The organism is Paracoccus yeei ATCC BAA-599 (assembly GCF_000622145.1).
GTDB classification, from domain to species: domain Bacteria; phylum Pseudomonadota; class Alphaproteobacteria; order Rhodobacterales; family Rhodobacteraceae; genus Paracoccus; species Paracoccus yeei.
This window is the reverse complement of sequence record NZ_JHWH01000002.1, coordinates 291,531-392,031: the sequence shown is the minus strand read 5'-3', so window position 1 is coordinate 392,031 and position 100,501 is coordinate 291,531. Positions and strand designations below refer to the sequence as shown.

The window sequence follows — 100,501 nt, the reverse complement described above, 5'->3', positions numbered from 1 at the left end:
ATCGTCTGGGCCCTGATGGCCAAGGGCGGCGTCTACCAGTCTCCGGCCGCGGCGGCGTAAGCCGTCTGTCGGTCGCGAGGACGTCGGAGCGGAGGAGGGCAAGGAGCAGTTTGGCGCAACGGTCGTGAGACGGGATCGGGAGACCCAGGGTGCAACAGAGTGCCATCGAGCAGGGTGCAACAGAGTGCCATCGAGCACGCGGCTTTGATCTGGACCCGACCCGCGGACACCATACGGGCCCGCGGCATGACGATGGCCGCATCAGAGGCCGGACACATGTCGGCACCCGACACCGCGCCAACATCAGCTCCGAAGATCCCCCTTGCGCTTGGGGCGGTTACACATGTTCCACAAGCTGTTTGATGCGGCCCCCGGGCGATGCGGGGCGTCCTGTGGCAGGAGAGGGCGCGGGTGTCTCCGGCCCGCGCCCTCCTGAGTCGCTCGTTCACACCCCACCACAAGCATGGCCGAGCAACTTCCCTGGAACCTGAACCAGCGGCCCATACTGCCCTTTGGAGGAAAGGTCGTCGAGGACCGTAATCCAGAAAACTGTCACGGTACCGCGTCCGGCGCGTGCCCCCTTCGTGTCGCAGCCAAGGCCCTAATGTCCAGGCCGAACCGTTTAACCCAGGCCAGCTTACACCATCCTTGCAGGAATATGCATGATTGATCTGACCTGACGTTGCCCTGACCGAAACTCGTGATCCCAGGCTGTACCAGGAATGTTACTGTCTGGAAGCTTCCCCAGCGTCAAGGGACATCTGGATGGGGGTTCTTTTGTCTGCGTGAAGGCGCCTGCGGCCCGGCGGGACTGCGCTGTCGTTTCTGGGGCCCGCATGGCATTTGCCGTTGCCTGCCCCGGCCTGCGGGGCTATCGCAGGCGAAAAAGGGGCGCGCAAGGGATGAGCTTCAACAGTTTCGGCCGGGTCTTTACCTTCACCACCTGGGGCGAAAGCCACGGGCCGGCCTTGGGGGCGACGGTGGACGGGTGCCCGCCGGGGGTGGCCTTGGACGAAGGCTTCATCCAGCAGTTTCTGGACCGGCGCCGGCCGGGGACGTCGAAGTTCACCACCCAGCGGCAGGAGCCGGACCAGGTCCGCATCCTGTCGGGCACCTTCGAGGGGCGCACCACCGGCACGCCGATCCAGCTGATGATCGAGAACACCGACCAGCGCAGCAAGGATTATGGCGAGATCGCCCAGGCCTTCCGCCCGGGCCATGCCGACATCGCCTATCACCTGAAATACGGGATCCGGGACTATCGCGGCGGCGGGCGCTCCAGCGCGCGGGAAACGGCCGCGCGCGTGGCGGCGGGGGGCGTGGCGCAGGCGGTGCTGCGCGACCTGGTCCCAGGTCTGCGGATCACCGGCTATATGGTCCAGATGGGAACGCTGCACCTGGACCGCTCGCGCTTCGACGCGGACGAGATCGGCAACAACCCGTTTTTCCTGCCCGACGCCCGGGCGGTCCCCCAGTGGGAGGATTACCTGAACGCCATCCGCAAGGACCAGACCAGCGTCGGCGCGGCGATCGAGGTGCTGATCCAGGGCTGCCCGCCGGGCTTGGGCGCGCCGGTCTATGCCAAGCTGGACACCGATCTGGCGGCGGCGATGATGTCGATCAACGCCGTCAAGGGCGTCGAGATCGGCGAGGGCATGGGCGCCGCCGCGCTGACCGGCACCGAGAACGCCGACGAGATCCGCATGGGCAACGAAGGCCCCCGGTTCCTGTCGAACCACGCGGGCGGCATCCTGGGCGGCATCTCGACCGGGCAGGACATCGTCGTGCGCTTCGCCGTCAAGCCGACCAGCTCGATCCTGACGCCGCGCCAGACCATCAACCAAAGGGGCGAGGAGATCGAGCTGATCACCAAGGGCCGTCACGACCCCTGCGTCGGGATCCGCGCCGTGCCCATCGCCGAGGCCATGGCGGCCTGCGTGATTCTGGATCACCTGATGCTGGACCGGGCGCAGACCGGCGGCGTTCGGGGAACCATCGGCTGATTTCCAAAGTTTTTTCCGCGATCCGTTAAGAACCGTTAACGGATCGCGCATTGTCGCACTCCTGTCACATTCCAGTCGCATAAGCGTCGCAGCCCGGCACTAGAGCGTCGGGCAGGCCGATCCCGGCCCCCAAGGAACTGTCAGGAGTGATCCTATGAAATCCGCGAAACTCGCCGTGTCGGCACTTGCCATGATCGCCGCATCGGCGACGCTTGCCTCGGCCCGCGACCAGATCCAGGTCTCTGGCTCGTCCACCGTGCTGCCCTATTCGACCATCGTGGCCGAAGCCTTCGGCGAAAACTCCGACTTCCCGACGCCGGTCGTGGAATCGGGCGGGTCGTCGGCCGGCCTGAAGAAGTTCTGCGAAGGCGTGGGCGAAAACACCATCGACATCGCGAACGCCTCGCGCCCGATCAAGGAATCGGAAATCGAGGCCTGCAAGGCTGCCGGCGTGACCGACATCATGGAAGTCCGCATCGGCTATGACGGGATCGTCTTTGCCAACGACACCGCCGGCCCGGATTTCGCCTATACCGCTGCCGACTGGTTCAACGCGCTGGCCGCCCAGGTGGTCAAGGACGGCAAGGTCGTCGCGAACCCCTATACCAAGTGGAACGAGATCCGCCCGGAACTGCCCGATCAGGAAATCCTGGCCTTCGTGCCCGGCACCAAGCACGGCACCCGTGAAGTGTTCGAGGAAAAGGTGATCCACGCCGGCTGCAAGGAATCGGGCGCGGAAGATGTTCTGGTCAAGGAACTGGGCGAGGAGAAGGGCGAGGAAGCCTGCGGCGCGCTGCGCACCGACGGCAAGTCGGTCGACATCGACGGCGACTATACCGAGACGCTGGCCCGCATCCAGTCGGCCAAGAACGGCATCGGCGTCTTTGGCCTGTCCTTCTATGAAAACAACACCGACAAGCTGAAGGTCGGCACCTTCGGCGGCGTCGCCCCCTCGACCGAGACCATCGCCAAGGGCGAATACCCGGTGTCGCGTCCGCTGTTCTTCTACGTCAAGAAGGCGCACCTGGGCGAGATTCCCGGCCTTGAGGAGTTCGTCCAGTTCTTCGTCTCGGACGAGATCGCCGGTCCCGACGGCCCGCTGGCCGCCTATGGCCTGGTCGCCGACCCGGAACTGGCCGCCACGCAGGAAGCCGTGGCCGCCGGCAAGACGCTGACGAACTGAGCCCTTGGGGCGCGGAGCCAAGGCTCCGCGCCTGTCTCCTGTCCCTCCCCATCCGAGGCTCACATGCCCGTCACCTGGACCCTTCTGATCGTCCTGGCCCTGGCAGCCGCCGGTTTCTACCTTGGCCGCTCGCGCGCTCTTGCCGCGGCCCAAGGCGACAGCCGCAAGCTGCATTCGCGCACCAGCTATTACGGCTGGAACATCGCCCTGTTCACCGCTGTGCCTGCCCTGTTTCTGATCGCCATCTGGAGCTTTGCGCAGCCCGACGTCAATCGCACGGTCCTGGCGGGCGTCGCCCTGATCCTGGCCGCCGCGGGCATGGCATGGTCGCTGTCGCGCACCGCACCCGATTTCCGGGCCCGCAACGTGGTCGAAACCTTCGTTCGCTTCCTGCTGATCCTGTGCTCCAGCATCGCGATCCTGACCACCGCCGGGATCGTGCTGTCGATGCTGTTCGAGACCGGGCATTTTTTCCAGCAATACCCCTGGCAGGACTTCCTGTTCGGCACCACCTGGTCGCCCCGCTTCGGCGGCGGCTCGCAACTGGGCATCCTGCCGCTGGTCTGGGGCACGCTTTACATCTCGCTGATCGCGCTGGCCGTCTCGATCCCGATCGGGCTGTTCGCGGCGATCTACATGTCGGAATACGCCTCGCCCCGCCTGCGCAGCATCGCCAAGCCCGCCATCGAGGTGCTGGCCGGCATCCCGACCATCGTCTACGGCCTGTTCGCGCTGATCACCGTGGGCCCGATGCTGCGCGACTATTTCGCCCAGCCGCTGGGCTTGGGCAGCTCGGGGTCGTCGGTGATGACGGCGGGTCTGGTCATGGGCATCATGCTGATCCCCTTTGTCAGCTCGCTCAGCGACGACATCATCAACGCCGTGCCGCAATCCCTGCGTGACGGCGCGCTGGGCCTGGGCTCGACGCCCTCGGAAACCGTGCGCAAGGTGGTTCTGCCCGCCGCCCTGCCGGGCATCGTCGGCGCCGTCCTGCTGGCCGCCAGCCGCGCCATCGGTGAAACCATGATCGTCGTGCTGGGCGCCGGCGCAAGCGCCCAGATGAGCCTGAATCCCTTCGAGGCGATGACCACGATCACCGTCAAGATCGTCAGCCAGCTGACCGGCGACACCGATTTCGCCGCGCCCGAGACGCTGGTGGCCTTTGCCCTGGGGATCACGCTTTTCATCGTCACGCTGGGGCTGAACATCGTCGCGCTCTACATCGTGCGCAAATACCGGGAGCAGTACGAATGACCGAGGCAAGCTTTCCCGCCGCCGCGCCCCATGCGCAGGGTTCGCTGCTGGCCGCAGACGAGCGCACGCGCAAGCGCAACGCCGCCGAGGCCCGGTTCCGCGCCTATGGCCTGTCCGCCATCGCCATTTCGATGATCGCGCTGGTCGTGCTGCTGTTCTCGATCTTTTCGGACGGCATCGGCGCGTTCCGCCAGACCTATCTGGAAATCCCGGTGACCCTGGACGCGGCCCAGCTGGACAAGTCCGGCAACCGCGATCCCGAGGAGATCAAGAAGGTCCTGACCCTGACCTATGGCAAGATCCTGGAGCAGTCGCTGCGTGCGGTGATCGCCGACAAGGGCATCGCCATCGAGGGGCTGACAGACAAGGACGTGTCGAACCTGATTTCCAAGGAAGCGCCGGCCCAGCTGCGCAACCGCGTGCTGGCCGATCCCGAACTGGTCGGGCAGACGGTGCAGGCGCGGGTGCTGACCAATGGTCGGATCGACGGCTATTACAAGGGCCGCGTCACCATGGAAAGCGCCGCGCGTGACGCCAACACCTCGGTCGCGCAGCTGCAGCTTGCCAATGCGCTCAAGGATCAGGGGCTGCTGGCCACGGAATGGAACTGGTCGTTCCTGACCATGCCCGACAGCTCGGACCAGCGCCCCGAATCGGCGGGCGTCGGCGTCGCCATCCTCGGCTCGCTCTACATGATGCTGGTCGTGCTGCTGCTGGCCGTGCCCATCGGCGTCGCAGCCAGCATCTATCTTGAGGAGTTTGCCCCCAAGAACCGGCTGACCGACATCATCGAGGTGAACATCTCGAACCTGGCCGCGGTGCCGTCCATCGTCTTCGGTATCCTCGGCCTGGCAGCCTTCATCAACTTCGCCGGCCTGCCGCAGTCGGCGCCCATCGTGGGCGGCCTGGTGCTGACGCTGATGACGCTGCCGACCATCATCATCGCGACGCGCGCCGCGCTCAAGGCGGTGCCGCCCTCGATCCGCGATGCGGCGCTGGGGGTGGGGGCGTCCAAGATGCAGTCAGTGTTCCACCACGTCCTGCCGCTGGCGCTGCCGGGCATCCTGACCGGGACCATCATCGGCCTGGCCCAGGCCCTGGGCGAAACCGCACCGCTTCTGCTGATCGGCATGGTCGCCTTCGTCAAGAACCTCCCGGCCGCCCCGCCCGAGGGGCTGTTCGATCCCGCGTCGGCCCTGCCGGTCCAGGTCTACAACTGGACCCAGCGCGCCGACCCCGCCTTCATGGAACGCGCCTCGGGCGCCATCATCGTGCTGCTGGTCTTCCTGCTGTCGATGAACCTTATCGCCATCTTCCTGCGCCGCAAATTCGAGCGCCGCTGGTAAACCCGGAAGGAGTTACCAATTATGAACGACATGAGCATTGTGGAGCGCGGCGTGACGCAGCAGGAGATCAAGATTTCGGCCCGCAAGGTGCAGGTCTATTACGGCGACAAGCACGCCATCAAGGATGTCGACGTGGACATCCTGGACAAGACCGTCACCGCCTTCATCGGGCCGTCGGGCTGTGGCAAGTCCACCTTCCTGCGCTGCCTGAACCGGATGAACGACACCATCGACATCAGCCGGGTCGAGGGCAAGATCACGCTGGACGGCGAGGACATCTACGACCGCCGCGTCGACCCGGTGCAGTTGCGCGCCAAGGTCGGCATGGTGTTCCAGAAGCCGAACCCGTTCCCCAAGTCCATCTATGACAACGTGTCCTATGGCCCGCGCATCCACGGCCTGGCGCGCAACCGCGCCGAACTGGACGAGATCGTCGAAAAGGCGCTGCGCGGCGCCGCGCTTTGGAACGAGGTCAAGGACCGGCTGCAGGACCCGGGCACCGGGCTTTCGGGCGGCCAGCAGCAGCGCCTGTGCATCGCCCGCGCCGTGGCGACCCAGCCCGAGGTGCTGCTGATGGACGAGCCCTGCTCGGCGCTGGACCCCATCGCGACCGCCCAGGTCGAGGAACTGATCGACGAATTGCGTTCGCAGTTCTCGGTCGTGATCGTGACCCACTCGATGCAGCAGGCCGCCCGCGTCAGCCAGAAGACCGCCTTCTTTCACCTGGGCAATCTGGTGGAATACGGCAGCACCGACGACATCTTCACCAATCCGCGCGATCCGCGGACGGAAAGCTACATCTCGGGCCGCATCGGCTGAGCCTGAAGGGGATCTGACATGAACACCGAACGCCATATCCTGTCGGCCTTCGACAGGGATCTGGAAACCGTGCAGGCGCTGGTCGTCAAGATGGGCGGCATGGTCGAAAGCGCCATCCACGACGCCGCCAATGCGCTTGAAAACCGCGACGAGGAACTGGCCGAGGCCGTGCGCCGCCGCGACAGCGCCATCGACCAGCTGGAAACCCAGATCAACGAAGAGGCCGCGCGGCTGATCGCCCTGCGCGCGCCCCGCGCGACCGACCTGCGCACCGCGCTGACCGTCATCAAGATCTCGGCCATCCTCGAGCGGGTGGGCGATTACGCCAAGAACATCGCCAAGCGCAGCCATGTCCTGGTCCACATGCCGGCCGTCGAGGGCGCGGGCATGGCGCTGCGCCGCATGTCCGCGACCGTCGAGGGCATGATGAAGGACGCACTGGACAGCTATATCCAGCGCGATGCGGCGCTGGCCGCCGACGTCCGCCGGCGCGATCTGGAAGTCGACCAGATGTACAACGCCCTGTTCCGCGAATTCCTGACCTACATGATGGAAGACCCGCGCAACATCACGCCCTGCATGCACCTGCATTTCATCGCCAAGAACATCGAGCGGATGGGTGATCACGCGACCGGGATCGCCGAGCAGGTGATCTATCTGGCCACCGGCGAACTGCCCGACGACGCCCGCCCGAAAAGCGAAAGCGTTACCCGGGCCAATCTGAACGAAGGCGAGGACTGAGCGATGGCCCAGGCGCAACCCTGTGTTTTGGTCGTCGAGGACGAGGGCGCGCAGCGCGAGGTTCTGAAATACAACCTCGAATCCGAAGGCTTCTCGGTCGTCATGGCCGAGAACGGCGACGAGGCCATGCTGCTGGTTGCCGAGGAACAGCCCGACCTGATCGTGCTGGACTGGATGCTTCCCAACGTCTCGGGGATCGAGATCTGCCGTCGCGTCAAGGCCGACCCCCAGACGCGCCAGATCCCGATCATCATGCTGTCGGCCCGCTCCGAAGAGGTGGACCGGGTGCGGGGGCTGGAAACCGGCGCCGACGACTATGTGGTCAAACCCTATTCGGTCGTCGAACTGATGGCGCGGTTGCGCACCCAGCTGCGCCGCACGCGTCCCGCCTCGATGGGTGAACGGCTGAGCTTTGGCGACATCATCCTGGATGCGGGCGAACACCGGGTGTTTCGCGGCGGCCAAGCCCTGCATTTGGGACCGACCGAATTCCGCCTGCTGTCGACGCTGATGGAGAAACCGGGCCGCGTCTGGACGCGCGAGCAGCTTCTGGACCGGGTCTGGGGCCGCGACATCTATGTGGATACCCGCACCATCGACGTGCATGTGGGACGCTTGCGCAAGGCGCTGATGGCGAATGGCGGCGACAATCCGGTGCGCACCGTGCGCGGAACAGGATACGCGCTGGGGTGACGGACCCCCGGGCGACGGTCAAGACCGCCGCCCGGGGGTTTCCTATTGCTGTTCCAGCAGGTCGGTGATGCGGCGCACGGCGACGCGGCGGTTCTCGCGCTCGGCCCCGTCGGTCGGAACCAGCAGGAACTGTTCGCCATAGCCCTGCACCACCATGTTTTCCGGCGGCACCTGATAGTATTCCGTCAGCGCGAGCGCGACCGATTCGGCCCGGCGATCCGATAGCGCTAGATTTTCCGCGCTGGAGCCGACCGCGTCGGTATAGCCCTCGATCATGTAGACCTCGTTCGGGTTCTGGTCGATCGAGTCGCGGATCACCTTGCCCAGCGAAGCCAGTTGTTCCGCCTGCGAAGCCGCCAGCGCGGCCGAGCCGCTGTCGAAGGTCACCTGCGGCAGGTTCACCGGCGCCACCAGCGAGCGCACCTCGGGGATGTCGCGGATCTGGCCCAGCGTAAAGCGTCGATCGGCCGCGCTTTCCTGCAGCAGGGCGTTGCGCAGTTCCGTCTCGTTCAGCGGTCGGGTGGTGTATTCGACCGGAACCGGCGCCGGCAGGGTCGAGATCTGGACTGGCCGCACCTCGGTGTTGCCGATCAGACGGGTTTCCGTTCCGTTCGGATGAATCAGGGTGCGGCGCAGGATGTTCATGTCCGCATCGCGGATCGTCACCACCCGGCTGCCATCAGCACGCAGCACCGTTGTCCGGGTCGAGCCGTCGGCGAATTGCTCGGTCTGCACGTCCGACCCCGGGCGGTAAAGCAGCGCGTTGTCGTCGCGGACGATCTGCTGGCTTCCGTCGGGCAGGGTCAGCACCGCCCGGTCGCCGGTGTTCAGCGCGACCTGGCGATTGCCGGACAGCATCTTGCCGACCGCAAAACCGGCGGCGCCTGCCAGCAGAAGTTTCGCGATGTCGCTGCCGTTGTCGTCATCGTCGTCGCGGCGGGCCAGGTCACGCTCGCGCTCGTCCAGCCGGCGCTCATCCTCGCGCAACTGGCGCTCGCGGCGTTCCAGATCGCGCAACTCGGCGGGGCTCAGGTTGCGGCGGTCGCCGGGGCGGAGCCCATCCCTGATTCGGGTGCCGAAGTCCTGGTCCGAGCGCCGGATGTTCTGTTCGGTGATCCGGCGCTTGATGACATTCTCCTGCGACTGGCGTTCGGCGGCGGCTGCCAGAGCCGCTGCCTTGGGCGGCGCGCTGCGTTCCGCCGCCCGTCGCGCAAGGTCGTTCGGCTTCACATCCGCCTCGGGCGCGCGCAGGCGGATCTCGCCATTGCTGCGCTGCAACTGACGCTGCAACTCCTCGCGGGTGCGGGGACGTTCGGGCGCTTCCGTGTCACTGGGTCGGCGCGGGTCAAGCGCTTGCTGGTTGCGCGCGGGCCGGGGGGCAGGCTGCTGCCCTTCGCGCTCGCGCTGCTCCATGACATTGCGAAGTGCGTTGGCATCCATCGGCGCCGGGCGCTGTTCGCGCGCACCGGGGGCCTGCTGACCGTCGCGATTGGCCGCGCGCGGCGGCGGGTTTTCACGACCTTCGCCACGCTGAGGCGCCGCGGGGCGGTTCTGCGGCGCCTCCGCACGATTCGGGGCAGGGCGAACGCCCGGTTGTTCGGGACGCGCCTCCCGCTGCGGCGCGGCTTGGTCCGCCGGCCGGCGGGGGTCCGGACGGGGCTGTTCGCGGGACGGGCGCGCATCATCACGCTGGCCCTGCGCGGCGCGCGGGGCCGGTGCGTCGTCGCTTGCGCGGCGGGGCTGGGCATCCCGGGCAGGCTGCTGCTGGCGCGGCTCGGCCTGCTGGCGCGCGCGTTGCTCCTGCTGGCGCTCGCGTTGCTGCGGTTTCGGCGGCTGGGCTTGGCGCTCGGGCTGCTGCACAGGCTGCTTGCGGGGCGGCTGGCCCTCGCGCGCGGGTTGGCCCTGGGCACGTTGGGGCTGCTGTTCCGTCCGGGGGCGTTGCTGCTGGGCACGCTCGGCAGGTTGGGCGCGCTGCTGCTGGGCACGTTCAGGGGCCCGCTCTTTCTGGGCGCGTTCGGCCGGTTGGGCGCGCTGGGGCTGCCTTTCCTGGCGGTTCTGCGGCGCGGCCTGCTCCCGATGTTGCTGCTGGCGCTGTTGTTGTTGACGCTGCTGCTGCTGTTTTTGCTGTTGCTGCTGCTGGCGTTCCTCGGCACGGCGCTTCAGAAGCTCTGCCTCGCTCTGGGCCACGGCAAGCTGAGGCGACAGGATGCTGATGATGGCCACGATTGCAGTGGTCGTCTTGAAGATGCGACGCATGACGGTCCCTTTCCGCTGGACGCCTAGATACGCGTGCAAATCAACCATAACCGCCAGCCCCGGTTCCGGAACAAGGCCGTGACCGCCGCGTGAATGTGCGGAAATCTGCCAAGCGTCGGCGGCCCGGGTCAGCCTGTCACAAGCGCGATCCGGCCACCGGCCAGCCGCCTGACCTGACCCGCAAGTTCCAGCGACAGCAGGGCAGGGGCAAGGGTCGCGGCAGGCAGGCCCAGGTCGCGGATCAGCAGGTTTTCTTCGGTCGGGCTGGGGCTCAGCTTGGACAGGATGCGCGATTCAAGGCTGGCCGGACCGCCGGCGTCCGAAGGCAGGGGCCGGGCTGGCGCCTCGCGCCGCATGGCGTGGCCCAGCTGGGCCAGACGGCGGGCAACGGCCGCAGGTTGCAAGGCACCGGCCATGCCCTTGCGGGCTGGTGACGGGGCCGGTTCGGCGCTTTGCTGGACGGGCTGCGTGAGGGCAGGGTCGTGGTTCAGGGCCACCAGCACGTCGGCCGCGGCGCGGACCAGCAGCGCTCCGTCCCGGATCAGCGCATTGCACCCCGAAGCGCGCGCGTCCATCGGATGGCCCGGCACCGCCATGACCTCGCGCCCCTGGTCCAGCGCCGCTTTGGCGGTAATCAGGCTGCCCGAGCGGTGCGCCGCCTCGACCACCACGACGGCCTGAGACAGGCCCGAGATGATGCGGTTGCGGGCCGGGAAGTGGCGCGCCACGGGTTCGGTCCCCGGGGGCTGTTCGGTGATCAGCAGGCCCGTGTCGCAGATCGCCTCGGCAAGCGCGGTATTCTCGGCCGGATAGATCATGTCGATGCCGCCCGCCATCACGGCGATGGTGCCGCTGGGCAGGGCAGCCTCGTGGGCCACGGTGTCGATGCCGCGCGCCAGCCCCGCGACCACGACCGCGCCGGCCTGGGCCAGTCCCGCCGCCAGGCCGCGCGCCATGCGAAGCCCCAGGGACGAGGCATTGCGCGCCCCGATCACGGCGACGGGCAGCCGGCCCAGGACGCCGGCCTGACCCTTGATCCACAAGACGGGCGGCGCCTCGGCAATGTCGCGCAGGCGCGCGGGGTAGTCCGGTTCGTCCCAGGTCAGCAGCCGCGCCCCGGCGCGATGGCCGGCCGCGATCTCGGCCTCGGCGACGGCGACAGGGCAGGGCTGGTAGTCGCTGATCCCGGCGTCCTGGGCCATCCGGGGCAGGGCGTCCAAAGCCGCCTCGGCGCTGCCATGTTCGGCCAGCAGCCGGTGAAAGGTCGCCGGTCCGACCTTGCGCGAGCGGATGAGGCGCAGGGCGGCAAGCCCGCCGCCGTTCTGGGCGACTGAATTGTGGTGGGGGTCGAAAGAAAGCGGTCGTGCCATCGTTTCATGCTCCTTGCCTCATCCGGCAATGGTGATGACACGGCAATGGTTAAGATTCGGTTAGCCGCGCAGGGAAGGTCCTGCGCGGCTGCCAAGTCCCTGAAAACGATGAGGCTTCAGACGGCCGAGCCGCCGACCGTCAGCCCGCCGATCATCACCGTGGGCAGGCCCACGCCGACCGGAACCCATTGGCCCTGCTTGCCGCAGTTGCCGATTCCCGGGTCCAGCGACAGGTCGTTGCCGATGGCCTTGACCTGCTCCAGCGATGTGGCCCCGTCGCCGATCAGCGTGGCGCCCTGGATCGGGTCGCCGATCTGGCCGTTCCTGACGCGATAGGCCTCGGTGCAGGAAAACACGAACTTGCCGTTGGTGATGTCCACTTGCCCGCCGCCGAATCCCACCGCATAGATCCCGTCCCTGAGCCCGGACAGGATCGCCGCCGGGTCTTCGGACCCCGGCAGCATGAAGGTGTTGGTCATCCGCGGCATGGGCGCGTGGGCATAGCTCTGCCGTCGTCCGTTGCCGGTCGGTTCCACCCCCATCAGCCGCGCGTTCTGGCGGTCCTGCATGTAACCGACCAGGATGCCGTCTTCGATCAGCACGTTGCGCCCGGGGGCCGAGCCCTCGTCATCGACCGAGATCGAGCCGCGTCGGTCCGGGATGGTGCCGTCGTCGATCACCGTGACACCGGGGGCCGCCACCCGCTGGCCCAGCAGGCCGGCAAAGGCGGAATGGCCCTTGCGGTTGAAGTCCCCCTCCAGTCCGTGACCCACGGCCTCGTGCAGCAGGATGCCGGGCCAACCGGGGCCCAGGACCACGTCCATCACCCCGGCCGGGGCGGGGACCGAGCGCAGGTTGACCAGCGCGATCCGCAGCGCCTCGCGCACCTGGGCCTGCCAGTGCTCGGGCGCGATCAGCCCGTCCAGCGCCACGCGGCCGCCGCCGCCGGCATTGCCCGATTCGCGGCGGCTGTTCGATTCGACGATGACCGAGACGTTCAGCCGCGCCATCGGCCGGATGTCGGTGGCAAGCCCGCCCTCGGGGCGCAGGATCGCGATTTCCTGGACCGAGGTCGAGATGCTGGCCGAAACCTGCACCACGCGCGGGTCGAGCGCCCGCGCGAAGGCGTCGATTTCGCGCAGCAGCGCCACCCGGGCGGCAAAGCTGATGCCCTCGGCCGGGTCGATCGCGGCGTAAAGCGGGGCCATCGGCCCCGAGGGCGGCAGTGCGAGCGTGCCGCCGCCGTCGCCCACGGCCAGGCGCACGGTCTGGGCGGCCTTCTTCAGCGCGGCTTCGTCGATCTCGGTCGAATGGGCATAGCCCGTCACCTCGCCCCGGACGGCGCGCAGGCCGAAGCCCTGCTCGGCGTCATAGCTGGCGGTGCGCAGCCGGCCGTCGTCGAAGGCCAGCGTCTCGGCGCGCGAGCGTTCCAGGAACAGCTCGCCGTCGTCGGCCCCCGCCAGCGCACCTTGCAGGATACGCAGGGCGCGGTCGCGGTCCAGATGGGTCTCGAAGGGCGAAAAAGCCAGGTCGGTCATCGGAAAGTCCTTTGCCAGGAAGCCTCGACTAGGGGTTTTTTGGTCACAAGTCGATAGGTATGACTTGCCCGTGCGGGGAAGATATGGTTGTCAACCTTATACCGATGCCGGCTTTCCGGGGTGGAGGACCTGGGGGGCTGGCGGCACAGTAGGCAACGGGATGGGATAATGGCAATTGCGACGATGCGCCGCGCATGGGCGGCGGTGACTGGCCTTGGACTGGCGGCGGTGGCGGGGGCTCCCGCCTGGGCGCAGGACGTGCTGGGCGAGCTGCCCGTGATCGGCAAGCCCCATGCCCGCGGCATGGGCTTCCAGCCCGCCTCGAGCCCGCTGGCCCATGACCAGCAATGGCTGGACCATTTCGTGCTGTACATCATCACGGCGGTGACGATCTTCGTCTGCCTGCTGCTGCTGATCTGCATTGTCCGTTACAACCGCCGCGCGAATCCTGTTCCGGCGCGCTTTACCCACAACACGCCGCTGGAAATCGCCTGGACGCTGGTGCCGGTTCTGATCCTGGTGGCCATCGGCGCCTATTCGCTGCCGGCGCTCTTCCGCAGCCAGGAGATGCCCAACAATCCCGACCTGGTCATCAAGGCCATCGGGCACCAGTGGTACTGGTCCTATGAATATCCCAACGACGGCGTGGCCTTCGACGCGCTGATGCTGGAAAAGGACGCCCTGGCCGAGGCCGGCTATGCCGAGGACGAATATCTTCTGGCGGCCGACAACCCGGTCGTGGTCCCTGTAGGCAAGACGGTGCTGGTCCAGGTGACGGCGACCGACGTGATCCACAGCTGGACCGTCCCCGCCTTTGCCGTCAAGCAGGATGCGGTGCCCGGTCGCATTGCGCAGCTGTGGTTCTCGGTCGACAAGGAGGGCGTGTTTTTCGGGCAGTGCTCGGAACTGTGCGGCATCAACCACGCCTACATGCCCATCGTCGTGAAAGCCGTGAGCCAGGAGAAGTACGACGCCTGGCTGGCCGGCGCGAAAGAGGAATTCGCCGCCGACGCATCGGATTACCTGCCCGCCCAGCCGATCCAGCTGGCCCGGGCGGAATAAGGACGCCCCGTGACCGACATCAACGCATATGAAGGGCCCGCCGAGGCCGGGTTCGGAGACTATGTCGCGCTGCTCAAGCCGCGCGTCATGTCCCTGGTGGTGTTCACGGCCTTTGTCGGGCTGCTGGTCGCGCCGGTGTCGATGAATCCCTTCGTGGCCTTCTGCGCGGTGCTGTTCATCGCGCTGGGGGGCGGGGCCTCGGGCGCGCTGAACATGTGGTACGACGCCGACATCGACGCCGTGATGAAGCGCACGGCGGGGCGGCCGGTGCCCTCGGGCCGGGTGCCCCCGGGCGATGCCCTGGCGCTGGGGATCGCGCTGTCGGGCCTTTCGGTGATGATGCTGGGTCTGGCGGCGAACTGGTTCGCGGCGGGCTTCCTGGCCTTTACCATCTTCTTTTATGCCGTGGTCTATACGGTCTGGCTGAAACGCTCGACCCCGCAGAACATCGTCATCGGCGGCGCGGCCGGGGCGTTTCCGCCCATGATCGGCTGGGCCTGCGCCACGGGCGGCATCGGGCTGGAATCGCTGCTGATGTTCGCGCTGATCTTCTTCTGGACACCGCCGCATTTCTGGGCGCTGGCGCTGTTCATGAAAGAGGATTACCACAAGGCCGGCGTTCCCATGCTGACCGTGACGCATGGCCGTGCGGCCACGCGGCGCCACATCTTTGCCTATACGCTGGTGCTGGCGCCCTTCGCGCTGTGGCTGGGCTTCACCTCGGTCGGCGGGCCGCTTTACCTGGCGGTTGCGGTAGTCCTGAACGCGCTGTTCATCCTGGGCGGCTGGCGCATCCTGCGCCGGACCGAGGTCGAGGCCCAGGCCGACGGCTACAAGGTCGAAAAGGGCTATTTCCGCCTGTCGCTGTATTACACCTTCCTGCATTTCCTGGCTCTTCTGGTCCAGCATTGGCTTGGGGGATGGTGATGCTGCCAAGGGTCGAACACGAGTTGCACCACCGCCGCCGCAGCCGCAACGTCGGCCTTCTGGTCGTGCTGCTGGCCTTCGTGGCGCTGGTCTTCGGCCTGTCGGTGGTCAAGATCACCCAGGGCGACATGATGGAAGGGTTCGACCACCAGCCCCGCGCCTCGGTCCTGCCGCACGACCCGAACCCGCCGGCCCGCACCGCCCCCGTGGCCGCGCCCGGCACCCCCGGCGCCGAGCAGGGCGTCGGCACGTCACCCGGAGGAACGCCATGAGCACCCGGTCCAATGGCCGCACCGTCGCCATGCTGGCGGGCGTCGTCGTGGTGATGGGCGCGCTCAGCTGGGCGGCGGTGCCGTTCTACGACTGGTTCTGCCGCGTGACCGGCTATGGCGGCACGACCAACGTGGCCGCCCAGGGGTCGGACCACGTCCTGGACGAAACCGTGCGCGTCCGCTTCGATGCGAACGTCGATCCCGACATGGGCTGGACCTTCCGCCCGCTGCAGCACGACATGGTGCTGAAGATCGGCGAGAACGCTATCGCCTTCTACGAGGCGATCAACACCACCGACGAGCCCATCACCGGCACCGCGAGCTATAACGTGGCGCCCGACGTGGCCGGCTATTATTTCAACAAGATCCAGTGTTTCTGCTTTACCGAGCAGACCCTGCAACCCGGCGAGCGGATCGAGATGCCGGTCAGCTTCTTCGTCGACGCCGACATCGTGGACGACCGCGACGCGGGCCGGGTCCGCGACATCACGCTTTCCTATACCTTCCATCGGACCAAGGAGCCCCGGCAGGCGGCGCTTCGGACCGGCACGGACGAGACCACGAACTGAGCAACACGACGCAGCAACAGCGGAACGCAGCCATGGCCCATGTAAAGAACCACGACTATCAGATCCTTCCGCCCTCGATCTGGCCGCTCCTCGGCGCGATCGGCGCCTTCGTGATGCTGACGGGGGCGGTGGCCTGGATGAAGGGCATCACCTTCCTGGGCCTGCCGGTCGAAGGGCCGTGGATGTTCCTGATCGGGTTTGTCGCGGTGCTCTACGTCATGTTCGGCTGGTGGGCCGACGTGGTCCGGGAAGGCGAGTCGGGCGAGCATACCCCGGTCGTCCGCATCGGCCTGCAATACGGCTTCATCCTGTTCATCATGTCCGAGGTGATGTTCTTCGTCGCCTGGTTCTGGGCCTTCATCAAGAACGCGCTGTATCCGATGGGACCGGACAGCCCGATCAAGGACGGGGTCTGGCCGCCCGAAGGCATCGTGACCTTCGATCCTTGGCACCTGCCGCTGATCAACACGCTGATCCTGCTTCTGTCGGGTGTGGCCGTCACCTGGGCCCACCATGCCTTCGTCCACGAAGGCGACCGCCGGACCACGATCAACGGGCTGACCGTCGCGGTGATCCTGGGCCTGTGCTTTACCGCGCTGCAGGCCTATGAATACAGCCACGCCGCCTTCGGCCTGGCCGATACGGTCTATGCCGGCGCCTTCTTCATGGCGACGGGCTTTCACGGCGTCCATGTCATCATCGGCACCATCTTCCTGTTCGTCTGCCTGATCCGGCTCATGCGCGGGCAGATGACGCAGCAGCAGCATGTCGGCTTCGAGGCGGCGGCCTGGTACTGGCACTTCGTCGACGTGGTCTGGCTGTTCCTGTTCGTGGTCATCTATATCTGGGGCCGCTGATCCCGAACCATTCCCTGGACGGCGCGGGGCACCCCTCGCGCCGTTTTGCATGAGAGGGGCCGATGCGCCGCTATCTGTTTCCCCTGATCCTGGGCGTGCTGGGTTGCGCCATCCTGATCTCGCTGGGGGTCTGGCAGCTGCACCGCCTGGCCTGGAAGGAATCGATGCTGGCCGACATCCAGCGCAGCATCGAGGGCGCGCCCGCGCCGCTGCCGGCCGCGGTGGATCCGTCGATGAAATACCTGCCGGTGACGGTGTCGGGCACCACCACGGGGCAGGAAATCGACGTGCTGTCGGGCACGCGCGAATCCGGCGGGGGCTATCAGATCGTGTCCGCCCTTGTGACCGACGACGGCCGCCGCATCCTGCTGGACCGCGGGTTCGTCGATCAGGACCACAAGCGCGACCCACGCCCGCCGGTCCGGCTGGACGTGGTCGGCAACCTGCACTGGCCGCAGGAAAAGGGCTCGGCCACGCCGGCGCCGAACCTTGACCAGAACATCTGGTTCGCGCGCGATGTCCCTGCGATGGCCAAGGCCCTGGGGACCGAACCTGTGCTGGTCGTCGCGGCCGAGGTCCGGGGCGACGCGCAGGGCGTCGAGCCCATCCCCGTCGCCATCGAGGGCATCCCGAACAACCATCTCAGCTATGCCGTGCAGTGGTTCATGATCGCCGCGGTCTGGGCAGGGATGACAGTCGCGCTGATCTGGCGTATCAGGCAGCGTCAATACTAGAGGATCACGATGCGCTACGTTTCGACCCGGGGGCGGGCAGAGGTTCTGGATTTCGCGCAGGCCATGATGACCGGGCTTGCGCGCGACGGCGGGCTTTACCTGCCGGAAACCATCCCCACGCTTTCGGCCGAACAGATCGCGGCGCTGGAAGGCCTGCCCTATGAGGAGGCGGCGCTGCGCGTGATCGCGCCCTTTGTCGGCGACAGCTTCAGCCAGGACGAGCTCAGCGGCGCCATCGCCCGCGCCTATGCCGGGTTCGACCATGTGGCCCGCGCGCCGCTGGTGCAGCTGGCGCCGGGGCATCACCTGCTGGAACTGTTCCACGGGCCCACCATCGCCTTCAAGGACTTTGCCATGCAGCTGATCGGCCAGCTGTTCCAGATGGCGCTGGCAAAGTCGGGGCAGCGCGTCACTATCCTCGGCGCGACCTCGGGGGACACGGGCTCTGCCGCCATCGAGGCGTTCAAGGGCCTGCCCAACGTGGACGTGTTCATCATGTATCCGCACGGCCGCGTCAGCGCGGTGCAGCGCCGCCAGATGACGACGCCGGATGATGCGAACGTCCACGCGCTGGCCGTCGACGGCACCTTCGACGATTGCCAGGCCCGGCTGAAGGATCTGTTCAACGACCATGCCTTCCGCGACGCGGTGGGCTTGGCGGGCGTCAACTCGATCAACTGGGCGCGGGTGCTGGCGCAGATCGTCTATTACTTCACCGGCGCCGTATCCCTGGGCGCGCCGGGGCGTGCGGTTGACTTTACCGTGCCGACCGGGAATTTCGGCGACATCTTCGCGGGCTCGATCGCCAAGGCGATGGGCCTGCCCATCGGCCGGCTGGTGGTGGCGACGAACCAGAACGACATCCTGCACCGGGCGCTGTCGACCGGCGAATACCGGGTGGGCACGGTCGCGCCCTCGATCAGCCCGTCGATGGACATTCAGGTCAGCTCGAACTTCGAGCGCGCGCTGTGGCTGGCCTATGGCCGCGACGGCGCCGCCGTCAGTCAGCTGATGGACGAGCTGAAATCCGGCGGCTTCGCGATCAGCCAGGGCGCGCTGCAGGCCTTGCGCGAAACCTTCGCCTCGGGCCGCGTGTCCGAGGAGGAGACCAGCGCCATGATCGCCACGATCCGGGCCGAGACCGGCCAGGTGATCTGCCCCCATACGGCGGTGGGCGTGGCCGTCGCGCGGCAAAACCTGCGCCCGGGTGTGCCCATGATCACGCTGGCGACCGCCCATCCGGCCAAGTTTCCCGATGCGGTGCAGGCCGCCATCGGCCTGCGCCCGGACCTGCCGCCGCAGATGGCCGGCCTGTTCCAGCGCCCCGAGCGCAGCACCCGAGTTGAAAATGACGCGGAAAAGCTTAAATCGCTGATCCTTGAACGGAGGTCAGCTTGAACCAAACCCGCATCAGCACGCTGCCCAACGGGCTGCGTGTCGTCACCCGCGACATGCCCGGGCTTCATTCCGCCGCCATCGGCGTCTGGGTGAACGCCGGCTGCCGCGACGAGCGCGCCGAACAGAACGGCATCGCCCATTTCCTGGAGCACATGGCCTTCAAGGGCACGCCGACGCGCACGCCGCTTGAGATCGCCGAAGCTATTGAAAACGTGGGCGGCTATATCAACGCCTATACCTCGCGAGATGTGACCAGCTATTACGCGCGGGTACTGGCGGGCGATGTCGGCATGGCCTTGGACGTGATTTCCGACATCGTGCTGAACCCGATCTTCGACGCGCGCGAGATCGAGGTCGAACGCGGCGTGATCCTGCAGGAAATCGGCCAGTCGCTGGACACGCCGGACGACGTGATCTTCGACTGGCTGCAAGAGGCGGCCTATCCGGACCAGCCGATGGGCCGCACCATCCTGGGCCCGGCCGAGCGGGTCAGCCATTTTTCGCGCGATGACCTGTCGGGCTTCATCGGCGAACATTACGGGCCGGAACGCATGATCGTGTCGGCGGCGGGGGCGGTGGACCACGACCGCGTGCTGCGCCAGGTCGAGGCCATCTTCGGCCATCTGGCGCCGCGCGCCCGGACCGCGCGCGAACCCGCCCGCTGGCAGGGCGCCGAGACGCGGCGCGTCAAGAAGCTGGAACAGGCCCATTTCGCCCTGGCCTTCGAGGGGCCGGGCTATCAGGACCCGGATTTCTATGCCGCGCAGATCTGGACCTCGGCGCTGGGGGGCGGCATGTCCTCGCGCCTGTTTCAGAAGGTGCGCGAGGAACGCGGATTGTGCTATTCGATCTTTGCGCAATCGGGGTTCCACGACGACACCGGCATGGTGACGGTCTATGCCGGCACCTCGGCCGACCAGGTGGGCGATCTGGCCAATATCACCATCGACGAGATCCGCCGCTCGGCCGAGGACATGACCGAGGCCGAAATCGCGCGCGCCCGTGCGCAGTTGAAGGCCGGGCTGCTGATGGGGCTGGAAAGCCCGACCGGCCAGGCCGAGCGCATGGCCCGTTCGCTGGCGATCTGGGGCCGGGTGTCGGAGCCGGCCGAGGTCGCGGCGCGCATCGACGCGGTGACGGTCGAGGACGTGCGCGACCACGCCCAGCGGCTGATCGCGAACGCCCGCCCGGCGCTGGCGCTTTACGGCCCCGTCCGAGCCGCGCCCAGTCGCGACAGGCTGGCCGAGAGGCTCGCCGCCTGATGTTCCTGCGCCACCGTCCGCCGTGTCTGGAAACCGAGCGGATGGTGCTGCGCTTGCCCGTCCATGGCGATCATCTGGCCTGGGCGCAGCTGCGCGCCGAAAGCCGCGCCTTCCTGGCCGCGTGGGAGCCCGTCTGGGCGGCGGACCACCTGACGCGGCGCAGCTTTACCCATCGCGTCTATTGGGCGCGGCGGGCCTGCCGGAACGGCAATGCGCTGCCGCTGTTCCTGATCCGGCATGACGGCACGCTGCTGGGGGCGATCACGCTGGACAACATCCGGCGCGGCCCGGCGCAATCGGCGACCATCGGTTACTGGATTGGCCAGCCCTTTGCCCGCCAGGGCTATATGCGCGAGGCCATCGGCGCCTTGGTCAGCCACGCCTTCACCGCCATGGACCTGAGCCGGATCGAGGCCGCCTGCCTGCCCGAGAACCTGGCCTCGCGCGGGGTGCTGGAGCGCTCGGGCTTCAAATACGAGGGCGTCGCGCAAAGCTACCTGCAGATCAACGGCCGCTGGCGCAACCATGTGCTTTACTCCAACCTGCGCCACGACCGGCGCGGCAAGACCGAGGTGCGCTGATGCATGAGCCCGCCGACGATGCCCTGGCCGCGCGCCTGCCGGCGGGCGTGCTGCGCGATGTCGCGCCGGCCTATCTGGAGGAACCGCGCGGTCGCTATGTGGGCCGGGCGGGGCTGGTCGCGGCGCCGCGCACCACCGACGAGGTCGCGGCTGTGGTCCGCGCCTGCGCCGAGACCCGCGTGGGCATCGTGCCGCGCGGCGGTGGCACCGGACTGGTCTCGGGGCAGGTGATGCCGGATGGTCCCGCGCCGCTGATCCTGTCGCTGGAGCGGATGACCGCCCTGCGCGGTGCCTGGCCCGAGGAAAACGTCCTGGTCGCCGAAGCCGGCATGACCCTGCAGGCCGTGCGCGACGCGGCCGAGGCGGCCGGCCGGCTGTTCCCGTTGTCGCTGGCTAGCCAGGGGACGGCGGCCATCGGTGGCTGCCTGGCGACCAATGCCGGCGGCGTCACGGCGCTGCGCTATGGCAGCGCCCGGGCGCTGTGCCTGGGGATCGAGGCGGTCCTGCCCGACGGCTCGGTGGTCCACGACCTCAAGCGGCTGCGCAAGGACAACACCGGCTATGACATCCGCGACCTGCTGATCGGAGCCGAAGGCACCCTGGGTATCATCACCGCCGCCAGCCTGAAGCTGGTGGTGCCGCCGCCGAACGTGGGCGTGGCGATGTTGCAGGTGCCCGACCCCGCGGCGGCGCTGACCCTGCTGGCGCTGGCCGAGGGCCGGATGGCGGGCGGCGTCACCGCATTCGAGCTGATCGGCGGCCAGGGCCCGGCCTTCCTGGCCGAAGTCCTGCCCGAGATCCGCCAGCCCCTGCCGGGCGCCGACTGGTCGGTGCTGATCGAGGTCGGCCTGCCCGAAGGGCTTGCCCCCGACGCCGCGCTTGAAGGGCTTCTGGTCGATGCGATGGAGCGCGGCCTGGTTCTGGACGGCGTCATCGCCCAGTCCGGCCAGCAGGCTGCGGATTTCTGGTCCTTGCGCGAACACATCCCCGAGGCGAACCGACGCATCGGCGCCATCGCCAGCCATGACATCAGTCTGCCCTTGTCGGAAATCGCCGGCTTCATCCGCGACGCGGGCGCCGCGCTGGCCGGACATGGCGTCAGGATCAACTGCTTTGGCCATCTGGGCGACGGCAACCTGCACTACAACCTGTTCCCCGCCGCCGGACGGCAGCGCGGCGACTATGATGCCAGCCGCAGTGCCATGTCGCGGCTGGTGCACCAGATGACGGTGGATCGCGGCGGCTCGTTTTCCGCCGAGCATGGCATCGGGCGGTTGAAAGTGGCCGAGCTTGCCGAATGGGCCGATCCGGCCCGGCTGGCGGCCATGCGCGCGATCAAGCGCGCGCTCGACCCTATGGGCATCATGAATCCGGGCGCGGTTCTTTCAGCAGGGGCGTAAGCCGCGCCCGCAGGTGGTCCAGATATGCGGTCAGCCGCGGCGGGATGAAGGGCTGCGGCAGGTACAGCGCCTGGATGTCCAGCTGGGGGCCGGGGAAATCCGCCAGCACCCGCTCCAGCCGCCCCTCGGCCACATCGCCCGCGATGACAAAGCGCGGGACGATACCCAGCCCGTCGCCCTGCAGCACCAGCCGGCGCACGCCCTGGGCGCTGTTCAGCGTGACGCGGCCGGGCAGCGGGACGCTGGCCGCCTTGCCGTCGACCACGAAGGTCGCCCGGTGGGCCGAGGCGGCGTTGCTGTCGCGGATCATCTGGTGGTCGCGCAGCGCGTCCGGGTGTGCGGGCCGGCCGTGGCGATCCAGATAGGCGGGGCTGCCCACGACCCAGCTTTCGGTGCCGCCGATGCGTCGCCCGATCAGGCTGGAATCGCCCAGCACGCCGATGCGCAGCGCCAGGTCGAAGCCCTCGGCCGCCAGATCCACATAGCGGTCGGTCAGGCGCAGGTCGATGCTGACGCCGGGGTTCTGCGCCAGGAAGTCGTGGGTCAGGACGCTGACGAACATCTCGCCGAAGGCGACGGGGGCGGTGATGCGCAGCCTGCCCGTCAGGGTGCCCTGGTCGGCGCGGGTCTGGGCGTCCAACTCCTCGACCGCCGATAGGACGCGCCGGGCGGCGGAGAGGAAGCGTTCCCCCGAAGGTGTCAAGGACAGCGCGCGCGTGGTGCGATTGAGAAGCGTGACCCCCTGCTGCCGCTCCAGCGCCGCGACATATTTGCTGACCAGCTTGTTCGAGATGCCCAGCCGCTGCCCTGCCCGGGTAAAGGACCCCGCATCGACCACCGAGACGAAGGCGCGCAGCCCGTCGATCCGATCCATTCCATTTGCTCCGCCATGGCGACAATATGTCGGCGAATATCGAAGTTTTCGCGACAATCGCCAAGCCTTATTTGGGCTGGCAGTTACCCCCTTTCTTCATGGAAACGACGACATGACCGATAAAGAACGCAATGCCGATCTGGCGGCGCTGATCCTGCGCCTTGTGACCGGCGCCTGGTTCCTGACCCACGGGCTGATCAAGCTGTTCATCTTTACCCCCGCCGGGACCGCGGGTTATTTCCAGTCCATCGGCCTGCCCGGCGCGCTGGGCTATCTGACGATGCTGGCGGAAATCGCGGGCGGGCTGGCCCTGCTGGCCGGGATCGCCACGCGCTGGGTCTCGCTGGTCATGGCGGCTGTGCTGCTGGGCGCCACGATCTTTGGCCACGCGGGCAACGGCTTTACCTTCTCGAACCCCGGCGGCGGCTGGGAATACACCGTGCTTTGGGCGGTGGTGATGGTGGCGCTGTCGCTGCTGGGCGATGGCCGCTGGTCGCTGGTCAAGCGCGCCTGACGAAACGATCTTGCGAAAGGCCGGTCTGGCGCTGGCCTTTCCTTGCGTGCATGGCAGGGTTGATTTGCGCGTCGCCCGCCGAGCCTCTAAGACAGCCGGACCTTTGGGGGGGAGGATTGCCGTGACCGAAGATCACCTGCGCCGGATTCGCCATGCCGGCCTGCGCGAACGTGTCGTCAGCGCCGATCAGGCCGCATCGCTGATCCGCGACGGCATGGTGCTGGGCATGTCCGGGTTCACCCGCGCGGGCGAGGCCAAGGCCGTGCCGATGGCCCTGGCCGAGCGCGCAAAGCGCGCGCCGATGAAAGTCACGCTGATGACCGGGGCCTCGCTTGGCAACGATCTGGACAAGACCATGGCCGAGGCGCATCTGTTGTCGCGCCGCATCCCCTTCATGTCCGACCCCGCCCTGCGCCGCGCCATCAACGCGGGCGAGGTGATGTATATCGACCAGCATCTGTCCGAGACGGTCGAGCAACTGCGCACCTGCCAGCTGCCCCCGGTGGACATCGCCATCGTCGAGGCGGTGGCGATCACCGAGACGGGCGGCATCGTGCCCACCACCTCGGTCGGAAATTCGGCGAGCTTCGCGCTTCTGGCCGAGAAGGTGATCGTGGAGATCAACCTGAGCCAGTCCGAGATGCTGGAGGGGCTGCACGACATCTATATCCCGACCTATCGCCCGACGCGCACGCCGATCCCGGTGGTGTCGCCGGAAAGCCGCGTCGGTTTCCCCTTCATCCCGGTGCCGCCCGAGCGCATCGCGGCCATCGTGGTCTCGACCAAGCTCGACTCGTCCTCGACCGTGCTGGACCCGGATGCCGACACCCGCGCCATCGCCGGCCACCTGACCGAATTCCTGAAGAACGAGGTCGCCCATTCCCGCCTGCCGAGCCACCTGCACCCCTTGCAGGCCGGCATCGGCACGATTGCCAACGCGGTGCTGCACGGCTTCATCGACAGCCCGTTCCACGACCTGACGATGTACAGCGAGGTCCTGCAGGATTCGACCTTCGACCTGATGGACGCGGGCAAGATGGTGTTCGCCTCGGGCTCGTCCATCACGCTGTCGGCGCCGAAATATGCCGAGGTGATGGGACGCTTCCAGGATTACAAACGCAAGCTGATCCTGCGCCCGCAGGAAATCTCCAACCACCCCGAGGTGGTGCGCCGGCTGGGGCTGATCTGCATCAACACGGCGCTGGAGTTCGACATCTACGGAAACGTGAACTCGACCCATGTCATGGGCACGCAGATGATGAACGGCATCGGCGGATCCGGGGATTTCGCGCGCAATGCCTTTCTGTCGGTCTTCGTCAGCAAGTCCATGGCCAAGGGCGGGCGGATCTCCTCGGTGGTACCGATGGTCAGCCATGTCGATCATACCGAACATGACGTGGACATCCTGGTGACCGAACAGGGCCTGGCCGATCTGCGAGGTCTGGCGCCGCGCGAGCGGGCCCGGGTGATCCTGCGGAACTGCGTGGCGCCCGCGTGGCGGGACGCGCTGGAGGATTACCACGAGCGCGCGCTGGCCCGCGGCGGGCATACGCCGCATCTGCTGGAGGAGGCGCTGTCCTGGCACGACCGGCTGCGGCGAACCGGGACGATGCAGCCCGAATAGGCGAACGCCCCGCGTGCTGCGGGGCGTTGCCTTTTGGGTATTTGGAAAACGGTGACGATCACCAGGCCGGGATGACGGCGCCGGTGTATTTGTCCTGGATGTATTTCTTCACCGTGTCCGAGTGGTAGGAGTCGACCAGGGTCTTGGCCCAGGGCGCATCCTTGTCGGCGGTGCGGACGACGATGATGTTCGCATAGGGGCTTTCGGCGGCTTCGATGGCGATGGCGTCCTTTTCCGGGTTGAGGCCGGCTTCCAGCGCGTAGTTCGTGTTGATGATCGCCACGTCTGCATCGGCCAGCGCGCGCGGCAGCTGCGCGGCGTCGAGCTCCAGGAACTTGAGGTTCTTGGCATTTTCCGTCACGTCGAGCGGCGTCGGGGTCAGGCCGGTGCCCTCGGCCAGCGAGATGACGCCCTTGTCCTGCAAGAGAAGCAGCGCGCGGCCGCCGTTGGTCGGGTCGTTCGGCAGCGCGACCTTGCCGCCCTCGGGCAGGTCGTCCAGCGACTTCAGCTTTTCGGAATAGACGCCCATCGGCGTGGTGATGGTCTTGCCGATGGCCACCAGGTCGAAGCCGCGGTCCTTGATCTGCTGGTCCAGATAGGGCTGGTGCTGGAAGCTGTTCGCTTGCAGGTCGCCGTCGTTCAGGGCCTGGTTCGGCACGACGTAGTCGGTGAATTCGACGATGTCGATGTTCAGGCCCTTGTCCTTGGCGACCTTGGCCACCTGCTCCATGATCTCGGCATGTTCGCCGACCGAGACGCCGACCTTGATGTCCTCGGCCGAGGCCATGGCCGCGCTGAGCGCGAGGGCCGAGGCAAAGAGAGCGAGTTTGCGCATGGGGGTTCCTTTCACGGTTTACCGGCCCCGGTTGCGGGGCGCGCGTTTGTCAAAGCGGGATGCGATCCATTCGCCGAGCGATTGGACCGCCTGGACCAGAACGATCAGGATGACGACGACCGCCAGCATCACCTCGGGCATGAAGCGCTGGTAGCCGTAGCGGATGCCAAGGTCGCCCAGGCCCTCGCCGCCGACCGCGCCGACCATGGCCGAATAGCCGATCAGGCTGACCACGGCCAGCGTGAGGCCCAGGATGATGCCGGGCATCGCCTCGGGGATCAGGACCTTGCGCACGATCTGCATGGGGGTGGCGCCCATGGCGCGGGCGGCCTCGATCAGGCCGGCGTCGATTTCGCGGATCGCGGTTTCGATCAGGCGGGCGATGAAGGGGGCGGCTGCGATGGTCAAAGGCACGATGGCGGCGGTGGTGCCGATCGAGGTGCCCGCCAGCAGCCGGGTCAGCGGGATGATCGCCACCACCAGGATGATGAACGGGGTCGAGCGCGCGGCATTGACGATCAGCCCCAGCACGGCGTTCAGCACCGGGGCCGACAGCAGCTCGCCCCGGCGCGAGGTGGCCAGGAAGATGCCCAGCGGCGCGCCGATGATCGTGCCGAGCAGGGTCGACATGGCGACCATGTAAAGCGTCTGCAGGGTCGATTCCCACAGGATCGGGATCAGGTTAGCCGACATAGCCAAGCACCTCGGTCAGAAGCCCGTGTTCTTCCAGGAAGGACCGCGATTCCGCCAGGCGGGACGCGGGCAGGCCGACGATCAGACTGCCAAAGGGCTGGGTGCCGATTTCCTCGATGGCGCCGGCCAGGATGTTGACGCTGACGCCGCGTTCGGCGGTCAGCCGCGCCAGCATCGGGTCGGTCGCGTGGCGGCCGGTGAAGGTGACCTGGACCACCGCCTCGGCCTGATCCGAACCGGGGGTGTCGGTCATCATGCCCTTGACGAAATGCGGGATCGCGACGCCGGTCACGCCTTGCAGGAAGCTGCGCGTGGTCGGGTGCCGGGGCCGGGAAAACACGGCATAGGTCTCGCCCGCTTCGACGATACGCCCAGCCTCGATCACGGCGACATGGGAACAGATGTCGCGCACCACCGCCATTTCATGGGTGATCAGCAGGATGGTCAGGCCCATCTCGCGGTTGATGTCCTGCAGCAGTTCCAGCACCTGCTGCGTGGTGTCGGGGTCAAGCGCCGAGGTCGCCTCGTCCGACAGCAGGACGCGCGGTCCGGTGGCAAGCGCGCGGGCGATGCCGACGCGCTGCTTCTGGCCGCCCGACAGTTCGGCCGGATAGCGCCCGGCCTGCGCACCAAGGCCCACCCGTTCGATCAGTTCGGCCACGCGGGGGGCGATGGCGGCGCGGGGCTCGCCCGCGATCTCCAGCGGCAGGGCGATGTTTTCGGCCACGGTGCGGCTGGAAAGCAGGTTGAAATGCTGGAAGATCATCCCGACCTCGCGCCGGATCGCCTGAAGCCGGCTGTCCGAGGCCGCGCCCACGTCGCGCCCGTGCACGATGACCTGCCCCGAGGACGGCCGCTCCAGCCCGTTGACCATGCGCAGAAGCGTGGACTTGCCCGCCCCGGACCGGCCGATGATCCCGGTGATCGCGCCTTCGGGCACGTCCAGGTCGATGTCGTGCAGCGCCACCACGTCGCCGCCGCGCTTTTGCGGATAGCGGCGCGTCACGCCCCGAAATGAGATTGCCGGCTCTGCCATGATCCTGTCCTGACTGTCAGGCTGACCTATGCGCCACGGCCACCGCTTGGCAAGGGGCCGGGGCAGGGCGGGGCGATGATCGCGTTCCACCCAGGACGCGCCGGGAGGAACCCTGTTCTTTTTCGCGCGCGAAGGGGTCAGCCCAGCCGGTAGTTCGGGCTTTCCCGGGTGATCTGCACGTCGTGGACGTGGCTTTCCTTGAGGCCCGCGCCGGTGATGCGGACGAACTGGCAGCCGCCGCGCATCTCGGCCACGGTGGCGTTGCCGGTATAGCCCATCGCGGCGCGCAGCCCCCCCACCAGCTGATGGATCACCGCGCTGGCCGAGCCCTTGTAGGGCACCTGGCCCTCGATCCCCTCGGGGACCAGCTTGTCGGTGGCCGCGTCCTTCTGGAAATAGCGGTCGGCCGAGCCGCGCGCCATGGCGCCAAGGCTGCCCATGCCGCGATAGGACTTGAAGCTGCGGCCCTGGTACAGGATCACCTCGCCCGGGCTTTCGTCGGTGCCGGCGATGGCGCTGCCGACCATGGCGCAGCTTGCGCCCGCCGCAATGGCCTTGGCGAAGTCGCCCGAGAACTTGATGCCGCCGTCCGCGATCACCGGCACGTCGCCCGCGCCCCGCACCGCGTCCATGATGGCGGTCAGCTGCGGCACGCCGACACCCGCGACGATGCGGGTGGTGCAGATCGAGCCGGGGCCGATCCCCACCTTGATCGCATCGGCGCCGGCGTCGACCAGGGCGCGCGCGGCCTCGCCGGTGGCGACGTTGCCGGCGACGACCTGGACCTCGTTCGACTGGTTCTTGATGCGGGCGACCGCGCGGGCCACGCCTTCGGAATGGCCGTGCGCGGTGTCGATCACGACCATGTCGACGCCGGCGTCGACCAGCGCCATGCTGCGTTCATACCCTTCGTCGCCCACGGTCGAGGCGGCGGCGACCCGCAGCCGGCCCAGTTCGTCCTTGCAGGCCAGCGGGTTCAGCACCGACTGTTCGGTGTCCTTCAGCGTCAAAAGCCCGGTCAGCTTGCCTGCGGCATTGGTGATCAGCAGCTTTTCGATGCGCCGCGCCTTCATCAGGCTGATCGCCTCGGCCCGGTCGGCGGGCTCGCGCAGGATCGCCAGGTTGTCGGCCGTCATCACCGCCTTGACGGGCATGTCGTCGCTGTTGGCGAAGCGCATGTCGCGGTTGGTGATGATGCCGACGACGCGGCCTTCGGCATCGACGACCGGAAAGCCGGTGACGTTGTAGCGTTCCTGCAGCGCCTTGGCGTCGGCCACGGTCTGGTCGGGCGTCAGGGTGATCGGGTTGTAGACAATGCCGGATTCAAAGCGCTTGACGCGGCGCACCTCGTCGGCCTGCTGGTCGGCGGTCAGATTGCGGTGGATCACGCCGATGCCGCCGGCCTGGGCCATGGCGATGGCCATGCGGCTTTCGGTCACGGTGTCCATCGCGCTGGAGAGCAGGGGAATGTTCATGCGGATCTGCCGGGTGACGAAGGTCGTCACATCGGCGGTGGACGGCATCACCGAGGACGCCGCAGGAACCAGAAGAACGTCATCGAAGGTCAAAGCCTCACGAATCTGCATGGGAGCATCCTTGTCAGGGGTTCGTTTGGCAGTTTCCCATTTCACGGGCGGAACCGAATGTCCAGTGCGGCCGCACACCCGCCGCGCGACCCGTGCCGCTTGCCCCAGTGTGGCGAAGTGGCCGCAGGAACACCCGTAAAACGCGAACCGACGTGGGGCGCCGCGTCAGAAGGATGATAACATTGACGCAAGCCATTGGGCTGCCGCACGCTTTGTCCGGGTTCCTTGGAACCGTTTGGGGGAGGAAGACATGAAATATCTGATAACCGGGATCGGCCTGCTGCTGGGCAGCACCGCACCGGTTCTGGCCGGAGGAATCGAGCGGGCGCCGCAGTCGCTGGCCCCCCTGTTCGAGGAGGGAGATTACGTCGAACTGAGCTTTGGCGGGGTCGATCCGGACGTGTCGGGCCGCGACCTGGCGCTGTTCGGCGGGCGCGGCACCGGGGACGTGGCGCAAGGCTATGGCTTCGCCGGCATCGCCTACAAGCACCAGTTCAACCCGAACCTGTCGGGCGCCTTCATCATGGAGCAGCCCTTCGGCGCGGACATCCGCTATCCCGGGGGCGAATCGATTGCCCTGGGCGGCACCTTCGTCGAGGTGAACTCGACCACCTACACGGCCCTGCTGCGCTGGAAGTTCGAGAACAACTTCTCGGTCCATGGCGGTATTCGCGGGTCGCGCGCCGACGGCGTCGTGGGGTTGAACGGGGCGGCCTACGGCCCGCTTGCGGGCTATCAGGTGGACCTGGACGGCGCCTGGGGCATGGGCTGGGTCGCGGGCGTCGCCTATGAGCGGCCCGACATCGCGGCGCGTGTCTCGCTGACCTACAACTCGCCCATCGAGCATGATTTCGACACGACCGAAACCCACCCGCTGGTCGGTGCGGTCGGCAGCGAGACGACGGTCAAGACCCCGCGGTCCTGGTTGCTCGAAGGGCAGACCGGCATCGCGCCCGACACGCTGCTGTTCGGCTCGATCCGCTGGGTGAACTGGTCCGAGTTCAAGGTCGAGCCGGTCTTGCTGGTCGGCGCCCCGCCCGCCGGCTTCGGCGTCGAGGGCGGGCTGGTCGAGCTTGAGGACACGACCACCTACACCATCGGCGTCGGCCGCAAGTTCACCGAGAACTGGTCGGGCTCGGTCTCGGTCATGTACGAACCCGACGGCGATGACCTGGTGTCGCCCCTGGCGCCCACCAACGGGCGCAAGGGCGTCACGCTGGCTGCGATCTATACGCAGGACAGCTTCAAGGTCACGACCGGCGTCAGCTATGTGAAGCTGGGCGATGCCTATGCCGAAACCGGCACGCCGGACGAGGCCCGCGCGCGCATGTCGGGCAACCATGCCTGGGGCGTGGGTGTCCGCGTCGGCTATCACTTCTGATCCGGGACCGGGCCGCGCCGGACCATCCCGGCGGCCCGGTTCATCCCTGGAAAGCGCTCTGACCGCACCGGCCCTTCTTCCGGTGCGGTCTTGCATTTCCGTCGCGCGCCACGGCGCAGTGCCACCGGCCTGACGGGGCCGCCGCCCAAGCGCCGCGTTCTGCCGTGCGTCAGGATAGGTCGCGGGGCAGAAAGGACAATTTTCCCGCCGATGTCACCTTACCGTCACCTGTGGTGGGTAGCAGGGCGCCGTGAGCTTCGGCTCGGACGAGATTCAAACGAGGCAGGAATGCGCGCTCTGATTACCGCTTTGGCGGCCACCACGATGTTTACCCCGGTCGCGCAGGCGGCGACGATCATGCCGCTGGACCGCGCGACGATCCTCGCGGCCTCGCCTTTCGACTTCAAGGTCGAACTGGACGCCGTCCACCCCGAGACCGAGATCGCCGTGACCGTGAACGGCCAGCCCTATGCCGAGGTCTTCGGCAAGCCCGCCGATTATGTGGCCGAGGAAAAGGACGAGGACGGCAAGATCCTGGGCTCGGCCCTGATCCTGCGCGGCCTGGCCCTGGCCCAGGCGGGGGATTACACGGTCGAGGTCAAGGCCGGCGACGAAAGCAAGACCGTCACCTGGACCGTCTATGCCACCCCCGAGACCGCCAAGGCCAAGAACGTGATCTTCATGGTCGCGGACGGGCTGTCGGTCGCGCACCGCACCGCCGCCCGGATCATGTCCAAGGGCATGACCGAGGGCAAGGCCGACGGCCGGCTGGCGATGGACGACCTGGACCACATGGCCTTCATCGGCACCTCCTCGACGCATTCCATCGCGACCGACTCGGCCAACACCATGTCGGCCTACATGACCGGGCACAAAAGCCGGGTGAACGCGCTGGGCGTCTATGCCGACCGCACCGCGCCCAGCCAGGACGACCCCAAGGTCGAAACCATCGCCGAGGCGCTGCGCCGCACCGGCGGCCGTTCGGTGGGCGTCGTCACCACCTCGGAACTGCAGGACGCGACGCCTGCGGCGGTGGTCGCCCACACCCGCAAGCGCGCGGACAAGGCCGATATCGTCGGCATGTTCTACCAGGTCCAGCCCGAGGTGATGCTGGGCGGCGGCTCGGCCTATTTCCTGAAGTCGGACGTGCCCGGCTCGAAACGCAAGGACGATCAGGACTATGTCCAGATGTTCCGCGACGCGGGCTATACGCTGGCGACCGACGCGGCCGAGCTTGACGCCGCGCGCGGCACCAACAGCGGCAAGATCCTGGGCCTGTTCCACACCGGCAACATGGACACCTGGCTGGACCGCAACCAGCTGAAGAAGGGCACCGTCGACAAGCTCCCGAACCAGCCTGGCCTAGTCGAGATGACCCAGGTCGCGCTGGACCAGCTGTCCAGGGACGAAGACGGCTTCTTCCTGATGGTCGAGGCTGCCTCGGTCGACAAGATGTCGCACCCGCTGGACTGGGACCGCGCCGTGGTCGAGACGATCGAGTTTGACAAGGCCGTGGCCGTCGCCCGCGACTTCGCCGCCCAGCACCCCGACACGCTGGTGGTGGTGACGGGCGATCATACGCATGGCGTTTCGATCATCGGCACCATCGACGACGACAAGGACGTGGCCGATGCACGCGAAAAGGTCGGCGTCTATGACGACGCAGGCTTCCCGAACTATGTGGACGAGAACGCCGACGGCTTCCCGGATGCGATCAACCCGTCGCGCCGGCTGGCGATCTTCTCCAGCAACTTCCCCGACTATTACGAAACCTGGAGCCCCAAGCTCGACGGTCCCTTCGTTCCGGCGATCCAGAACGACAAGGGCGAATATGTCGCGAACGAGGCCTACAAGGACCTGCCGGGCGCGGTGCTGCGCGTGGGCAACCTGCCGCGCGAGAACGACACCGGCGTCCATGCGGTCGACGACATCGTGCTGCAGGCTACGGGCCCGGGGGCCGAGGCCTTCAAGGGCTACATGGAGCAGTCGGACGTCTACCGCGTGCTGGCCGATGCCATGGCGCTGGGTGCGCCGGCGCAGTGACGACAGCGGCCCGTCCCGGTGCAGCCGGGCGGGCCACCCTGACAGGAGGCAGCGATGATCCGCACGCACACCCTGACCCGCAGGAGCTGCCTGGCCGGCCTGGCCGGGCTTTCCCTGATCCGGCCCGCCCATGCGGCGGCGCCCGCGCTGACCTTTGACGAGCTTTACGGCAAGTTCAGCGCGCTGGGACTGGAGTTTTCCGACAAGGTCAAGGCCCTGACCGGCCAGCAGGTCGCGATCCAGGGCTTCATGGCGCCCCCCTTGAAGGCCGAGGCGCAATTCTTTGTCCTGACCGAGATCCCGATGGCGCTGTGCCCGTTCTGCTCGACCGACGCGGACTGGCCCGACAACATCATGGTCGTCTATCTGGACCGCCGCCAGACCTTCACGAATCCGAACCAGCCGATCGAGGCGCGGGGGGTGCTGGAACGCGGCTCGTGGACCGATCCCGACACCGGCTTCGTCAGCCAGCTTCGGTTGCGCGGCGCGCGTTACGAACGGGTCTGAGCGCATGCTTTCACTTGCCCTCACCGGCGTCGAGGTTGCCTATCCGGGGCTCGAGGCGCCGGTCCTGGCGCTGCCGACCCTGCACATCGCGGCGGGCGAGCATGTGGCCGTCACCGGCCCCTCGGGGTCGGGAAAATCGACGCTGGTCAATGTGATCACGGGGCTCGAGCGTCCTGCGCGCGGGCGCGTGGTCTGGTCGGGCACCGACATCGCCGCCTTGTCCGAAGGACGGCGCGACCGCTGGCGCGGCGCGAACGTCGGGCTGGTCATGCAGGATTTCCACCTGTTTCCGGGGCTTTCGGCGCTGGACAACGTGGCCTTGCCGGCGCGGCTGGCGCGTGCCTTCCAGCCTTCCATGGCCCAGCGCGCGCGCGACCTGCTGGCGCGCCTTGGCCTGCAAAAGCCCGCCCAGATGATCGAGACCATGTCGCGGGGCGAGATGCAGCGCGTGGCCATCGCCCGCGCCCTGCTGCGCAATCCCGGGCTGATCGTGGCGGACGAGCCGACCGCCAGCCTGGACCCCCGCAATGCGGACCTGATCGGCACCCTGCTGCTGGAGCTTGCCGCCCAGGCCGGGGCCACGCTGGTCGTCGTCTCGCATGACGCGCGGCTGACCGCGCGGCTGGGCCGGCAGGTCCGGCTGCACCAAGGCCGCATCGCCGCCGACGGTCTGGCGAGGGCTGCCTGACATGATGGGATTCATCCTGGCCGACCTGCGTCGGCTGCGCCTCGGCTCGGCGCTGATCGTGGCGCTGGTGGCGCTGGCTGTGGCGCTTGGCGTCGCCGTCACCTTGCAGGAACGGGCGCTGCGGCTGGGCAGCGCGCGGGCTTCGGACAAGTTCGACCTGGTGATCGGCGCGCCGGGCAGCGAAACGCAGCTGGTGCTGTCCACCGTGTTCCTGCAGCCGGCCGCCCTGCCGCTGGTGTCGGGCGACGTGCTGGCGGCATTGCAGGCCGATCCGCGCGTGGCTTGGGCGGCGCCCGTGGGCTTCGGCGATTTCGCGGACGGTCATCCGGTGGTCGGCACCACCACGGTGCTGCTGGAAAGCACCGCGCCGGGCCTGGCGCAGGGGCGCATGTTCCAGTCCGGGTTCGAGGCAGTCCTGGGCGCGGCCGTCGACCTGCCGCTGGGGGCCGAGATCACCCCCACCCATGGCCAGCTGCATCAGGGCGGCCACGCGCACGAGGACGTGCATTACCATGTGACCGGCCGGCTGCTGCCCACCGGCACGTCCTGGGACCGCGCCATCCTGGTGCCGATCTCCTCGGTCTGGTCGGTGCACGGCATGGGCGAGGAGCACCACGACCACGATCACGACCATGACCACGCGGGCGCGCCCCTGGTCGAGCGCTGGGAGCCGGGCCAGGCGCCGGGGCTCCCCGCGATCCTGGTCAAGCCGAACAGCATCGCCGACGCCTATCGGCTGCGCCAGGACTACCGGGCCGAGGGCCGGACGCTCGCCATCTTTCCGGGCGAGGTGCTGACCGGGCTTTACGGTCTGCTCGGCGATGCGCGCCGCGTGCTGGGGGTGGTGTCGGCCGGGGCGCTTGCGCTGGTTGCGGCCGCGCTGGTGATGGTGACGGTCATCCACATCGGCCAGCGGCGGCGCCAGATCGGCGCCTTGCGGGCCTTCGGGGCGCCGGGCCCGGCCATCTTCGGCGTGGTCTGGACCGAGCTTTTCCTGCTGTTCGGCACCGGCATCGTGCTGGGATTCGCCGCCGGCTATCTGGCGTCCCTGCTGATGTCGCGGGCCATCTCTCGGGCGCAGGGCTTTGTCCTGCCGGTGGGCTTCGCCCCGCAGGACCTGGCCATGTTCCTGGTCCTGCTGGGGTTTTCGGCGCTGGCCGCGGCGGTTCCGGCCTGGCTTGCCTATCGCCAGCCCCCGGCGGCGGCGCTGTGGGGGTAAGGCGTCCATCCTATCTTAACCCTTGCGCGCTAGACCTGCGGCTGTCGTCCTGTCGCGGGGGTTCATGCGGATACTCTCCCTTCTTGTCCTGATGCTCTCCTGCCTGTCCGCCGGCGCGGGGCAGGGGGCCGTCCCCCCCGCGGCCGAGGTTTGCGAATGGGCGACCCAGCAGGCCGCGCGGGAAAGCGGCGTGCCCCCCGACATCCTGGGCGCCCTGACCCTGACCGAGACGGGGCGGCGCATGGACGGCGTCGTCCGCCCTTGGGCCTGGAGCGCGAATGCCGAGGGCGAGGGGACCTGGTTCGACGACCCGCAAAGCGCCATCGCCTTTGCGCAGGATCGCGTGGCGCAGGGGCGCACCAACCTCGACATCGGCTGCTTCCAGCTGAACTTCCGCTGGCACGGCGAAAACTTCGCCTCGGTCGCGCAGATGTTCGACCCCCTAGAAAACGCGCGCTACGCCGCCCGCTTCGTCAGCCAGCTTTACGCCGAAACGGGTGACTGGCGTGCCGCCGCCGGGGCGTTCCACTCTCGCACCCGGGTCCATGCCGACCGCTATCTGGCGCGGTTCGACGAATTGCGGGCCATGCTGCGCGGGCGCGGCTTTCAGGGCATGACCGGATCGCCCGAAACCTACAACAGCTTCGCTTCGATCGCCTCGGGCAGCCGCGCGCGGGTGCGGGAACGGGTGATGCTGCTGGGCGCGCCCCTGGGGACGGAGGTGACGGGCACGCCGGGTTCGCTTGCCGCCATCGGTGCGGGGCGGGGGCCGTCGCTTGGCGCGACACGCGGGCCGCTGATCCTGGCGCGGGCGGCGGGGCCGCTGTTCGGCCAGGCCGATCCGCCGCCCCTGCCGCCCTGAGCGATTGACAAGCGCGCCTGCAGCGTCTTTCTGGGCGGACCCCTGACGCGGAGCCCGTCATGACCCCTGCCGCGCGCGCCGAGGCCGCGATCACCATTCTGGACCGGATCCTGGCCGGAGACCCGGCCGAGCCCGCGCTGCTGCGCTGGTCGCGCGCCAGCCGCTATGCCGGCTCGGGCGACCGCGCCGCGGTGCGCGATCTGGTCTTCGATGCGCTGCGCCGCAAGCGCTCGCGCGCGGCGCTGGGTGGGGCGATGACCGGGCGCGGGCTCATCCTGGGGATGTGCCGCGACCAGGGGCTGGACCCCGCTGCCCTGTTCACCGGCGAAGGCCATGCCCCGGCCCCCCTGACGGCCGAGGAACGGGCCGCGGGCCGCCCCCCGACCCCGGCCGAGGCGCGCGACCTGCCCGACTGGCTGCTGCCCCTCTGGGACGCCTCGCTGGGCGCGCGGGCCGAGGCCGTGGCCCAGGCCATGCGCGACCGCGCCTCGGTCTGGCTGCGGGCCAACACGCTGCGCGCCTCGCCCCAGCAGGCGGTCGCCGCGCTGGCCGAGGAGGGAATCGCGACCGAAACCGCGGCAACCCTGCCCACGGCGCTGAGGGTGATCGACGGCGCACGCCGCATCGCCGGCTCGCGCGCCTATCGCGAGGGCTTGGTCGAGCTTCAGGACCTGTCGCCGCAACGCGCCTGCGCGGCCCTGCCCCTGGAAGGGAGCGTGCTGGATTACTGTTCGGGCGGCGGCGGCAAGGCCCTGGCGCTGGCCGCCCGCGGGGCCCGCGCCGTCACCGCCCATGACGTCGATGCCGCGCGCATGACCGATCTTCCGGCGAGGGCCGCGCGGGCCGGGGCGCGCATCCGCATCGCCCCGCCCGGAGGGGTGCGCGGGCACTTCGACCTGGTGGTGGCCGACGTGCCCTGTTCCGGCAGCGGCACCTGGCGGCGCACGCCCGACGCCAAATGGCGGCTGACGCCCCAGGGCTTCGCCGATCTTCTTGACCTGCAGGCGGCCATCCTGGCCCAAGCGGCCGGGTTCGTCGCGGCGGGCGGTGCGCTGGCCTACATGACCTGTTCCCTGCTCGAGCCCGAGAACGGCGAGACGGTCCGCCGCTTCCTCGCGCAAGCCCCCTTCTCCCTGGTCGAGGAGCGGCGTTTCCTGCCGCCCGCGGACTCGGATGGATTCTACCTGGCGTTGATCAGACGGGATTAACCTGCCATTAACCCGGGGTGGATATGGAGGGCCGCACAAGCCGCCGTACAGGGGACCCCATGGCATCGACCCGCCCGGAAACATCGCGCTCGGCCCAGCTTCTGGTGCCCTATCTTTCGATGCCGCTGGTCATCGGATCGCTGTGGATCGCGCTGGCTCCGCATGGTCTGGTCGCGCTCGCGGTGCTGACGGCGGGCAGCGCGGCGTTGGCCTGCTACATGCTGGGCGGGGTCATTGCCGGGCTGCAGGTCCGCCGCGACCTTGCCCTGCGGCGCGCGGTGGCGCGGCTGCAGCCGGCGCTGGCCGGGCATGACGGGCCGGCCCTGGCCGTGGGACCCGACGGCGCGATCCTGGCCCAGAACGACGTCGCGCTGGCCTGCCTGGGACCGGCCGTCGGCCGCAGGATCGAGGATCTGATGGCCAGCCGCCGGGCCGAGCCGCGCTCGGCCTGGCAGGACCTGTGCATCGCCCTGGCGCGGAACGGCCGCACAAGCGCCGAGCTGGGGGACACGGGCAGCTTCATGGTGACGCGGGCGCCGGGCTCGGAGCTGCAGCACTGGCAGGGCGAGCGCCAGCCCGCGCCGGCGTTCTCCGCCCCGCCGCCTCCGGGCCGGGACGATTTCGACAGCCTGCCGGTGGCACTGCTGACGCTGGACGCCGCCGCCACGATCCTGCGCGCGAACCTGGCCGCGCGCGAGCTTCTGGGCGCGGACCTGCCCGGCCAGTCGCTTTCTGCCCTGTTCGACGGGCTCGGCCGCGAGATCGGCGACTGGGTGGCGGATGTCTGCGCCGGCCGCACCATCGGCGGCGCCGAGGTCGTCCACCTGAAGGCCGGCGGCCCGGACCGCTTCGTCCAGATCAGCCTGTCGCATGGCGCAGGCGATTACGTCACCGCCGTCCTGTCCGACGCAAGCGCGCTGAAAACGCTCGAGGCGCAATTCGTCCAAAGCCAGAAGATGCAGGCCATCGGCCAGCTTGCCGGCGGCATCGCGCATGACTTCAACAACCTGCTGACCGCGATCACCGGGCATTGCGACCTTCTGATGCTGCGCCACGACAAGGCCGACCCCGATTACGCCGACCTGGACCAGATCAGCCAGAACGCCAACCGCGCGGCGGCGCTGGTCCGGCAGTTGCTGGCGTTTTCGCGCAAGCAGACGCTCAAGCCCCAGATCATGGACCTGCGCGACACGCTGTCGGACCTGACCCACCTGCTGAACCGCCTGGTGGGGGAACGGATCGTGCTGACCTTCGATCACGATCCGCAGCTGCGCATGATCCGCGCAGATCGCCGGCAGCTGGAACAGGTCATCATGAACCTGGTGGTGAACGCGCGCGACGCCATGCCCGGCGGCGGCGACATCACGGTCAGCACCGACAACCTGCGCCTGGACGGCGCGACCGAGATCGGGCGCGCCACCCTGCCGGCGGGGGATTACGTCCGCGTCCAGGTCCGCGACCGCGGCTGCGGCATCCCGGCCGAGGACCTGGCCAAGATCTTCGAGCCCTTCTACACCACCAAGCGCACGGGCGAGGGGACCGGACTTGGCCTGTCCACCGCCTATGGCATCGTCAAGCAGACCGGGGGCTATATCTTTTGCGACAGCACCCTGGGCGAGGGCAGCACCTTTTCGCTGTTCTTCCCGGCCCATGACCGCGACGCGGCCGAGGCGCCCGAACCGGAAAAGCCCCGCCCCGCCAAGCGCCCGCGCCGCGATGTCGAGGCCACCGTCCTGCTGGTCGAGGACGAGGCCCCGGTCCGCGCCTTCGCCAGCCGCGCGCTGAAGCTGCAGGGCTTCAACGTGCTCGAGGCCGCCTGCGCCGAGGACGCCCTGGCGCTGCTGTCCGACCAGCGCCTGAACGTGGACGTCTTCGTCACCGATGTCGTGATGCCGGGCATGGACGGGCCGGCCTGGGTCAGGACCGCGCTGCGCGACCGGCCGCAGACCCGCGTCATCTTCATGTCGGGCTATGCCGAGGATGTCTTTGCCGACGGCCGCCCGTCGGTGCCGCATTCGGCCTTCCTGCCCAAGCCCTTCTCGTTGTCGGACCTGACGGCGCTGGTCAGCCGCCAGCTCGAGATGGGGCCGGTCCCGGCGGGCGGTCAGAGCGAATCGTAAAGCGCCACGTCGCGCTCCATGACCTGGCGCAGCCGCGTCTCTTGCGGCTCGTCCAGCGAGACGTCGACCGCGGGCGGCACGTTGACCCGCGGCAGGCTGATCGCGCAGTCCAGCCGGTCCTCGAGGAAATGGGTGAAGGCCTCGATGTCCTCATAGCGGAAGATGCGGTCCACCCGGTCCCCGTCCCGGGTCAGAAAGCCCGACTGCGAGCCGATCTCCCGGTCCTCGTGACCGGCATAGGCCTGGGCGAAATCGGCAAAGCTGACCCCGGTCATGGCGTGGTCCGGGTCGTCCATGTCGTCGCGCAGCCGAAAGCGGTACCAGCTGCGCAGCCAGTCGATCGGTTCGCGCATCAGGGCGACGGTGGTGAAGCCCTCGCCCGCCATCGCCTGCAGCCAGGGCTCGATATGGCCGCGGTAATGGGCAAGGTTCGTATGCTTGAGGGCCGCGGGCCGCTGCACGGCCACGTTGGCCAGGGCTTCGAGCGCGGCCTCGATCGCGGTCGAGCCCGCCTTGGGCGTGGCCAGGAACACCAGGCGCTTTTCCCAGAAAATCAACATGCAGCAGGCCATCCGTCCGTCGTCGCAAGCGGCATGGGGATAAACCCCCGGCGCAGGGCTGTAAACCGTTTCTTAACCCCTGCGGCGGATGCTGGGAAAGCGGGGCCGGCGCGGGGCCGCGAATCGCGGGCGATCTTGCAATTTGATGCAAAAGCGCCCAAATAGGAACAACCCGTGAACATCGTTGCGGGCGGGCACAGATTGCCCCGGCCTTCGGGGTGTGTGATAAGCATGAGGACGGCATGGCAGGGGCAACTCTTTTCGACATGAACGACAAGCGCTCGGCAGACAAGCAAAAGGCGCTGGACAGCGCGCTCGCACAGATCGAGCGGCAGTTCGGCAAGGGCTCCATCATGAAGCTGGGGGCCGACAATCCCGTGGCCGAGATCGAGGCGACCTCGACCGGCTCGCTGGGGCTCGACATCGCGCTGGGGATCGGCGGCCTGCCCAAGGGCCGCATCATCGAGATCTTCGGCCCGGAAAGCTCGGGCAAGACCACGCTGACGCTGCATGTGGTGGCCGAGGAACAGAAGAAGGGCGGCGTCTGCGCCTTCGTCGACGCCGAACACGCGCTGGATCCGCAATACGCCAAGAAGCTGGGCGTGAACCTGGACGAGCTCCTGATCAGCCAGCCCGACACGGGCGAACAGGCGCTGGAGATCGTCGACACGCTGGTGCGCTCGGGCGCGGTGAACCTGGTGGTGGTCGACTCGGTCGCGGCGCTGACGCCCAAGTCCGAGATCGAGGGCGACATGGGCGACATGCAGATGGGCAGCCAGGCCCGTCTGATGAGCCAGGCGATGCGCAAGCTGACCGCCAGCATCGGCCGCTCGAACTGCATGGTGATCTTCATCAACCAGATCCGCATGAAGATCGGCGTGATGTTCGGCAACCCGGAAACCACGACCGGGGGCAACGCGCTGAAGTTCTACGCCTCGGTCCGGCTCGACATCCGCCGCACCGGCGCGATCAAGGACCGCGACGAGGTGGTCGGCAACGCCACCCGCGTCAAGGTGGTCAAGAACAAGGTGGCGCCGCCCTTCCGCCAGGTCGAATTCGACATCATGTATGGCGAGGGGATCTCCAAGGTCGGCGAGTTGATCGACCTGGGCATCAAGGCCGGCGTGGTCGAGAAATCGGGCAGCTGGTATTCCTATGGCGACGAACGCATCGGCCAGGGCCGCGAGAACGCCAAGCAGTATCTGCGCGACCATCCCGAGGTGTCCTTCGCCATCGAGGACAAGATCCGCGCCAGCCACGGCCTGGATTTCGGCGCGACCGAGGACAGCGACGACAGCCTGACCGAGGAGTGATCCGAGGCCTTGGCCGGACAGGATGCGCGGGGCCTCCCCGCGCATTTCCCATGTTCGGGGGCCGCGTCGGCGCAGGAAAGACCCCCGGCCGCCGGCGGCGAAGTCCGGGATTGCTGGACAGAGGTCCGGCCTGGGGCTAGACCGGGCGGCAAACCGGCGCCGGCCGGACCAGACGCTTTGCGATGAAGGCTATGACATGCCCAGCTTGAATGATATCCGCTCGACCTTCCTGAGCTTTTTCGAACGCAACGGCCACCGGGTCGTCGAATCCAGCCCCCTGGTGCCGCGAAACGATCCGACCCTGATGTTCACCAACTCGGGCATGGTGCAGTTCAAGAACCTGTTCACCGGGGTCGAGAAGCGCGACTACAACCGCGCCACCACCGCGCAGAAATGCGTGCGCGCCGGCGGCAAGCACAACGACCTGGACAATGTGGGCTATACCGCCCGGCACCATACCTTCTTCGAAATGCTGGGCAACTTCAGCTTTGGCGATTACTTCAAAAGCCAGGCCATCCCCTATGCCTGGGAATTGCTGACCAAGGATTTCGGCATCCCCAAGGACAAGCTGCTGGTCACCGTCTACCACACCGACGACGAGGCCGCGGATATCTGGAAGAAGGTCGCGGGCCTGACGGACGACCGCATCATCCGCATCCCGACCAGCGACAACTTCTGGCAGATGGGCCCGACCGGCCCCTGCGGCCCCTGCACCGAGATCTTCTACGACCACGGCGACCAGATCTGGGGCGGCCCGCCCGGCTCGGCCGATGAGGACGGCGACCGCTTCATCGAGATCTGGAACCTCGTCTTCATGCAGAACGAGCAGTTCGAGGACGGCTCGATGCGCGCGCTCGACATGCAGTCGATCGACACCGGCATGGGGCTGGAACGGATCGGCGCGCTCTTGCAGGGCAAGCACGACAATTACGACACCGACCTGATGCGGTCGCTGATCGAGGCCAGCGCCCATGCGACCAGCGCCGACCCGGACGGCCCGGGCAAGGTGCATCACCGCGTCATCGCCGACCACCTGCGCTCGACCAGCTTCCTGATCGCGGACGGGGTGATGCCCAGCAACGAAGGGCGCGGCTATGTGCTGCGCCGCATCATGCGCCGCGCCATGCGCCACGCGCATATGCTGGGCGCCAAGGATCCGGTCATGCACCGCCTGGTCCCCGCGCTGGTGCGCCAGATGGGTGCCGCCTATCCCGAACTCGGCCGCGCCCAGCCCCTGATCGAGGAGACGCTGCGGCTCGAGGAGACGCGCTTCAAGCAGACGCTCGACCGCGGCCTGCGCCTGCTGGATGACGAACTGTCGCGCCTGCCCGAGGGGGCGAACCTGCCCGGCGAGGCGGCCTTCAAGCTTTACGACACCTACGGCTTCCCGCTGGACCTGACCCAGGACGCGCTGCGCGAAAAGGGCCGCAGCGTCGACACCGCCGGCTTCGACGCCGCCATGGCCGAGCAGAAGGCCAAGGCCCGCGCCGCCTGGGCCGGCTCGGGCGAGACCAAGGACGCCGCGATCTGGTTCGACCTGGCCGAACAGCACGGGGCCACCGAATTCCTGGGCTACGACACCGAGGAGGCCGAGGGCCAGATCCTGGCCCTGGTGCAGGACGGCGCCGCGGTCGAAACCGTGTCCGAGGGTCAGCCGGTCCAGATCGTCGTCAACCAGACGCCCTTCTACGGTGAATCCGGCGGCCAGGTCGGCGACACCGGGCTCATCAAGACCGAAACCGGCGCGGCGCGCGTCACCGACACCAAGAAAGCCAATGGCGTCTTCATCCATGTGGCCGAGGTGACGCTGGGCACGATCAGCCGCGGCCAGGGCGCGCAGCTCTCGGTCGATCACGACCGCCGCAGCGCGATCCGCGCCAACCACTCGGCCACGCACCTGCTGCACGAGGCGCTGCGGCGCGCGCTCGGCGATCACGTCGCGCAGCGCGGCAGCCTGAACGCGCCCGACCGGCTGCGCTTCGACTTCAGCCACGGCAAGGCGCTGACGCCCGAGGAAATCGCCCAGGTCGAACGCGAGGTGAACGATTTCATCCGCCAGAACAGCCCGGTCGAAACCCGGATCATGACCCCCGACGACGCCCGCGCCCTAGGCGCCCAAGCGCTGTTCGGCGAGAAATACGGCGACGAGGTGCGCGTCGTGTCCATGGGCGAACTGGACGGCTCGGGCAAGGGCAACGAGGGCCGCACCTATTCGCTGGAACTCTGCGGCGGCACCCATGTCGGGCGCACCGGCGACATCGGCATGTTCGCCCTGACCACCGAAACCGCCTCGGCCGCCGGCATCCGCCGGATCGAGGCGCTGACCGGCCAGGCCGCGATGGACGAATTGCGCCGCGTGGACGCCGAGCTTTCCGAAATCGCCGGTATCCTCAAGGCGCAATCGGGCGACGTGGTGAACAAGGTCCGCGCCTTGGCCGAGGAACGCAAGGCGCTGGCCAACGAGGTCGCCCAGCTCAAGCGCCAACTCGCCATGGGCGGGGGCGCCGAGGACGCACCCAAGGAGATCAACGGCATCAAGCTGATCGCCCGCCGCGTCGACGGCGTTTCCGGCAAGGAACTCGGCCCGCTGGTGGATGAGATGAAGGCCAGGCTGGGTTCGGGCGCCGTCGTGGTGCTGGCCGAGGCCGAGGGCAAGGCCACCGTCGCCGCCGGCGTCACCCCGGACCTGACCGCGCGCGTCAGCGCCGTGGACCTGGTCCAGGCCGCGACTGCGGCACTGGGCGGCAAGGGCGGCGGCGGCCGCCCCGACCGTGCCCAGGGCGGCGCCCCCAGCCTGGCGCTGGCCGACCATGCCATCGCCGCCGTCGAAACCCTGATCGGAGAGAAGGCATGACCGCGCTCTGGATTGCCCATGTGACCGTCACCGACCCCGAGGCTTACGGCGAATACGCCAGGCTCGCCGGTCCGGCCATCGCCGCCCATGGCGGGGTCTTCCTGGCGCGCGGCTCGCGCTATGTGCAGCTTGAAGGCGCCGACCGCGCCCGCAATGTCGTCGCCCGCTTTCCCAGCGTCGAGGATGCGGTGGCCTGCTACAACTCGCCCGAATACCAGGCGGCGCTGGACCATGCCCGGAATGCGGCAGAGCGCGACCTTGTGATCGTCGAGGAAAACCCCGCCTGAGGGTTTTTGGTGATTCTCCGGCCTTTCCATGCTAGCCCTTGGAAAAGCGTGAAAACGGGGACAGGAAATGTGTCGCTGGGCAGCCTATATCGGCAGTCCGATCTTTCTTGAGGATGTGATCTGCCGGCCCGGCCATTCGCTGGTCCGGCAAAGCCACGACGCGCAGCGGTGCCTGACGCCGGTCAATGCGGACGGCTTCGGCCTCGCCTGGTACGGCGAACGGGCCGAGCCGGGGCTTTACCGCGACATCATGCCGGCCTGGTCCGACAGCAATCTGAAAAGCCTGACCGCGACGCTGAAATCGCACCTGTTCCTGGCGCATGTGCGCGCCTCGACGGGGACCGCGACCAGCCGCAACAACTGCCATCCCTTCGTCGTCGGCCGCTGGAGCTTCATGCACAACGGCCAGTTCGGCGGCTACGACCGCTACCGCCGCCATGCCGAGGCGCTGATCCCCGACGATTATTACGCCCACCGCAAGGGCGCCACCGACAGCGAGGCGCTGTTCCTGATGGCCCTGGGCGAGGGGCTGGACAGCGACCCGGCCGGCGCCATGGCCCGCGCCACGGCCCGGTTCCAGGCGCTGGCCCGCGACCGGGGCGAGGCGCCGCATGTCCGCCTGACCGCCGCCTTCTCGGACGGCCAGCGGCTCTATGCGCTGCGCTACGCCAGCGACGACCAGGCGCCGACACTGTTCCACCGCTGGTCGGAAAACCGCAACGGCCGCGCCGTGGTCTCGGAGCCCCTGGAAAGCGACGAAGCCGACTGGATCGAGGTGCCGGCGCAAAGCTTCTGCGTCTTCGAGGGAGCCAGGGTCGCGATCGCCCCCTTCCAGCCCGACCTCCTGCGCGCCGCCGCCTGACGCGCCGGGCGGCAAGGACGCCGGACCCGAAACGCCGGACCAGGGATCGACCCGGTTCCGGCACCCCGGCTTTCACCGTTTTCCAAATACCCGATCCGGCCCCGCCGCTCGCGCCGCCGCGCGGTGCTTCATCCCCGCGCGCCCATCAGACTCGCGCCCATCAGACTGCGGACGGGGCCTGAAAGGGCAGGGCGCACCACCACGGATGCGCAAACAGGGGCGCGGCCATCGCCGCACCCCTGCTCCGGCGGTCAGATCCAGACCAGGTCGCGAAAGACGTAATGCACGATACGGTCCCGCGCGATTCCCATGCGGGCCAGTTCCTCGTCCGATTTCGCTTCGAGCGCGGCGATCTCCGCCCGGCGCGAGCGCGTCTCGACATAGGCGTTCAGACCCTGGCCCAGCTTGGCAAAGAAGGCGTCATAGGCGGCCGGCAGCCAGGACGAATAGGCGTTGGAGTGCAGTGCCATTGGAAACCCTTTCGGTGTTGGCGAACGGTTTCCTCCCCTGCAGGCCAAGATAAGTCATCCTTGCTGCCGTAGCTACTGCCGAAACTGCAATGCTGCGTTGCGGCATCGGCTCCCTGTCGTTCCGTCAGTCCTCCATGAACCGCGCATCCACCGGCACCGCAAGCGCGTTGGCCAGCGCATTGGTCTGGCTGGCCATGGCGATCACCGCCAGCAGTTCGGCGTGCTGCGCGGGGGTCATGCCCTTGGCGCGGGCGGCGGCGGTGTGGGAATGGACGCAATAGGAACAGCCGTTCGCCGTCGAGACCGCCAGATAGACCATCTCCTTGACCAGCGGGTCCAGCGCGCCCGGCCCCATGACCGCCGAAAGCCGTTCCCATGTCGCGCGCAGAAGCGCCGGATCATGCGCCAGCGCGCGCCAGAAGTTGTTGACGTAATCCGTGCCCCGTGCGGCGCGGATGGCTTCGAAGACTGCCCGCGATTCCGCGGGCGCCTCCTCGTCGGACAGCAGCGGGACCGTTGCCATCAGACCAGCGCCATCACGCGGGCCGGGCCGCCGGTGCCGCGCGCGTGCTTGGGTGCCCCGACAAAGATCGTTGCGCCCTTGGCCGGAAGCTGGTCGACATGGGCCAGGTTCTCGATCCCGTAGCGCCCGCCCGGCAGCCAGGAGTTGTGCACCGCGAAATCGGCCGAGTTGCCGGGGTCCAGGGACAGCGTGTCGCTGGCGATGGCCGCGACATCCATCGTCGCCAGCAGATCCGTCGCCGACTTGCCGAAGCCCGGAAAGGCGAATGCCCCGTCCGGCGTGTTGCGGAACGCGGGCGTGGCGACCTTCGCGCCCCAGCCGGAATGCATCGCGACGCAGGCGCCCGCCGGGATCGCGCCATGGGCGCTGATCCAGGCCTCGACATCCTCGGCCTCCAGCGCCGCATTGGCGTCGTCGCGGGCCTTGGCGGTGATGTCGATGACGCAAAGCGGGCAGATCAGGCTTTCCGGCGGCAGTTCCGCCACCGACATGCCGTCCTTGGAAAAATGCAGCGGCGCGTCGACATGGGTGCCGGAATGCTCAAAGACGGTGATCTTCCACAGCTGATAGCCCGAGGCGTCGAAATTCACCGCCTCCTCATAGGCGATGCCGGGCACCCCGTCGAAGGTCGGGAACTTTTCGTCGAACACATAGGTCAGGTCCAGGACCTTGCCCCTGGCCTCGGCCAGGGCCGGGCGGGCGCTCAGCGCGCTGGACGCGATGGCGGCGGCGCCGCTGGCGGCCGCCCCCATGAACAGGCTGCGCCGGCTCATCATGGTTTGCTTGACGCTTTCGATCACGCAGGCATTGCACATGGTCTGTCTCCCTTGCGGCCGGGACCGTCCCGGTCGCCCCAGTGTTCCCACGACTGCCGCGCCCCCGGCAAAGCATTTCCGCACGGGCCGCAGGCCGATTTTCCGCGCGGCATGGAATGCGCTTTCCCAGCAGCGCCCTGGCCATTATACCGTGCTCGGCATTCATGACCGCGGAAGGAAAGCACAATGGCCAATGTGGTGGTCGTCGGCGCGCAATGGGGCGACGAAGGCAAGGGCAAGATCGTGGACTGGCTGTCCGAACGCGCCGACGTGATCGCGCGCTTCCAGGGCGGGCACAACGCGGGCCACACGCTGGTCATCGGCAACCAGGTCTACAAGCTGTCGCTCCTGCCCTCGGGCATCGTGCGCGCGGGCAAAATGGCGGTCATCGGCAACGGCGTCGTGCTGGACCCCTGGGCGCTGTTTGCCGAAATCGACAAGCTGTCGGCCCAGGGCGTGCAGATCAGCCCCGAAAACCTGATGATCGCGGAAAACACGCCGCTGATCCTGCCGCTGCATCAGGACCTCGACAAGCTGCGCGAAGAGGCGGCGGGGGCCTCCAAGATCGGCACCACCGGCCGCGGCATCGGCCCGGCGTACGAGGACAAGGTCGGCCGCCGGACCATCCGCGTCGCCGACCTCGGCGACGAAGAGACGCTGGACGCCCGGCTCGACCGGCTGCTCGCGCATCACGATGCGCTGCGCCAGGGCCTGGGCGCCACGCCCATCGACCGGGCCGAGCTGCGCGCGAAGCTCCTGGAGATCGCGCCGAAGCTTCTGCAATACGCCCAGCCGGTCTGGAAGGTGATGAACGACTATCGCCGCGCCGGCAAGCGCATCCTGTTCGAGGGCGCGCAGGGCTCGCTGCTCGACATCGACTTCGGCACCTATCCTTACGTGACCTCCTCGACCACCATGTCGGGCATGGCCGCGACCGGCACCGGCATGGGCCCCTCGGCCATCGGCTTCGTGCTGGGCATCGTCAAGGCCTATACCACCCGCGTCGGCTCCGGTCCCTTCCCGAGCGAGCTCGAGGATGAGGACGGCCAGCGCCTGGGCGAGCGCGGCCATGAATTCGGCACCGTCACCGGCCGCAAGCGCCGCTGCGGCTGGTTCGACGCGGTGCTGGTGCGCCAGACCTGCGCGATTTCCGGCGTGGATGGCATCGCGCTGACCAAGCTCGACGTGCTGGACGGGTTCAAGACGCTGAAGATCTGCACGGGCTACGAAATCGACGGCCAGCATTTCGACCACCTGCCCACCGCCGCCGCCCTGCAGGCCAAGGTGACCCCGGTCTACGAAGAGATGCCGGGCTGGCAGCAATCGACGCAAGGCGCGCGCAGCTGGGCCGATCTGCCGGCCGAGGCGATCAAATACGTCCGCCGCATCGAGGAACTGATCCAGTGCCCCGTGGCGCTGCTTTCGACCTCGCCCGAGCGCGACGACACCATCCTCGTCACCGACCCCTTCGCCGACTGATGGACCTCAAGGCGCGCAAACGCTGGTCGCTGGTGGTGCTGCTGATCGGCCTGCCGCTTTACATCGTGGTGGCGGTGACGCTGATGAACTGGCTGGACGCCCGCTTCGGACGCCTGCCGATCCTGGCCGAATTCGCGGTCTATGTGGGCCTGGGCGTGCTCTGGGCCTTCCCGTTCCGCCGCATCTTCCGCGGCATCGGCAAGGGCGAATGATCCTGCAAAGCCGCCAGCCCGTCACCCTGATCGGTGGCGGGCCGCTCGGGCCGGACGACCTGGCCCAGGCGCTGGCGCTGGCGCCCACCGTGGCCGCGGCGGACGGCGGCGCCGACCAGGCCCTGGCCCGGAGCCTGACCCCCGCCGCCGTCTGGGGCGATTTCGACAGCCTGTCTGAGGCGGCCCGCACCGCCATCCCGGCCGAAAACCTGCACCGCATCGCCGAACAGGACAGCACGGATTTCGAAAAATGCCTGTCCCGGATCGACGCGCCCCTGGTCATTGGCCTGGGCTTTTCCGGCGCGCGCCAGGATCATTTCCTGGCCGCTCTCTCGACGCTGGCGCGCCGCCTGGGCCCGCCCTGCATCCTGCTGGCGGGCGATGACGCCATCGCCCTGGCCCCGCCCGAAATCGCCCTGGACCTGCCGCCCGGCACCCGCGTCTCGCTGTTCCCGATGGGACCGGCGCGCGGGCGCTCGCAGGGTCTGGAATGGCCCATCGACGGGCTCGACCTTGCCCCGGACGGGCGCGTCGGAACCTCGAACCGCTGCACCGGCCCCCTGCGCCTGGCGATCGAAGGACCCGTGCTGCTGATCCTGCCGCGCGCGCATCTGGCCGACCTTGCGCAGGCGCTTTGAAGGTTTCCTTGTTGTTCAAATACCCATTCGGCACTGCTGGCCAAGACCACCGGCGTCGCTTTTGCGAAACGGCCGGTTTGGGTATTTGAACAACAAGGAAACCCTGCACTTGCACAAGTCCGGTTGCCGAGACCGCTTGTGGCGCGCCTTGCGCCGAATTAAGCCTTGCGCCATGCAGACCGGCGGACCGATTTCCCTTGCGACCCCCATGCGCTTTGCCGCCGATCCTCCGGCGCAGGCCGATGTGGTCGTGATCGGCGGCGGCATCGCCGGCGTCGCGACGGCGCTTTACCTGGCCGAGGCCGGGCGCCGGGTCGTCCTGTGCGAAAAGGGCCGCATCGCGGGCGAGCAAAGCTCGCGCAACTGGGGCTGGGTGCGCCAGCAGGGCCGCGACCCGGCCGAACTGCCGGTGATGATCCATGCCCTGCGCCTGTGGGACGGCTTGCAGCAGCGCTTGGGCGAGGCGGTGGGGCTGCGCCGGACCGGGACCACTTATCTGGCCAATGGCCGGGCGGATCTGGCGAATTTCGAAAGCTGGCTGCCCCATGCCCGCGCCCATGGCTTGGACACGCGGATGCTGTCGCGGGCGGAACTGGATGCCCTGCTGCCCAATGCCGCCGGCTGGGTCGGCGGACTTCACACTGCGAGCGATGCGCGGGCCGAGCCCTGGACCGCCGTTCCCGCCATCGCGGGCCTTGCCGCCGAGGCGGGCGCGAGCCTGCACGAATCCTGCGCCGTGCGCGCCGTCGAGACCGCCGCCGGGCGGGTTTCGGGGGTGGTCACCGAAAAAGGGCCCATCGCTGCGCCGCAGGTGCTGCTGGCCGGGGGCGCCTGGTCCTCGCTTCTGGCGCGCCATGCGGGGCTGGGCTTTCCGCAGCTTGCGGTGCGCGCGACGGTCGCTGCGACGCCGCCGATGCCGGAGTTCCACGCCGGCAACGCCGCCGATTCCGGCTTTGCCTTTCGCCGTCGGGCGGATGGCGGCTATACGCTGGCGCCGGGCATCGGCCATGATTTCTGGGTCGGGCCCGACGCATTCCGGAACCTGGGGGCCTTTCTGCCGCAGATCCGCCGCGACATGCGCCACACCCGCCTCGCGCCCGCGGCGCCGCGCCACTATCCCGATGCTTGGGGGACGCCGCGCCGCTGGGCGGCGGACGCAGCCTCGCCCTTCGAGGCGATGCGCGTCCTTGACCCGGCCCCGAACCTGGGACGGATCGAAACGCTGCGCGACGATTTCGCTGCGGCATTCCCCGCGCTTGGCCGACCCGCGATCGCCCGCGCCTGGGCGGGGATGATCGACGTGACGCCCGACCAGGTGCCGGTGCTGGACGAAACCCCGCTGCCGGGATTCTACATCGCGACGGGGTTGTCCGGCCACGGCTTCGGAATCGGGCCGGGGGTGGGGCGGGTCATGGCCGACATGATCCTGGGCCGGGCGCCGCAGCATGATCTGCGCCGGTTCCGGTTCTCGCGCTTTTCGGACGGGTCGCGGGTCGAACTGGGGCCGTCCATCTGATCGCGGTGCATGGGCGGTGTACGCCCGGTGTACGCGCCGTGCACGGGCTGCACGGCCAAAATCCCGGCGATCCTTGGGTTTTCGTGCCTGTCCCGGGGGCCGGTGCACCGGCGCAACGCGCGCTGCCGTTGCGCGGGCTTGCGGCGCCCCGCGAAAGGGCTAACCTGCCCGCGAAGGAGAGTGTCCCATGCCCGTCAAGAACCGCTTCGCCGAACTGCTGCCCGAGATCGCCGCCTGGCGCCGGGATTTCCACGAGAACCCGGAACTGCTGTACGAGGTGCATCGCACCGCCGCCCGCGTCGCCGCGCTGTTGCGCGACTTCGGCTGCGACGAGGTTGTCGAGGGCATCGGCCGCACCGGCGTCGTGGGCGTGATCCGGGGTCGGACCGACCGCAGCGGCCGGGTCGTGGGCCTGCGCGCGGACATGGACGCGCTGCCCATCCGGGAACGGACGGGGCGCGCCTATGCCTCGAAAAATCCGGGGGTCATGCACGCCTGCGGGCATGACGGCCACACCGCCATGCTGCTTGGCGCCGCGAAATACCTGTCCGAGACGCGCAATTTCGACGGCACCGCCGTGGTCATCTTCCAGCCCGCCGAGGAGGGCGGCGGCGGCGGCCTGGCCATGGTCCAGGACGGGCTGGTCGAGCGTTGGGGCATTCAGGAGTTCTATGGCATGCACAACATGCCCGGCTATCCGGTCGGCACGTTCGCGATCCGCGAAGGCGCGATGATGGCCGCCGCCGACCAGTTCGACATCGTGGTGACGGGCAAGGGCGGCCACGCGGCCAAGCCGCATGAATGCATCGACACCACATTGGTGGCTGCGCAGATTATTGTTGCACTTCAGTCCGTTGTGTCGCGCAACGTCGATCCGCTGAAAAGCGGCGTGGTCTCGGTCTGCGTGGTCGAGACGGATTCCACCGCCCACAACGTCATCCCGCAGATGGTGACCCTGCGCGGCACCGCCCGCAGCCTTGATCCCGAGGTGCGCGACCAGATCGAGGCCGCCATCGCGAGGGTCGCGGAAAACACCGCCGCGGCGCTGGGCGCCCGGGCCGAGGTGCATTACGAGCGCGGCTATCCCGTCACCATGAACGACCCGCAAGCCACTGGTTTCGCGGCGGAGGTGGCCCGGCAGGTGGCCGGTTTCGTGAACATGGACATGCTGCCCCTGATGGCGGGCGAGGATTTCAGCTATATGCTGAACGAACGGCCGGGCGCCTATATCTTTGTCGGCAACGGCGACACCGCCATGGTTCATTCGCCGGAATACGATTTCGACGACAATGCGATCCCGGCGGGCGCAAGCTGGTATGCCGGCATGGTCGAGGCGCGGATGCCGGCTTCCGCCTGAGCGCCGGCCCGGCGGCGGCGCCGGAATATGGGTATTTGAAAAACGGTGATTGCTGAAGGGGGCCGCGCGGGCCCCCTTGGTCTTGCCTAGAAGTGGATGGCGCGGCCATAGGCCGAAAGCACGGATTCGTGCATCATTTCCGACAGGGTCGGGTGCGGGAAGACCGTCTCCATCAGCTCGGCCTCGGTGGTTTCCAGCGTGCGGCCGACGACATAGCCCTGGATCAGTTCGGTGACCTCGGCGCCGACCATATGTGCGCCCAGCAGCTCGCCGGTCTTGGCGTCGAAGACGGTCTTGACCAGCCCCTCGGGTTCGCCCAAGGCGATGGCCTTGCCGTTGCCGATGAAGGGGAAGCGGCCGACCTTGATCTCGTAACCCGCGGCCTTGGCCTTCTCCTCGGTCAGGCCGACGCTGGCGACCTGCGGGTTGCAATAGGTGCAGCCCGGAATCGAGTTCGGCTTGATCGGATGCGGATGCTGGCCGGCGATCAGTTCGGCCACCATGACGCCTTCGTGGCTGGCCTTGTGGGCAAGCCAGGGGGCGCCCGCCACGTCGCCGATGGCATAGAGCCCCTCGACGCCGGTGCGGCAATATTCGTCGGTCACGACATGGGTGCGGTCGATCTTGGCGCCCAGCTTTTCAAGGCCGAGGTTTTCCACGTTGCCGACGATGCCGACGGCCGAGATCACCGTGTCGAACTCCTGCGTCTCGGTCTTGCCGTCCTTTTCGATGTGGGCGGTGACCTTGCCGGAGGCGCGGTCCAGTTTCTTGACCGTGGCCTTCTCGATGATCTTCATGCCCTGCTTGACGAACTGCTTTTTCGCCAGCGCCGAGATTTCCGCATCCTCGACCGGCAGCACGCGGTCCATGACCTCGACCACCGTGGTATCAGCGCCCAGCGTGTTGAAGAAGCTGGCGAATTCGATGCCGATCGCGCCCGACCCGATGACCAGCAGCTTCTTGGGCATGCGCGGTGGCTGCAGCGCGTGCTTGTAGTTCCAGACCAGGTCCCCGTCGGCTTCCAGCCCCGGCAGGTTGCGGGCGCGGGCACCGGTCGCCAGCACGATGGCCTTGCCGGTGATTTCCTCGGCGCCCTTGTCGGTCTTGACGCTGATCTTGCCGGGGGCGGTCAGCGTGGCCTCGCCCATGATGACGGTGACCTTGTTCTTCTTCAGCAGGTGGCCGACGCCGCCCGCGAGTTGCTTGGCCACGCCGCGCGAGCGTTGGACGACGGCACCCAGGTCATAGCCGATCTGGCCGGCCGAAAGGCCGAATTCCTTGGCGCGGTGCATCAGGTGGAACACCTCGGCCGAGCGCAGGAGCGCCTTGGTCGGGATGCAGCCCCAGTTCAGGCAGATGCCGCCCAGGTGCTCGCGCTCGATACAGGCGACTTTCAGGCCCAGTTGGGCCCCGCGAATGGCGCAGACATAGCCGCCCGGGCCGGAACCGATCACCACCATGTCGAAGTTCTGCGCCATGGAATCCCCCTCTGAAAAAGATAGTTGAGCGTTAAACCATTTATCCCAGACCATCAAGCGACAGCTTGCCCGATACCAGCGCGCCGTAGCCTCCGCCTTCCATCACGCGGGATTCCGCCGGTGTGGGGCTGCGTCCCAGGGCGGCATTGCGCCAGGGAAAGCGGCCGAAGCGGGCGATGGTGTCGCGATGGATCTGGGCGTGGCGCAGGTTTTCGCCCGGCATGAATTCGGCGAACAGCTCGACCGCGCGATCCTGATCCTCAAGGTTTTCGCTGTGCTCGAAGGGCAGGTAGAAGAACTGCCGCGCCGGCGGGTCGATGCGCAGGTCGAACCCCGCCGCGATGGCCTCGTCCGCCAGCCGACGGGCCAGGTCGTCGGTGGCGAAGGCGCGGGGATCGTCGCGGAACATGTTGCGCGGGAACTGGTCGGTCAGGATCAGCGCTGCCAGCGCCCCTTCGGGGTCCCCGGCCCAGGCGGGGGCCAGCACCGCCGCATCGTCCCAGGCGGCGCGGAAGCGGTCGCGGATCTGCTGGTCCAGTGCGTCCGAGCGTTCGTACCAGCCCTTCGGGCCGACCTCCTCGATCCAGAAGCGGTTGATCTCGGCCGGTGTGACGGTGGTCATGGGCGCCTCTCCCTGATTTCAGGGGATGGTCGCAGAGCGGGCAGGCCGCTGCAAGGCCCGATGCTCAGTCGGTGCGCAGCTCGTCCGAGCCCGCGGTTTCCAGCGCCGCCTCGACCGCCAGCGGCGTGGCCGAGGGGGCGATGACCGCAAAGCTCTGGTCCTGGACAGGAGTCGGGCGGCGGGTGCGGCGCCAGCCGGTGTACAGCGCCAACACCAGAAGCAGCGCACCGATATAGGCCCAGAACCCGTCCGGGCCCAGCGTCTCCATCAGCCAGCCGGTGATCAGCGGGCCGGTGATGGCGCCGACGCCGTTGATGAACAAAAGCCCCGCCGAGGCTGCCGCCATGTCCTTGGCATCGAGGAAGTCGTTGGTATAGGCCAGCAGCAGCGAATAGACCGGGTTCGCCACGCCCCCGATGATGGCCGCGGTCAGAAGCAGCCCCCAGATATCCGGCTGCAGCATCAGCGTGGCAAGGCAGGCCAGCGTGCCCAGGACCGCCAGGGCCAGCACGATCACGCGCCGGTCGCCATGGTCCGACAGCCAGCCGACCGGATATTGCAGCACCAGCCCGCCGATGTAGATGGCCGCCACGAAGGCCGAGATTTCGGTGACCGAAAGCCCGCGCGCCGAACCCCAGACCGAGGCCATGCCGAAGATCGCTGAAAACACCCCGCCCATCAGGAAGATGCCCACGCATCCCAGGGGCGAGACGCGGAACAGGGTGGCGAAGCTCATCCTCTGGATGGTCGAGAACTGCGGCGCGGGCTGGGCCGACAGCAGGATCGGCAGGAAGGCGAAGCTGACCAGGACCGAGGGGATGATGAACAGCAGGTAGCCCGCCGGATCGGCCGTGTTCATCAGGATCTGCGCGCCGATGATGCCCAGCATCTGCACGATCATGTAGGCCGAAAGCGCCTGGCCTCGCGTCTCGTTGGTGGCGCTGGCGTTCAGCCAGCTTTCCGAGGTGATGTAGACGCCGGAAAAGCAGAAGCCGATGATCAGGCGCTCGATGGCCCAGATCTCCCACCGGGGGACGACCGCGTAAAGCACCAGCACCGCCGAAATGGTCGAGGCGAGGGCGGCAAAGACGCGGACATGGCCGACCTTCTGGATCATGTCCGGCACCATGCGCGAGCCGAGCAGGAAGCCGCCGAAATAGGACGCCATCACGACCGACATCTGGGTCGTCGAAATTCCCTCGATGCTGCCCCGGATGCCCAGCAGCGTGCCCTGCATCCCATTGCCGACCATCAGCAGCAGGATACCCAGAAGCAGCGGCCAGGTCGTGCGCAGCACGGTCAGCATGAAGGGCGTCCTTTATGGTACAAGCAGCGAGGCGTCGCCGTAGCTGAAGAAGCGATAGCCCGAATCCACCGCGTGGCGATAGATCCGGCGAATCCGATCCTGCCCCATCAGGGCCGACACGAGCATGAGCAAAGTCGACCTGGGAAGGTGGAAATTCGTCATCAGCCCGTCCGTCACCCGAAAGCGATAGCCGGGATAGATGAAGATCTCGGTCACGCCCCGGAACGGCTGGACCCGGCCATCCGGGGTGGCGGCCGATTCGATCAGGCGCAGGGCGGTGGTGCCCACCGGGATCACCCGGCCGCCGGCGGCGCGGGTTTCGTCGATGGCGGCGGCGGCCTCGGGCGTGACCTCGCCCCATTCGCCGTGCATCTTGTGGGTGGTCACGTCCTTGACCTTGACGGGCAGGAAGGTGCCCGCGCCGACATGCAGCGTGACATGGGCAAAGCGCACGCCGCGCGCGCGCAGCGCCGCCAGCAGCGGTTCGTCGAAATGCAGGCTGGCGGTCGGTGCCGCCACCGCGCCCGAGCGACGCGCCCAGACGGTCTGATAGTCCTGCCGGTCGGCCTCGTCCGGGGCGCGCAGGGCGGCGATATAGGGGGGCAGGGGCATCGCGCCGACCTGCGCCAGCGCCGCGTCGAAGGCGTCGCCCGTGGCGTCGAAGCGCAGGACCAGCGCGCCATCCCCGATCTCGGCGACCTCGGCGGAAAGCGCGTCGCCAAAGCGGATGACCTCGCCCGGCTTCAACTTGCGCAGGGGCTTGGCCAGCGCCTTCCAGCCGTCGGCCACGGGCTCCAGCAGGGTGATCTCGACGCGGGCCACGGCCTCGCCCTGCGGCGTGGCGCGGCTGCGGGTGCCGGTCAGCCGGGCAGGGATCACCCGCGTGTCGTTCAGGACCAGCAGGTCGCCCGGCCCCAGCAGCTCGGGCAGGTCGCGCACATGCAGGTCGCGCAGGCTGTCGCCCGTCGCCGCCAGCAGCCGCGCGGACGACCGGGGCCTGGCGGGCCGCGTCGCGATCAGCCCCTCGGGCAGGTCGAAGTCGAAATCATCCAGCGTCATGGCCGGGTTCTGGCCCCGCCGCGCAACGGGGTCAAGCTGGCCCGAATGGTCTAGCAAAAAAGTCATCTTTACATGTCCGATAAAATTGCTAGGTTATGGGCACGCTAGAGGTAGGCCGATGATCATCTGTCACTGCACCCAGATTTCGGACCACGACATCCGCGCCGCGGTGGACTGGATGCGGGCCGCCGACCCCGAAACGATCATCACCCCCGGCAAGATCTATCACGCCCTGGGCAAGCGCGCCGATTGCGGCGGCTGTATGCCCTTGTTTCTGGACACCATGCGCCGTTGCGATAATCTGGCGGTGCCCCCGATCCTCCGAGGGCTCAGAGCCAACCGCACAGGGGTAAGCCATGAAGGGCGACGAAAAGGTCATCGAGTATCTCAACGCAGCGCTGCGGTCTGAACTGACCGCGGTCAGCCAGTACTGGCTGCATTACCGCCTGCAAGAGGACTGGGGCTATGGCCGCATCGCCGACAAGTCCCGGGCCGAGTCGATCGAGGAAATGCACCACGCCGACCGGCTGATCCAGCGAATCATCTTCCTGGAAGGTCATCCGAATCTGCAAAAGCTCGATCCGCTGCGCATTGGCCAGACGCTTCGGGAAACGCTGGAATCGGATCTGGCCGCCGAACACGACGCCCGCACCCTGTATATCGAGGCGCGGGATTACTGCGAATCGGTCAAGGATTACGTCAGCAAGATCCTGTTCGAGGACCTCATCAAGGATGAGGAAGGCCATATCGACTTCCTCGAAACCCAGTTGGACCTGTACGAGGAAATCGGCGCCCAGAACTATGGCCAGCTGAACGCCAAGCCCGCCGACAAGGCCGAATGATCGTTTGGGGGCCTCTCAGGCGGCCCCCAGCCAGTCGCGCGCCAGCGCCGGCAGATCGTCGAAATGGGCCAGCAGCGCCTCGGGCGCCAGACGGGTCAGTGCCTCGCCTTCGGGGCCGAAGGCGACCAGCGCGACCTTGACGCCGGCGGCCGAGGCGGTCTTGCGGTCCGTTTCCGTGTCGCCCACCAGGAAGGATCGCGCGACCGCGCCCCCCGCGCCCTCGACCGCGGCCTGATAGGGACGGGGATCGGGCTTGCTGACCGGCAGCGTGCCCGCACCCACGACGCAGGCAAACCGGTCGCGGATGCCCAGTTCGTCCAGCAGGATCTCGGCCACGCGGATCGGCTTGTTCGTGCAGACCGACAGCCGGTGCCCGTCCCGCGCCAGAGCATCCAGCGCCTCCAGCGCACCGGGATAAAGCCTGGTGTGGACGGCGACGGCCTCGCCATAGAAATCCAGCAGCCGGGGGTAATCCTCCTCCTCGGCGCCGGGGGGCATCAGGGTGTCGGCGCCCACGCGGCCGTATCCCGCGCGCAGCATGGCCCGGCCGCCGTGAAAGGCGATCAGCGCGTCGTCGACCGGATGCAGCAGGTCGCCCAGGCCCCGGGCCCGGAAACAGGCGTTGGCCGCCGCGATCAGGTCGCCCGAGGTATCGGCCAGCGTCCCGTCCAGATCAAAGACCACCGTTCCCGTCATGCTGTAACCTTCCGTCAGAATGTTTGATCTCGCCGGGCCTTTCCCCGGTCCCGCCCCCTAGGTAGAACGCGGGCGTGACAGATAAAACAGACAAGAGGCCGGCATGACCCAGAATCCCGCAGCCCTGATCGTTCTGGCCGCCGGGCAGGGCAGTCGGATGCAGTCCGACCTGCCCAAGGTGCTGCACCGGCTGGGCGGCGTGCCGCTGGTCGGCCATGCGCTGGCCGCTGGCCGGACGCTGGAGCCCGAGCGGGTCGTGGTCGTCGCGGGCCACGGCGCGGCCCAGGTCGAAAAGGCCGTGCGCAAGCTGGAACCCGAGGCGACCATTGCGCTGCAGTCCGAACAGCTGGGCACCGGCCATGCGGTGCTGCAGGCGCTGCCGCTGCTGGACGGGTTCGAGGGCCGGGTGATCGTGCTTTACGGCGACACCCCCTTCATCGGCGCCGACACGTTGGCAGCACTTGCCAGCCACACCGCCGACGTGGTGGTCCTGGGGTTCGAGGCGGCCGATCCGGGGCGCTATGGCCGGCTCGTCACCGGCCCCGAGGGGCTGGAACGGATCGTCGAATGGAAGGACGCGGACGAGGCCACCCGCGCCATCCGCCTGGTGAACTCGGGTGTGCTGGCCGCCGACGCGGGCCTGCTGCGCGACCTGCTGCCGCGCCTGGGCAACCGCAATGCCTCGGGCGAGTACTACCTGACCGACATCCCCGCGCTGGCCCGCGCCGCAGGCCGCCGGGTCGAGGTCGTCACATGCGACGAGGACGAGACGCTGGGCATCAACACCCGGGCCGAGCTTGCCGCCGCCGAGGCCGCCTTCCAGGCCCGCGCCCGCGCCCGCGCGCTCGACGACGGGGTGACGCTGACCGACCCCGCGACGGTCTGGTTCGCGCTGGATACCGTGATCGGCCGCGATGCGATCATCGGCCCGAATGTCGTCCTGGGCCCCGGCGTCACCATCGAAAGCGGGGCCGAGATCCTGGCCTTTTGCCATCTCGAGGGCTGCCACATCAGTGCCGGCGCCACGGTCGGCCCCTTCGCGCGACTGCGTCCGGGGGCGGAGCTGGGGGGCGATGTCCATGTCGGCAACTTCGTGGAAATCAAGAACTCGGTCCTGGACGAAGGCGTCAAGGTGGGCCACCTGACCTATCTGGGCGACACCCATGTGGGCGAGCGCACGAACATCGGCGCCGGCACCGTGACCTGCAATTACGACGGCGTGGGCAAGCATCGCACGGAAATCGGCCCCCATGCCTTCATCGGCTCGGACACCATGCTGGTGGCGCCGGTGCGGGTGGGGGCGCGGGCGGTGACGGGCTCGGGCTCGGTCATCACCGAGGACATCCCGGACGATGCCATGGCGATCGGCCGGGCGCGGCAGGTAACCAAGCCGGGCCTGGGCGCGCGGCTGATGCAGGCCCTGCGCCAGAAGAAGAAGGGACAGTAAAGATGTGCGGCATCATCGGCATCCTCGGCCATCACGAGGTTTCGCCCCAACTGGTCGAGGCGCTAAAGCGGCTGGAGTATCGCGGCTATGACAGCGCGGGCGTGGCGACGGTCGACGCCTCGGGGCGGCTGGACCGGCGGCGCGCGGTGGGCAAGCTGATCAACCTGTCCGACCGGCTGGTGCATGAGCCGCTGACGGGACATGCCGGCATCGGCCACACCCGCTGGGCCACCCACGGCGCCGCGACCGAGGCCAACGCCCATCCCCATCGCCGCGGCCCCGTCGCCGTGGTCCATAATGGCATCATCGAGAATTTCCGCGCGCTGCGTGACGAGGTGATCGCCCTGGGGATGCAGCCCGAATCGCAGACCGACACCGAAACCGTGGCCCTGCTGACCGCCTGGCACATGAGCCAGGGCCTGGGCCCGGTCGAGGCGGCGCGGGCGACGCTGGGCCGGTTGCACGGCGCCTTTGCCCTGGCCTTCCTGTTCGAGGGCGAGGCCGACCTGATGATCGCCGCCCGCCGCGGCAGTCCGCTGGCCATCGGCCACGGCGACGGCGAGATGTTCCTGGGCTCGGACGCGGTGGCGCTGGCGCCCTTCACCGACCGCATCACCTATCTCGAGGACGGCGACCACGCGGTGATCCGCCGCCAGGGCGCCGAGATCTTCGACGCGGCGGGCCAGCGCGCCAACCGCGACCTGCAGCAGATCGACGTGGGCGCCACCCAGATCGACAAGGGCGGCTTTCGCCATTTCATGGCCAAGGAAATCGCCGAGCAGCCGGTCGTGCTGGGCGATGCGCTGAACCACTACGTCAAGGGCGACCGGATCGTCCTGCCCGAGGCGCTGGATTTCAGCGCCGTGGACCGGCTGACGCTGGTCGGTTGCGGCACGGCCTATTATGCCGCCCATGTCGCGCGCTACTGGTTCGAGACGCTGGCCGGGCTGCCCTGCGACCTGGATGTGGCCTCGGAATTCCGCTATCGCGAGCCGCCGCTGTCGCCGCAAAGCTGGGCGCTGTTCGTCAGCCAGTCGGGTGAAACCGCCGACACGCTGGCCGCGCTGCACTATGCCCGCGACAAGGTGGCGCGGACCGTGGGCGTGGTGAACGTCGGCACCTCGGCCATCGCCCGCGACGCCGATATCGCGCTGCCGACGCTGGCCGGGATCGAGGTCGGCGTGGCGTCCTCCAAGGCGTTCACCTGCCAGTTGGCGGTGCTGGCCGTGCTGGCGCTGAAGGCGGCGCAGGACCGCGGCCGGCTGGACGCGGCGGGGCTGGCGGCGCATCTGGCGGACCTGCGCGCGCTGCCGGGCTTGCTGAATCAGGCGCTGGCGGTCAGCGACGAATGCCGCCGCCTGGCCGGCTGGCTGTCCGAGGCGCAGGACGTGCTGTATCTGGGCCGGGGGCCGCTTTATCCGGTGGCGCTGGAGGGGGCGCTGAAGCTCAAGGAACTCAGCTATATCCACGCTGAGGGCTATGCCTCGGGCGAGTTGAAGCATGGCCCCATCGCGCTGATCGACCGCAACGTGCCGGTGGTCGTGCTGGCGCCGCGCGACGGGCTGTTCGACAAGACCGTCTCGAACATGCAGGAGGTCATGGCCCGCCACGGGCAGGTGCTGCTGATTTCGGACGCCGAGGGGGTCGAGAAGGGCGGACAGGGTGTCCACGACAGCCTGACCATGCCAACCGGCGGGGGCGTGTTCCAGCCGATCCTTTATGCCGTGCCGATGCAATATCTGGCCTATCACACCGCTGTCGCCAAGGGCACGGACGTGGACCAGCCCCGCAACCTGGCGAAATCGGTCACGGTGGAATAAGGGAAAGGGCCCGGCCGTCGCGCCGGGCCCTCTCGCGTCAGCGTCCCGTGGTCACCGGCCGGTCGTCGCGCGGCACGCCGCCGACGATATCGTCATCCTTCTCGCCGAAGGATTTCCAGATCGTGGCGCCGATGACCGCGCCCAGGATCGGGGCGACCCAGAACAGCCACAGCTGGCCGATGGCCCAGCCGCCCGCGAACAGCGCCTGGCTGGTCGAGCGGGCGGGGTTGACCGAGGTGTTCGTCACCGGGATCGAGATCAGGTGGATCAGCGTCAGCGCAAGCCCGATGGCCAGCGGCGCAAAGCCCTTGGGCGCGCGGCCATGCGTGGCGCCCAGGATCACGATCAGGAAGAAGCCGGTCAGGATCACCTCGATCAGCAAGGCGGACAGCAGCGAATAGCCGCCCGGCGAATGCGTGCCATAGCCGTTCGCGGCAAAGCCGCCCAGGTCCGCGCCCGCCTTGCCCGAGGCGATGACGTAAAGCGCCGCCGCAGCCAGGATCGCGCCCACGAGCTGCGCCAGGATATAGGGCAGCAGTTGCGACGACGGGAAGCGCCCGCCGACGGCCAGCCCGACCGAGACGGCAGGGTTGAAGTGCCCGCCCGAGATGCCGCCGACCGCATAGGCCATCGTCACCACGGTCAGCCCGAAGGCCAGGGACACGCCCAGAAGGCCGATCCCGACCTCGGGGAAGGCGGCGGCCAGCACGGCACTGCCGCAGCCGCCAAAGACCAGCCAGAATGTGCCGAGCGCCTCGGCCGCTAGTTGTTTCTGCATCATGAACTCCAGATCTGTCACTCGTCATGGCATGGGCCCCGGAGAAGGGGCGGTCGCTGGAATCACGATCCGTCTAAGCTGCAAGGGAATAAACAAAAATGTACCGGACGAGGCGGTTTTCGCAGCGGCTGTTGCAAGGATGCGAAAGACAAAAAGGCCGCCTGGTCCATCGGGACGCGGGCGGCCGGAAATCGTGAGGCAAACGAAGGGAGACAGAGGAGGCGGGGCGCGGCGGGCGCCCCTTGGGCAATCAAGGCGGGCAGGCGATCAGAGGTGGATCGTGCGGAAGGCCGATTGCGGGATGCCCAGGGTCTTCAGGTCCGCGGCAGCCGGCATGCGGTGCATCTCGGTCGCCGCGGCAGCGCGGATGGCGGCGCGGATCGTGTCGAGGGCGGTGCGGATGGTGCGAAGAGCGGTCATTGTTCTGCCTGTCTGGAACGGTGTTTCGATGACAGGAAGATGGGCTCCGGGCCGGCCCGGCACAACGCGGCTTATGGTCAACCCCGCCATGAGCCCAGGTCATGACGGGGTTAACGGTCGGTGTCAGTCCTCGTCCCCGGCCAACTGGGCCAGGACCTGGCCCTTGCCGCGCGCGCGCAGGATCAGGGGCACGATCAGCGCCAGGGCGGCGATGGCCAGCAGGGTGGCCGCGATGGGCGATTGCACCAGATAGGTCCAGTCGCCCTGGCTGATCGACAGCGCCCGGCGCAGCTGCTGTTCCGCCATCGGCCCCAGGATCAGGCCCACGACGATGGGCGCGATGGGATAGCCGAACAGCCGCATCACATAGCCCAGCACGCCAAAGCCCAGAAGCATCCCCAGCTCGAACGGCGAGGGATTGGCGCCAATGGTGCCCAGGGTCGCGAACAGCAGGATACCCGCGTAAAGCCAGGGTTTGGGCACGGCCAGCAGTTTGACCCATAGCCCGATCAGCGGCAGGTTCAGCACCAGCAGCATCAGGTTCGCGATCAGCAGCGATGCGATCAGGCCCCAGACCAGGGTCGGGTTCGTGGCGAACAGCAGCGGCCCCGGTTGCAGCCCGAACTGCTGGAACCCCGCCAGCATGATCGCCGCCGTGGCGCTGGTCGGCAGACCCAGCGTCAGCAGTGGCACCAGCGTGCCGGCGGCGGATGCGTTGTTGGCGGCCTCGGGGCCCGCGACGCCCTCGATGGCGCCGTTGCCGAACTCCTCGGGGTGCTTGGTCAGCTTCTTCTCGGTCGCATAGGACAGGAAGGTGCCGATCTCGGCCCCGCCGGCGGGCATGGCGCCGATCGGGAAGCCAAGCGCGGTGCCGCGCAGCCAGGGCCGCCAGGACCGCGCCCAGTCGCTGCGGTTCATCCAGATCGAGCCCTTGACCGCCATCACCGAATCGTCCTGCTGGTCGCGCGTGCCGGCGATGGCCAGCGCCTCGCCCACGGCGAACATGGCGACGGCCATGGTCGTGACCTCGATCCCGTCCAGAAGCTCGGGGACGCCGAAGGACAGCCGCGCCTGGCCGGTCAGCTGGTCGATGCCGACGCAGGCCAGCGCCAGCCCCAGGAACAGCGAGGTCAGGCCCCGCAGCGCCGAATCGCCGAAGGCGGCCGAGACGGTGACAAAGGCCAGCATCATCAGCGCGAAATATTCGCGCGGGCCGAACACCAGCGCGACCTTGACGATCCAGGGCGCGAGGAACGCCAGCAGCAGCGTGGCGATCAGCCCGGCGACGAAGGACCCGATGGCGGCGGTGGCCAGCGCCGGGCCGCCGCGCCCCTTGCGGGCCATCTTGTTGCCTTCCAGCGCCGTGATGATCGAGGCGCTTTCGCCCGGCGTGTTCAGCAGGATCGAGGTGGTCGAGCCGCCGTACATGCCGCCGTAATAGATGCCCGCGAACATGATGAGCGAGCCGGCCGGGTCCAGCCGGTAGGTGACGGGCAGCAGAAGCGCCACGGTCAGCGCCGGGCCGATGCCGGGCAGGACGCCCACGGCGGTGCCCAGCGTCACGCCGATCAGCGCGTAAAGCAGCATCATCGGCTCGGCTGCGGTGGCCAGGCCCTGCAACAGGAAATCAAAGGCACCCATGCGTCAGCCCCCCGGAAAGAACAGACGCTCCAGCGGCCCGGCGGGCAGGTGCAGCATCAGAAGTTGCGAAAAGACCACCCAGACCGCAAAGGCAAAGACGATGCCGATGGGCAGGGTCATGGCCAGGTTGCGCTTGCCGAAGGCCCGCGCGGTAAAGGCGAACAGGATCCCGGTCGCGATGGAAAAGCCCAGGGGTTTCAGCAGCATCAGCTGAAGCGCAAGCCCCGCCACGATCCACAGCACCGGCTGGGGGTTCTGCGCGGGCCGTTCGGGAAAGTCGCCCCGCAGCCCCGCCGCCACGGTCCAGACCGCAAGGCCCAGCAGGCAGAAGGCGACGACGCGCGGGATGGTGGCCGGCCCGACCCCGGAATAGCCGCCCAGATCGGCCAGCCGGGCGCTGTCCCACAGCATGACCCCGGCCACGACCGCCAGGAAGGCCGCAATCGCAAGCGCCGCCCAATCGCGGCGGCGCTCTTGATGGTCGTTGTCGAACCCGTTCATTTCACCAGACCGATGTCCTTGAGGATCGCGGCCGTCGAGGCCTCGTCTTTGGCAAGCTGCTCGTCAAAGGCGGGACCGGCCAGGAAGGTGTCCATCCAGCCCTTGTCGGCCAGCTGCTTCTGCCAGCTTTCGGACTTGGCCATCTTCTCGATGTCGGCGGTGATCTTGGCCTTCTGGTCGTCCGACAGGCCCGGGGCCGCGGCGACCATGCGCCAGTTCTGCAGGTCGATGTCGAGCCCGGCTTCCTTCAGGGTCGGCGCCTCCACGCCCTCGATCCGCTCGGGGGCCGAGACGGCCAGCAGGCGCAGGGTGCCCGCCTTGACCTGGGCCTCGAACTCGCCCAGCGAGGACACGCCCGCGGTGACCTGGTTGCCCAGGATCGCGGCCAGCGCCTCGCCGCCGCCGGAATAGGCGATGTAGTTGATCTTGGTCGGATCGACGCCGGCCGCCTTGGCGATCATGCCGACCGCGATGTGGTCGGTGCCCCCGGCCGAACCGCCGGCCCAGCTGACCGCGCCCGGGTTTTCCTTCAGCTTGGCGATCAGCCCGCCGATGTCCTGGATCTCGGACGCGGCCGGGACCACGATGGCCTCGTATTCGCCGGTCAGCCGCGCGATGGGGGTCACGTCCTTCAGCGAGACGGGCGATTTGTTGGTCAGGATGGCGCCGACCATGACATAGCCGCCGACGATCAGCGCGTCGGGGTTGCCCTTGTTCTGGCTGGCGAACTGCGCAAGCCCGATGGTGCCGCCCGCGCCCGGCACGTTCTGCACCTGGACCGAGGGCGAGACGCCTTCCTCCTGCATTACGGTCTGCATGGTGCGCGCGGTCTGGTCCCAGCCGCCGCCGGGGTTCGCGGGCGCGATGATGGTATAGTCGGCCATCGCGGGCAGGGCGATGGCGCCGGCAAACAGGCTGGCGAGAACGAGATGCTTCATGACATTTCCTCCGCTGGCGCCGGGGCGGAACCTGCCGCCCGGGTCGCTGATGTCTTGTTGTGCGTGGAACCCCGCGCCTCTCCCGCGGGCGGGGCTCTCCTCCTGGGTCGCCGTTCGGCGTCCGCTGGCACCCTATCAACCACGCGAACCTGTCATGGACCTGACACCGGCGCAAAAAAATGCATGGCAGCCATGCGGCAGGCTCAATGGCCCGCCAGCGCCCGGTTCCAGCGCGCCAGCAGCCGCGCGCGGGTGGCGCCGTCCAGATAGGCCAGCAGGCCGGGGCTGACGGGCACCGGCTTCAGCCGCAGCCCGGCCAGGTCGTCCATGCCGCCGGCGGGGCTGGGTTGTCCTGCCACCTCAAGGCTGACGGCCGACAGCCGCAGGGTGCGCGACAAAAGCTGCTGGCCTTGGGGCGACATCAGCATGGCCAGAAAGGCCGCGCCCAGGTCGGGGTCGCGCGCCGCCTGGGGCACCAGGCCGACGCGCGACACGACCACGGTGAAGTCGCGCGGCAGGATCAGGCCCACGTCGGGATGGCGCCGCGCCCAATCGGCGGCATAGGAGCCGAGCAGGTTGTACCCCAGCGCCAGCCGCCCGTCGCCAATCCGCTCGAGCAGCTCGCGGCTGGTCGGGTATTGCTGGACGCCCGCCCGGCCCATCGCCGCGACGACATCCCAGATGCCGGGATAAAGCTCCTGGTCGCGGGCCAGGAACAGATAGCCCACGCCCGAGCGCGCCACGTCATAGGTGCCGATCCGGCCCTGCGCCTCGTTCGGGTGGCCGGTGATCCAGGCGAGCAGGTCGGCGCGGGTGGCGGGCGGCTCGCGCCCGGCAAAGCTGGGCTTGTGATAGGCAAAGACCGCCGGCTCATAGGTCAGCGCATAGGCGGTGTCGCGCCAGTTCGCCCAGTCCGGCCAGCCGGCAGTGTCGGGCGCCACCACGGGCCGCGCAAAGCCGTCGTTCGCCAGCTTGATCTGCAGGTCCATGGCCGACGAAAAGGCGAAATCCGCCGTGCGCCCGGCCTGGCTTTCCGCCACGATGCGGTCGTGCAGCGCGCCCGTCAGCAGGTTTTCATAGCGCACCGCGACGCCGGGGTTTTCGCCCTGGAACGCCGCGATCAGCGGGCGCGCCAGATCGTCGTCGAGCGAGGAATAGATCGTCAGAACCCTGCCCTGAGCCCCCAAGGCGGGGAACAGCGTCGCCTCGGCCAGGGCGGGGCCGCCCGGCAGGCACAGGGCAAGGACCAGGGCGGACAACAGGGCGGGCAGGCGCATGACCCATGATTGCCGCAGCCGATCCCCGTTCACAAGCGCCGCGCAGCCCGCTAGGGTCCGGTCCGGGGGTTTTCATGCGCATCCTTCTGGTCGAGGACAATCTTTCGCTGGCCGAGGGGCTGGTGCAGCTGCTGCGCCAGTCGGGCTATGCGGTGGACGTGGTCCATGACGGCGCCTCGGCCGAGGCCCTGGCGGCGGCGGAAAGCTTCGATCTGGTGATCCTGGACCTGAACCTGCCGCAGATGGACGGGCTCGAGGTGCTGCGCGCCATGCGGGCGCGGCGCAATCCGGCCGCCGTGATGATCCTGACCGCGCGCGGCTCGCCCGAGGAACGGGTGCGCGGCCTCGACCTCGGCGCCGACGACTATCTCATCAAGCCCTTCGACATCGGCGAGTTCGAGGCGCGCATCCGCTCGCTTCTGCGGCGCCAGGCGGGGCTGCGCACGGCGACGGTCAGCTTCGGCGGGCTGACCTTCGACCAGAACAGCCGCAGCTTTTCGGTGGGCGACCAGCCGCTGGACCTGCCCGCACGCGAACGCGGCCTGCTGGAACTGCTGATTACCCGCGCGGGCAAGGTGGTGCCGCGCGACAGCATCGTGCAGTCCCTGACCAGCCTCGAGGACGACCTGTCCCCGAACGCCATCGAACAATACGTCAGCCGGTTGCGCAAAAGGCTGGCGGGGGCGGGGCTGACCGTCAGGACGGCGCGCGGCATCGGCTATTTCCTGGACCGGGCGTGACGGGGGCGCGGCCGTTTTCCATCCGCCGCCGACTGCTGGCCTGGCTGCTGGTGGCGACGGCCGCCTTCGGCGCCCTGGCCCTGGTCGATACCTGGCGCGAGGCCGAGCGCATGGCGACCGCGTTGGCCGACCGGGTGCTGGCGGGTTCCGCCCTGGTCATCGCGGAACGCGCCTCGCTGGACGACACGGGCCAGATTGCCATCGAGATCCCCTATGGCGCGCTGGAGATGCTGAGTTCGGCGGCCGAGGACCGGGTGTTCTATCGCGTGGACGGGCCGCCGGGGCGGCTGGTCACGGGCTATGGCGATCTGCCCGTGGCCCGCGCCCTGCCGGGCGGCGAGCCGGCCTTTGCCGACGATGTCTTTCGCGGCGAGCCGGTGCGCGTGGCAAGCCTGTCCCGCGCCGCCTCGACCGGAATCGACGAAGTGCCGGTGATCGTGACGGTGGCCGAAACGACCACGGCGCGCGAGGAACTGACTCGCGCCATCCTGATGCGCTCGGCCCTGCGGCTTTTGCTGATGATCCTGGGCGCGGCGCTGATCGTGGGCATCGCCGTCACCCTGTCGCTGCGCCCGCTGTATCGGCTGGGCGAGGCCATCGCCACCCGCAGCCCCGACGACCTGAGCCCGGTCGAGACCCCGGTGCCCAGCGAGGTGCGGGGCCTGGTGGGCGCGATCAATTCCTTCATGTCGCGGCTCAAGACCGCGCTGGACGGCCTGCGCAATTTCACCGGCAACGCCGGGCACCAGCTGCGCACGCCGCTGGCCGTCGTGCGCACCCAGCTTGCCCTGGCCGGCCGCGCCGCGACCCTGGCCGAGGCGCAGGCGGCGGCGCGCAAGGGTGACGCCGCCGTGGCCCATGCCGAACGCATCCTGGCGCAGCTTCTGCTGCTGGCCCGCGTCGATGCCGCCGCGGGTGCCGAGGCCGAGCCGATGGACCTGGCGGGCTTTGCCCGCGACCTGACCGCCGATCACATCCCCGCCGCCGCCGAGGCGGGCATCGACCTGGGCTTCGAAGGCGAGGGGCCGCTGTGGGTCCGGGCCGAACCCCTGTTGCTGGGCGAGGCGCTGGGCAACCTGATCCTGAACGCCATCCTGCACACCGGCCCGGGCACCGTCGTCACCGTCCGCGTCGCGCGGGACGCCGACCGCGCCCTGCTCGAGGTCGAGGACGACGGCCCCGGCATCCCCGAACCCGCCCGTCGCAGCGCGCTGGGCCGCTTTGCCCGCGGCCCGACGCCCGGGCCCGGCATGGGCCTTGGCCTGCCCGTGGTCGACGAGATCCTGTCCCTTTACGGCGGCCGGCTTGCGCTGCAGGACGGCGCGGGCGGGCGCGGGCTTTGCGCCCGCCTGACGCTGCCCTTGGCGCATCCGCCGCGCGGCTAGCGTTGCGCAATGCGAATATGGGTCTTGCAATCCCGGCATGGAGTCGCCATGCTTTCCTGCATTCGCGATCGCGTGAATACAGTTTGATGCCGGGCCCCTCTGGCGAACGTGGCGGCACGTTCGTGATGTCGGCGTTGACCTTTGACCAGCCGCCTGGACTTGTTCTGACATGCAGCAAGGAAACAACCCTCTCGCCGGGGCTTCCGCGAATGGAGCCCAACCCTCGACCCTGAGCTATTTCAAGTGGTCGTTCATCGTCACCGTGCTGGGCCTCGCGCTTGGCGGCTTCCTCGGCTGGCAGATGACCGGCACCGTCGGCGGGACGCTGACCATCTTCTTCATCTGCTGCGTCCTCGCGGTGCTTGAAATCTCGCTTTCCTTCGACAACGCCATCGTGAACGCCAACAAGCTCAAGGAAATGACGCCCGAGTGGCAGCGTCGCTTCCTGACCTGGGGCATCCTGATCGCCGTCTTCGGCATGCGGATCGTGTTCCCGCTGCTGATCGTGGTCATCGCGGCCAACATCGGACCGTGGCAGGCGATGGTCCTGGCCGCCAGCCAGCCCGACGAATATTCGCGCATCATGCATGACGCGCACCTGCCCATCGCGGCCTTCGGCGGCACCTTCCTGATGATGGTCGGCCTGTCCTTCTTCTTCGACCACGAAAAGGACGTGCACTGGGTCCGCTGGCTTGAGGACCGGATGCAGCGCTATGCCACGATTCGCGGCATCGAGGTCGCGATCGTCCTGGTCACCGTCCTGATCTTCTCGCGCTTCCTGGGGCCGGTCGAATCGCAGGTGTTCTTCAGCTCGGCGATCTGGGGCCTGCTGACCTTCCTGCTGGTCGAGGTGCTGGGCGGGCTTCTGGACAGCAGCCAGCAGGCCATGCAGGCCGGGGCCAAGGGCGGCCTGGGTGCCTTCCTCTACCTCGAGGTGCTGGACGCGTCGTTCAGCTTTGACGGGGTGATCGGGGCCTTCGCGCTGACCCACAACCTGTTCATCATCGCGATCGGCCTGGGCATCGGCGCCATGTATGTCCGCTCGATGACCATCATGCTGGTCGAACGCGGGACGCTGGCAGAATACCGTTTCCTGGAACACGGCGCCTTCTATGCCATCATCGCGCTGTCGGTCATCATGTTCGTCCAGCCCCTGATGCATATCCCCGAGGTCATCACCGGCCTGGGCGGCGCGACGCTGATCGGTATCTCGCTGCTGGCGTCGATCCGCTGGAACCGCCGCAACAAGCACGCCGAGGGTTAAGGCCCGCCCGGCCCCCCGAAACCGGCCGCCGCCCGCAAGGACGGCGGCCTTTTTGCTGCGCCAACCTCATTGCCCTGCTATAAGGGCCAAAACTGTCAAGGATTGCCCGTGCGTTATCTGGTCCTGCTTGTCATCGCCCTGCTGTCCCTGGCCTGCTTCTGGGTCGCCCTGCGCTGGCGCGGCGGCGCGCTGCCAAGGCTGGGGCTGGTCCTGCTGGGGCTGGCGGTGCTGGCGGGGGGCTGGTGGCAGCTGAGGCAACCGGGCCTGCCCGCGCATGACGACGGCGCCGACCTGCGCCCGCTTTACGCCGCGCCCCGAGCCCTGCCGGCCGGGCCGATCCGGGTCTATCATCTGGGCCACAGCCTGGTCGGGCGCGACATGCCCGCGATGCTGGCGCAGATGGCGGGCCACGACTATGCGCTGCAGCTGGGCTGGGGCACCGCGCTGCGCGAGCACTTCCAGGGACCCGAGGCGATCAACGGCTTTCAGGCGGAAAACGCGACGCCGCAGTACCGCGACGCGCATCAGGCGCTGGCCTCGGGCGAATACGACGCCTTCGTCATGACCGAGATGGTGCGCCTGCAGGACGCGCTGCTTTACAAGGAAAGCACCGAATACGCCGGCCGCTGGGCCGCCGAGGCGGTCAAGGGCAATCCCGCGATCCAGCTGTTCCTGTACGAAAGCTGGCACGCGCTGGACGACCAGCCCGAATGGCTGGGCCGGTTCCCGGGCGACCTGGACCGGATGTGGAGCCAGATCCTGTGGGCCGCCGCGCGCGCGGCCGATCGCCCGGTCTGGCTGATCCCGGCCGGGCAGGTCATGGCCGCCGTGGTGGCCGAGGCCGAGGCGGGCGGCATCGCCGAACTGACCCGGCGCGAGCAGCTTTTTGCCCGCAATCCCGACGGCAGCCTGGACCCGATCCACCCCAATGATCTGGGCACCTATCTGGTCGCGCTGACCCATTACGCGACGATCTACGGCAAAAGCCCGGTGGGCCTGCCGAACCAGCTGTCGCGGGCCGATGGCTCGCCCGCGACCGCGCCTTCGCCCGAACTGGCGCGCCGGATGCAGCAGATCGTCTGGCAGGTCGTCTCGGCCCAGCCTCTGGCGGGGCTATAGCGCGCGGGGCGCGGTCACAAGCGCAGGAACCAAACCGCTTTTTCCGGCTTGTTTCCGCATGGGCGGCGCGGTGCCGCCGGTTCGGATGCAAGGGAGACTGCCATGAACTATCTGACCGCCGTCCTGCTGACCGGCATGGCCTTTGGCCTGGCCGCCTGCGGCAACAATCCGACGGAACGTGCGGCGACAGGCGGCCTTGGCGGCGCCGTGGTTGCGGGGCCGGTGGGCGCCGTCGCGGGGGCGACGGTCGGCGCCGCGACCGCCGACTAGTCGATCAGGCCCAGCCATTCCCGGATCGCGGCCAGGGCCTCGGGCTCGTCCAGGAACGGGATATGGCCGCGGTCGGGCACCTCGGCAAAGATCATATCGGGCCGCCTGCGGCGCATCTCGGTCGCCGCCCCGGACGACAGCAGGTCCGAGTTTGCGCCCCGGATCAGCGCCAGCGGCAGGCCCTGCAGCATGTCGAACAGCGCCCACAGGTCCACCTCGGGCCCGGAAAACGCCGCCAGGAAGGCGTCGCGCAGGGCGGGGTCATAGCTGATCCGCAACCCGTCCGGCGTTTCCAGGTAATGGCGGCTGGCTTCCTCAAGCCAGCGGGCTTCGGGCACATTGCGGAACTCGGGCATCAGGCCCGGCAGTTTCGCGGCCATTTCGGTCCATGTCCGCGCCGTGGGGTTGCGCCCGACATAATCCTTGATCTTGTCCAGCCCGCTGCGGTCCAGGACGGGCCCCACGTCGTTCAGGCACAGGCCGCGCAGCCGGGGCTTCGCCACGGCGGCCAGATACATCCCGATCAGCCCGCCGCGAGACGTGCCCAGCACGGCGGCGCTTTCAAGGCCCAGATGGTCCAGCAGCTCCAGCGCGTCCTGCGCCTCGCGCGGGACGGTATAGCTCTCCGCGCCGGTCCAGTCCGATCCGCCCCGGCCCCGGTAATCCGGCCGGATCAGCCGCACGTCCGGCAGATGCGGCGCCAGATAGTCGAAATCTCCGCCGGTCCGTGTCAGGCCCGACAGCGCCAGCACTGGCAGCCCCTCGCCCTCGTCGCGATAGACAAGGCGCGCGCCGTCGCTGGCGGTGAAATGCTGCATCACAGGTTTTCCGACTGCGGCATGCCCAGCACGTGATAGCCGCCATCGACCAGCACGGTTTCCCCGGTGGTGCAGGCGCCCCAGTCGCTGCACAGCCAGACCGCGGTGCCGCCGATCGCCTCGAGCGTGGCGTTGGCGCGCAGCGGCGCGTTCGCCTCGGTGTGGCGATAGGTCTTGCGCGCGCCGCCGATGGCCGCGCCGGCCAGCGTCTTCATCGGACCGGGGCTGATCGCGTTCACGCGGATGCCTTCGGGGCCAAGGTCGTTGGCCAGATAGCGCACCGCCGATTCCAGCGCCGCCTTGGCCACGCCCATGACGTTGTAAAAAGGCGTCACCCGGTTCGAGCCGGCATAGGTCAGCGTCAGGATCGTGCCGCCCGCCGTCATCAGCGGCCGCGCCCGGCGCGCCACGTCGATCAGCGAATAGCAGGAAATCGTCAGCGAGTTCCTGAAATTCTCGCGCGTGGTGTTGATGAACCGCCCGGTCAGTTCGTTCTTGTCCGAAAACGCGATGGCATGGACGACGAAATCCAGCTTGCCCCAGCGTTCACCGATCCGGCCGAAGGCCGCGTCCAGCGAGGCGTCGTCGGTCACGTCCACGTCCAGCAGGAAATCCGACCCCAGGCTTGCCGCCAACGGCTCGACCCGCTTGCCGAACGCCTCGCCCTGATACGAGAAAGCAAGCTCCGCCTCCTGGTCCGCCAGCGCCTTCGCGATACCCCAGGCAATGGAGCGGTCGTTCGCGACCCCCATCACCAGACCGCGCTTGCCTTGCATCAAACCTGTCATCTGTTCTTATCCGTTATAGCGCGACAGCAGCATGGACCCGTTGGTGCCGCCAAAGCCAAAGGAATTGGTCATCACCGTGTCCAGCCCCGCATTTTCCACCAGCCGCGTGGCGATTTCGCCATCATGGATGGCGGGGTCCAGCGTCTCGACATTGATCGAGGGGGCGATGAAGTCGTTTTCCAGCATCAGCAGGCAATAGACCGCCTCCTGCGCGCCGGTCGCGCCCTGGCTGTGCCCGGTCATGGACTTGGTCGAGGAAATCGGCGGGGTCGCGCCTTCGCCAAAGACGCGGCGGACGGCCTGGACCTCGCCCACGTCGCCCACCGGGGTCGAGGTGCCATGCGCGTTGATATAGCCCACGCGCCGCCCCTCGGGCAGGGTCTCCAGCGCCAGCCGCATTGCGCGTTCGCCGCCCTCGCCAGAGGGCGCCACCATGTCGTGCCCGTCCGAGGTCGCGGCATAGCCCGTCACCTCGGCATAGATTTTCGCGCCGCGCGCCTTGGCGTGTTCCAGTTCCTCAAGGACCAGGATGCCGCCGCCGCCCGAGATGACAAAGCCGTCGCGGTTCGCGTCGAAGGCGCGCGAGGCCTTTTCCGGCTGGTCGTTGAACTTCGACGACATCGCGCCCATGGCGTCGAACAGGCAGGACAGCGTCCAGTCCAGCTCCTCGGCCCCGCCGGCGAACATCACGTCCTGCCGGCCAAAGGCGATCTGTTCGGCGGCGTTGCCGATGCAATGCAGCGAGGTCGAGCAGGCCGAGGTGATCGAATAGTTCACGCCCTTGATGCGGAACGCCGTCGACAGGTTCGCCGAGATCGTCGAGGACATGCATTTCGGCACCGCGAACGGCCCGATCCGCTTGGGCGAGCCCGAGGACAGCACCGTCTGGTGCGCCGCGAACATGCTGGACGTGGACGGCCCGCCCGAACCCGCGATCAGCCCGGTGCGGGGATTGACGATCTCGGCCTCGGTCAGGCCGGAATCCTCGATCGCCTGCTGCATCGCCAGATAGGCATAGGCCGCGCCCGGACCCATGAAGCGCAGCACGCGCTTGTCGACATGGTCCTTGACGTCCAGCTTGACCGCGCCCGCCACCTGGCTGCGAAAGCCGTATTCCTTCATGTCCTCATTGGCGATGATGCCCGACCGCCCCGCCTTGAGCGAGGCGAGCACTTCGGCGGCATTGTTGCCGATGCTGGAAACGATCCCCAGGCCAGTAACCACGACACGGCGCATAGGCGTTCTCCTGAAATTCGATGCACAAGTTCGAAAGGCGAAGTCAGCTTTCCGACAGCGCGACCTTCATGTCCTTGACCAGATAGATGACTTCGCCATCGGCCTCGACGCGGCCATCCGCCACGCCCATGGTCAGGCGGCGTGTCTGCACGGCCTTGGTGAAGTCTACATGATATCGCAGCAGTTTGCGATCCGGGCGGACCATGCCGGTCAGCTTGACCTCGCCGACGCCCAGGGCATAGCCGCGCCCCTGCCAGCCGCGCCAGCCCAGGTTGAAGCCGGTCAGCTGCCACAGCCCGTCCAGGCCCAGGCAGCCCGGCATGATCGGGTTGCCGGGGAAATGGCAGGCAAAGAACCACAGGTCCGGGGTGATGTCGAATTCCGCAACCACATGGCCCTTGCCATGGGCCCCGCCATCGGCCGAAATGTCGGTGATGCGGTCCATCATCAGCATCGGCGGCTCGGGCAGTTGCGCATTGCCGGGGCCGAACAGTTCGCCACGGGCGCAGGCCAGCAGATCGTCCTTGTCAAAGCTGGTCCGGGTGATCGTCATGCGCGTCTGTTCTCCCTCGATGCGTCTGATCGGCAGCCGCATCGGGAAACCCGGCACGCCGCAAGCCTTCGTGCCGGTCTATCATTCCGCGCCGTCGGGGCGCAAGGGCCCCACCCGGTGCGCCTGCGGGCGGTCAGAACCACTGTCCGGGCTCCATCAGGCCCAGGTCCATCAACTGCTGGGAATGCCAGCGGAAAGGGTGCGAATTGCGCCAGGTGAAGGTCTGGATCTGGTCGCGCGAGCCCGGGTTCCGGACCAGCGCCTTGGCCACCCGGAACGAAGCGATGGCGGCGGTGATGTTGTGGTGCCAGGGGCAGGAATAGGTGTTGTATTCCTCGATGTTGAAGCGGTGGTCGGGCAGCAGCTTCAGGCCGGGCTGGCTGCGGAACAGCGCGATGCGGTCGATCCGGCGGCGGTCGGCGGGGATGTGCTCCTCGAACCGCCAGCGCAGCCCGCCGTGAAAGTCCAGCTGCCGGGGCAGGGGGGCGCCGTCGCGCCCCGGCCGCGCCAGCGCATAATAGCCCGAGCGGTCGAACATCGCCTCGTTCATGCTGACCGCATCGGGAAAGCGGTTCAGGTCGGGTGCGTAAAGGTCGACCACATAGGTCAGCATCGCGCGCCGCCGCTCCTCGGTATGAAAGGCCAGCATCTCGCCCACGGTGCGCGATTCCGAAAAGGGATAGAACAGGAACTCGGCGTTGTAGCCGTAATAAAGCCAGGTGTTCTCGGGCACCGCTGCCAGCACCGCGTTCACCGCCCTGACGTGGGACCGGGGGCGGCGGGCGTCGAAGCGGATGTTGCTGATCTTGGCCTCGGCCCCCTCGGGGATCACATGGCCGGGCAGCGGCTCGGCGGACAGGGCCAGGATATGACGAAAGCCGCTTTTCAGGTGGTGGGCCAGCGTGGGCGCCACCGCCACCGCGTCCTCGATCAGCAGGATGGCGATGGGCCCCCTGACCAGGCGATCGGGATACTCCTTCAGGAAGGCGTCCAGAGGGGGGAAATTCATGGCAGCGCGGTCTTGATCTGGTCCAGCAGGGCGGGAACGGCGGCGGGGTCCGCGGCCGCCGCGTCGATCCGCGCGGCAAGCTCGGCCTTGCGCGCCTCGGGCAGGGCCGAGGCCGCGACGATCTCGCGCAGCCGGGCCGGGTCGAAGCCCTCGGGGGTCAGCGCGGCCTCGATGCGGACGGCCTGGCTTGCGGCGGCGCCCGCCGCGCGGGTCGCCCGGGCCGCGGCGCTGGCTGCCTCGCTGGCCGCGCGGGCGGCGGCCGGGTCCTCGGCCCCCGCGCTGGCGGCGGCGGCATCGGCGGCGCGGTCGGCGGCGGCAATGGCGGCCTCGGCGGCGACCTCGGCCTCGGTCGCGGCGGCGCTGGCTGCGCCCACGGTCGCCGAATCGGCCGATGCCGCCGCATCCGCGGCCACGTCCGCCGCAATGGCCGCCGCGTCGGCGGCCGCATCGGCCGCGGCATCGGCGGCGGTTCCCCCGGCGGTGGCGTCGCCGGTCAGGGGCGCGGCGGGGGCGGGTTCGGGCTGGACCAGGGGTTCGGCCAGGGGCTCCTCGGGCAGCGAGGCGCGGTGCTGCCAGTAAAGCGCGCCGCCAAGGGCCAGAACCAGGACCAGGACAAGGACAGGCAAAAGACGCATGGGGAAATGCTCCGTCACGGGCGTGCGCGACCTCTATGGCACGGCGGGACGCGCGCCGACAAGGCGCGGCGCGGTGCGCCCGGATGCGGGCCGATGCGCCGGGAATGATGCGAATCCAGTTGAAATGACGGGTTTGCGCGACTATCTAACCGCGCAAAACCTCTGGCCATACAAGGAAGACAGCCATAGCCCGTAGACCGCATAACGCTCCGCCCACCCGTGACACCGGCCCCCGCGTCAACGAACGCATCCGAGTCGCCGAAATCCGCCTGATCGGCGCGGATGGCGAAAACGTCGGCGTCGTGACCCCCGCCCGGGGCCTGGAGCTTGCGCAGGAGGCCGGGCTGGACCTGGTCGAGATCTCGCCCAACGCGGTGCCGCCGGTCTGCAAGATCATGGACCTCGGCAAGTTCAAGTACGAACAGCAAAAGCGCGAGGCCGAGGCCCGCAAAAAGCAGAAGATCATCGAGATCAAGGAGATCAAGTTCCGTCCCGGGACCGATACCCATGACTATGACGTCAAGATGCGCTCGGTGATGAAGTTCCTGACCGAAGGCGACAAGGTCAAGGTCACCCTGCGCTTTCGCGGCCGCGAGATGGCCCACCAGCAGCTTGGCCTGGAACTGCTGAACCGCGTCGCCAGCGACGTGGGCGAGGCCGGCAAGATCGAATCGATGCCCAAGCTGGAAGGGCGTCAGATGGTCATGATGATCGCGCCCAAGTGACGATGGCGGCGGCGGTCACGATTCTGGTTCTGCGCGAACCGGGCGCGGATGCCGCGCTGCCGCTTCCCGAATACCAGACGGCGGGCGCGGCGGGGGCCGACCTGCGCGCCGACCTCGGCGGGGCCGAGTGGGTGCTTCAGCCCGGCGACATCCGCCTGGTCCCCACCGGGCTGCGCGTCCAGATCCCCGAGGGCTATGAAATGCAGATCCGCCCCCGCTCCAGCCTGGCGCTGAAGCACGGGGTGACGCTGCCGAACACGCCTGGCACCATCGACAGCGACTATCGCGGTCCGCTCGGGGTGATCCTGATCAACCTCGGCCGCGAACCCTATGCGCTGCGGCACGGCGAACGCATCGCCCAGGCGGTGATCGCCCCGGTGACGCGCGCCTTCTATGTCGTGGCCGAGACGCTGGACCAGACCGCGCGGGGCGAGGGCGGCTTCGGCTCGACCGGGCGCGGCTGATGGGGCGCGGCTGATGCCCATCGTCGTCGCGGGCGTGGTGCTGTGGCTGACCCGGGGCTGGTGGCTGCTGGGATTGGGGGCGGTGCTGGGCCTGCTGTGGCGGCTGGGCCTGCGCGGCTGGACGATCGGCCTGATGGGCGTCCTGCTGTGGCTTGCCACCGCCGGCGCGATCTGGCGCGCACCGGACAGCGTTTTCGCCCGCATCGTGCATTGGTCCTCCGCGACGCTGCTCTGGGTGCTGGGTCTGGGCCTTCTGGGCTCAGCCGCCACCCTGGCGCTTCGCGCCCTGCACCGCCGCAGCGCCGGGACCGGGCAGGACGCCCCGGGGCTGGTGCCCGCGCGCGGCGCCGCCAGCCCCCAACCCGTGCCCGCCACGGACCCGCTGCTCGACCGCTACGCCCGCCACATCGTCCTGCGCGAGATCGGCGGCCCGGGTCAGGCGGCGCTCAGGCGCGCGCGCGTGCTGGTCGTGGGCGCAGGGGGCTTGGGCGCGCCGGTCTGCCTCTATCTGGCCGGCGCGGGCGTCGGGCGCATCACCCTGGCCGACGACGACCGGGTCAGCCTGTCGAACCTGCAGCGCCAGGTCATCTTTCGCACCCAGGACGAAGGCCGCCCCAAGGTCCAGGCCGCCCGCGACGCCATACGCGCCCTGAACCCCTATGTCGAGATCACGCCCCTTGAGCGCCGCGTCACCCAGGCCGACCGCGCCCTGATCGCCGAACACGATCTGGTCATCGACGGCACCGACAGCTTTGCCGCAAGGGCCCAGATCAACGCCGCCTGCGCCGCCGCCGGCGTGGCCCTGGTCGCGGGCGCCATCGCGCAATGGGAAGGCCAGTTGACCGTCTGGGACCCCGCGCGCGGCGCCCCCTGCATGGCCTGCGTCTTTCCCGAGGCCCCCGCGCCGGGCCTTGCCCCCGCCTGCGCCGAGGCGGGCGTCGTCGGTCCCCTGCCGGGCGTTCTCGGCAGCATGATGGCGCTGGAAGCGATCAAGATCCTGACCGGCGCGGGCGAGGCGCTGCGCGGCCGGATGCTGGTCTTTGACGGGCTTTACGGCGAAAACCGGACCATGCGCATCGCGCGCCGCGCCGATTGCCCGGTTTGCGGCTCTGGACATTTCCCGCAGGGGTGAAACAGTGGCGCCGACCGGAAATGGAGGCCGCCATGAACCCCGAACTCATCCACTGGACCGGGCCGCTGGGCCTGCCGCGTTTCGACCTGATCCGGGACGAGGATTTCGCCCCCGCTTTCGACGAATGCCTGAAACTGGCGGGCGATGCCGTCGAATCCATCGCCGCGAACCCCGAACCGCCCAGCTTCGCCAACACCGTCGCCGCCCTTGAAACCGCCGAGGAGCCGCTGAACCGGCTTTGCGCCATCTTCTTCACCCTGGCCGGCGTCGATTCGAACCCCACGCGCGAGGCGTTGCAGCGCGACATCGCCCCCCGGCTGGCCGCGCATGGGTCGAAAACCAGCATGGACCCGCGCCTGTTCGACCGGGTCGAGGCGATCCACCAGGACCGCGACGAACTGGGCCCGCAGGACCGTCGCCTGACCGAACTGACGCTGCGCGGGCTGCGCCGCTCGGGCGCCGGCCTGACGGGCGCGGCGCGCGACCGCATGGCCCAGATCCGCGAGCGGCTGGCGGTGCTGTCCACCGAGTTCGCACAGAACGTGCTGACCGACGAACGCGACTATGTGCTGGCGGTAGCCGACGACCGGCTGGCGGGCCTGCCCGACTGGCTGCTGCGCGCGATGCGGGCGGCGGCGCGCGAACGCGGCCTGCCGGGGCAGGTGGTGACGCTGAACCGCTCGCTGATCGTGCCGTTTCTGGAACATGCGCAGGACCGCACCTTGCGCGAAACCGCCTTCCGGGCCTGGACCGCGCGCGGCACCGGGCAGGGCGCGGGGGGGGCCGCGACCGACAACCGCCCCCTGGTGGCCGAGATCCTGGCCCTGCGCCACGAACGCGCCACGCTTCTGGGCTACAAGGACTTCGCCAGCTACAAGCTTGAACCCGAGATGGCCGGCAATGCCGAAAACGTCGACGCGCTGCTGCGTCAGGTCTGGACCCCCGCCAAGGCCCGGGCCGAGGCCGATGCCGAGCGCTTCGCCGCCATGCTGCACGAGGACGGCGTGAACGGCGCGCTGGAACCCTGGGACTGGCGCTACTATGCCGAACGCCGCCGGCAGGCCGAACACGACCTGGACGAGGCGCAGATCAAGCCCTACCTGACGCTGGAGGCGATGATCGGCGCGGTCTTCGACACCGCCGCGCGCCTGTTCCGGCTGGAGTTCCGAGAATTCGACGCGCCCCTGTGGACGCCCGAGGTGCGGGCCTGGGAAATCACCCGCGACGGGCGCCGGATGGCGGTGTTCCTGGGCGATTACCACGCCCGGCCCGGCAAGCGCTCGGGCGCCTGGTGTTCGTCCCTGCAGCAGCAGCACCACATCGGCGCGGGACAGCGGGCCATCGTGGTCAATGTCTGCAACTTCACCCCGCCCGAGGCGCCCGGCGCGCCCAGCTATCTGTCCTGGGACGACGCGCGCACGCTGTTTCACGAATTCGGCCATGCGCTGCACCACATCCTGTCGGACGTGGACTGGCCCTCGATGTCGGGCACCTCGGTCGCACGCGACTTCGTCGAACTGCCAAGCCAGCTTTACGAACATTGGCTGGAACAGCCCCAGGTGCTGGACCGCCACGCCCGCCATGCCGAAACCGGCGCGCCGATGCCCGCCGACCTGCGCGACCGCATCCTGGCCGCGCGGAACGCCGACCAGGGCTTCGCGACGACCGAATACCTGGAAAGCGCGCTGGTCGACCTGGCCTTCCACACGGGCGAGCCGCCCGCCGACCCGATGGCGCGCCAGGCAGAGGTGCTGGCAAGCCTCGGCGCCCCGGCGGCGATTCCGATGCGCCATGCCACACCGCATTTCGCGCATGTGTTTTCCGGGGACGGCTACAGCGCCGGTTATTACAGCTACATGTGGTCCGAGGTGATGGACGCCGACGCCTTCGAAGCCTTCCTGGAACAGGGCGACGCCTTCGACCCGGAAACGGCAGGCAAGCTCGAGCAATGGATTCTGTCCAAAGGAGATTCTTCGCCGGCCGACGAACTTTGGTTGAAATTCAGGGAACGAAAACCGGGGGTTCACGCTTTGTTGAAAGGACGCGGCCTGGTGGCCGACGTTTCCTGACACAACCGGGAGAACCGACATGCCTGTGACAAAACCCCTTATCGCCTTTGCCGCCGTGGCCGTGCTGGGCGGGCTTGCCGCCTGCGACCAGGTCGCCCCCGTCGACCCCGAACCGACACCCGGCCCGATGGCGCAATCCAGCGCGCTGAACGGCACCTACAACCTGCTGCGCTCGGATTGCGGCGATCCGACCAGCGACAAGTCGCTGGTGATTGACGGCAACAAGTTCATGTTCCCCGCCTCGACCTGCACCGTCGCCTCGTCCGAACAGCAGGTGAACCAGACCCGCGTCACGCTGGCCTGCGAAGGCTCGCCCGCCGCCGGCAACCGCGTCGTGGACCTGCAGACCCGTCCCGACGGCACGCTGCGCATGACCGAGGGCACCATCACCCTGACCTATTTCCAGTGCATGAAGGCCACGGCCTCGACCGACGCGCTGGTCGGCCAGACCATGTAAGCGCCACGGGCCGGCTGCCGCGGGCCCCTGCCAAGGCCATCCCCGCGGGGTGGCCTTTATCTCAGTCCCGGATCTCGTCGGGGTCCACCCCCCAGATCGTCGTCTTGGGCACCCAGCCCTTTTCACCGCCGCCCGACACCCGGCACCAGTCCTTGGTGCATTCGTGCAGCCGCACGATGGCCCCCGCCTCGGCGCGGGCGACCACATTGGCGCGCGCGTCCGGCTTGGCCAGCAGCTCCAGCATGTCCTTTTGCACCAGCGCGGTCCTGACGCCCGACAGCAGCGCGTAATGCACCCAGCCGCCGGCACCGTCCTGGTCCTCGACCCGGCGCCACTGGCCGAACTCGGCCACGACCCGCAGGGGCAGGCCGGAATGGCGGAACACCCAGTCGATGCGGTGCGACAGGCTGGGCCCGCGCCGTGCATTGCCCTCGCTGCCCTTCAGGCTGACATAGCGGGGCAGGGGCAGGTTGGTGACCGGCCCCCGTCCCGGATCGGCGTTGCGGCTGATCTCGGCATCCGCCGAAACGCCGGGGATCTGCTTGGCGTCCAGCGTCTCGCCCGGATCGACCGATTGCGCCAGCGCCGCCGTGCCCAGGCACGCCCACAAGGCCAGGGGACGCGCCCCCCGCCAAACCCGTCTCATGCTCATCTGCCCGTCCTGCATTTCCGGGGTCTTGTGCCTGCCCCGCATCGCGGGCACTTTGCCAAAAGCCGCCCCGCATTGGAAGAGAGGACGGCGCCGAGACAGCCTTGCCAGGGAGCCGCCATGCCCGCCGATCCGACCCGCCCGCGTCTCAAGGTCACGCTGACCCGCCGCTTGCCCGGCCCGGTCGAGGCCCGCATGGCCGAGCTGTTCGACCTGATCCCGAACCCCGAGGATCGCAAGATGACGCGCGACGAACTGGCGGCGGCCATGCGCCACAGCGACGTGCTGGTGCCGACCGTCACCGACCGGATCGACGCGCCCCTGCTGGCCCAGGCGGGCGAGCGGCTGAAGCTGATCGCGAATTACGGCGCGGGCGTCGATCACATCGACGTGCAATCGGCCCGCCAGCGCGGCATTCTGGTGTCGAACACCCCCGGCGTCGTGACCGAGGACACGGCCGACATGACCATGGCCCTGATCCTTGCCGTGACCCGCCGCATCCCCGAAGGCCTGGCCGAGATGCAGGCCGGGCGCTGGCAGGGCTGGTCGCCGACCGCGCATCTGGGCGGCCGCGTCGGCGGGCGGCGGCTGGGCATCCTCGGCATGGGCCGCATCGGCCAGGCGGTGGCGCGGCGGGCCAATGTCTTCGGCATGCAGGTCCATTACCACAACCGCCGCCGCCTGCGCCCCGAAACCGAGGCGGAACTGGGCGCGACCTGGTGGGAAAGCCTGGACCAGATGCTCGCGCGCATGGACATCATCAGCGTGAACGCGCCGCACACGCCTTCGACCTTCCACCTGCTGAACGCGCGGCGGCTGAAGCTGCTGAAGCCCTCGGCCGTGGTCATCAACACCTCGCGCGGCGAGGTGATCGACGAAAACGCCCTGACCCGGATGCTGCGCGCGGGCGAGATCGCGGGCGCCGGGCTCGACGTGTTCGAACACGGGCACGAGATCAACCCGCGGCTGCGCGAACTGCCGAACGTCGTGCTGCTGCCGCACATGGGCTCGGCCACGGTCGAGGGCCGCAACGAGATGGGCGAAAAGGTCATCATCAACATCAAGACCTTCGCCGACGGGCACCGACCGCCGGACCTGGTCGTGCCCGCGATGCTGTGACCCGCAAGGAAGCGTTGCGACCGAACCATCGGCTAAATGCGTCATGTCGTTTTTCGGCAGGAATATGTCGCGGAAAACGGGCCCGGCGCCCCGGCCTCTGTCAGAACTCGCGACAGTAGCTTACGCGCGAAATCAAGGGAGACGCTGCCATGAAAACCCATGTGAAGGCCCTGGTGGTCGGAGGCGGCGCGGTCGGGTGCGGCATCGCCCTGCATCTGGCCCGCGCGGGCTGGGACACGATGCTGGTCGAACGCGACGAACTGACCTCGGGCTCGACCTGGCACGCGGCGGGCCTTCTGCCCTTGTTCAACATGAGCTATGCGACCAGCCACATCCACGACTATTCGGTCAAGCTTTACGCCGGGCTCGAGGCGGAAACCGGCCTCAATGCCGGCTTCACCCGCTGCGGCAACCTGCGCATGGCGCAGACCCAGGACCGGATGGACGAATTCATGCTCTATTCCTCGACGGCCGAGACGATCGGCGTCGAGCATGAATTCCTGACCCCCGCCCAGATCAAGGAACGCTGGCCGCTGGTCAACATCGACGGGCTGAAAGGCGCGCTGTTCCACCCGACCGACGGCTATATCAACCCCGCCGACGTGACCCAGGCCATGGCCAAGGGCGCGCGCATGGCCGGCGCCACCATCGAGCGCAAGATCCAGGTCAACGGCTACAAGTGGACCGGCGACGAATGGATCGTCACCTGCGACCGCATGGTGGAACGCGGCGGCAACCTCGTCCCCGCCGGCGAGCCCTTCGAGATCCGGGCCGAACATGTGGTGACCGCCACCGGCAACCACGCGCAGCGCACCGCGCGCCTCTTGGGCATCAAGATCCCGGCGATCCCGGTCGAGCACCAGTATATCGTGACCGAGCCGGACCCCGCCCTGGCCGCCTGGCGCGCCGCCGGCAACCCCGAACACCCCGTTCTGCGCGACGCCGACGCCAAATGGTATGTGCGCGAGGAACGCGGCGGCTGGATCCTCGGCCCCTATGAGGACGGCGCCCCCGCCCGCTTCCCCTACGAGGTGCCCGAAGGCTTCCGCGCCGACCTCTTTCCGCTCGACCTCGAGCGGATCGAGGAAGAATACATGTCCATGATCCACCGCATTCCCAGCTCGGAAACCGTGGGGCTCAAGGACGATTTCAACGGCCCGATCTGCTACACCCCCGACGGCAACCCGCTGGTCGGCCCGGCGCCCGGCCTGCGCAACATGTGGTTGGCCGAGGGCTTTTCCTTCGGCATCACCGCCGCCGGCGGCGTCGGCCACTACCTCGCCCAGATGATGACCGCAGGAGAGGCCGAGATCGACATGGCCAGCCTCGATCCGCGCCGCTACGGGTCCTGGATGACCACCGAATACGGGGTGAAAAAGAACGAGGAATGCTATTCCCACGTCTTCATCCTGCACCACCCCGACGAGGAACGCGAATCCGCCCGCCCGCTGCGCACCGCCCCCGCCTATGACCGCCAGATCGCGGCCGGCGCGCAGATGGGCCAGGTGAACGGCTGGGAACGCCCGAACTACTACGCGCCGCAGGGCTTCGACGACCACGCCGCGCGCAGCTTCCGCCGCGGCGGCTGGTGGCAATACGCGAAAGAGGAAGCCCAAGCGATCCGCCAGACCGCCGGTCTGATCGATGCCTCGGCCTTCACCAAGCACCGCGTGTCCGGTCCGGGCGCGACCGCCTTCCTCGACTGGTTCACCACGAACAAGCTGCCCAAGGTCGGCCGCATCAACCTGACCTATGCGCTGACCCCCACCGGCACCACCCGCACCGAATACACCATCGTGCGCCTGGATCAGGACGACTATTACCTGATCTCGGCCGGGGCCTGGACCGATTACGACGCCGACTACCTGCGCAAGACGGCCGAGGACAAAGAGGCCGAGTTCGGCCAGGTCATCATCCAGGACATCACCACGCAATGGGGCGTCTTCGCCCTGGCCGGCCCGAACAGCCGCAAGATCCTCAATGAGATCGTGCGCGACGCCGACCCCGCGACCGTGCTGGGCAACAAACGCTTCCCCTGGCTTTCGATGCGCAACATCGAACTCGGCATGTGCCCGGTCCGCGCCATCCGCGTGGCCTATACCGGCGAACTCGGCTGGGAACTGCACCACCCGATCGAATTCGGCCGCTATCTCTGGGACCAGCTGGTCGCGGCGGGCGAAAAGCACGGGATGAAGCTAGTGGGCGCGCGGGCGCAGAACTGGCTGCGGCAGGAAAAATCCTATCGCGCCTTCGGGACCGAACTGGGCCGCGACGCGACGCCGCTGGAAGCCGGGCTCGACCGTTTCGTGGACCTCGACAAGGACTTCAACGGCAAGCAGGCGATGCTGGACACGGGCATCCGCAGCAAATGCGTGACCCTGCTGATCGACGGCCCGTCCGACGCCGATCCCTGGGGCCGCGAGGCGCTTTACACCGAGGACGGCGCCACGAAAATCGGCCGCCTGACCTCGGGCGGCTGGTCGGCGGCCTTCGGCAAGTCCATCGGCATGGGCTACGTTCGCCCCGACCTGACCGAACCCGGCACCAAGCTGAAGGTCCGCATGCAGCGCGAGCTGTGGGATGCCGTCGTGACCGAGGACAGCCCCTACGACCCCGAAAACAAGGTGATCCGCGTGGACGGGTGATCCGGCCAGGGGAATGGAGTGGAAAGGCCCGCCTGCGATGGCGGGCCTTTTGCTTTGCACCGCCGCGGGACCGGGAATGAATACCGTCAAGTCTAGCGATTATTCTGGCCCGTCCTGCCCGGCCCCCGGCGCCCGGCCCATGACGCCCGGCAATCCTGCCGCGCGCCATGGCGGGGGCGCCACCATGCCGGGATAAAATGCTGACAATGCTGCCGATTCCATGGTCGCGCGACCGGAAGCCTGCGCCTACCACAGGGATACCGAACCAGATAACGAGAAAGCCTTTATCGTGAAACTCGCCAAGATTCTTTGCCTTTGCCTGCCTTTGACCCTGGCCGCCGGGTTTGCCCAGGCCCAGGACATCACCGCCAACAACATCTTCTATATCGGCGCTGGCCGGTCCAATGACGATGGCCCGCTCGACAACGACAACACGCCGTTTTCGCTGGGCTTCATGCACCAGTCGCCGAACAGCCGCCTGATCCTGGGCTTCGACATCGGCCGCGAAGGCACCAGGCTGGATTCCACTTGGAACCGTGACCAGGACCCCCGGCAGGCCACGTCCTACAACCTGCTGATCGGCGGCAATCTGTTCGACAACGGCCGCTATCGCACCGACGCGGCCCTGCTGCTCGGCGCGCGCGAATCCTTTGCCGAGTGCCCGGATTCCTATCTAGGCTACCAGTGCTACGCCGACCAAGAGCCCGAGACCGAATATAAGGGCAACATCGGCGCGGTGGTGACGGTTTCGGTCGACCGCTTCACCGTCGGCCTGCGCGCCACCGGCGAAAGCGCCCAGATCCTCGCCGGCTTCCGCTTCTGACCCCGGACGACGCCACAACCCGAAAAGGCCCGCACCGCGCGGGCCTTTCCTGTCGACCCGCAGGGGCACCGTTTCCCGTCATACCCCCGGTGTACGCCCTGTGTACGCGCGGTGCACACCAGTCACACCTGCTTTCCTCGCTGATTCAATGGCTTGCCAGCCCCGTTGCGCACCCCCTGCGCACGCAGCTGCCGCGCCTAGCGCAACGCCCCCAGCCGCCGCTCCAGATCGTCCTTCAGCGCCACCCGTTCCTCGGGCGACAGGAAGGCGCCCAACTCGACCTCGCGCCGGCCGTCGGTCAGGACCAGATAGTCCTCGACCGGGCCGTTCGGGCGCAGCGCCACCCGCACCCAATAGGGGTTCGTGCGCCACAGCCGGTCCGCCCGGCCCAGGTCGCTGCGGCGCAGGTCCAGGCTGTCGCGCGACAGGGTCATCACCTCGCGCGGGCCGCCATAGCTGCGCCGGATCGCCAGCCACAGCCCCCACACCGCCAGTGCCGCAAAGGGTAGCAGGCCCCACAGCACCACGGTCCCCAGCAGGGCGACCAGCGGCAGGGCCAGCCCCGCGGCCGTCAGCCCGATGACCCAGGCAAAGCCCCGCGCGGGCAGCGACCGATGCGGCCAGACCTCAAGACGGAAAACGGCCCCGGATTGCTCCGGGGCCGCGTCATGCCATTGATAAGGCATCGCTTAATGGGCGTGGCTGTGGTCCCAGTCCTCGCGCTTGGGCAGCTGCTCGAACGTGTGCTCGGGCGGGGGCGAGGGCAGGGTCCATTCCAGGGTGTCGGCGTGCTCGTTCCAGTAGTTCGGCACGTTCACCCGCTTGCCGGCAAAGAGCGTGTAGAACACGATGCCGATGAACAGCAGGAAGGACGCGAATGAGATATAGGCGCCGATGGACGAGATGTTGTTCCAGTAGGCGAACTCGACCGGATAGTCGATATAGCGCCGCGGCATGCCCTGGCGGCCCAGGAAATGCTGCGGGAAGAAGATCATGTTCGAGCCGATGAACATCATCCAGAAATGCAGCTTGCCGGCCCATTCCGGGTATTGCCGGCCCGACATCTTGCCGATCCAGTAATAGACCCCGGCGAAGATGCCGAAGACGGCGCCCAGCGACATCACGTAGTGGAAGTGGGCGACGACGTAGTAGGTGTCGTGATAGACCCGGTCCAGGGGCGCCTGGCTCAGCACCACGCCGGTCACGCCGCCCACGGTGAACAGGAACAGGAAGCCGAAGGCCCAGAGCATCGGCGTCTTGAACTCGATCGAGCCGCCCCACATGGTCGCGATCCACGAGAACACCTTGATGCCGGTCGGCACGGCGATGGTCATGGTCGCCAGCATGAAATAGGCCTGCTGCGTCAAGGACATGCCGGCCGTGTACATGTGGTGCGCCCAGACCACGAAGCCCAGGATGCCGATCGCCGCCATGGCCAGGACCATCGGCAGGTAACCGAAGATCGGCTTGCGGGCAAAGGTCGAGATGACGTGGCTGATGATGCCGAAGCCCGGCAGGATGATGATGTAGACCTCGGGATGGCCGAAGAACCACAGGATGTGCTGATACAGCACCGGGTCGCCGCCACCGGCCGGGTTGAAGAAGTTGGTGCCGAAGTTGCGGTCCATCAGCAGCATGGTGATGGCACCTGCCAGCACCGGCAGCGACAGCAGGATCAGCCAGGCGGTGATGAAGACCGACCAGGCGAACAGCGGCACCTTGAACAGCGTCATGCCCGGCGCGCGCATGTTCAGGAAGGTGGTGATGATGTTGATCGCGCCCAGGATCGAGGACGCGCCCGAGACGTGGACGGCGAAGATCGCCAGGTCCATCGAATAGCCGCCCTCGGTCGTCGACAGCGGCGGATACAGCACCCAGCCCACGCCCGAGCCGGGCTGGTCCGACCCGCCCGGCGCCAGGAGCGAGGCGATGCCCAGCGCGACGCCGCAGACATACATCCAGTAGGAAAGGTTGTTCAGCCGCGGGAAGGCCATGTCCGGCGCGCCGATGTGCAGCGGCATGAAATAGTTGCCGAAACCGCCGAACAGCGCCGGGATGACGACGAAGAACATCATCAGCACGCCGTGATAGGTGATCATCACGTTCCACAGATGCCCGTTCGGGGTGCATTCCGCAGAGGCGTCCGCGATGAAGCGCGCGCCTTCAAGGCACATGTACTGCACGCCCGGGTGCTGCAGTTCCATCCGCATGTAGACGGTGAAGCAGACCGAGATCAGGCCGACGACGCCGGCCGTGAACAGGTAAAGGATCCCGATATCCTTGTGGTTGGTGGACATGAACCAGCGGGTGAAAAATCCCCGGGTATCATGATGGTCGCCGTGGCCATGTGCGGCTGCGTCTGCCATGCTGAACTCCCTAAACATGCGGCTGGCCGGCCTGGGGCCGACGGACTCGGATCAAGTTCTAGAACACAATGCCGCGACCGGCAATCATCCGAAGGCAGGCCCGGCCTCGCCTGCGGCGGCCCGGGCCTTCTGCCACGGCGGCTGTTGCCCGCATGCGACAGCCGGGCGCGGGCGGGCCGCCGGGGCGGGGGCGCGGGATGCGCCCCCCGGATCAGTTCGCGGCCGGCGCCTCGGCCGGTGCGGCGGCAGGTTCGGCTGCGGCCCCTCCGGCATCGGGCGAGTGTTGGGCCAGGAAGGCCACGACATCGGCCTGACCCTTGGCCATCTTGAAGGTCATCTTGGTTTTCAGGGACTTGTCGCCGACCTTTGCCTCGACATACTTGTTCGGGTCGGCGATGTACTGGGCCAGGTCGTCCTCGGTCCAGATCTCGCCCGCCTCGCCCAGCTTGATCAGCGCGTCGGAATACTTGAAGCCTTCATAGGTGCCTGCCTTGCGGCCGACGACGCCGTAAAGGTTCGGGCCGGTCTTGCCGCCCTTGACCACGTCGGTTCCGTCCGGGGCCTGGATCATGTGGCAGGCCTTGCACTTGCGGAACTCTTTCTCGCCGTTGGCGGCGTCCTGCGCCATGGCCGGCAGCGCAAGCGTCGTCGCGGTCAATGCGGCGATGATGTTGATTTTCATGACTTGTCCTCTGGGTCGTTTCCTGTCGCGGATGGGACCTCTCCCCTCCCTGAGGACATGGGCTAGCATGGGGCAGGCGGCGCGCCTACCGTCAAAAGGTCGCATGTTCGGCAAGACTGTCTGCAATTCTGCGCGAAAATCGCGCAGCCCTAGGCCAGCGCGGGAAAGCGGCGGGAAAAGGTCCGGCGCAGCGCCAGGTCGAGATCGGCCATGCCGACGGGCAGGCCCAGGTCCACCAGGCTGGTGACGCCGTGGCCCTGGATGCCGCAGGGCACGATGCCGGCGTAATGCGCAAGGTCGGGTTCGACATTGATGGAAATGCCGTGAAAGCTGACCCATTTGCGCAGCTTGACGCCGATGGCGGCGATCTTGTCCTCGCGCGTCGTGCCGTCGGGCAGGGGGGGCTTGTCGGGCCGGGCGATCCAGACGCCGACGCGGCCTTCCCGGATCTCGCCCCGGAGGTTGAACTCGGCCAGGGTGTCGATGACCCAGTGTTCCAGCGCCTGGACGAAGGCGCGGATGTCGCGGCCGCGCCGGTTCAGGTCCAGCATGACATAGACGACGCGCTGGCCCGGCCCATGATAGGTGTATTGCCCGCCGCGCCCGGTCTCATGGACCGGGAAGCGGGCCTGCAGCAGGTCGGCGGCCTTGGCCGAGGTTCCGGCGGTGTAAAGCGGCGGATGTTCGACCAGCCAGACCAGTTCGTCCGCCTCGCCCGCGGCGATGGCGGCGGCGCGCGCCTCCATGAAGGCGGTGGCGGGGGCGTATTCGGTCAGGCCGGGCGCGGTGATCCATTCGGTCATGGCCGCCAGATAGTCGGCTGCACGCGGGGCCGCAAGGGCGGTGCCGGCGGCGCTGTCGTGGTGGGGGCTGTCTGCCCCCACGCCCCCGAGGGTATTTCGGCAACAAGGAAGCCCGTGATGATGAATCGCGTGCATCATCATTGTGCGGATGATGAATTTCCCTAAATGCCTATCTGCCTATATAGGTATCTGCTTAACTAATCCGGATGCCGCCATGACCCTGCCCAGATCGCCCGCCTTCGACGCCATCCTTGCCGCCGCGCACGAACGGATCCTGATCCTTGACGGGGCGATGGGCACGCAGATCCAGGGGCTGGGGCTGACCGAGCCGGATTTTCTGGGCCAAGGCTCGGGCGTGCCGCTGGCGTTTCCCACCAACCATCCCCAGCAGGGCAACAACGACCTGCTGATCCTGACCCAACCCGAGGCGATCGAGGCGATCCATTACCGCTATGCCAAGGCCGGCGCCGACATCGTCGAGACGAACACGTTTTCCTCGACCACCATCGCCCAGGCGGATTACGGGATGGAGGCGGCGGTCCATGACCTGAACGTGCAGGGCGCGCGGCTGGTGCGCCGGGCGCTGGACCGGGCCACGGCCGAGGACGGGCGCCCCCGCTGGGTCGCGGGCGCGGTGGGGCCGACGAACCGCACGGCCTCGATCAGCCCGGACGTGAACAACCCCGGCTATCGGGCCGTCACCTTCGACGACCTGCGCGTCGCCTATGCCCAGCAGATCCGCGGGCTGGTCGAGGGCGGGGCCGACCTGATCCTGATCGAGACGATCTTCGACACGCTGAACGCCAAGGCCGCGATCTTTGCCTGCGAGGAGGTGTTTGCCGAACACGGCCTGCGCCTGCCGGTGATGATTTCCGGCACCATCACCGACCTGTCGGGCCGCACCCTGTCGGGGCAGACGCCGACCGCCTTCTGGTATTCGCTGCGCCATGCCCAGCCGCTGACCATCGGCCTGAACTGCGCCCTGGGGGCCGAGGCGATGCGCCCGCACCTGGCTGAGCTGTCGGGCGTGGCCGATACGCTGATCTGCGCCTATCCCAATGCGGGCCTGCCGAACGAGATGGGCCAGTACGACGAATCGCCCGAGGACATGGCCGCCCAGGTCGCCGAATTCGCGCGCGAGGGGCTGGTGAACGTGGTGGGCGGCTGCTGCGGCTCGACTCCCGACCACATTGCCGCCATCGCCCGCGCCGTTGAGGGGCTGGCGCCGCGCGCGGTCCCAGAGATCGAGCCGCGGCTGCGCCTGTCGGGGCTGGAGCCCTTCACCAAGACCGACGACATTCCCTTCATGAACGTGGGCGAGCGCACGAACGTCACCGGATCCGCGAAATTCCGCAAGCTGATCACCAACGGCGACTATGCGACCGCTTTGGACATCGCGCGCGACCAGGTGGAAAACGGCGCCCAGATCATCGACGTCAACATGGACGAAGGCTTGATCGATTCGAAGCAGGCGATGATCGACTATCTGAACCTGATCGCGGCCGAGCCCGACATCGCGCGGGTGCCGGTGATGATCGACAGCTCCAAGTGGGAGGTGATCGAGGCCGGGCTGAAATGCGTCCAGGGCAAGGCCATCGTGAACTCGATCAGCCTGAAGGAGGGCGAGGAGGCCTTCCTGCACCACGCCGACCTCTGCCGCCGCTATGGCGCCGCCGTGGTGGTCATGGCCTTTGACGAGACCGGCCAGGCCGACACCGAGAACCGCAAGGTGGAGATCTGCGCCCGGGCGTATGACATCCTGGTCAATCGCGTGGGCTTCCCGCCCGAGGACATCATCTTTGACCCGAACATCTTCGCCGTGGCGACCGGGATCGAGGAGCATGACAACTATGGCCTTGACTTCATCAACGCGACGCGGCGGATCGTGCAGCAGCTGCCGCATGTGCATGTCTCGGGCGGGGTGTCGAACCTGAGCTTCAGCTTCCGCGGCAACGAGCCGGTGCGCGAGGCGATGCATGCGGTGTTCCTGTACCACGCGATTCAGGCCGGCATGGACATGGGCATCGTCAACGCGGGCCAGCTGGCGGTCTATGACCAGATCGAGCCCAGCCTGCGCGAGGCCTGCGAGGACGTGGTGCTGAACCGCAAGCCCAAGGCCGGCGGCACGGCGACCGAGAACATGCTGGAGATCGCCGAGCGCTTTCGTGGCGAGGGCGGCGCGAAGGCCCGCGAAAAGGACCTGACCTGGCGCGAATGGCCGGTCGGCAAGCGGCTGGAACATGCGCTGGTCAACGGCATCACCGAGTACATCGACGTGGACACCGAAGAGGCGCGGCTGGCCGCCGAACGCCCGCTGCATGTCATCGAAGGTCCCCTGATGGCCGGGATGAACGTCGTGGGCGACCTGTTCGGTTCGGGCAAGATGTTCCTGCCGCAGGTGGTGAAATCGGCCCGGGTGATGAAGCAGGCCGTGGCGCATCTGCTTCCCTATATGGAGGCCGAGAAGGCCGGCGGCGGTTCCAGCGCCGGCAAGGTGCTGATGGCGACGGTCAAGGGCGACGTCCACGACATCGGCAAGAACATCGTCGGCGTCGTGCTGGCCTGCAACAATTACGAGATCATCGACCTGGGCGTGATGGTGCCGGCGACCAAGATCCTGGAAACCGCCAAGGCCGAAAAGGTGGACATTATCGGGCTTTCCGGCCTCATCACCCCCTCGCTGGACGAGATGGTGCATGTGGCGGCCGAGATGGAGCGCGAGGGCTTCGACATTCCGCTGCTGATCGGCGGGGCGACGACCAGCCGCGTGCATACCGCCGTGAAGATCCATCCGAAATATGCCAGGGGGCAGGCGGTCTATGTCACCGATGCCAGCCGCGCCGTGGGCGTGGTGGGCAGCCTGCTCTCGGGGCAGAAGAATGCCTATGTGGACACGATCCGCAGCGAATACCTGGATGTGGCCAACAAGCACGCCCGGGCCGAGGCGGACAAGAAGCGCCTGCCGCTGCCCTCGGCCCGCGACAATGCGGTGCGGATCGACTGGACGGGGTTCCAGGCCAAGACGCCGGAATTCCTGGGTGCGCGGGTCATCGACGACTTCGACCTGGCTCAGATCGCGCGCTATATCGACTGGACGCCCTTCTTTCAGACATGGGAGCTGAAGGGCGTCTATCCCCGCATCCTTGACGACGCGAAGCAGGGCGAAGTGGCGCGCCAGCTGTTCGCGGATGCCCAGGCCATGTTGAAGCGCATCATCGACGAGGGGTGGTTCAAGCCGCGCGCCGTGATCGGCTTCTGGCCGGCGAATCGGGTCGGCGACGACATCCGCCTGTTCACCGACGAAGGCCGTGCGCAGGAACTCGCGACGCTTCACACCCTGCGCCAGCAGGTCTCCAAGCGCGACGGCCGCCCGAACGTTGCGCTGGCCGATTTCGTCGCGCCCGAGGGGCTGCGCGATTACGTTGGCGGCTTCGTGGTGACGACCGGGGCCGAGGAACAGGCCATTGCCGACCGCTACAAGGCGGCGCATGACGATTTCTCGGCCATCCTGGTGCAGGCGCTTGCCGACCGTTTCGCCGAGGCGCTGGCCGAGATGATGCACGAGCGGGTGCGCAAGACCTACTGGGGCTATTCCGACGAGGATTTCGCCCCCGAGGCGCTGATCGCCGAGCCCTACAAGGGCATCCGCCCGGCCCCCGGCTATCCTGCCCAGCCCGACCACACGGAAAAGGCCACGCTGTTCCGGCTGCTGGATGCGACGGCGGCGACCGGGGTGGAACTGACCGAGTCGATGGCGATGTGGCCCGGTGCCTCGGTCTCGGGGCTTTATATCGGCCATCCCGAGGCCTATTACTTCGGTGTCGCCAAGGTCGAACACGACCAGGTGCTGGACTATGCCACGCGCAAGGGCATGACCCTGGCCGAGGCCGAGCGCTGGCTGGCCCCGATCCTGAACTATACCCCGCAAGCGGCGGTCGCGGCCGAGTGAAAATCGCGCCGGAAAAAACACCGGGGGCGGTTGAAATGGGCCTTTTCATCCGCCCCGCAAGCGTCTAGAAGGCGCAAGCCTACGAAGATGCGGTCGTGGCGGAATTGGTAGACGCGCAGCGTTGAGGTCGCTGTTCCTTAACCGGAGTGAAAGTTCGAGTCTTTTCGACCGCACCATGAACAAAAAGCCGTTCGATCTCGATGAGATGGGCGGCTTTCGTTTTTTCCGGCCCTGACTTTTTCGATGATGGCCCCGAAAGGCGGTGCCCCCGGTTTACGACAGTTCCATGGGATTCTTGCGACGGGCGCGGGGGACGGGCCGCCGGGTCCGGGCGGGGCGCGGCTTTGCCGGGCAGCTGCCGGTTTTCCGGGCGAGGCGCCCGGGCTTGCGTTTCAGGCGCGTTGCCGGGATGCGGCCTGGGTCTGCGGGCGCCCGATCCGGGGCTCTGCCCGGAATGGCGGCAGCGCCGGACCGCCTGCCCACCATCTGCACATGTCAGTTGCAATACCGGGCCGCCGCCGCATAACCTTGCCTTGCGGAAACAAGAACCACGGAAAACAGGGAGCCCCGCACTTGGCAAGCGCAGCCGGCAACGACGCCTTCGTCGTCTTCGACCATGTTCAGAAAAGCTATGATGGCCAGACCCTTGTGGTAAAGGATCTGAACCTTTCCATCGGCAAGGGCGAATTCCTGACCATGCTTGGCCCGTCCGGTTCGGGCAAGACCACCTGCCTGATGATGCTGGCGGGTTTCGAGACCGCCACGCATGGCGAGATTCGCCTGAACGGCCGCAACATCAACGACATGCCGCCCCACAAGCGGGGCATTGGCATGGTGTTCCAGAACTATGCCCTGTTTCCCCACATGACGGTAGGCGAGAACCTGTCCTTCCCGCTGGAGGTCCGCGGCATGGATTCGGCTGAACGCGCCACCCGGGTCGCGCGGGCGCTGGACATGGTGCAGATGTCCAAGTTCGCCAGCCGCCGGCCGGCCCAGCTTTCGGGCGGCCAGCAGCAGCGCATCGCCCTGGCCCGCGCGCTGGTCTTCGACCCCGAACTCGTGCTGATGGACGAACCGCTGGGGGCGCTCGACAAGCAGCTGCGCGAGCACATGCAGTTCGAGATCAAGGCCCTGCACGACCGGCTGGGCATCACCGTGGTCTATGTCACCCACGACCAGGGCGAGGCGCTGACCATGTCGGACCGCATCGCCGTCTTCAACGACGGGCGCATCCAGCAGCTTGCGCCGCCGCCGGTGTTGTACGAACAGCCCGAAAACAGCTTCGTCGCCGGGTTCATCGGCGAAAACAACGCGCTGCGCGGCCGCATCGAACAGCTCGAGGGCAGCAAGGCGCTGGTCCGGCTGGGCAATGGCGACCTGATCGACGCCACCGCCGTCAATATCCGCGAAAAGGGGCAGGAAACCACCGTCTCGATCCGGCCCGAACGGATCGAGTTCAAGCCCGACCTGATGCCCCCCGGCGCCCACACCCTGCAGGCCGAGGTGCGCGACGTGGTCTATATGGGCGACATCCTGCGGGCGCGGCTGAAGGTCGCGGGCCAGGACGATTTCGTGATGAAATACCGCAACACGCTGGGCCAGACCAAGCTGGACCCCGGCCAGTCGATCCGCATCGGCTGGCACCCCGAGGACGCCCGGGCCCTGGACCCGGTCTGAGATTTCGACAGAAAGACAAGGAGCTATGATGAAACGCACGCTCATCCTGACCTCGGCGCTGGCGCTGGCCGCGGGGGCCGCGCAAGCCCAGGACAAGCAGCTGAATCTGCTGTCCTGGGGCGGGGCCTATGGCAACAGCCATGTGCAGGCCTATGCCAAGCCCTTCGAGGCCAAGACCGGGATCAAGGTCGCGGTCGCGGATGCCGACAACCCCGCCACGCCCCTGAAAGCCCAGGTCGAGGCGGGCAACGTCACCACCGACGTGGCCTCGGTCGAATATGCCGATGCCGTGCGGCTGTGCGACGAAGGCCTGCTCGAGGAAATCGACGCCTCGATCCTGGTCCCCACGGCGGATGGCACCCCGGCGGCCGACGACTTCATCGAAGGCGCGGTGACGGACTGCTTCGTCGGCACCGACGTCTATTCGATGATCATCGCCTATGACGACGGCAAGTTCTCCGATGCCAAGCCCGCCACCCCGGCCGATTTCTTCGACACCGCGAAATTCCCCGGCAAGCGCACCATGCGCAAGGGCGCCAAGTTCAACCTGGAGCTGGCGCTGATGGCGGACGGTGTGCCCGCCGATCAGGTCTACGAGGTGCTGGGCACGCCCGAAGGCGTCGATCGCGCCTTCAAGAAGCTGGGCGAGATCAAGAACGACGTGATCTGGTGGGAAGCCGGCGCCCAGCCGCCGCAACTGCTCGCCGATGGCGAGGTCAGCATGGCCTTTGCCTTCAACGGCCGGATCTTCGACGCCGCCCAGAAAGAGGGGAAGCCCTTCAAGATCCTGTGGGACGGCCAGATCTATGAGATGGAGGGCTGGGTGGTGCCCAAGGGCGCGCCGAACCTCGAGGCGGCCAAGGAATTCATCGCGTTCTCGACCGCGCCGGAACAGCAGGCCCGCGCCGCCGAGTTCATCAGCTACGGCCCGCCGCGCAAATCGGCCGCCGCCCTGGTCGGCAACATCGAGGGTACCGACGTGCCGATGGGCCCGAACCTGCCGACCTATGCCGAGAACATGAAGGCGGCCCTGGCCTCGAACCTCGACTTCTGGGTCGATCACGATGCCGAATTGCAGGAACGCTTCAACGCCTGGCTGGCGGCAAGCTGAGGCTTTCCGGGCCGGGGGCAAAGGCCCCGGCCCGGTCGCATCCCGACACGGGCGATGCCAACAAGAACGGCCAATGCGCCGAACAAAACCAACGGGAGCAACATCATGAAAAGAACCCTGATCCTGACCTCGGCGCTGTGCGGCCTGGCCTTTGCGGCACAAGCCCAGAACAAGGAAGTCAACGTCGTCTCCTGGGGCGGCTCGTATGAGAAGTCCCAGGTCGAGGCCTATAACAAGCCCTTCCAGGAAAAGACCGGCATCAAGGTCAACATGATCGCCGCCGACAACCCCGCCACGCCCCTGAAGGCGCAGGTCGAGGCCAACAACATCACCGGCGACGTGTTCGACATCGAGACCTCGGACGCGATCCGGCTGTGCGACGAAGGCGCGCTGATGGAAATCGACCCGGCCACCCTGCCGGCCGCGCCCGACGGCACCCCCGCGTCCGAGGACTTCATCCCCGGCGCCCTGCAGGACTGCGCGGTGGCCAACATCTTCTGGGGCACGGTCATCGCCTTCGACAGCACCAAGTTCACGGATGCCAAGCCCTCGACCGCGGCGGATTTCTTCGACACCGCCAAGTTCCCCGGCAAGCGCGGCCTGCCCAAGGCGCCCAAGCGCACGCTCTATCTGGCGCTGATCGCCGACGGCGTGGCGCCCGACCAGATCTATGAGACGCTGGCGACCCCCGAAGGCGTCGACCGCGCCTTCAAGAAGCTCGACACCATCAAGAAGGACGTCGTCTGGTGGGAAGCCGGCGCCCAGCCGGTGCAGTTGCTCGCCGATGGCGAGGTCACGATGGCCACCGGCTACAACGGTCGCTTCTTCGACGCCATGGTGGCCGAGGGCAAGCCCTTCGAGATCATCTGGGACGGGCAGTACATGGACATGGACATGTTCGCCATTCCCAAGGGCGCGCCCAACCCCGAGGCGGCGATGGAATACCTGAAGTTCGCCACCGACACCCAGCGCCTGGCCGATCAGGCGAAATGGATCGCCTATGGCCCCGCGCGCAAATCCTCGGCGGCGCTGGTCGGGCTTTACCAGGATGGCAAGACCGAGATGGCGCCGCACATGCCGACCAATCCCGACCACATGACCACCGCCGTGATGGACGACCCGGAGTTCTGGGCCGACCATTCGGCCGAACTCTCGGAACGGTTCAACAGCTGGCTGGCCGCCGGCTGACGCACCCGCCGCCGTCCGGGTGCCGGGCGGCGGCCTTCCGACAAGACGATTGCAGGTAAGGACCAAGATGGCGAACGCGCTTGACCCCCATGCCGCCATAGTGACCGAGGCGGGCGGCCTCGACCAGGGCGGGACGCTGACGACCAATGACGGGCAGCCGCTGGCCCGCGCGCTGGCGCGCAGTTCGCGCCGTGCGCGACGGCGCGCCTTCCTGCTGGTGCTGCCGCTGCTGCTGTTCATCCTGGTCACCTTCGTGGTGCCGATCGGGCAGATGCTGCAACGCTCGGTCAAGAACGACGGCTTCTCGGCCAACATGCCGCAGCTTTCGGCCTGGTTCCACGACAACCCCCGCGGCACCGCGCCCGACGATGCCGCCTGGGCGGCGCTCGCCGCCGATCTTTCCGCCGCTGCCGAGGCGCGCACCATCGGCGTCGTCGGCACCCGCATCAACTACGACATGCCGGGTACGCGCTCGCTCTTCACCTCGGCGGGGCGCAAGGCCCGCGGCGGGCTCGAGCCGCCCTACCGCGAGACCATCCTGGACATGGACCAGAAATGGGGCGACCCCCGGCTCTGGTCCGTCATGCGCGAGGCCTCGACGCCCTATACCGCGAATTTCTACCTGGCGGCGGTGGACCGCACCCGCGACGACCAGGGCAACATCGTGCAGGCCCCCGAACAGCAGCGCGTCTATCTGATGCTGTTCCTGCGCACCTTCTGGCTGTCGCTGGTCATCACCGCGACGACCTTCCTGCTGGGCTTTCCCATCGCGCATCTGCTGGCGACGCTGCCGATGCGCAAATCGAACCTGCTGATGATCCTGGTGCTGCTGCCGTTCTGGACCTCGCTTCTGGTCAGGACCACGGCCTGGATGGTGCTCTTGCAGCAGCAGGGCGTGGTCAACGACATCCTGGTCTGGCTGGGCGTGATCGGCGACGGCAACCGGCTGCAGATGATCTTCAACCAGACCGGCACCATCATCGCGATGACGCATATCCTGCTGCCCTTCATGATCCTGCCGCTGTATTCGGTGATGCGCACGATCAATCCCAGCTATGTCCGGGCCGCGCGATCCCTGGGCGCGACCAGCTGGACCGCGTTCCGCCGGATCTATTTCCCGCAGACGCTGCCGGGGCTCGGGGCCGGGGCGCTTCTCGTCTTCATCCTGGCGGTGGGCTATTACATCACCCCCGCGCTGGTCGGCGGCTCCAGCGGGCAGCTGATCTCCAACATGATCGCGATGCACATGACGCAGACGCTGAACTGGTCCATGGCCGCTGCGCTGGCCGCGCTGCTCCTGGGCGGCGTGCTGATCCTCTACTGGGTCTATGACCGCCTCGTCGGCATCGACAACCTCAAGCTGGGATAACCATCATGGCGCTTCCGACCTATGCCTCGCCGCTGGAGAAAGCCTGGCACTATTGCTACCTCGCGATCTGCGCGGCGATCTTCTTCTTCCTGATCGCCCCCATCGTGGTGGTGATCCCGCTCAGCTTCAACGCCGAGCCCTATTTCACCTTCACCGACAAGATGCTGTCTTTCGACCCCAGCGGCTATTCGATGCGCTGGTACGACAGCCTGCTGACCTTCGGCATGACCCAGCCGGACGGGCCGCGCGGCCTCGCCTGGTGGGCCGATGTCTGGCAGAACGCGAAATGG

Annotated in this window: 94 protein-coding genes and 1 tRNA gene (1 of these 95 running past the window's edge); 61 read left to right on the top strand and 34 right to left on the bottom strand. The window is 68.0% G+C overall.

The features are described 5' to 3' along the window. Positions 1 to 902: 902 nt before the first annotated feature. From aroC to phoB, 7 genes are all read left to right on the top strand, one after another. Positions 903 to 2,003 carry a chorismate synthase gene (gene aroC / locus BU28_RS0104115; protein ID WP_028718332.1) on the top strand — a complete coding sequence of 367 codons (1,101 nt, stop codon included), beginning with the start codon at positions 903 to 905 and terminating at the stop codon, positions 2,001 to 2,003. Between the two features lie 154 nt (positions 2,004 to 2,157). Then, positions 2,158 to 3,186, top strand: coding sequence for a substrate-binding domain-containing protein (locus tag BU28_RS0104110; RefSeq protein ID WP_028718331.1), 1,029 nt, complete (start codon positions 2,158 to 2,160; stop codon positions 3,184 to 3,186). Positions 3,187 to 3,249: 63 nt separating this feature from the next. Next, entirely contained in the window at positions 3,250 to 4,440 is a 1,191-nt protein-coding gene (pstC, locus tag BU28_RS0104105) for a phosphate ABC transporter permease subunit PstC (protein WP_028718330.1), read from the top strand. Continuing rightward, positions 4,437 to 5,786: a phosphate ABC transporter permease PstA gene (gene pstA / locus BU28_RS0104100; protein ID WP_028718329.1), complete on the top strand. Its 1,350-nt coding sequence runs from the start codon at positions 4,437 to 4,439 to the stop codon at positions 5,784 to 5,786. The genes pstC and pstA overlap by 4 nt, the downstream gene beginning before the upstream one ends. A gap of 21 nt (positions 5,787 to 5,807) precedes the next feature. Further along, a complete protein-coding gene (gene pstB, locus BU28_RS0104095; RefSeq protein ID WP_028718328.1) occupies positions 5,808 to 6,605 on the top strand; it encodes a phosphate ABC transporter ATP-binding protein PstB in 798 nt (265 codons plus the stop codon). 18 nt (positions 6,606 to 6,623) lie between these two features. Next, positions 6,624 to 7,346 (top strand): phosphate signaling complex protein PhoU, encoded by a 723-nt coding sequence (gene phoU, locus BU28_RS0104090; protein WP_028718327.1) that lies wholly within the window; start codon positions 6,624 to 6,626, stop codon positions 7,344 to 7,346. Between the two features lie 3 nt (positions 7,347 to 7,349). Next, complete coding sequence (phoB, locus tag BU28_RS0104085) at positions 7,350 to 8,039, top strand: phosphate regulon transcriptional regulator PhoB (protein ID WP_028718326.1); 690 nt, start codon at positions 7,350 to 7,352, stop codon at positions 8,037 to 8,039. A gap of 42 nt (positions 8,040 to 8,081) precedes the next feature. Here phoB and BU28_RS26210 read toward each other — a convergent pair whose 3' ends face one another. Next, complete coding sequence (locus BU28_RS26210) at positions 8,082 to 9,317, bottom strand: OmpA family protein (RefSeq protein ID WP_233144997.1); 1,236 nt, start codon at positions 9,315 to 9,317, stop codon at positions 8,082 to 8,084. Between the two features lie 75 nt (positions 9,318 to 9,392). On the opposite strand from BU28_RS26210, the gene BU28_RS26205 reads away from it, so the two are divergent. Beyond that, positions 9,393 to 10,322: a hypothetical protein gene (locus tag BU28_RS26205; protein WP_233144996.1), complete on the top strand. Its 930-nt coding sequence runs from the start codon at positions 9,393 to 9,395 to the stop codon at positions 10,320 to 10,322. Between the two features lie 101 nt (positions 10,323 to 10,423). Here BU28_RS26205 and dprA read toward each other — a convergent pair whose 3' ends face one another. Further along, entirely contained in the window at positions 10,424 to 11,665 is a 1,242-nt protein-coding gene (dprA, locus tag BU28_RS0104075; protein ID WP_081791263.1) for a DNA-processing protein DprA, read from the bottom strand. A 116-nt stretch (positions 11,666 to 11,781) separates the two neighbouring features. Next, positions 11,782 to 13,203 carry a metalloprotease TldD gene (gene tldD / locus BU28_RS0104070; RefSeq protein WP_028718323.1) on the bottom strand — a complete coding sequence of 474 codons (1,422 nt, stop codon included), beginning with the start codon at positions 13,201 to 13,203 and terminating at the stop codon, positions 11,782 to 11,784. A gap of 168 nt (positions 13,204 to 13,371) precedes the next feature. On the opposite strand from tldD, the gene coxB reads away from it, so the two are divergent. The 10 genes from coxB (at position 13,372) to BU28_RS0104020 (ending at position 22,265) form a co-directional block, all read left to right on the top strand. Beyond that, positions 13,372 to 14,265, top strand: coding sequence for a cytochrome c oxidase subunit II (gene coxB / locus BU28_RS0104065; RefSeq protein WP_260502667.1), 894 nt, complete (start codon positions 13,372 to 13,374; stop codon positions 14,263 to 14,265). Positions 14,266 to 14,274: 9 nt separating this feature from the next. Further along, on the top strand, positions 14,275 to 15,192 hold the full coding sequence (cyoE, locus tag BU28_RS0104060) for a heme o synthase (RefSeq protein WP_028718321.1): 918 nt from the start codon (positions 14,275 to 14,277) through the stop codon (positions 15,190 to 15,192). Continuing rightward, positions 15,192 to 15,464, top strand: coding sequence for a hypothetical protein (locus BU28_RS0104055; protein WP_028718320.1), 273 nt, complete (start codon positions 15,192 to 15,194; stop codon positions 15,462 to 15,464). Before cyoE ends, BU28_RS0104055 begins: the two co-directional genes overlap by 1 nt. Next, positions 15,461 to 16,033 carry a cytochrome c oxidase assembly protein gene (locus BU28_RS0104050; protein ID WP_028718319.1) on the top strand — a complete coding sequence of 191 codons (573 nt, stop codon included), beginning with the start codon at positions 15,461 to 15,463 and terminating at the stop codon, positions 16,031 to 16,033. The genes BU28_RS0104055 and BU28_RS0104050 overlap by 4 nt, the downstream gene beginning before the upstream one ends. A 32-nt stretch (positions 16,034 to 16,065) precedes the next feature. Further along, complete coding sequence (locus BU28_RS0104045) at positions 16,066 to 16,890, top strand: cytochrome c oxidase subunit 3 (RefSeq protein WP_028718318.1); 825 nt, start codon at positions 16,066 to 16,068, stop codon at positions 16,888 to 16,890. A gap of 62 nt (positions 16,891 to 16,952) precedes the next feature. Continuing rightward, the gene (locus tag BU28_RS0104040) at positions 16,953 to 17,624 is read left to right on the top strand and encodes an SURF1 family protein (protein WP_028718317.1); all 672 of its coding nucleotides are present in this window, start codon (positions 16,953 to 16,955) and stop codon (positions 17,622 to 17,624) included. 9 nt (positions 17,625 to 17,633) lie between these two features. Continuing rightward, positions 17,634 to 19,022, top strand: a complete 1,389-nt coding sequence (gene thrC, locus BU28_RS0104035; protein ID WP_028718316.1) for a threonine synthase — start codon at positions 17,634 to 17,636, stop codon at positions 19,020 to 19,022. Then, complete coding sequence (locus BU28_RS0104030; RefSeq protein ID WP_028718315.1) at positions 19,019 to 20,284, top strand: M16 family metallopeptidase; 1,266 nt, start codon at positions 19,019 to 19,021, stop codon at positions 20,282 to 20,284. The genes thrC and BU28_RS0104030 overlap by 4 nt, the downstream gene beginning before the upstream one ends. Then, complete coding sequence (locus tag BU28_RS0104025; RefSeq protein ID WP_028718314.1) at positions 20,284 to 20,865, top strand: GNAT family N-acetyltransferase; 582 nt, start codon at positions 20,284 to 20,286, stop codon at positions 20,863 to 20,865. Before BU28_RS0104030 ends, BU28_RS0104025 begins: the two co-directional genes overlap by 1 nt. Further along, the gene (locus BU28_RS0104020; protein WP_028718313.1) at positions 20,865 to 22,265 is read left to right on the top strand and encodes an FAD-binding oxidoreductase; all 1,401 of its coding nucleotides are present in this window, start codon (positions 20,865 to 20,867) and stop codon (positions 22,263 to 22,265) included. Before BU28_RS0104025 ends, BU28_RS0104020 begins: the two co-directional genes overlap by 1 nt. On the opposite strand, the gene BU28_RS0104015 is transcribed toward BU28_RS0104020, so the two are convergent. After that, positions 22,228 to 23,139: a LysR family transcriptional regulator gene (locus BU28_RS0104015; RefSeq protein WP_028718312.1), complete on the bottom strand. Its 912-nt coding sequence runs from the start codon at positions 23,137 to 23,139 to the stop codon at positions 22,228 to 22,230. The two genes, BU28_RS0104020 and BU28_RS0104015, sit on opposite strands and share 38 nt — an antisense overlap. A gap of 112 nt (positions 23,140 to 23,251) precedes the next feature. Here BU28_RS0104015 and BU28_RS0104010 point away from each other — a divergent pair, with 112 nt between their 5' ends. Both BU28_RS0104010 and scpC read left to right on the top strand, forming a co-directional pair. Further along, the gene (locus tag BU28_RS0104010; protein ID WP_028718311.1) at positions 23,252 to 23,653 is read left to right on the top strand and encodes a DoxX family protein; all 402 of its coding nucleotides are present in this window, start codon (positions 23,252 to 23,254) and stop codon (positions 23,651 to 23,653) included. Between the two features lie 121 nt (positions 23,654 to 23,774). Further along, positions 23,775 to 25,277 (top strand): succinyl-CoA:acetate CoA-transferase ScpC, encoded by a 1,503-nt coding sequence (scpC, locus tag BU28_RS0104005; protein ID WP_028718310.1) that lies wholly within the window; start codon positions 23,775 to 23,777, stop codon positions 25,275 to 25,277. 58 nt (positions 25,278 to 25,335) lie between these two features. Here the strand turns inward: scpC and BU28_RS0104000 are convergent, their stop codons facing one another. The 4 genes from BU28_RS0104000 to guaB form a co-directional block, all read right to left on the bottom strand. After that, the gene (locus BU28_RS0104000; protein WP_028718309.1) at positions 25,336 to 26,112 is read right to left on the bottom strand and encodes a MetQ/NlpA family ABC transporter substrate-binding protein; all 777 of its coding nucleotides are present in this window, start codon (positions 26,110 to 26,112) and stop codon (positions 25,336 to 25,338) included. A gap of 18 nt (positions 26,113 to 26,130) precedes the next feature. Then, on the bottom strand, positions 26,131 to 26,805 hold the full coding sequence (locus tag BU28_RS0103995) for a methionine ABC transporter permease (RefSeq protein WP_028718308.1): 675 nt from the start codon (positions 26,803 to 26,805) through the stop codon (positions 26,131 to 26,133). Further along, complete coding sequence (locus BU28_RS0103990) at positions 26,795 to 27,841, bottom strand: methionine ABC transporter ATP-binding protein (RefSeq protein ID WP_028718307.1); 1,047 nt, start codon at positions 27,839 to 27,841, stop codon at positions 26,795 to 26,797. The genes BU28_RS0103995 and BU28_RS0103990 overlap by 11 nt, the downstream gene beginning before the upstream one ends. Positions 27,842 to 27,978: 137 nt before the next feature. Continuing rightward, positions 27,979 to 29,427, bottom strand: coding sequence for an IMP dehydrogenase (guaB, locus tag BU28_RS0103985; protein ID WP_028718306.1), 1,449 nt, complete (start codon positions 29,425 to 29,427; stop codon positions 27,979 to 27,981). Between the two features lie 250 nt (positions 29,428 to 29,677). On the opposite strand from guaB, the gene BU28_RS0103980 reads away from it, so the two are divergent. The 8 genes from BU28_RS0103980 (at position 29,678) to BU28_RS21950 (ending at position 39,455) form a co-directional block, all read left to right on the top strand. After that, positions 29,678 to 30,808: an OmpP1/FadL family transporter gene (locus BU28_RS0103980; RefSeq protein ID WP_028718305.1), complete on the top strand. Its 1,131-nt coding sequence runs from the start codon at positions 29,678 to 29,680 to the stop codon at positions 30,806 to 30,808. Between the two features lie 288 nt (positions 30,809 to 31,096). Next, positions 31,097 to 32,851, top strand: coding sequence for an alkaline phosphatase (locus BU28_RS0103975; protein ID WP_028718304.1), 1,755 nt, complete (start codon positions 31,097 to 31,099; stop codon positions 32,849 to 32,851). Positions 32,852 to 32,905: 54 nt separating this feature from the next. After that, positions 32,906 to 33,358: a hypothetical protein gene (locus tag BU28_RS0103970; RefSeq protein WP_028718303.1), complete on the top strand. Its 453-nt coding sequence runs from the start codon at positions 32,906 to 32,908 to the stop codon at positions 33,356 to 33,358. Positions 33,359 to 33,362: 4 nt separating this feature from the next. Next, positions 33,363 to 34,046, top strand: a complete 684-nt coding sequence (locus BU28_RS0103965; protein ID WP_028718302.1) for an ABC transporter ATP-binding protein — start codon at positions 33,363 to 33,365, stop codon at positions 34,044 to 34,046. A gap of 1 nt (position 34,047) precedes the next feature. Beyond that, on the top strand, positions 34,048 to 35,265 hold the full coding sequence (locus BU28_RS0103960) for an ABC transporter permease (RefSeq protein ID WP_028718301.1): 1,218 nt from the start codon (positions 34,048 to 34,050) through the stop codon (positions 35,263 to 35,265). 64 nt (positions 35,266 to 35,329) lie between these two features. After that, positions 35,330 to 36,127 (top strand): lysozyme family protein, encoded by a 798-nt coding sequence (locus BU28_RS21955; protein WP_051577701.1) that lies wholly within the window; start codon positions 35,330 to 35,332, stop codon positions 36,125 to 36,127. A gap of 59 nt (positions 36,128 to 36,186) precedes the next feature. Continuing rightward, positions 36,187 to 37,335, top strand: a complete 1,149-nt coding sequence (locus BU28_RS0103950) for an RsmB/NOP family class I SAM-dependent RNA methyltransferase (RefSeq protein ID WP_028718300.1) — start codon at positions 36,187 to 36,189, stop codon at positions 37,333 to 37,335. A 59-nt stretch (positions 37,336 to 37,394) separates the two neighbouring features. Next, entirely contained in the window at positions 37,395 to 39,455 is a 2,061-nt protein-coding gene (locus BU28_RS21950; protein ID WP_051577700.1) for an ATP-binding protein, read from the top strand. Here BU28_RS21950 and BU28_RS0103940 read toward each other — a convergent pair. Next, the gene (locus tag BU28_RS0103940) at positions 39,440 to 40,015 is read right to left on the bottom strand and encodes a sulfotransferase family 2 domain-containing protein (RefSeq protein ID WP_028718299.1); all 576 of its coding nucleotides are present in this window, start codon (positions 40,013 to 40,015) and stop codon (positions 39,440 to 39,442) included. The genes BU28_RS21950 and BU28_RS0103940 overlap by 16 nt on opposite strands. Positions 40,016 to 40,257: 242 nt before the next feature. Between BU28_RS0103940 and recA the strand changes: the two genes are divergently transcribed. From recA to BU28_RS0103920, 4 genes are all read left to right on the top strand, one after another. Beyond that, positions 40,258 to 41,328, top strand: a complete 1,071-nt coding sequence (gene recA, locus BU28_RS0103935) for a recombinase RecA (protein WP_028718298.1) — start codon at positions 40,258 to 40,260, stop codon at positions 41,326 to 41,328. 196 nt (positions 41,329 to 41,524) lie between these two features. Further along, positions 41,525 to 44,182, top strand: coding sequence for an alanine--tRNA ligase (alaS, locus tag BU28_RS0103930; RefSeq protein WP_028718297.1), 2,658 nt, complete (start codon positions 41,525 to 41,527; stop codon positions 44,180 to 44,182). After that, positions 44,179 to 44,469: a DUF1330 domain-containing protein gene (locus BU28_RS0103925; protein ID WP_028718296.1), complete on the top strand. Its 291-nt coding sequence runs from the start codon at positions 44,179 to 44,181 to the stop codon at positions 44,467 to 44,469. The genes alaS and BU28_RS0103925 overlap by 4 nt, the downstream gene beginning before the upstream one ends. Positions 44,470 to 44,536: 67 nt before the next feature. Further along, a complete protein-coding gene (locus BU28_RS0103920) occupies positions 44,537 to 45,331 on the top strand; it encodes a class II glutamine amidotransferase (protein WP_028718295.1) in 795 nt (264 codons plus the stop codon). A gap of 251 nt (positions 45,332 to 45,582) precedes the next feature. Here BU28_RS0103920 and BU28_RS0103915 read toward each other — a convergent pair whose 3' ends face one another. The 3 genes from BU28_RS0103915 to BU28_RS0103905 all read right to left on the bottom strand — a co-directional run bounded on the left by BU28_RS0103915 (position 45,583) and on the right by BU28_RS0103905 (position 47,139). Continuing rightward, on the bottom strand, positions 45,583 to 45,801 hold the full coding sequence (locus tag BU28_RS0103915; RefSeq protein WP_028718294.1) for a hypothetical protein: 219 nt from the start codon (positions 45,799 to 45,801) through the stop codon (positions 45,583 to 45,585). Between the two features lie 124 nt (positions 45,802 to 45,925). Continuing rightward, positions 45,926 to 46,324, bottom strand: a complete 399-nt coding sequence (locus tag BU28_RS0103910; RefSeq protein ID WP_028718293.1) for a carboxymuconolactone decarboxylase family protein — start codon at positions 46,322 to 46,324, stop codon at positions 45,926 to 45,928. Next, positions 46,324 to 47,139, bottom strand: coding sequence for a cyclase family protein (locus BU28_RS0103905; RefSeq protein ID WP_028718292.1), 816 nt, complete (start codon positions 47,137 to 47,139; stop codon positions 46,324 to 46,326). Before BU28_RS0103905 ends, BU28_RS0103910 begins: the two co-directional genes overlap by 1 nt. A gap of 186 nt (positions 47,140 to 47,325) precedes the next feature. On the opposite strand from BU28_RS0103905, the gene BU28_RS0103900 reads away from it, so the two are divergent. The 5 genes from BU28_RS0103900 to BU28_RS0103880 all read left to right on the top strand — a co-directional run bounded on the left by BU28_RS0103900 (position 47,326) and on the right by BU28_RS0103880 (position 52,341). Further along, the gene (locus BU28_RS0103900) at positions 47,326 to 48,618 is read left to right on the top strand and encodes an adenylosuccinate synthase (protein WP_028718291.1); all 1,293 of its coding nucleotides are present in this window, start codon (positions 47,326 to 47,328) and stop codon (positions 48,616 to 48,618) included. Further along, positions 48,618 to 48,830 carry a DUF2842 domain-containing protein gene (locus tag BU28_RS0103895; protein WP_028718290.1) on the top strand — a complete coding sequence of 71 codons (213 nt, stop codon included), beginning with the start codon at positions 48,618 to 48,620 and terminating at the stop codon, positions 48,828 to 48,830. The genes BU28_RS0103900 and BU28_RS0103895 overlap by 1 nt, the downstream gene beginning before the upstream one ends. Further along, positions 48,827 to 49,468 carry a thiamine diphosphokinase gene (locus BU28_RS0103890; protein ID WP_028718289.1) on the top strand — a complete coding sequence of 214 codons (642 nt, stop codon included), beginning with the start codon at positions 48,827 to 48,829 and terminating at the stop codon, positions 49,466 to 49,468. The genes BU28_RS0103895 and BU28_RS0103890 overlap by 4 nt, the downstream gene beginning before the upstream one ends. Positions 49,469 to 49,640: 172 nt before the next feature. Continuing rightward, the gene (locus BU28_RS0103885) at positions 49,641 to 50,984 is read left to right on the top strand and encodes an NAD(P)/FAD-dependent oxidoreductase (RefSeq protein WP_028718288.1); all 1,344 of its coding nucleotides are present in this window, start codon (positions 49,641 to 49,643) and stop codon (positions 50,982 to 50,984) included. Positions 50,985 to 51,171: 187 nt separating this feature from the next. Next, positions 51,172 to 52,341: a M20 aminoacylase family protein gene (locus BU28_RS0103880; RefSeq protein ID WP_028718287.1), complete on the top strand. Its 1,170-nt coding sequence runs from the start codon at positions 51,172 to 51,174 to the stop codon at positions 52,339 to 52,341. 86 nt (positions 52,342 to 52,427) lie between these two features. Here the strand turns inward: BU28_RS0103880 and lpdA are convergent, their stop codons facing one another. The 4 genes from lpdA to queA all read right to left on the bottom strand — a co-directional run bounded on the left by lpdA (position 52,428) and on the right by queA (position 56,806). After that, the gene (gene lpdA / locus BU28_RS0103875) at positions 52,428 to 53,819 is read right to left on the bottom strand and encodes a dihydrolipoyl dehydrogenase (protein ID WP_028718286.1); all 1,392 of its coding nucleotides are present in this window, start codon (positions 53,817 to 53,819) and stop codon (positions 52,428 to 52,430) included. Positions 53,820 to 53,859: 40 nt separating this feature from the next. Further along, entirely contained in the window at positions 53,860 to 54,441 is a 582-nt protein-coding gene (locus tag BU28_RS0103870; protein ID WP_028718285.1) for a DUF924 family protein, read from the bottom strand. A 64-nt stretch (positions 54,442 to 54,505) separates the two neighbouring features. Next, on the bottom strand, positions 54,506 to 55,747 hold the full coding sequence (locus BU28_RS0103865) for an MFS transporter (protein ID WP_028718284.1): 1,242 nt from the start codon (positions 55,745 to 55,747) through the stop codon (positions 54,506 to 54,508). A gap of 12 nt (positions 55,748 to 55,759) precedes the next feature. Beyond that, positions 55,760 to 56,806 carry a tRNA preQ1(34) S-adenosylmethionine ribosyltransferase-isomerase QueA gene (queA, locus tag BU28_RS0103860; RefSeq protein WP_028718283.1) on the bottom strand — a complete coding sequence of 349 codons (1,047 nt, stop codon included), beginning with the start codon at positions 56,804 to 56,806 and terminating at the stop codon, positions 55,760 to 55,762. Between the two features lie 118 nt (positions 56,807 to 56,924). Between queA and BU28_RS24470 the strand changes: the two genes are divergently transcribed. Beyond that, entirely contained in the window at positions 56,925 to 57,215 is a 291-nt protein-coding gene (locus BU28_RS24470) for a (2Fe-2S)-binding protein (RefSeq protein ID WP_080622019.1), read from the top strand. Beyond that, positions 57,163 to 57,648: a bacterioferritin gene (gene bfr / locus BU28_RS0103855; RefSeq protein WP_028718282.1), complete on the top strand. Its 486-nt coding sequence runs from the start codon at positions 57,163 to 57,165 to the stop codon at positions 57,646 to 57,648. The genes BU28_RS24470 and bfr overlap by 53 nt, the downstream gene beginning before the upstream one ends. A 15-nt stretch (positions 57,649 to 57,663) precedes the next feature. Here the strand turns inward: bfr and BU28_RS0103850 are convergent, their stop codons facing one another. Further along, a complete protein-coding gene (locus tag BU28_RS0103850; protein ID WP_028718281.1) occupies positions 57,664 to 58,344 on the bottom strand; it encodes an HAD-IA family hydrolase in 681 nt (226 codons plus the stop codon). A gap of 103 nt (positions 58,345 to 58,447) precedes the next feature. Between BU28_RS0103850 and glmU the strand changes: the two genes are divergently transcribed. Both glmU and glmS read left to right on the top strand, forming a co-directional pair. Further along, positions 58,448 to 59,791 (top strand): bifunctional UDP-N-acetylglucosamine diphosphorylase/glucosamine-1-phosphate N-acetyltransferase GlmU, encoded by a 1,344-nt coding sequence (glmU, locus tag BU28_RS0103845; protein ID WP_028718280.1) that lies wholly within the window; start codon positions 58,448 to 58,450, stop codon positions 59,789 to 59,791. Positions 59,792 to 59,793: 2 nt separating this feature from the next. After that, complete coding sequence (glmS, locus tag BU28_RS0103840; RefSeq protein WP_028718279.1) at positions 59,794 to 61,611, top strand: glutamine--fructose-6-phosphate transaminase (isomerizing); 1,818 nt, start codon at positions 59,794 to 59,796, stop codon at positions 61,609 to 61,611. 37 nt (positions 61,612 to 61,648) lie between these two features. Here the strand turns inward: glmS and aqpZ are convergent, their stop codons facing one another. From aqpZ to BU28_RS0103810, 6 genes are all read right to left on the bottom strand, one after another. Further along, positions 61,649 to 62,389 (bottom strand): aquaporin Z, encoded by a 741-nt coding sequence (gene aqpZ / locus BU28_RS21945; RefSeq protein WP_051577717.1) that lies wholly within the window; start codon positions 62,387 to 62,389, stop codon positions 61,649 to 61,651. Between the two features lie 267 nt (positions 62,390 to 62,656). After that, on the bottom strand, positions 62,657 to 62,809 hold the full coding sequence (locus tag BU28_RS25940) for a hypothetical protein (RefSeq protein WP_099649000.1): 153 nt from the start codon (positions 62,807 to 62,809) through the stop codon (positions 62,657 to 62,659). A gap of 123 nt (positions 62,810 to 62,932) precedes the next feature. Beyond that, positions 62,933 to 64,450 (bottom strand): tripartite tricarboxylate transporter permease, encoded by a 1,518-nt coding sequence (locus tag BU28_RS0103825; protein ID WP_028718278.1) that lies wholly within the window; start codon positions 64,448 to 64,450, stop codon positions 62,933 to 62,935. A gap of 3 nt (positions 64,451 to 64,453) precedes the next feature. Then, complete coding sequence (locus BU28_RS0103820) at positions 64,454 to 64,951, bottom strand: tripartite tricarboxylate transporter TctB family protein (RefSeq protein ID WP_028718277.1); 498 nt, start codon at positions 64,949 to 64,951, stop codon at positions 64,454 to 64,456. Then, positions 64,948 to 65,889 carry a Bug family tripartite tricarboxylate transporter substrate binding protein gene (locus BU28_RS0103815; protein ID WP_028718276.1) on the bottom strand — a complete coding sequence of 314 codons (942 nt, stop codon included), beginning with the start codon at positions 65,887 to 65,889 and terminating at the stop codon, positions 64,948 to 64,950. The genes BU28_RS0103820 and BU28_RS0103815 overlap by 4 nt, the downstream gene beginning before the upstream one ends. A gap of 203 nt (positions 65,890 to 66,092) precedes the next feature. Then, the gene (locus BU28_RS0103810; RefSeq protein ID WP_051577699.1) at positions 66,093 to 67,166 is read right to left on the bottom strand and encodes an ABC transporter substrate-binding protein; all 1,074 of its coding nucleotides are present in this window, start codon (positions 67,164 to 67,166) and stop codon (positions 66,093 to 66,095) included. A 74-nt stretch (positions 67,167 to 67,240) separates the two neighbouring features. Here BU28_RS0103810 and BU28_RS0103805 point away from each other — a divergent pair, with 74 nt between their 5' ends. The 5 genes from BU28_RS0103805 (at position 67,241) to BU28_RS25935 (ending at position 71,944) form a co-directional block, all read left to right on the top strand. Then, entirely contained in the window at positions 67,241 to 67,906 is a 666-nt protein-coding gene (locus tag BU28_RS0103805; protein WP_028718274.1) for a response regulator transcription factor, read from the top strand. Beyond that, positions 67,903 to 69,291 carry a sensor histidine kinase gene (locus BU28_RS0103800; RefSeq protein ID WP_028718273.1) on the top strand — a complete coding sequence of 463 codons (1,389 nt, stop codon included), beginning with the start codon at positions 67,903 to 67,905 and terminating at the stop codon, positions 69,289 to 69,291. Before BU28_RS0103805 ends, BU28_RS0103800 begins: the two co-directional genes overlap by 4 nt. Before the next feature lie 169 nt (positions 69,292 to 69,460). Continuing rightward, positions 69,461 to 70,555, top strand: coding sequence for a DUF475 domain-containing protein (locus BU28_RS0103795; RefSeq protein ID WP_051577698.1), 1,095 nt, complete (start codon positions 69,461 to 69,463; stop codon positions 70,553 to 70,555). Between the two features lie 108 nt (positions 70,556 to 70,663). Further along, positions 70,664 to 71,674 carry a hypothetical protein gene (locus BU28_RS0103790; RefSeq protein WP_233144995.1) on the top strand — a complete coding sequence of 337 codons (1,011 nt, stop codon included), beginning with the start codon at positions 70,664 to 70,666 and terminating at the stop codon, positions 71,672 to 71,674. Between the two features lie 102 nt (positions 71,675 to 71,776). After that, complete coding sequence (locus BU28_RS25935; protein ID WP_088239193.1) at positions 71,777 to 71,944, top strand: hypothetical protein; 168 nt, start codon at positions 71,777 to 71,779, stop codon at positions 71,942 to 71,944. Here BU28_RS25935 and BU28_RS0103780 read toward each other — a convergent pair. The 6 genes from BU28_RS0103780 to BU28_RS26570 form a co-directional block, all read right to left on the bottom strand. Beyond that, positions 71,941 to 72,765 (bottom strand): alpha/beta fold hydrolase, encoded by an 825-nt coding sequence (locus BU28_RS0103780; RefSeq protein ID WP_028718270.1) that lies wholly within the window; start codon positions 72,763 to 72,765, stop codon positions 71,941 to 71,943. The genes BU28_RS25935 and BU28_RS0103780 overlap by 4 nt on opposite strands. Beyond that, positions 72,762 to 73,550, bottom strand: coding sequence for an enoyl-ACP reductase FabI (locus BU28_RS0103775; protein ID WP_028718269.1), 789 nt, complete (start codon positions 73,548 to 73,550; stop codon positions 72,762 to 72,764). The genes BU28_RS0103780 and BU28_RS0103775 overlap by 4 nt, the downstream gene beginning before the upstream one ends. A 6-nt stretch (positions 73,551 to 73,556) precedes the next feature. Then, positions 73,557 to 74,786: a beta-ketoacyl-ACP synthase I gene (fabB, locus tag BU28_RS0103770; RefSeq protein WP_028718268.1), complete on the bottom strand. Its 1,230-nt coding sequence runs from the start codon at positions 74,784 to 74,786 to the stop codon at positions 73,557 to 73,559. A gap of 43 nt (positions 74,787 to 74,829) precedes the next feature. Continuing rightward, positions 74,830 to 75,339, bottom strand: a complete 510-nt coding sequence (gene fabA, locus BU28_RS0103765; protein WP_028718267.1) for a bifunctional 3-hydroxydecanoyl-ACP dehydratase/trans-2-decenoyl-ACP isomerase — start codon at positions 75,337 to 75,339, stop codon at positions 74,830 to 74,832. A gap of 133 nt (positions 75,340 to 75,472) precedes the next feature. Continuing rightward, a complete protein-coding gene (locus BU28_RS0103760) occupies positions 75,473 to 76,348 on the bottom strand; it encodes a glycosyltransferase family 2 protein (protein WP_028718266.1) in 876 nt (291 codons plus the stop codon). Then, positions 76,345 to 76,983, bottom strand: a complete 639-nt coding sequence (locus BU28_RS26570) for a hypothetical protein (protein ID WP_028718265.1) — start codon at positions 76,981 to 76,983, stop codon at positions 76,345 to 76,347. The genes BU28_RS0103760 and BU28_RS26570 overlap by 4 nt, the downstream gene beginning before the upstream one ends. Positions 76,984 to 77,168: 185 nt before the next feature. Between BU28_RS26570 and infC the strand changes: the two genes are divergently transcribed. From infC to BU28_RS0103730, 5 genes are read left to right on the top strand one after another with little or no spacing between them, the layout of a single operon-like run. After that, the gene (gene infC, locus BU28_RS21940; protein WP_036761842.1) at positions 77,169 to 77,708 is read left to right on the top strand and encodes a translation initiation factor IF-3; all 540 of its coding nucleotides are present in this window, start codon (positions 77,169 to 77,171) and stop codon (positions 77,706 to 77,708) included. Between the two features lie 2 nt (positions 77,709 to 77,710). Then, positions 77,711 to 78,172, top strand: coding sequence for a dUTP diphosphatase (dut, locus tag BU28_RS0103745; protein ID WP_036761840.1), 462 nt, complete (start codon positions 77,711 to 77,713; stop codon positions 78,170 to 78,172). A 13-nt stretch (positions 78,173 to 78,185) separates the two neighbouring features. After that, on the top strand, positions 78,186 to 79,304 hold the full coding sequence (locus tag BU28_RS0103740) for a HesA/MoeB/ThiF family protein (protein ID WP_081791262.1): 1,119 nt from the start codon (positions 78,186 to 78,188) through the stop codon (positions 79,302 to 79,304). Positions 79,305 to 79,336: 32 nt separating this feature from the next. Continuing rightward, positions 79,337 to 81,373, top strand: a complete 2,037-nt coding sequence (locus tag BU28_RS0103735) for a M3 family metallopeptidase (protein WP_028718261.1) — start codon at positions 79,337 to 79,339, stop codon at positions 81,371 to 81,373. A 19-nt stretch (positions 81,374 to 81,392) separates the two neighbouring features. Then, a complete protein-coding gene (locus BU28_RS0103730) occupies positions 81,393 to 81,830 on the top strand; it encodes a hypothetical protein (protein ID WP_028718260.1) in 438 nt (145 codons plus the stop codon). A gap of 61 nt (positions 81,831 to 81,891) precedes the next feature. Here BU28_RS0103730 and BU28_RS0103725 read toward each other — a convergent pair whose 3' ends face one another. Next, positions 81,892 to 82,482 carry an SH3 domain-containing protein gene (locus BU28_RS0103725; protein ID WP_028718259.1) on the bottom strand — a complete coding sequence of 197 codons (591 nt, stop codon included), beginning with the start codon at positions 82,480 to 82,482 and terminating at the stop codon, positions 81,892 to 81,894. Positions 82,483 to 82,599: 117 nt separating this feature from the next. On the opposite strand from BU28_RS0103725, the gene BU28_RS0103720 reads away from it, so the two are divergent. The 3 genes from BU28_RS0103720 to BU28_RS0103710 all read left to right on the top strand — a co-directional run bounded on the left by BU28_RS0103720 (position 82,600) and on the right by BU28_RS0103710 (position 87,066). Next, positions 82,600 to 83,598 (top strand): 2-hydroxyacid dehydrogenase, encoded by a 999-nt coding sequence (locus BU28_RS0103720; protein ID WP_028718258.1) that lies wholly within the window; start codon positions 82,600 to 82,602, stop codon positions 83,596 to 83,598. A gap of 149 nt (positions 83,599 to 83,747) precedes the next feature. Beyond that, entirely contained in the window at positions 83,748 to 86,243 is a 2,496-nt protein-coding gene (locus BU28_RS0103715) for a GcvT family protein (protein WP_028718257.1), read from the top strand. A 220-nt stretch (positions 86,244 to 86,463) separates the two neighbouring features. Next, entirely contained in the window at positions 86,464 to 87,066 is a 603-nt protein-coding gene (locus BU28_RS0103710; protein WP_143809753.1) for a hypothetical protein, read from the top strand. 197 nt (positions 87,067 to 87,263) lie between these two features. Here BU28_RS0103710 and BU28_RS0103705 read toward each other — a convergent pair whose 3' ends face one another. From BU28_RS0103705 to lipB, 4 genes are all read right to left on the bottom strand, one after another. Continuing rightward, the gene (locus BU28_RS0103705) at positions 87,264 to 87,752 is read right to left on the bottom strand and encodes a DUF2244 domain-containing protein (protein ID WP_028718255.1); all 489 of its coding nucleotides are present in this window, start codon (positions 87,750 to 87,752) and stop codon (positions 87,264 to 87,266) included. Positions 87,753 to 87,755: 3 nt separating this feature from the next. Then, positions 87,756 to 89,432, bottom strand: coding sequence for a cytochrome c oxidase subunit I (gene ctaD, locus BU28_RS0103700; protein ID WP_028718254.1), 1,677 nt, complete (start codon positions 89,430 to 89,432; stop codon positions 87,756 to 87,758). 211 nt (positions 89,433 to 89,643) lie between these two features. Further along, on the bottom strand, positions 89,644 to 90,114 hold the full coding sequence (locus BU28_RS0103695; RefSeq protein ID WP_028718253.1) for a c-type cytochrome: 471 nt from the start codon (positions 90,112 to 90,114) through the stop codon (positions 89,644 to 89,646). A 149-nt stretch (positions 90,115 to 90,263) separates the two neighbouring features. After that, positions 90,264 to 90,917: a lipoyl(octanoyl) transferase LipB gene (lipB, locus tag BU28_RS0103690; protein WP_028718252.1), complete on the bottom strand. Its 654-nt coding sequence runs from the start codon at positions 90,915 to 90,917 to the stop codon at positions 90,264 to 90,266. A gap of 214 nt (positions 90,918 to 91,131) precedes the next feature. Between lipB and metH the strand changes: the two genes are divergently transcribed. From metH to BU28_RS0103655, 7 genes are all read left to right on the top strand, one after another. Beyond that, positions 91,132 to 94,866, top strand: a complete 3,735-nt coding sequence (metH, locus tag BU28_RS0103685; protein ID WP_028718251.1) for a methionine synthase — start codon at positions 91,132 to 91,134, stop codon at positions 94,864 to 94,866. An 89-nt stretch (positions 94,867 to 94,955) separates the two neighbouring features. Continuing rightward, positions 94,956 to 95,042: transfer RNA gene (locus BU28_RS0103680), tRNA-Leu, on the top strand. A 397-nt stretch (positions 95,043 to 95,439) separates the two neighbouring features. Next, positions 95,440 to 96,543: an ABC transporter ATP-binding protein gene (locus BU28_RS0103675; protein ID WP_028718250.1), complete on the top strand. Its 1,104-nt coding sequence runs from the start codon at positions 95,440 to 95,442 to the stop codon at positions 96,541 to 96,543. A gap of 28 nt (positions 96,544 to 96,571) precedes the next feature. Beyond that, the gene (locus tag BU28_RS0103670) at positions 96,572 to 97,654 is read left to right on the top strand and encodes an ABC transporter substrate-binding protein (RefSeq protein WP_028718249.1); all 1,083 of its coding nucleotides are present in this window, start codon (positions 96,572 to 96,574) and stop codon (positions 97,652 to 97,654) included. Positions 97,655 to 97,759: 105 nt separating this feature from the next. Further along, positions 97,760 to 98,842 (top strand): ABC transporter substrate-binding protein, encoded by a 1,083-nt coding sequence (locus BU28_RS0103665; protein WP_028718248.1) that lies wholly within the window; start codon positions 97,760 to 97,762, stop codon positions 98,840 to 98,842. Between the two features lie 67 nt (positions 98,843 to 98,909). After that, a complete protein-coding gene (locus tag BU28_RS0103660) occupies positions 98,910 to 100,211 on the top strand; it encodes an ABC transporter permease (RefSeq protein WP_036761838.1) in 1,302 nt (433 codons plus the stop codon). Between the two features lie 5 nt (positions 100,212 to 100,216). Continuing rightward, positions 100,217 to 100,501, top strand: partial view of an ABC transporter permease gene (locus tag BU28_RS0103655; protein WP_028718246.1) — the 5' portion only. It continues 669 nt past the right edge of the window; only the first 285 of its 954 coding nucleotides appear in the window; its start codon is at positions 100,217 to 100,219; the stop codon falls past the right edge of the window.

Excerpts from the sequence above, each read along its gene's own strand:
- BU28_RS0103940 (WP_028718299.1), bottom strand. The coding sequence starts at position 40,015 with ATGTTGATTTTCTGGGAAAAGCGCCTGGTGTTCCTGGCCACGCCCAAG.
- BU28_RS0103990 (WP_028718307.1), bottom strand. The coding sequence starts at position 27,841 with ATGGCAGAGCCGGCAATCTCATTTCGGGGCGTGACGCGCCGCTATCCG.
- BU28_RS0103915 (WP_028718294.1), bottom strand. The coding sequence starts at position 45,801 with ATGGCACTGCACTCCAACGCCTATTCGTCCTGGCTGCCGGCCGCCTAT.
- bfr (WP_028718282.1), top strand. The coding sequence starts at position 57,163 with ATGAAGGGCGACGAAAAGGTCATCGAGTATCTCAACGCAGCGCTGCGG.
- BU28_RS0103970 (WP_028718303.1), top strand. The coding sequence starts at position 32,906 with ATGATCCGCACGCACACCCTGACCCGCAGGAGCTGCCTGGCCGGCCTG.
- BU28_RS0104010 (WP_028718311.1), top strand. The coding sequence starts at position 23,252 with ATGACCGATAAAGAACGCAATGCCGATCTGGCGGCGCTGATCCTGCGC.
- BU28_RS0103895 (WP_028718290.1), top strand. The coding sequence starts at position 48,618 with ATGGACCTCAAGGCGCGCAAACGCTGGTCGCTGGTGGTGCTGCTGATC.
- aqpZ (WP_051577717.1), bottom strand. The coding sequence starts at position 62,389 with ATGCAGAAACAACTAGCGGCCGAGGCGCTCGGCACATTCTGGCTGGTC.
- phoU (WP_028718327.1), top strand. The coding sequence starts at position 6,624 with ATGAACACCGAACGCCATATCCTGTCGGCCTTCGACAGGGATCTGGAA.
- BU28_RS0103775 (WP_028718269.1), bottom strand. The coding sequence starts at position 73,550 with ATGACAGGTTTGATGCAAGGCAAGCGCGGTCTGGTGATGGGGGTCGCG.
- BU28_RS0103810 (WP_051577699.1), bottom strand. The coding sequence starts at position 67,166 with ATGCGCCTGCCCGCCCTGTTGTCCGCCCTGGTCCTTGCCCTGTGCCTG.
- BU28_RS0103880 (WP_028718287.1), top strand. The coding sequence starts at position 51,172 with ATGCCCGTCAAGAACCGCTTCGCCGAACTGCTGCCCGAGATCGCCGCC.
- BU28_RS0103865 (WP_028718284.1), bottom strand. The coding sequence starts at position 55,747 with ATGCTGACCGTGCTGCGCACGACCTGGCCGCTGCTTCTGGGTATCCTG.
- lipB (WP_028718252.1), bottom strand. The coding sequence starts at position 90,917 with ATGACCGAATGGATCACCGCGCCCGGCCTGACCGAATACGCCCCCGCC.
- BU28_RS0103905 (WP_028718292.1), bottom strand. The coding sequence starts at position 47,139 with ATGTGCAATGCCTGCGTGATCGAAAGCGTCAAGCAAACCATGATGAGC.
- ctaD (WP_028718254.1), bottom strand. The coding sequence starts at position 89,432 with ATGGCAGACGCAGCCGCACATGGCCACGGCGACCATCATGATACCCGG.
- BU28_RS0103925 (WP_028718296.1), top strand. The coding sequence starts at position 44,179 with ATGACCGCGCTCTGGATTGCCCATGTGACCGTCACCGACCCCGAGGCT.
- BU28_RS0103975 (WP_028718304.1), top strand. The coding sequence starts at position 31,097 with ATGCGCGCTCTGATTACCGCTTTGGCGGCCACCACGATGTTTACCCCG.
- BU28_RS25935 (WP_088239193.1), top strand. The coding sequence starts at position 71,777 with ATGAACTATCTGACCGCCGTCCTGCTGACCGGCATGGCCTTTGGCCTG.
- BU28_RS0104020 (WP_028718313.1), top strand. The coding sequence starts at position 20,865 with ATGCATGAGCCCGCCGACGATGCCCTGGCCGCGCGCCTGCCGGCGGGC.
- alaS (WP_028718297.1), top strand. The coding sequence starts at position 41,525 with ATGCCCAGCTTGAATGATATCCGCTCGACCTTCCTGAGCTTTTTCGAA.
- BU28_RS0103665 (WP_028718248.1), top strand. The coding sequence starts at position 97,760 with ATGAAAAGAACCCTGATCCTGACCTCGGCGCTGTGCGGCCTGGCCTTT.
- BU28_RS0104015 (WP_028718312.1), bottom strand. The coding sequence starts at position 23,139 with ATGGATCGGATCGACGGGCTGCGCGCCTTCGTCTCGGTGGTCGATGCG.
- lpdA (WP_028718286.1), bottom strand. The coding sequence starts at position 53,819 with ATGGCGCAGAACTTCGACATGGTGGTGATCGGTTCCGGCCCGGGCGGC.
- BU28_RS0104040 (WP_028718317.1), top strand. The coding sequence starts at position 16,953 with ATGCGCCGCTATCTGTTTCCCCTGATCCTGGGCGTGCTGGGTTGCGCC.
- BU28_RS0104045 (WP_028718318.1), top strand. The coding sequence starts at position 16,066 with ATGGCCCATGTAAAGAACCACGACTATCAGATCCTTCCGCCCTCGATC.
- aroC (WP_028718332.1), top strand. The coding sequence starts at position 903 with ATGAGCTTCAACAGTTTCGGCCGGGTCTTTACCTTCACCACCTGGGGC.
- pstC (WP_028718330.1), top strand. The coding sequence starts at position 3,250 with ATGCCCGTCACCTGGACCCTTCTGATCGTCCTGGCCCTGGCAGCCGCC.
- BU28_RS0103885 (WP_028718288.1), top strand. The coding sequence starts at position 49,641 with ATGCAGACCGGCGGACCGATTTCCCTTGCGACCCCCATGCGCTTTGCC.
- BU28_RS0104050 (WP_028718319.1), top strand. The coding sequence starts at position 15,461 with ATGAGCACCCGGTCCAATGGCCGCACCGTCGCCATGCTGGCGGGCGTC.
- BU28_RS0103705 (WP_028718255.1), bottom strand. The coding sequence starts at position 87,752 with ATGCCTTATCAATGGCATGACGCGGCCCCGGAGCAATCCGGGGCCGTT.
- BU28_RS0103850 (WP_028718281.1), bottom strand. The coding sequence starts at position 58,344 with ATGACGGGAACGGTGGTCTTTGATCTGGACGGGACGCTGGCCGATACC.
- queA (WP_028718283.1), bottom strand. The coding sequence starts at position 56,806 with ATGACGCTGGATGATTTCGACTTCGACCTGCCCGAGGGGCTGATCGCG.
- BU28_RS0104000 (WP_028718309.1), bottom strand. The coding sequence starts at position 26,112 with ATGCGCAAACTCGCTCTCTTTGCCTCGGCCCTCGCGCTCAGCGCGGCC.
- BU28_RS25940 (WP_099649000.1), bottom strand. The coding sequence starts at position 62,809 with ATGACCGCTCTTCGCACCATCCGCACCGCCCTCGACACGATCCGCGCC.
- BU28_RS0103910 (WP_028718293.1), bottom strand. The coding sequence starts at position 46,324 with ATGGCAACGGTCCCGCTGCTGTCCGACGAGGAGGCGCCCGCGGAATCG.
- BU28_RS0103670 (WP_028718249.1), top strand. The coding sequence starts at position 96,572 with ATGAAACGCACGCTCATCCTGACCTCGGCGCTGGCGCTGGCCGCGGGG.
- phoB (WP_028718326.1), top strand. The coding sequence starts at position 7,350 with ATGGCCCAGGCGCAACCCTGTGTTTTGGTCGTCGAGGACGAGGGCGCG.
- BU28_RS0103715 (WP_028718257.1), top strand. The coding sequence starts at position 83,748 with ATGAAAACCCATGTGAAGGCCCTGGTGGTCGGAGGCGGCGCGGTCGGG.
- BU28_RS0104025 (WP_028718314.1), top strand. The coding sequence starts at position 20,284 with ATGTTCCTGCGCCACCGTCCGCCGTGTCTGGAAACCGAGCGGATGGTG.
- BU28_RS0103735 (WP_028718261.1), top strand. The coding sequence starts at position 79,337 with ATGAACCCCGAACTCATCCACTGGACCGGGCCGCTGGGCCTGCCGCGT.
- BU28_RS0103995 (WP_028718308.1), bottom strand. The coding sequence starts at position 26,805 with ATGTCGGCTAACCTGATCCCGATCCTGTGGGAATCGACCCTGCAGACG.
- BU28_RS0103960 (WP_028718301.1), top strand. The coding sequence starts at position 34,048 with ATGATGGGATTCATCCTGGCCGACCTGCGTCGGCTGCGCCTCGGCTCG.
- BU28_RS0103725 (WP_028718259.1), bottom strand. The coding sequence starts at position 82,482 with ATGAGCATGAGACGGGTTTGGCGGGGGGCGCGTCCCCTGGCCTTGTGG.
- thrC (WP_028718316.1), top strand. The coding sequence starts at position 17,634 with ATGCGCTACGTTTCGACCCGGGGGCGGGCAGAGGTTCTGGATTTCGCG.
- BU28_RS0103825 (WP_028718278.1), bottom strand. The coding sequence starts at position 64,450 with ATGGGTGCCTTTGATTTCCTGTTGCAGGGCCTGGCCACCGCAGCCGAG.
- BU28_RS0103805 (WP_028718274.1), top strand. The coding sequence starts at position 67,241 with ATGCGCATCCTTCTGGTCGAGGACAATCTTTCGCTGGCCGAGGGGCTG.
- BU28_RS0103900 (WP_028718291.1), top strand. The coding sequence starts at position 47,326 with ATGGCCAATGTGGTGGTCGTCGGCGCGCAATGGGGCGACGAAGGCAAG.
- BU28_RS0104110 (WP_028718331.1), top strand. The coding sequence starts at position 2,158 with ATGAAATCCGCGAAACTCGCCGTGTCGGCACTTGCCATGATCGCCGCA.
- guaB (WP_028718306.1), bottom strand. The coding sequence starts at position 29,427 with ATGCAGATTCGTGAGGCTTTGACCTTCGATGACGTTCTTCTGGTTCCT.
- pstA (WP_028718329.1), top strand. The coding sequence starts at position 4,437 with ATGACCGAGGCAAGCTTTCCCGCCGCCGCGCCCCATGCGCAGGGTTCG.
- BU28_RS0103820 (WP_028718277.1), bottom strand. The coding sequence starts at position 64,951 with ATGAACGGGTTCGACAACGACCATCAAGAGCGCCGCCGCGATTGGGCG.
- BU28_RS21950 (WP_051577700.1), top strand. The coding sequence starts at position 37,395 with ATGGCATCGACCCGCCCGGAAACATCGCGCTCGGCCCAGCTTCTGGTG.
- BU28_RS0103760 (WP_028718266.1), bottom strand. The coding sequence starts at position 76,348 with ATGAATTTCCCCCCTCTGGACGCCTTCCTGAAGGAGTATCCCGATCGC.
- pstB (WP_028718328.1), top strand. The coding sequence starts at position 5,808 with ATGAACGACATGAGCATTGTGGAGCGCGGCGTGACGCAGCAGGAGATC.
- BU28_RS0103740 (WP_081791262.1), top strand. The coding sequence starts at position 78,186 with ATGCCCATCGTCGTCGCGGGCGTGGTGCTGTGGCTGACCCGGGGCTGG.
- dut (WP_036761840.1), top strand. The coding sequence starts at position 77,711 with ATGGCGGCGGCGGTCACGATTCTGGTTCTGCGCGAACCGGGCGCGGAT.
- BU28_RS0103815 (WP_028718276.1), bottom strand. The coding sequence starts at position 65,889 with ATGAAGCATCTCGTTCTCGCCAGCCTGTTTGCCGGCGCCATCGCCCTG.
- BU28_RS0104055 (WP_028718320.1), top strand. The coding sequence starts at position 15,192 with ATGCTGCCAAGGGTCGAACACGAGTTGCACCACCGCCGCCGCAGCCGC.
- BU28_RS0103660 (WP_036761838.1), top strand. The coding sequence starts at position 98,910 with ATGGCGAACGCGCTTGACCCCCATGCCGCCATAGTGACCGAGGCGGGC.
- dprA (WP_081791263.1), bottom strand. The coding sequence starts at position 11,665 with ATGGCACGACCGCTTTCTTTCGACCCCCACCACAATTCAGTCGCCCAG.
- BU28_RS0103870 (WP_028718285.1), bottom strand. The coding sequence starts at position 54,441 with ATGACCACCGTCACACCGGCCGAGATCAACCGCTTCTGGATCGAGGAG.
- BU28_RS0103890 (WP_028718289.1), top strand. The coding sequence starts at position 48,827 with ATGATCCTGCAAAGCCGCCAGCCCGTCACCCTGATCGGTGGCGGGCCG.
- glmU (WP_028718280.1), top strand. The coding sequence starts at position 58,448 with ATGACCCAGAATCCCGCAGCCCTGATCGTTCTGGCCGCCGGGCAGGGC.
- BU28_RS0103795 (WP_051577698.1), top strand. The coding sequence starts at position 69,461 with ATGCAGCAAGGAAACAACCCTCTCGCCGGGGCTTCCGCGAATGGAGCC.
- BU28_RS0103980 (WP_028718305.1), top strand. The coding sequence starts at position 29,678 with ATGAAATATCTGATAACCGGGATCGGCCTGCTGCTGGGCAGCACCGCA.
- glmS (WP_028718279.1), top strand. The coding sequence starts at position 59,794 with ATGTGCGGCATCATCGGCATCCTCGGCCATCACGAGGTTTCGCCCCAA.
- BU28_RS21955 (WP_051577701.1), top strand. The coding sequence starts at position 35,330 with ATGCGGATACTCTCCCTTCTTGTCCTGATGCTCTCCTGCCTGTCCGCC.
- BU28_RS26570 (WP_028718265.1), bottom strand. The coding sequence starts at position 76,983 with ATGCGTCTTTTGCCTGTCCTTGTCCTGGTCCTGGTTCTGGCCCTTGGC.
- BU28_RS0103720 (WP_028718258.1), top strand. The coding sequence starts at position 82,600 with ATGCCCGCCGATCCGACCCGCCCGCGTCTCAAGGTCACGCTGACCCGC.
- BU28_RS0103950 (WP_028718300.1), top strand. The coding sequence starts at position 36,187 with ATGACCCCTGCCGCGCGCGCCGAGGCCGCGATCACCATTCTGGACCGG.
- recA (WP_028718298.1), top strand. The coding sequence starts at position 40,258 with ATGGCAGGGGCAACTCTTTTCGACATGAACGACAAGCGCTCGGCAGAC.
- BU28_RS0103695 (WP_028718253.1), bottom strand. The coding sequence starts at position 90,114 with ATGAAAATCAACATCATCGCCGCATTGACCGCGACGACGCTTGCGCTG.
- BU28_RS0103710 (WP_143809753.1), top strand. The coding sequence starts at position 86,464 with ATGGTCGCGCGACCGGAAGCCTGCGCCTACCACAGGGATACCGAACCA.
- BU28_RS0103920 (WP_028718295.1), top strand. The coding sequence starts at position 44,537 with ATGTGTCGCTGGGCAGCCTATATCGGCAGTCCGATCTTTCTTGAGGAT.
- fabB (WP_028718268.1), bottom strand. The coding sequence starts at position 74,786 with ATGCGCCGTGTCGTGGTTACTGGCCTGGGGATCGTTTCCAGCATCGGC.
- BU28_RS24470 (WP_080622019.1), top strand. The coding sequence starts at position 56,925 with ATGATCATCTGTCACTGCACCCAGATTTCGGACCACGACATCCGCGCC.
- coxB (WP_260502667.1), top strand. The coding sequence starts at position 13,372 with ATGGCAATTGCGACGATGCGCCGCGCATGGGCGGCGGTGACTGGCCTT.
- tldD (WP_028718323.1), bottom strand. The coding sequence starts at position 13,203 with ATGACCGACCTGGCTTTTTCGCCCTTCGAGACCCATCTGGACCGCGAC.
- BU28_RS0103965 (WP_028718302.1), top strand. The coding sequence starts at position 33,363 with ATGCTTTCACTTGCCCTCACCGGCGTCGAGGTTGCCTATCCGGGGCTC.
- fabA (WP_028718267.1), bottom strand. The coding sequence starts at position 75,339 with ATGACGATCACCCGGACCAGCTTTGACAAGGACGATCTGCTGGCCTGC.
- metH (WP_028718251.1), top strand. The coding sequence starts at position 91,132 with ATGACCCTGCCCAGATCGCCCGCCTTCGACGCCATCCTTGCCGCCGCG.
- BU28_RS0103730 (WP_028718260.1), top strand. The coding sequence starts at position 81,393 with ATGCCTGTGACAAAACCCCTTATCGCCTTTGCCGCCGTGGCCGTGCTG.